This is a genomic window from Pseudomonadota bacterium (genome assembly GCA_027624955.1).
Classification (GTDB): Bacteria; Pseudomonadota; Alphaproteobacteria; order UBA828; family UBA828; genus PTKB01.
Window position 1 is genome coordinate 1 of sequence record JAQBTG010000004.1, and the last position, 115343, is coordinate 115343.

Annotated in this window: 104 protein-coding genes, 1 tRNA gene and 1 pseudogene (1 of these 106 running past the window's edge); 51 read left to right on the forward strand and 55 right to left on the reverse strand. The window is 60.1% G+C overall.

Annotation, left to right across the window (positions count from 1 at the left end; genetic code table 11):
- From O3A94_02480 to O3A94_02490, 3 genes are all read left to right on the forward strand, one after another.
- Positions 1–562 (forward strand): IS6 family transposase (locus O3A94_02480; GenBank protein MDA1355116.1); only part of this gene is annotated, 562 nt, incomplete at its 5' end.
- A 259-nt stretch (positions 563–821) separates the two neighbouring features.
- On the forward strand, positions 822–2225 hold the full coding sequence (gene fumC, locus O3A94_02485) for a class II fumarate hydratase (protein ID MDA1355117.1): 1404 nt from the start codon (positions 822–824) through the stop codon (positions 2223–2225).
- 316 nt (positions 2226–2541) lie between these two features.
- Positions 2542–2757 (forward strand): ribbon-helix-helix domain-containing protein, encoded by a 216-nt coding sequence (locus O3A94_02490; protein MDA1355118.1) that lies wholly within the window; start codon positions 2542–2544, stop codon positions 2755–2757.
- A 377-nt stretch (positions 2758–3134) separates the two neighbouring features.
- Here the strand turns inward: O3A94_02490 and glnA are convergent, their stop codons facing one another.
- The gene (glnA, locus tag O3A94_02495) at positions 3135–4544 is read right to left on the reverse strand and encodes a type I glutamate--ammonia ligase (protein MDA1355119.1); all 1410 of its coding nucleotides are present in this window, start codon (positions 4542–4544) and stop codon (positions 3135–3137) included.
- 315 nt (positions 4545–4859) lie between these two features.
- Entirely contained in the window at positions 4860–8831 is a 3972-nt protein-coding gene (locus O3A94_02500; protein MDA1355120.1) for an AsmA family protein, read from the reverse strand.
- Positions 8832–9023: 192 nt separating this feature from the next.
- Here O3A94_02500 and O3A94_02505 point away from each other — a divergent pair, with 192 nt between their 5' ends.
- Positions 9024–9230, forward strand: a complete 207-nt coding sequence (locus O3A94_02505; protein MDA1355121.1) for a DUF4169 family protein — start codon at positions 9024–9026, stop codon at positions 9228–9230.
- Between the two features lie 24 nt (positions 9231–9254).
- On the opposite strand, the gene O3A94_02510 is transcribed toward O3A94_02505, so the two are convergent.
- From O3A94_02510 to O3A94_02535, 6 genes are all read right to left on the reverse strand, one after another.
- Positions 9255–9860 (reverse strand): hypothetical protein, encoded by a 606-nt coding sequence (locus O3A94_02510; protein MDA1355122.1) that lies wholly within the window; start codon positions 9858–9860, stop codon positions 9255–9257.
- A 52-nt stretch (positions 9861–9912) separates the two neighbouring features.
- Complete coding sequence (locus O3A94_02515) at positions 9913–10917, reverse strand: Hsp33 family molecular chaperone HslO (GenBank protein ID MDA1355123.1); 1005 nt, start codon at positions 10915–10917, stop codon at positions 9913–9915.
- Entirely contained in the window at positions 10914–11828 is a 915-nt protein-coding gene (gene argF, locus O3A94_02520) for an ornithine carbamoyltransferase (GenBank protein MDA1355124.1), read from the reverse strand. The genes O3A94_02515 and argF overlap by 4 nt, the downstream gene beginning before the upstream one ends.
- Entirely contained in the window at positions 11825–12994 is a 1170-nt protein-coding gene (locus O3A94_02525; GenBank protein ID MDA1355125.1) for an aspartate aminotransferase family protein, read from the reverse strand. The genes argF and O3A94_02525 overlap by 4 nt, the downstream gene beginning before the upstream one ends.
- 115 nt (positions 12995–13109) lie before the next feature.
- The gene (locus tag O3A94_02530; protein ID MDA1355126.1) at positions 13110–13916 is read right to left on the reverse strand and encodes an ABC transporter permease; all 807 of its coding nucleotides are present in this window, start codon (positions 13914–13916) and stop codon (positions 13110–13112) included.
- A gap of 14 nt (positions 13917–13930) precedes the next feature.
- Positions 13931–16285 carry a mechanosensitive ion channel gene (locus O3A94_02535; GenBank protein ID MDA1355127.1) on the reverse strand — a complete coding sequence of 785 codons (2355 nt, stop codon included), beginning with the start codon at positions 16283–16285 and terminating at the stop codon, positions 13931–13933.
- 242 nt (positions 16286–16527) lie between these two features.
- Between O3A94_02535 and arsC the strand changes: the two genes are divergently transcribed.
- The 3 genes from arsC to O3A94_02550 are packed head-to-tail and all read left to right on the forward strand — an operon-like array spanning position 16528 to position 18883.
- Positions 16528–16875 carry an arsenate reductase (glutaredoxin) gene (gene arsC / locus O3A94_02540; GenBank protein ID MDA1355128.1) on the forward strand — a complete coding sequence of 116 codons (348 nt, stop codon included), beginning with the start codon at positions 16528–16530 and terminating at the stop codon, positions 16873–16875.
- 35 nt (positions 16876–16910) lie between these two features.
- Positions 16911–17855, forward strand: a complete 945-nt coding sequence (locus tag O3A94_02545; GenBank protein ID MDA1355129.1) for a histone deacetylase — start codon at positions 16911–16913, stop codon at positions 17853–17855.
- Entirely contained in the window at positions 17852–18883 is a 1032-nt protein-coding gene (locus O3A94_02550; GenBank protein MDA1355130.1) for a zinc-binding dehydrogenase, read from the forward strand. Before O3A94_02545 ends, O3A94_02550 begins: the two co-directional genes overlap by 4 nt.
- A gap of 156 nt (positions 18884–19039) precedes the next feature.
- Here the strand turns inward: O3A94_02550 and O3A94_02555 are convergent, their stop codons facing one another.
- Positions 19040–19597: a MarR family winged helix-turn-helix transcriptional regulator gene (locus O3A94_02555; protein MDA1355131.1), complete on the reverse strand. Its 558-nt coding sequence runs from the start codon at positions 19595–19597 to the stop codon at positions 19040–19042.
- A gap of 208 nt (positions 19598–19805) precedes the next feature.
- On the opposite strand from O3A94_02555, the gene O3A94_02560 reads away from it, so the two are divergent.
- The 4 genes from O3A94_02560 to O3A94_02575 all read left to right on the forward strand — a co-directional run bounded on the left by O3A94_02560 (position 19806) and on the right by O3A94_02575 (position 25881).
- Positions 19806–20792, forward strand: a complete 987-nt coding sequence (locus tag O3A94_02560) for a fumarylacetoacetate hydrolase family protein (protein ID MDA1355132.1) — start codon at positions 19806–19808, stop codon at positions 20790–20792.
- Positions 20789–21802, forward strand: a complete 1014-nt coding sequence (locus O3A94_02565) for an LLM class flavin-dependent oxidoreductase (GenBank protein MDA1355133.1) — start codon at positions 20789–20791, stop codon at positions 21800–21802. The genes O3A94_02560 and O3A94_02565 overlap by 4 nt, the downstream gene beginning before the upstream one ends.
- 276 nt (positions 21803–22078) lie before the next feature.
- The gene (locus tag O3A94_02570) at positions 22079–22843 is read left to right on the forward strand and encodes a zinc ribbon domain-containing protein (GenBank protein MDA1355134.1); all 765 of its coding nucleotides are present in this window, start codon (positions 22079–22081) and stop codon (positions 22841–22843) included.
- A 5-nt stretch (positions 22844–22848) separates the two neighbouring features.
- Positions 22849–25881, forward strand: coding sequence for an AAA family ATPase (locus tag O3A94_02575; protein MDA1355135.1), 3033 nt, complete (start codon positions 22849–22851; stop codon positions 25879–25881).
- 159 nt (positions 25882–26040) lie between these two features.
- Here the strand turns inward: O3A94_02575 and O3A94_02580 are convergent, their stop codons facing one another.
- A complete protein-coding gene (locus tag O3A94_02580) occupies positions 26041–27627 on the reverse strand; it encodes an AMP-binding protein (protein ID MDA1355136.1) in 1587 nt (528 codons plus the stop codon).
- Positions 27628–27637: 10 nt separating this feature from the next.
- Positions 27638–28654: a cyclase family protein gene (locus O3A94_02585; GenBank protein MDA1355137.1), complete on the reverse strand. Its 1017-nt coding sequence runs from the start codon at positions 28652–28654 to the stop codon at positions 27638–27640.
- 76 nt (positions 28655–28730) lie between these two features.
- Here O3A94_02585 and O3A94_02590 point away from each other — a divergent pair, with 76 nt between their 5' ends.
- Entirely contained in the window at positions 28731–29615 is an 885-nt protein-coding gene (locus tag O3A94_02590; GenBank protein ID MDA1355138.1) for an SMP-30/gluconolactonase/LRE family protein, read from the forward strand.
- Positions 29616–30146: 531 nt separating this feature from the next.
- Here O3A94_02590 and O3A94_02595 read toward each other — a convergent pair.
- From O3A94_02595 to O3A94_02610, 4 genes are all read right to left on the reverse strand, one after another.
- Positions 30147–30560: a Zn-ribbon domain-containing OB-fold protein gene (locus tag O3A94_02595; protein MDA1355139.1), complete on the reverse strand. Its 414-nt coding sequence runs from the start codon at positions 30558–30560 to the stop codon at positions 30147–30149.
- A gap of 100 nt (positions 30561–30660) precedes the next feature.
- Positions 30661–31842, reverse strand: a complete 1182-nt coding sequence (locus O3A94_02600) for a hypothetical protein (protein MDA1355140.1) — start codon at positions 31840–31842, stop codon at positions 30661–30663.
- Positions 31839–33092, reverse strand: coding sequence for an aminotransferase class I/II-fold pyridoxal phosphate-dependent enzyme (locus O3A94_02605; protein ID MDA1355141.1), 1254 nt, complete (start codon positions 33090–33092; stop codon positions 31839–31841). Before O3A94_02605 ends, O3A94_02600 begins: the two co-directional genes overlap by 4 nt.
- Before the next feature lie 40 nt (positions 33093–33132).
- Entirely contained in the window at positions 33133–34104 is a 972-nt protein-coding gene (locus O3A94_02610) for an NAD-dependent epimerase/dehydratase family protein (GenBank protein MDA1355142.1), read from the reverse strand.
- Positions 34105–34294: 190 nt separating this feature from the next.
- Here O3A94_02610 and O3A94_02615 point away from each other — a divergent pair, with 190 nt between their 5' ends.
- On the forward strand, positions 34295–36118 hold the full coding sequence (locus tag O3A94_02615; protein MDA1355143.1) for a hydantoinase B/oxoprolinase family protein: 1824 nt from the start codon (positions 34295–34297) through the stop codon (positions 36116–36118).
- Here the strand turns inward: O3A94_02615 and O3A94_02620 are convergent.
- On the reverse strand, positions 36115–36549 hold the full coding sequence (locus O3A94_02620) for a response regulator (GenBank protein ID MDA1355144.1): 435 nt from the start codon (positions 36547–36549) through the stop codon (positions 36115–36117). The two genes, O3A94_02615 and O3A94_02620, sit on opposite strands and share 4 nt — an antisense overlap.
- 108 nt (positions 36550–36657) lie before the next feature.
- Here O3A94_02620 and O3A94_02625 point away from each other — a divergent pair, with 108 nt between their 5' ends.
- From O3A94_02625 to O3A94_02640, 4 genes are all read left to right on the forward strand, one after another.
- Positions 36658–37503: an SDR family oxidoreductase gene (locus O3A94_02625; protein ID MDA1355145.1), complete on the forward strand. Its 846-nt coding sequence runs from the start codon at positions 36658–36660 to the stop codon at positions 37501–37503.
- Positions 37504–37896: 393 nt separating this feature from the next.
- On the forward strand, positions 37897–38856 hold the full coding sequence (locus tag O3A94_02630) for an LLM class F420-dependent oxidoreductase (protein ID MDA1355146.1): 960 nt from the start codon (positions 37897–37899) through the stop codon (positions 38854–38856).
- A gap of 15 nt (positions 38857–38871) precedes the next feature.
- A complete protein-coding gene (locus O3A94_02635; protein ID MDA1355147.1) occupies positions 38872–40266 on the forward strand; it encodes a phenylacetate--CoA ligase family protein in 1395 nt (464 codons plus the stop codon).
- Between the two features lie 78 nt (positions 40267–40344).
- The gene (locus O3A94_02640; protein ID MDA1355148.1) at positions 40345–40800 is read left to right on the forward strand and encodes a DUF411 domain-containing protein; all 456 of its coding nucleotides are present in this window, start codon (positions 40345–40347) and stop codon (positions 40798–40800) included.
- A 261-nt stretch (positions 40801–41061) separates the two neighbouring features.
- Here the strand turns inward: O3A94_02640 and O3A94_02645 are convergent.
- Positions 41062–41135 (reverse strand) — tRNA-Gln (locus tag O3A94_02645).
- 142 nt (positions 41136–41277) lie between these two features.
- Between O3A94_02645 and O3A94_02650 the strand changes: the two genes are divergently transcribed.
- The 7 genes from O3A94_02650 (at position 41278) to O3A94_02680 (ending at position 48352) form a co-directional block, all read left to right on the forward strand.
- The gene (locus tag O3A94_02650) at positions 41278–42357 is read left to right on the forward strand and encodes a Ppx/GppA phosphatase family protein (protein ID MDA1355149.1); all 1080 of its coding nucleotides are present in this window, start codon (positions 41278–41280) and stop codon (positions 42355–42357) included.
- Complete coding sequence (locus O3A94_02655) at positions 42354–43037, forward strand: RlmE family RNA methyltransferase (protein ID MDA1355150.1); 684 nt, start codon at positions 42354–42356, stop codon at positions 43035–43037. Before O3A94_02650 ends, O3A94_02655 begins: the two co-directional genes overlap by 4 nt.
- Positions 43038–43111: 74 nt before the next feature.
- A complete protein-coding gene (gene guaB / locus O3A94_02660; protein MDA1355151.1) occupies positions 43112–44575 on the forward strand; it encodes an IMP dehydrogenase in 1464 nt (487 codons plus the stop codon).
- A gap of 169 nt (positions 44576–44744) precedes the next feature.
- Positions 44745–45278 carry a tetratricopeptide repeat protein gene (locus tag O3A94_02665; protein MDA1355152.1) on the forward strand — a complete coding sequence of 178 codons (534 nt, stop codon included), beginning with the start codon at positions 44745–44747 and terminating at the stop codon, positions 45276–45278.
- Positions 45279–45487: 209 nt separating this feature from the next.
- Positions 45488–47035 (forward strand): glutamine-hydrolyzing GMP synthase, encoded by a 1548-nt coding sequence (gene guaA, locus O3A94_02670; protein ID MDA1355153.1) that lies wholly within the window; start codon positions 45488–45490, stop codon positions 47033–47035.
- Between the two features lie 4 nt (positions 47036–47039).
- Entirely contained in the window at positions 47040–47726 is a 687-nt protein-coding gene (locus O3A94_02675) for a tetratricopeptide repeat protein (protein ID MDA1355154.1), read from the forward strand.
- Positions 47727–47893: 167 nt separating this feature from the next.
- Positions 47894–48352: a global cell cycle regulator GcrA-like protein gene (locus O3A94_02680; protein MDA1355155.1), complete on the forward strand. Its 459-nt coding sequence runs from the start codon at positions 47894–47896 to the stop codon at positions 48350–48352.
- 173 nt (positions 48353–48525) lie between these two features.
- Here O3A94_02680 and O3A94_02685 read toward each other — a convergent pair whose 3' ends face one another.
- Entirely contained in the window at positions 48526–48867 is a 342-nt protein-coding gene (locus O3A94_02685) for a DUF962 domain-containing protein (GenBank protein ID MDA1355156.1), read from the reverse strand.
- A gap of 186 nt (positions 48868–49053) precedes the next feature.
- Here O3A94_02685 and O3A94_02690 point away from each other — a divergent pair, with 186 nt between their 5' ends.
- The 4 genes from O3A94_02690 (at position 49054) to der (ending at position 53102) form a co-directional block, all read left to right on the forward strand.
- Entirely contained in the window at positions 49054–49611 is a 558-nt protein-coding gene (locus O3A94_02690; GenBank protein MDA1355157.1) for a thioredoxin family protein, read from the forward strand.
- A gap of 69 nt (positions 49612–49680) precedes the next feature.
- The gene (locus O3A94_02695; GenBank protein ID MDA1355158.1) at positions 49681–50373 is read left to right on the forward strand and encodes a tetratricopeptide repeat protein; all 693 of its coding nucleotides are present in this window, start codon (positions 49681–49683) and stop codon (positions 50371–50373) included.
- Positions 50374–50375: 2 nt separating this feature from the next.
- Positions 50376–51713: a PQQ-binding-like beta-propeller repeat protein gene (locus tag O3A94_02700; protein ID MDA1355159.1), complete on the forward strand. Its 1338-nt coding sequence runs from the start codon at positions 50376–50378 to the stop codon at positions 51711–51713.
- A gap of 15 nt (positions 51714–51728) precedes the next feature.
- Positions 51729–53102, forward strand: coding sequence for a ribosome biogenesis GTPase Der (gene der, locus O3A94_02705; protein ID MDA1355160.1), 1374 nt, complete (start codon positions 51729–51731; stop codon positions 53100–53102).
- 69 nt (positions 53103–53171) lie between these two features.
- Here der and O3A94_02710 read toward each other — a convergent pair whose 3' ends face one another.
- The 12 genes and pseudogenes from O3A94_02710 to rpsF all read right to left on the reverse strand — a co-directional run bounded on the left by O3A94_02710 (position 53172) and on the right by rpsF (position 65997).
- On the reverse strand, positions 53172–53885 hold the full coding sequence (locus tag O3A94_02710) for an SDR family NAD(P)-dependent oxidoreductase (protein ID MDA1355161.1): 714 nt from the start codon (positions 53883–53885) through the stop codon (positions 53172–53174).
- A complete protein-coding gene (gene purF, locus O3A94_02715; protein ID MDA1355162.1) occupies positions 53882–55357 on the reverse strand; it encodes an amidophosphoribosyltransferase in 1476 nt (491 codons plus the stop codon). The genes O3A94_02710 and purF overlap by 4 nt, the downstream gene beginning before the upstream one ends.
- An 11-nt stretch (positions 55358–55368) precedes the next feature.
- Entirely contained in the window at positions 55369–56073 is a 705-nt protein-coding gene (locus tag O3A94_02720) for a CvpA family protein (protein MDA1355163.1), read from the reverse strand.
- A gap of 5 nt (positions 56074–56078) precedes the next feature.
- Complete coding sequence (gene radA, locus O3A94_02725) at positions 56079–57494, reverse strand: DNA repair protein RadA (protein MDA1355164.1); 1416 nt, start codon at positions 57492–57494, stop codon at positions 56079–56081.
- Between the two features lie 58 nt (positions 57495–57552).
- The gene (locus tag O3A94_02730; protein MDA1355165.1) at positions 57553–57825 is read right to left on the reverse strand and encodes a hypothetical protein; all 273 of its coding nucleotides are present in this window, start codon (positions 57823–57825) and stop codon (positions 57553–57555) included.
- Positions 57807–60296 (reverse strand): MMPL family transporter, encoded by a 2490-nt coding sequence (locus O3A94_02735; protein MDA1355166.1) that lies wholly within the window; start codon positions 60294–60296, stop codon positions 57807–57809. The genes O3A94_02730 and O3A94_02735 overlap by 19 nt, the downstream gene beginning before the upstream one ends.
- Positions 60293–61441 (reverse strand): alanine racemase, encoded by a 1149-nt coding sequence (alr, locus tag O3A94_02740; GenBank protein MDA1355167.1) that lies wholly within the window; start codon positions 61439–61441, stop codon positions 60293–60295. The genes O3A94_02735 and alr overlap by 4 nt, the downstream gene beginning before the upstream one ends.
- A gap of 9 nt (positions 61442–61450) precedes the next feature.
- Positions 61451–62959 carry a replicative DNA helicase gene (locus O3A94_02745; protein MDA1355168.1) on the reverse strand — a complete coding sequence of 503 codons (1509 nt, stop codon included), beginning with the start codon at positions 62957–62959 and terminating at the stop codon, positions 61451–61453.
- A gap of 111 nt (positions 62960–63070) precedes the next feature.
- Positions 63071–64255, reverse strand: a complete 1185-nt coding sequence (locus tag O3A94_02750; GenBank protein MDA1355169.1) for a cyclopropane-fatty-acyl-phospholipid synthase — start codon at positions 64253–64255, stop codon at positions 63071–63073.
- 52 nt (positions 64256–64307) lie between these two features.
- Positions 64308–65024: a 50S ribosomal protein L9 gene (rplI, locus tag O3A94_02755; protein ID MDA1355170.1), complete on the reverse strand. Its 717-nt coding sequence runs from the start codon at positions 65022–65024 to the stop codon at positions 64308–64310.
- 63 nt (positions 65025–65087) lie between these two features.
- Positions 65088–65435: a 30S ribosomal protein S18 gene (rpsR, locus tag O3A94_02760; protein ID MDA1355171.1), complete on the reverse strand. Its 348-nt coding sequence runs from the start codon at positions 65433–65435 to the stop codon at positions 65088–65090.
- Between the two features lie 223 nt (positions 65436–65658).
- A pseudogene (gene rpsF, locus O3A94_02765) lies at positions 65659–65997 on the reverse strand (30S ribosomal protein S6).
- A gap of 242 nt (positions 65998–66239) precedes the next feature.
- Between rpsF and fabD the strand changes: the two are divergent.
- The 7 genes from fabD (at position 66240) to gmk (ending at position 72436) form a co-directional block, all read left to right on the forward strand.
- The gene (gene fabD / locus O3A94_02770; GenBank protein MDA1355172.1) at positions 66240–67193 is read left to right on the forward strand and encodes an ACP S-malonyltransferase; all 954 of its coding nucleotides are present in this window, start codon (positions 66240–66242) and stop codon (positions 67191–67193) included.
- A gap of 48 nt (positions 67194–67241) precedes the next feature.
- Complete coding sequence (gene fabG / locus O3A94_02775; protein MDA1355173.1) at positions 67242–67979, forward strand: 3-oxoacyl-[acyl-carrier-protein] reductase; 738 nt, start codon at positions 67242–67244, stop codon at positions 67977–67979.
- A gap of 200 nt (positions 67980–68179) precedes the next feature.
- Positions 68180–68416 (forward strand): acyl carrier protein, encoded by a 237-nt coding sequence (locus O3A94_02780; protein MDA1355174.1) that lies wholly within the window; start codon positions 68180–68182, stop codon positions 68414–68416.
- 88 nt (positions 68417–68504) lie between these two features.
- On the forward strand, positions 68505–69764 hold the full coding sequence (fabF, locus tag O3A94_02785) for a beta-ketoacyl-ACP synthase II (protein ID MDA1355175.1): 1260 nt from the start codon (positions 68505–68507) through the stop codon (positions 69762–69764).
- A gap of 6 nt (positions 69765–69770) precedes the next feature.
- Complete coding sequence (gene mltG, locus O3A94_02790; protein ID MDA1355176.1) at positions 69771–70781, forward strand: endolytic transglycosylase MltG; 1011 nt, start codon at positions 69771–69773, stop codon at positions 70779–70781.
- A 106-nt stretch (positions 70782–70887) separates the two neighbouring features.
- Positions 70888–71760, forward strand: a complete 873-nt coding sequence (locus tag O3A94_02795; protein ID MDA1355177.1) for a YicC family protein — start codon at positions 70888–70890, stop codon at positions 71758–71760.
- A 4-nt stretch (positions 71761–71764) separates the two neighbouring features.
- Positions 71765–72436: a guanylate kinase gene (gene gmk, locus O3A94_02800; protein ID MDA1355178.1), complete on the forward strand. Its 672-nt coding sequence runs from the start codon at positions 71765–71767 to the stop codon at positions 72434–72436.
- A gap of 11 nt (positions 72437–72447) precedes the next feature.
- Here the strand turns inward: gmk and O3A94_02805 are convergent, their stop codons facing one another.
- From O3A94_02805 to O3A94_02835, 7 genes are all read right to left on the reverse strand, one after another.
- Complete coding sequence (locus O3A94_02805; GenBank protein MDA1355179.1) at positions 72448–73164, reverse strand: N-acetyltransferase; 717 nt, start codon at positions 73162–73164, stop codon at positions 72448–72450.
- Complete coding sequence (gene rsmA / locus O3A94_02810; GenBank protein ID MDA1355180.1) at positions 73113–73979, reverse strand: 16S rRNA (adenine(1518)-N(6)/adenine(1519)-N(6))-dimethyltransferase RsmA; 867 nt, start codon at positions 73977–73979, stop codon at positions 73113–73115. Before rsmA ends, O3A94_02805 begins: the two co-directional genes overlap by 52 nt.
- A complete protein-coding gene (locus tag O3A94_02815; protein MDA1355181.1) occupies positions 73966–75255 on the reverse strand; it encodes a peptidylprolyl isomerase in 1290 nt (429 codons plus the stop codon). The genes rsmA and O3A94_02815 overlap by 14 nt, the downstream gene beginning before the upstream one ends.
- Before the next feature lie 74 nt (positions 75256–75329).
- Positions 75330–77510, reverse strand: a complete 2181-nt coding sequence (lptD, locus tag O3A94_02820; protein ID MDA1355182.1) for an LPS assembly protein LptD — start codon at positions 77508–77510, stop codon at positions 75330–75332.
- A gap of 4 nt (positions 77511–77514) precedes the next feature.
- A complete protein-coding gene (gene lptG, locus O3A94_02825) occupies positions 77515–78615 on the reverse strand; it encodes an LPS export ABC transporter permease LptG (protein MDA1355183.1) in 1101 nt (366 codons plus the stop codon).
- Between the two features lie 16 nt (positions 78616–78631).
- The gene (gene lptF / locus O3A94_02830) at positions 78632–79762 is read right to left on the reverse strand and encodes an LPS export ABC transporter permease LptF (protein MDA1355184.1); all 1131 of its coding nucleotides are present in this window, start codon (positions 79760–79762) and stop codon (positions 78632–78634) included.
- A 45-nt stretch (positions 79763–79807) separates the two neighbouring features.
- Positions 79808–80488 carry a class I SAM-dependent methyltransferase gene (locus tag O3A94_02835; GenBank protein ID MDA1355185.1) on the reverse strand — a complete coding sequence of 227 codons (681 nt, stop codon included), beginning with the start codon at positions 80486–80488 and terminating at the stop codon, positions 79808–79810.
- A gap of 191 nt (positions 80489–80679) precedes the next feature.
- Between O3A94_02835 and O3A94_02840 the strand changes: the two genes are divergently transcribed.
- The 7 genes from O3A94_02840 (at position 80680) to O3A94_02870 (ending at position 88109) form a co-directional block, all read left to right on the forward strand.
- On the forward strand, positions 80680–82182 hold the full coding sequence (locus O3A94_02840; GenBank protein MDA1355186.1) for a leucyl aminopeptidase: 1503 nt from the start codon (positions 80680–80682) through the stop codon (positions 82180–82182).
- 23 nt (positions 82183–82205) lie between these two features.
- A complete protein-coding gene (locus O3A94_02845; protein MDA1355187.1) occupies positions 82206–82667 on the forward strand; it encodes a DNA polymerase III subunit chi in 462 nt (153 codons plus the stop codon).
- Positions 82668–82764: 97 nt separating this feature from the next.
- Positions 82765–83187, forward strand: a complete 423-nt coding sequence (gene ndk, locus O3A94_02850; protein MDA1355188.1) for a nucleoside-diphosphate kinase — start codon at positions 82765–82767, stop codon at positions 83185–83187.
- A gap of 171 nt (positions 83188–83358) precedes the next feature.
- Positions 83359–83685: an ATP-dependent Clp protease adapter ClpS gene (gene clpS, locus O3A94_02855; protein ID MDA1355189.1), complete on the forward strand. Its 327-nt coding sequence runs from the start codon at positions 83359–83361 to the stop codon at positions 83683–83685.
- Between the two features lie 28 nt (positions 83686–83713).
- Positions 83714–86044 carry an ATP-dependent Clp protease ATP-binding subunit ClpA gene (clpA, locus tag O3A94_02860; GenBank protein ID MDA1355190.1) on the forward strand — a complete coding sequence of 777 codons (2331 nt, stop codon included), beginning with the start codon at positions 83714–83716 and terminating at the stop codon, positions 86042–86044.
- A 98-nt stretch (positions 86045–86142) separates the two neighbouring features.
- Entirely contained in the window at positions 86143–87270 is a 1128-nt protein-coding gene (locus O3A94_02865; GenBank protein MDA1355191.1) for a CoA transferase, read from the forward strand.
- A complete protein-coding gene (locus tag O3A94_02870) occupies positions 87261–88109 on the forward strand; it encodes a TauD/TfdA family dioxygenase (protein MDA1355192.1) in 849 nt (282 codons plus the stop codon). The genes O3A94_02865 and O3A94_02870 overlap by 10 nt, the downstream gene beginning before the upstream one ends.
- A 53-nt stretch (positions 88110–88162) precedes the next feature.
- On the opposite strand, the gene O3A94_02875 is transcribed toward O3A94_02870, so the two are convergent.
- From O3A94_02875 to O3A94_02895, 5 genes are all read right to left on the reverse strand, one after another.
- Positions 88163–88735: a hypothetical protein gene (locus O3A94_02875; GenBank protein ID MDA1355193.1), complete on the reverse strand. Its 573-nt coding sequence runs from the start codon at positions 88733–88735 to the stop codon at positions 88163–88165.
- Positions 88736–88748: 13 nt separating this feature from the next.
- Positions 88749–89951 carry a GNAT family N-acetyltransferase gene (locus tag O3A94_02880; protein ID MDA1355194.1) on the reverse strand — a complete coding sequence of 401 codons (1203 nt, stop codon included), beginning with the start codon at positions 89949–89951 and terminating at the stop codon, positions 88749–88751.
- 76 nt (positions 89952–90027) lie between these two features.
- Positions 90028–91680, reverse strand: a complete 1653-nt coding sequence (locus O3A94_02885; protein MDA1355195.1) for a thiamine pyrophosphate-binding protein — start codon at positions 91678–91680, stop codon at positions 90028–90030.
- A gap of 17 nt (positions 91681–91697) precedes the next feature.
- Positions 91698–92165, reverse strand: a complete 468-nt coding sequence (locus tag O3A94_02890) for a RidA family protein (protein ID MDA1355196.1) — start codon at positions 92163–92165, stop codon at positions 91698–91700.
- 172 nt (positions 92166–92337) lie between these two features.
- Positions 92338–93090 carry a GGDEF domain-containing protein gene (locus tag O3A94_02895; GenBank protein MDA1355197.1) on the reverse strand — a complete coding sequence of 251 codons (753 nt, stop codon included), beginning with the start codon at positions 93088–93090 and terminating at the stop codon, positions 92338–92340.
- 351 nt (positions 93091–93441) lie between these two features.
- Here O3A94_02895 and O3A94_02900 point away from each other — a divergent pair, with 351 nt between their 5' ends.
- Positions 93442–94188, forward strand: a complete 747-nt coding sequence (locus tag O3A94_02900; protein ID MDA1355198.1) for a DUF1849 family protein — start codon at positions 93442–93444, stop codon at positions 94186–94188.
- 68 nt (positions 94189–94256) lie between these two features.
- On the opposite strand, the gene O3A94_02905 is transcribed toward O3A94_02900, so the two are convergent.
- Entirely contained in the window at positions 94257–94928 is a 672-nt protein-coding gene (locus O3A94_02905; GenBank protein MDA1355199.1) for a hypothetical protein, read from the reverse strand.
- Positions 94929–95046: 118 nt separating this feature from the next.
- Between O3A94_02905 and O3A94_02910 the strand changes: the two genes are divergently transcribed.
- Positions 95047–96414, forward strand: coding sequence for a PleD family two-component system response regulator (locus O3A94_02910; GenBank protein MDA1355200.1), 1368 nt, complete (start codon positions 95047–95049; stop codon positions 96412–96414).
- A gap of 27 nt (positions 96415–96441) precedes the next feature.
- Here O3A94_02910 and O3A94_02915 read toward each other — a convergent pair whose 3' ends face one another.
- The 10 genes from O3A94_02915 to O3A94_02960 all read right to left on the reverse strand — a co-directional run bounded on the left by O3A94_02915 (position 96442) and on the right by O3A94_02960 (position 107736).
- On the reverse strand, positions 96442–96912 hold the full coding sequence (locus tag O3A94_02915) for a tetratricopeptide repeat protein (protein ID MDA1355201.1): 471 nt from the start codon (positions 96910–96912) through the stop codon (positions 96442–96444).
- Between the two features lie 66 nt (positions 96913–96978).
- Positions 96979–97146: a 50S ribosomal protein L33 gene (gene rpmG, locus O3A94_02920; GenBank protein ID MDA1355202.1), complete on the reverse strand. Its 168-nt coding sequence runs from the start codon at positions 97144–97146 to the stop codon at positions 96979–96981.
- A gap of 89 nt (positions 97147–97235) precedes the next feature.
- Positions 97236–98429, reverse strand: a complete 1194-nt coding sequence (locus O3A94_02925) for an MFS transporter (protein ID MDA1355203.1) — start codon at positions 98427–98429, stop codon at positions 97236–97238.
- Positions 98430–98444: 15 nt separating this feature from the next.
- Positions 98445–98705 (reverse strand): hypothetical protein, encoded by a 261-nt coding sequence (locus O3A94_02930; GenBank protein ID MDA1355204.1) that lies wholly within the window; start codon positions 98703–98705, stop codon positions 98445–98447.
- A gap of 49 nt (positions 98706–98754) precedes the next feature.
- The gene (gene rnr, locus O3A94_02935; GenBank protein ID MDA1355205.1) at positions 98755–101001 is read right to left on the reverse strand and encodes a ribonuclease R; all 2247 of its coding nucleotides are present in this window, start codon (positions 100999–101001) and stop codon (positions 98755–98757) included.
- Positions 101002–101005: 4 nt separating this feature from the next.
- Positions 101006–103636 (reverse strand): type I DNA topoisomerase, encoded by a 2631-nt coding sequence (gene topA, locus O3A94_02940; protein ID MDA1355206.1) that lies wholly within the window; start codon positions 103634–103636, stop codon positions 101006–101008.
- Between the two features lie 36 nt (positions 103637–103672).
- The gene (dprA, locus tag O3A94_02945) at positions 103673–104800 is read right to left on the reverse strand and encodes a DNA-processing protein DprA (GenBank protein MDA1355207.1); all 1128 of its coding nucleotides are present in this window, start codon (positions 104798–104800) and stop codon (positions 103673–103675) included.
- 31 nt (positions 104801–104831) lie between these two features.
- Positions 104832–105464, reverse strand: coding sequence for a glycerol-3-phosphate 1-O-acyltransferase PlsY (gene plsY / locus O3A94_02950; protein MDA1355208.1), 633 nt, complete (start codon positions 105462–105464; stop codon positions 104832–104834).
- 12 nt (positions 105465–105476) lie between these two features.
- Positions 105477–106775: a dihydroorotase gene (locus O3A94_02955; GenBank protein ID MDA1355209.1), complete on the reverse strand. Its 1299-nt coding sequence runs from the start codon at positions 106773–106775 to the stop codon at positions 105477–105479.
- Between the two features lie 7 nt (positions 106776–106782).
- Positions 106783–107736: an aspartate carbamoyltransferase catalytic subunit gene (locus O3A94_02960; protein MDA1355210.1), complete on the reverse strand. Its 954-nt coding sequence runs from the start codon at positions 107734–107736 to the stop codon at positions 106783–106785.
- 227 nt (positions 107737–107963) lie between these two features.
- Between O3A94_02960 and O3A94_02965 the strand changes: the two genes are divergently transcribed.
- Both O3A94_02965 and O3A94_02970 read left to right on the forward strand, forming a co-directional pair.
- Positions 107964–108851 carry a DMT family transporter gene (locus O3A94_02965; GenBank protein ID MDA1355211.1) on the forward strand — a complete coding sequence of 296 codons (888 nt, stop codon included), beginning with the start codon at positions 107964–107966 and terminating at the stop codon, positions 108849–108851.
- Complete coding sequence (locus O3A94_02970; protein ID MDA1355212.1) at positions 108848–109759, forward strand: DMT family transporter; 912 nt, start codon at positions 108848–108850, stop codon at positions 109757–109759. Before O3A94_02965 ends, O3A94_02970 begins: the two co-directional genes overlap by 4 nt.
- Here the strand turns inward: O3A94_02970 and ruvX are convergent.
- The gene (gene ruvX, locus O3A94_02975; GenBank protein ID MDA1355213.1) at positions 109756–110223 is read right to left on the reverse strand and encodes a Holliday junction resolvase RuvX; all 468 of its coding nucleotides are present in this window, start codon (positions 110221–110223) and stop codon (positions 109756–109758) included. The genes O3A94_02970 and ruvX overlap by 4 nt on opposite strands.
- Positions 110224–110350: 127 nt before the next feature.
- Here ruvX and gatC point away from each other — a divergent pair, with 127 nt between their 5' ends.
- From gatC to O3A94_02995, 4 genes are read left to right on the forward strand one after another with little or no spacing between them, the layout of a single operon-like run.
- Complete coding sequence (gene gatC / locus O3A94_02980) at positions 110351–110638, forward strand: Asp-tRNA(Asn)/Glu-tRNA(Gln) amidotransferase subunit GatC (GenBank protein MDA1355214.1); 288 nt, start codon at positions 110351–110353, stop codon at positions 110636–110638.
- On the forward strand, positions 110635–112119 hold the full coding sequence (gene gatA, locus O3A94_02985) for an Asp-tRNA(Asn)/Glu-tRNA(Gln) amidotransferase subunit GatA (GenBank protein ID MDA1355215.1): 1485 nt from the start codon (positions 110635–110637) through the stop codon (positions 112117–112119). The genes gatC and gatA overlap by 4 nt, the downstream gene beginning before the upstream one ends.
- Positions 112116–113573: an Asp-tRNA(Asn)/Glu-tRNA(Gln) amidotransferase subunit GatB gene (gatB, locus tag O3A94_02990; protein ID MDA1355216.1), complete on the forward strand. Its 1458-nt coding sequence runs from the start codon at positions 112116–112118 to the stop codon at positions 113571–113573. Before gatA ends, gatB begins: the two co-directional genes overlap by 4 nt.
- Positions 113574–113590: 17 nt before the next feature.
- Complete coding sequence (locus tag O3A94_02995) at positions 113591–114001, forward strand: DUF1348 family protein (protein ID MDA1355217.1); 411 nt, start codon at positions 113591–113593, stop codon at positions 113999–114001.
- On the opposite strand, the gene O3A94_03000 is transcribed toward O3A94_02995, so the two are convergent.
- Positions 113998–114837, reverse strand: a complete 840-nt coding sequence (locus tag O3A94_03000; protein ID MDA1355218.1) for a carbohydrate ABC transporter permease — start codon at positions 114835–114837, stop codon at positions 113998–114000. The two genes, O3A94_02995 and O3A94_03000, sit on opposite strands and share 4 nt — an antisense overlap.
- Before the next feature lie 125 nt (positions 114838–114962).
- Here O3A94_03000 and O3A94_03005 point away from each other — a divergent pair, with 125 nt between their 5' ends.
- Positions 114963–115343: the 5' portion of a cysteine hydrolase gene (locus O3A94_03005; protein ID MDA1355219.1), read on the forward strand. It continues 282 nt past the right edge of the window; 381 of the gene's 663 nt are visible here — the first part of the coding sequence; it begins with the start codon at positions 114963–114965; its stop codon lies beyond the right edge, outside the window.

A 115343-nucleotide genomic window follows, 5' to 3' on the forward strand; every position in this document is an offset into this window, starting at 1 on the left:
TGAGACGGTGCGGTTCTGGTGGAACCGGTTCGGCCCGATGTTTGCCGCGGAAATCAGGAAGCGTCGTGTTCAGCGTCGATCGTTTTCACGATGGCGTTGGCACCTGGATGAGGTGTTCGTGCGCATCAATGGCGAGACGCATTACCTGTGGCGGGCAGTTGATCACGAAGGCGAGGTACTCGAGGTATTTGCGACAAAGCGCCGGGATCGCAGGGCTGCGATGAAGTTCCTGAAGCGGACGATGAAGCGTTACGGCCGGCCGCGATCCATCGTAACCGACCGGCTTCGCTCCTACCGGGCCGCGATGAAGGTAATCGGTAATGCCGCCGATCAGGAGTGCGGTCAGTGGCTCAACAACCGGGCCGAAAACTCACACCAGCCGTTTCGAAGAAGAGAAGGTGCAATGGCGAGATTCAGAGATATCAAGACCCTGCAGAAGTTCGCCTCCGTCCATGCCTCGATACACAACCACTTCAACCTGGAACGTCACCTCAATCGCCGCGACATTTTCAAACAAAACCGATCGATCGCCCTGGCCGAATGGCGCAAACTCGCCGCGTGAGTGGTCTGCAGATTCTGATCAGCCAGATCATGCCTAGTTAGTCTGACAAAGCCCGGCGTGCTGTTCCTGGGTCGCAGCTTTGAGCGCTCCGGCGAGGGCCGGGCGGTTGGGAACCGTGACATATGCCATGGCGGGAATATACATCGTGCAGTGGGGAAATTGAACAGCCGAAAGTGGCCAGCATTGTGACACAGGAACCCCTTCCCGTACTATGAAACAGCGATCAGGCGGAACCTAAGCAGGGGGAGCGGTAAAGGTTATGAGCAAGACAGCAAAAACGCGGACGGAAAGCGATTCGATCGGCAAGATCGACGTGCCGGCGGCGAGTTATTGGGGTGCGCAGACCCAGCGCAGCTTGCAAAATTTCAAGATCGGTGGCGAGCGAATGCCCGATCCGCTGGTGCGCGGCTTGGGTATCGTCAAGCTTGCCGCAGCGCGGGTAAATGCGCGCCAGGGCGATCTTCCCAAGGGCATCTCCAAGGCGTTGCAGCAGGCCGCGCGCGAAGTGGCGGAGGGCGCCCTCAACGATCATTTCCCGCTCGTCGTCTGGCAGACCGGCTCGGGTACCCAGTCCAACATGAATGCCAATGAGGTCATCGCCAACCGCGCCGCCGAAATTCTGAAGAAGCCGATGGGGCAAAAAGCCCCGGTGCATCCCAACGATCATGTCAATTGCGGACAATCCTCAAACGATACCTTTCCCACCGCCATGCATATTGCCGCCGTTGAACAGGTCTGCGGTGAGCTGCTGCCGTCGCTGGCCGCGTTGCAGGCGGGCCTGCAGAGCAAAGCAAAGGCGTTTAATAAAATCGTCAAAATCGGCCGCACGCATTTGCAGGACGCCACGCCGCTTACCCTGGGGCAGGAATTTTCCGGCTACGCGACACAGGTGAAATACGGTCTGGCGCGGGTCAAAACGGCGCTGCCGCGGCTCTTCCAACTCGCCCAAGGTGGCACGGCGGTGGGCACCGGTCTCAATACCAAGGTAGGTTTTGACAAAGTCTTTGCGGCCGAAGTGGCCAAGCTGACCGGCCTGCCGTTCAAAACGGCAGAGAATAAATTCGAGGCCCTCGCCGCGCATGACGCCCTGGTGGAGATGTCGGGCGCGCTCAATACTATCGCCGCCAGCCTGATGAAGATCGCCAACGACATCCGCTTGCTCGGCTCCGGTCCGCGCTGCGGCATCGGCGAATTGTCGCTGCCGGCCAACGAGCCCGGCTCATCGATCATGCCGGGCAAGGTCAACCCGACACAATCCGAGGCGCTGACCATGGTGTGCACGCAGGTAATGGGTAATCACACCACGATTACAATCGCCGGTTCGAATGGCCATTTCGAGCTCAACGTGTTCAAGCCGGTGATGATTTACAATCTGCTGCAATCGATCCGCTTGCTGGCCGACGGCGCGCGTAGCTTCAACGACAATTGCGTGCGCGGCATCGAGGCCAACCATGCCCGCATCGAGCAGTTGCTGCATGAATCGCTGATGCTGGTGACTGCGCTGAACCCCTATATTGGCTACGATAACGCTGCCAAGGCGGCGAAAAAGGCGCACACCGACGGCACCACCTTGAAGGAAGCATCCCTGGCACTTGGGCTCTTAAGCGCGGCCGAGTTCGATAAATGGGTGGACCCGTTAAAGATGGTCGGCCCGAGCAAATAGTAAATGGCGCGGGGCTCGGAGTATGCAGGGAGCCAATCCGGGATGCGACCAGCATTCCGGCAAGCGCGACCGCGCGCCCGAGTTAATACGAGGTAGCCCCCAAGGAGTCATGTGGAGCGGAGGCGACCGCCCGGCGTCTGAGGGGCTTCAAAAAATGAGAGGCCGCGCGCCCGAGCTTGTGCGAGGTAAGCCCCAGGCCAAGGCCACGGACGTGGCCGCCCGGCGAATGAGGGACCGCCAAAGACGGCGCGGATTCGTCCGCCCGGCGCCTGAGGGAACATACAAATGGTCACTCTTATGACCCGTTGGTACTAACGTGGCGCAGATAATCGGCAAATATTCCGTCGCGATCGATGGCCACCGCACGTCGGTGTCGCTAGAGCCGGAATTCTGGCAGGCTTTGAAGACCATCGCCGCCGCCCGCCGCGAATCACTCAGCGCCCTGGTAAGCGAAGTGGACCGCACCCGGCAAGGGAACTTGTCGAGCGCGCTCAGGGTGTTCGTGCTGAAAGAGATGCGCAGCGGAAAATGACTGGGCAGTACCGAAACAAAACCCTCTTCCCATAGGGGAGAGGGTTTTTGTCATGCCCGGTAGCTTTTTATTGGGCCGGTATTGGTCCTCAAATGTTTGCTGATCAAACAACAGCAGCCGTGCCGAACCGGTGTGTTTAGTGTCTCAGTTTGACTGCCACCCAACTCGGACATCTGATGGATTTGCAATTCCTCTATCGCCGCTTGTCGCCCCTATAGCAGGCGAACTCTTGGAGCATGGGGGTCAGCACGCTCTCTTGCCGCATATTCTCCGATGCACCGGGTGCATCTGCGGCGACATCTGCGATGACCTCAGCGAAATAGTCGGTCGGGGTGACTCGAGTTCAATATCAAGGTTTCCGGCCTCAAGCCGCTAAACTAAACGCTGTAGTACAGCTCAAACTCCAGCGGCGATGTCGTCGTCTCGAATGCGTGAAGTTCCTCGCGCTTGAGATGAAGGTAGCCGTCGATCATGTCGTCGGTGAAGACGTCGCCCTTTTTGAGAAAGTCCCGATCCGCGGATAATGCCCGGCACGCTTCCCGCAGGCTCCTGCAAACGGTCGGCAATTCCACGATTTCCTCCTCCGACATATCGTAAAGATTGCGCTCCAACGGATCGCCCGGATGAATCTTGTTTTCGATGCCGTCCAACCCGGCCATCAACATTGCCGCGAAGGCGAGGTAGGGATTGGCCGAGGGGTCGGGAAAGCGCACCTCGACGCGCTTGCCCTTGGCGCTCTCGACATGCGGAATGCGGCACGCCGCAGAGCGGTTGCGCGAGGCGTAGCACAGGAATACCGGCGCCTCGAAACCAGGCACCAGCCGTTTATAGCTGTTGGTTGTGGGGTTGGTGAAGGCGTTGAGCGCGCGGGCGTGCTTGATGATGCCACCGATATAGAATAGCGCCATGTCGGAGAGCCCATCATAGCCGTCACCGGCAAACAACGGTATGCCGTCCTTCCAGATCGACTGATGGGTGTGCATGCCGGAGCCGTTGTCGTGCATTACCGGCTTGGGCATAAAGGTTGCGCTCTTGCCGTGCGAGTCGGCGACATTGTGGACGACATATTTGAATTTCTGGATGGCGTCGGCGCTGTGCACCAGCGTGTCGAAGCGCATGCCGAGTTCGTGCTGGCTCGGCGCCACTTCGTGATGGTGCTTTTCGATTTCGACTCCCATGTCGATCAACACTTCGAGCATTTGCGCCCGCATCGCGCCGCCATGATCGACCGGTGCTACCGGGAAGTAGCCGCCCTTGGCGCGCGGCCGGTGGCCGAGATTGCCTTCGGGATATTCCTTGCCCGAGTTGTAGGGGCCTTCGGTGGAATCGATCTTATAAAATGAGTGGTTCTGGTCGACCGAAAAATGCACGCTGTCGAAGACGAAAAATTCCGGCTCCGGGCCGAAATAGGCGGTATCGCCGATGCCGGTTTCGGTGAGGTACGCTTCCGCCCGCTTGGCCACACCGCGCGGGCCGCGACCGTAATATTCGCCGGTGCGCGGTTCCTTGACGTCGCACACCAGCATCAGCGTCGGCAGCTCGGCGAACGGATCCATCGCCGCCGACTCGGGGCGCGGGCTCAGCAACATGTCGGACTCGTTGATGTCCTTCCAGCCGGCGATCGACGAGCCGTCGAACATGACGCCGTCGGCGAACAGTTCAACATCCACCGCGCTCACATGATAGGTCAGGTGATGCCATTTGCCGCGCGGATCGGTGAAACAAAAATCGACGTTCCTGATACCCTCGTCTTTGATGCGTTTTAACAGCGCTGCGACATCGGACATATTCGGCTTCTCCCCCAAATTACGATTATTCGTGCCACTCCCCCCGGACGGCGGTGGGCGATTACTAAAGCCAGCGCCCTCTTGCCCCGTCAAGACCCGACGATCAACGCCGGTACGATCAAAACCTTCTCCCCTGAGGGGCAGAGGGCTTGGGAGCGGGGGGGGTCAAAGCGCGCATCGCGCGCTCGGTTCGCCCCGCCAATCCAACCCTTTCTCTTCGCCGGGGCGGAAAGGCTTATCACCGGCGAGTACTGCGTTCTCCGAATTAATCGCCGCTAATCGCCGCTAATCGCCGCTAATCGCCGCTAATCGCCGCTAATCGCCAATGATATCGAACACGCCTTTCAAAATATCCGTTGGTGACAGCGGGTCGTCTTTTGCGCGCTCCGGGGCGGGCGCCGGCGCTGGTGCGGGCGCCCGCTCGGTGTGGCTTTCGCCTTGTTGAGGGGCGAGGCCCGGCGGTTCCGCTCCGTTTTTTTGTGGCGCCAGGCTGGTCGCTTCCGAGCCGTCTGTTTGCGGCGCGAGCGCCGGTGCGGACTGTTCGGTTGGCGGCTGCGCGGGGGCTGGTGCGTCATCGTCGGGATCGCCGAATATGCCGCGCAGCAATGTGTCCTCGATCGAACCGGGCTCGGCTTTGGCGCCCTTGCGCAGTTTGGGTACGACCAGTTTGCCGATTGATGTTTTGGCGATGCGCTTGATCAGATAGGCCTGCATCTCGGAGATCAAAAGTTCGCGCGCTGGGTTGTCGATGGCGCCGGTCATCCGAACGCCCACCGGCGGGGCTTTGGGATGGTCGGTGAGGTCAAAGAGGGCGATGAGATCGAGCTGCCAGGACGGCAAATCGGCGGTGCCGCGAATATCTCCGCGACCGCCATCGGCGAGGACAACAAGGTCATTGGTGGTCGCCAGGCCGTCCCTGATCTGGACGGTACCGTCGAGCGAATCGAGCCGGGTGGTGCCGCCTGAGAGTCCGGAATCCGCCAAACCGAGAAAATCGGTGGGATCGTTGAGCTCACCCAACCGGTCACTCAGGACGCGCAGATCCACGCCCTCGACCGTGCCGTTGCCGGCGCGCAATGTGGCGTCGCCTTGTAAGGCGCGGACCAAATCATATTCGCTGTAGCCTGCGCTGGTGAGGCGGCCATTAACACTGGCCCGCCCGGTGACGGCTTCGGTTTGCGCGGCCTCGCGCAGCGCTTGGGCCATGTCTATGCCGTCGAGCTTGAAGGCGAGGCTGGCTTGCGGCGGTTGGGCGTCGGCAACGCGGCCCTCGGCCTCCAACAGGCCGTCGAACAGGCGCCCGCGCAACGAGTCGATCTCGAGCGCGCCGCCGGCAACACGGAGTTTTAACTCAGCCTGATCAAAGCGGTAGCCGCCGGCTAGAATGGCTTCCGCCTGCACGGATATGTCGGCCTCGATTTCAGCTAGCGGCGAAAGGTCGAATGGCTCACGCGACCATTGTCCCGCTTGGCGTTGCGCGGCCGGTGCTGTGCTTTGAGCAGCGGAGTTGGAATCGGATGTTGCCGTAGCGCCGCCGCTGGATTCAGCCGCATTGGCTTGATCGCCGCCGGCCGAACTGCTGCCGACAAAGAGGCCGGCGTCGAGCAGGCCGGCTTGCAGATTGGCGTGCAGGACCGGCACCGGGCCGCCCAGCATAATTTCTGCCGCGCCGGCGATATGGGTCTTGCCGATGGCGAGGCTGAGGTCGGAAATTGCCGCCGAGTTTGCGTCGCCCGCCAGGCGGCCCTTGATGCGCACCTCGCCGGCATCTTCGCCTTCATAGGCGGCGCCGCTCAGCAGTTCGGCCAAGGTGGCGAAGCTCGGATTGTCGAGATCGAACACCAAGTCATAACGTCCGCCTTGTTCGCCTTGTCCGCCCGTGGAAAAATCCGCGAGATTGCCGGCGACTTGCAAATGATTGCCGGCGGCGCGTGCGGAGAGGCTCATATTGAGCGCCTCAAGGCTGCCATCGAGGCCACCATCGAGCGCGAGCGCACCCAGCCGGTGGGCCAGTTTGGGCGGTGTCATATCGGCGGCGCGCAGCAGTTCCGCCGTGTCCGGTGCGCGCAGTTCCAGGCCAAAATTGAGGACCGCATTGTCGAGCGGCGTGGCGATGCTTCCGATCAGCGACAGTTTAGCTGGCCGGGTATCGAGCCGGGCGTTCAAATTGACCGAGTCACGCCCACCGGAGAGGACGCCCGACAGGCTGACCGCGCCCAAATTGTCAGTGCTGAAGTTGGGCGTGATGCCGGCGACGCGAATCAAGCCGAGAATCGAATCGGCTTTGGCGTCAAAATTGAGCGTGACATCCGGCTCGCCGGCCGGGTCGCGTATCTCGCCATTTATCGCCAGCTTGGCGCCGGAAAGATCGGATATTTCAAGACGCTGCACAGTAAGGATTTTGTCTGAGAGAACGCTTTCGAGGGTAACGCCTGACAGAATAGCGCCGCCATAACTGAGGCGGCCGACAGTCATTTTCAATGTGGCGTTCAGCGTGTCGAGAACGGCCAGCGCGCTGCCACCCGACGTGACAGACGGTGCGGCGGCCTCGGCGCCGCCGCTTGCGGATTCCGTCGCTGTCTCGGTGCCCCCGTCCGGGGCGGCATCGCCTTGTCCGGCGTTTGCCGTGGCGGTCAGATAGGCGTCCGCGTTGAGGTTGTCCAAGTGCAGATTGGCGTCCAGGACGTTGGGCGTTCCAAGCGCGAAATTGGCGTAGCCCTGCAGGCGCGAGGCGTCGATACGGAGATCGAGCGCTGACAGCTCGCCGCCAGTTGCGTCCGCGCTCAGGCCGGCGGTTAGGCTGAAACGCCGCAAACGGTCGGCTGGGAGGTCCGACGCATTGAGAAGGTCGAGCCAGGAAATAAACGCCCGGACATCGTCGGATGCCATGTCCACTTGACCGTCGAAGCGCGCGCCGCTCTCGGACGGCGATATTTGGCCGAACAGAGCGACATTGCTGCCGCCCGGCAGCAAGGCGGTGGCCTGTTGAATGGTGATGACACCTTCGTCGAGCGACAGGACGGCATGCGCCTGTTGCACCACGCCGTCGAGATAGCGCAGCGTCTGAACTTCGAGGTCAATCGAGGCAGCGAGATCGGTTGGCAGCATCGCCAGATAAACATCGATCGCAGTTTCCCGGGCGGCGTCTTGTGCGCCGCCGTCCGCGCGGCCTTCGCTGCTCTCGCTGCCGGCCGCCCCAGTTTCACCGGTCGCTATTTGATTTGTCTCCTCGGTACCGCGAGCCGCCGCGCCGTTTTCGGTGATTTTATCGAGATCGAAGCGGTTTATTTTAATCTCCGCGTCGAGCCGATCCGGAGCCCCGGTCAGATAGGCGATGGCGCCGTTGGCTTGTGTCTCGCCGAGGCGAATTTGTAGGTCATCGAGGGTCAGGCCGGTCTCTGAAAGCACGGTCTCGGCTTTTAGCGAGAAATTGTCAGAGGCGAGCGATTGCGCGCCGTCGACGCCCATCGCTGCGGCCAAAGCCGCCAGGTCCGGCCCCGACGCCCGCAGGGTTCCCGATCCATCGCTGCCGGCGTCGCGGACGAATATCTTGCCTTCGAAACCGAGCTGCGCCAAATCTTCGCCTAACTCGATTTTAAGCGAGACCGGCATATGTCCGTCATCGCGCTTGCGTCCGCTGGCGATCTGAAATGACGTTTCGAGGCCGCGCACTTCTAGACTGCCATCGCCACGAAACGGCCCGTCCAGAGATTTGGCGGAGAGCGAGCCGTTGAGGCGCTGGAAATATTCAACCGTATCAGCGGTGCTATCGCGGTAGATGATGGTGCCGTTCTGAATTGACACCGAATCCAAGCTTATCGCGGTTGCGTCTTCTCCTCCGGCGTCGCCCGGCGTGTCGCCGTCCCCGCCAGTAGCGCCGGCCGCGGCCGCGTCGCCCGGGAGCGGCGTGAAAAGCCAGTTTGTACGCCCGTCCGCTAGGCGCTCCATCTCGATCACGGGATCGATCAAGGTAAGGCTGGAAACCTGAATATCGCCGGATATGAGTGGCCCCAAGGCCAGCCGGAGGTCAAGCGCCTGAAGGCGCGCCATATCAGCGCTCTTGGCACCCTCCAAATTGGATAAACGCGCGTCCGAAATGCGCAATTTGGGGCTGGGCAGGAGGGCAATATCGATATCCCCGTCGATCGATAATTGACGTCCGGTTAGGGCTTCGATGCGCTCGGTAATTTCGGGTTTATAGCTGTTCCAGTCGATGAAGCTGGGCACCACAAACGCCGCGACGACCACCAAGACAATGAAGGCGAGTACGCCATAAAGAATTTTCATCGTATCGGTTCAGTGCATCCGGTTTAGTTAGACGCCGCCGGGGCCGTACGGCGCGGTGTGCGAAGCGTTATTAACATCAGAATTCATTTGGGTTAGGCTACCTCATCACGCCGGTTGGAGTGAAGCGCTACGGGCCAAATCTGGGTTAAACTAGGCTCAAAACGGCGCGCTAACCAGAGAAAGTCGGAAGCGATGGCGGAGATTACGAATCTCAACCAATACCGCAAGCAGCGGAAGAAAGAGGAAACGCGGAAGACCGGCGCCTTAAATAAAGAACGCACCGGGCGCACGCGGATAGAGCGCTTAGTCGAGAAAATCAGCGCAGAGCGGCAGGATTTGGAACTAGACGGAAAAAAATTCATCGACCGTGCTCGTCTAAAGGACAAAGACACGGAGTGAAGCGCGTTGCGGCGTAGCTGACGGCTAATTTAGAAAATTGTCGAAGTGCCGCCTGATGCCTTGCTCTTGGCTGGTGTTGAAATCGTTCATCACGGCGATGGTCAGATCGTTATAAATTTGATCCCGCTCGCTGAGCGAAACATTCTCTGGCGTGGTCCGCGTGCGCGTCGCTTCGGTGGACGTAAACGCCAAAACCTCGCCGTTCTCATCGCTGATCTCGATTCTGACCTGTAGGCGGGCATCGACCCGCTCGGCCTGTTCAGTGGTGAACAAACCCTCCAAATCCGTGTTGGTCTCCAATTCCTCAGAGACAGCGCTGGCGTCCTCGATGATGACATGCATGACGTTGGGCCCGCCTTCCGCCTTTAAGCGGTCGTCGCTCCAGCGGAGGAGCGCTGCAGAGATCGGGGTCGGAAAGAGATGTTCGACATTGGGCGGGCGCAGCGGCGAGCGATATTTCTCGACTATTTCAATGCGCCCGACTTTGAGACTCAACGCCGGCAGATGTTTAAAAGAAAGCTCCGGGATGACCGGACGCGTCACTGTGGTCTCGCAAGCACCTAAGGCGCCGACAGCGATCACTGCGATAGCGAAGATCCATGTTTTTGTTCTAAACAGCCGCCTTATCATGGCCGGTCTCTCCTTATGAGCGGTCATGCCGCTTCTCCGTCCCTGTTTGGGGTCACGCTGCATATATGGCGTCGAGCTCGATATCAGCAAAGGATTCGGACTTATTGCAGAACTGACAGGTCACCACCACCCGGCCATCGATATTTAACGCCCTGATCTCAGCTTGAGGGAGCGCCTTTAGAGTATTTTCGACGCGGTCGCGCGAGCAGCGGCAGCCAAAGGCCATTCGGCGCGGCGGATGAACGCGCACCGATTCCTCGTGAAACAGGCGGAACAGCAAGGTATCGGAGCCGAGTGCCGGGTCGAGAAGTTCGACCGGTGTCACACTGCTCATGAGGATTACGGCGCGGCGCCAATCTTCGTTTGCCTCCTGGTCTTCCAGTCCAGCGCCCGGCGTGTCGGGCAGTGCATCGCGCCCGAGCGGCCTGTCATATCCGCCACCGCCCGGCTCGTGCTGGAGCATGAGTGCGCCGCCGCGCCACCCGCCTGAGACGCACTCGGCGGCGAGTTGGATCGCGGTTGCGATCTGTTCGGATTGGCGGAAATAATTATGCGCGCACTCGCTTAGAGTCGCGCCTTCGAGCGCCACGATCCCCTGATAGCGTTCCGTATCCGGCCCCTGGTCGACGGTAAAGGCGAGATGTCCGGCGCCCAGCAAACGGGGCACTGAGCCTTCTTCTCCAGCCGCCAGCGCGGCGGCAAGCGCATCGGAGTCAAAATCAGCGTAGCCGCGCAGCGTGCCGGAGCTGGTGATATCGGCGACCATCATGCTGAGCGGCCCGTCACCGCGCGTCTGCACGGTGAACACGCCGTCATATTTGATCGTGCTTGCCAGAAGCGTGCTCAGGGCAATCAACTCGCCGAGCAGACGCGACACCGGGGCAGGATAATCATGCTGAACCAACACGGTGTTGAGCGCGTTGCCCAAGCGCACCTGGCGGCCGCGGACCCCGGCTTTGTCGAGCCGAAAGCTGCGGACGAAATCATCCGGCGAGGCGTTCGGAGCGATCGTGGGAGCGACGGAGGGGGCAGCAGTGGGGGCGGTGGTTTTAGTCATGAATCCCCGGCCAGGCACCAAAGCAAGATAGCCTCCTGTGCATGAAGGCGGTTTTCCGCCTCGTCAAAGACCAGCGAATGGGCGCCTTCAATAACCGCTTCAGTTACTTCGAGGCCGCGTTTGGCCGGCAGGCAGTGGAGAAAAACGGCGTCCGGTGCCGCGTCGGCCATGACTTCCTCGTTAACCTGATAGGGCCGCAAGGCTTCTATCTTTTGCTTGCCGGCGTCGTCGCTCATGGAAATCCAGGTGTCCGTGACGACACAGTCTGCGCCGCGAACGGCGTCACGGACATTCTCCGTCACGTCCACATCGGCGCCCCGGGCGAGCGCCCAATCGAGGATTTCGCCGTCCGGCGGGTATGCGTTCGTGCATGCGAGGCGCAGCGAGAAGTCGAACTGCGCCGCTGCTTGAATCCACGTCGCCGCCATATTGTTGCCGTCGCCGAGCCAGGCGATGCGGCGCCCGGCAATGGCGCCTCGATGTTCCTCAAAAGTGAGCACATCGGCCATTAGCTGGCAGGGATGGGTGCGGTCAGTCAGGCCATTGATGATCGGCACGCCGGCATGTTGCACAAGTTGCAGCAGCGAATCATGGTTAGTGGTGCGCAGCAATATGGCATCGACATAGCGCGACAGTACGCGCGCCGTATCGCCGATCGATTCACCCCGGCCGAGTTGCAATTCGCCCGGCGACAGTGTGATCGAGCGGCCGCCAAGCTTGTACATGGCAACATCGAAGGAAATCCGCGTCCGTGTGGATGGGGTTTCGAAAATCATCGCCAGCGTCTTGCCGGCAAGCGCGTCTGGGTAGGTCTTGGGCACGCGTTTGAGTTCCGCGGCGCGGGAGATCATGTGTCGGAGAACTGCGGGCTCGAACATTTCGAGCCCGATAAAATGGCGGATTGCGCTCACGATTCTATGCCAGCGCAGGCACGCTCCAGTGCCGCGCACGCTTCATCGATCTCCGCTTCGCCGATGATCAACGGGGGTAGCAGGCGCAGCACATTGCCGTCGGCAACCACGCTGAGCAAACCCTGCTCGCGCAGCGCGGTCATCAAATTGAGATTGGAATCGGTGCATTGCAGACCGAGCATCAGGCCGACGCCGCGCACTTCCGAAAATACCCGTTTGTTGCCGATCAGGCCTTCGAGACGTTTGCGCAACAAAGCGCCCATGCGTTCAGCATGGGCCAGGAATCCATCCGCCAGCATTTCATCGAGGACGGCATTGCCGACCGACGTAGCTAGAGGATTGCCGCCGAAGGTGGTGCCGTGCTTGCCGGGAACGAGAGTCTCGGCGACCGCTTCGGTGGCCAGCACGGCGCCGATCGGGAAGCCGTTTCCGAGCGCCTTGGCCAAGGCCATGATGTCCGGCGTGACGCCTGACCATTCATGCGCCCAGAGTTTACCGGTCCGCCCCATGCCGCATTGGATTTCGTCGTATATGAGCAAGATTCCAGCATTGTCGCAAAGCGCTCTCAAGCCGCTGAGGAATTCATGGTCCGCGACGCGAATGCCGCCTTCGCCCTGAACTGGCTCGACGATGATCGCGGCGGTCTCCGGTCCGATAGCGGCTTTTGCCGCGGCCAGATCATTCAATGCAATCTGGTCAAAGCCGTCGACCTTGGGGCCGAATCCATCGAGATGCTTTGCCTGTCCGCCGGCGGCGATGGTTGCCAGGGTGCGGCCATGAAAGGCGTTGACGGCGGTGATCACGCGGTAGCGCGCCGTGTCACCCTTGGTGCTGTGATAAATGCGCGCCATCTTGAGCGACGCCTCGACGGCCTCGGCGCCTGAATTACAGAAAAACGCCCTATCGGCGAAAGAATTAGCCACGAGGCGCTCGGCCAGACGCGCCTGGGGCTCGATATTATAAAGGTTGGAGACGTGCCACAGCTTGTCTGCCTGATTCTTCAGCGCCTTGGTTACCGCGGGATGTGCATGGCCCAGACTGGTGACGCCGATGCCGCTGGCGAAATCGAGAAATCGCCGACCGTCATCGGCGTATAGATAGGCACCTTCGCCGCGCTCAAAGGCGACATCGATACGGGCGTAATTCTGCACGAGTGCGGACGACACACTTTCCTCCAGACTCCCCGAGGGGTGGTTTGCTACCCGCGAAGATTGCGCGCACGGATCGCAGGGAAGCAAGGAATATCGGGCCGCGGGCTCCGGAAGTCAACGCACCCTCGGTTTACGACTTAAGGCGGTAGCCCGATGCCAATATTTTAAGGCATATCAACCACATAACCGCGATGCAGCCGAGCACGACGGCGGCTCCGACGGCGAGCGAGCCATCCGCATGGCCGATCATGCCGTAGCGGAAGCCGTCGATCAGGTAGAATAGCGGGTTGAATTTGCTTGCCGTTAAAAGCGGCTCCGGCAGCCGTTCGATGGAATAAAATGTTCCGGACAGAAAAGCCAACGGCGTGACGACAAAATTTGTCACCGCCGCCAGCTGATCAAATTTTTCGGCCCAGATCGCCGTTAACAGGCCGAGCAGGGAAAGCATCAGCGACGCGGCGACAGCGTGCAGCAGCAAAAAGCCGAGATCATGCACTTCGAGATGAACGAAGGGCAGCATCACCAGCGACAGCACGAGCGCCACGACAAGGCCGCGCGAGACGCCGCCGAAGGCGAAGCCGATGAGTAATTCAACCGGGCTCAAGGGCGGCATCAACACATCGACAACATTGCCCTGCACCTTGGAGATCATCAGCGAAGAGGAGGTGTTGGCGAAGGCGTTCTGCATCATCGCCATGACGATTAGTCCGGACGCCATGAATTGCAGAAAACTGACGCCGCCAATCTCCGGCACGTAACGTCCAATAGCGAGGGCAAAAACGGCAAGAAACAGCAGACTGGTGATTGTCGGCGCGACGATGGTTTGCAGCCAGACCTTGAAGAAGCGGTGGCATTCCTTGCCGTAGAGCGTGCGCAGGCCGATCCAATTCACCACGCCGATGCGGCGCTCAGGAGGCATGTGCTGGTCTTTATCCATTCAGGACCGTCAATTCACGAGCGATCGTTGCCGCTGGGGCCGCCGCCGTTGCCGCCGTTGCCGCTAGGGCCGTCGCCGCTCGTGCCGCTATTGTCGCCCTGTTCTTTTTCGCTTGAAGCGGACGCTCCTTGTTTGGAAGGCTCGCCCTCGGTGGCGGCCGTAAGGCGGATGAAGGCCGGCGGTGCGCGGCCTTCTTTATCCTCGCCAAAATAGATGGTTTGATGCGGGAACGGCATTTCGATACCGCGCGCGTCGAAGGCAGTTTTGAGGCGGCGGTTATATTCGCGCCCGATGCCCCATTGTTTGCCCGCCGTGGTCTTCAGCCGGGCGCGCACGATGACGGCGGAATCCTCGAAACGGTCGAGGCCCATGATCGTGATGGGCTCCAAAATATCTGCGCCAAATTCGGCATCGGCGCGCAAGTCCTCGCCTACTTCGCGCAGAATTTCAGCAACCTCGTCATAATCTTCGCGGTATGCGACACCCGCCTCGATCAGGTAATGCGAATAGTCCTTGGTCATATTGGTCACGGTCGAGGCTGAGCTGTACGGAATGGTGTGCACGTTGCCCTGCAGGTCGCGAAGACGGATGGACCGGATGGAGATGGTTTCCACTACGCCTGTCGAGCCGCTGACGCTCACCACATCTCCGACAGCAAGGCTGTTCTCGAGGAGAATGAAGATGCCGGTGATGATATCCTTGACCAATGTTTGCGCGCCGAAACCAATGGCCAGGCCAATGACCCCGACGCCGGCCAGGATCGGCGTCACATCGATGCCGATTTCGGTAAGGATCATCAACAATGCAACAACGCCGATGACGATACGTAGGGTATTGCGCGCCAGCGGCAATAAAGTGCGCGCCCTCTGGCCGCGCTCCTTCTGCGTGCCTTCTTTGTCGGTGGCGCTGAGATAGCGGTCGATCACCGAACTGGTGACTTCCCATATTGCCAGCGCGATGAGGGCGATCACGACGATCGAGACCAGGCGACCGATGATGAGGCCGCCAATATCGCTGGCAATCCAGTTGAAGACGTCGATGTACCACGCTTCCGCCACCAGGGTGATGGCCAATGCGATCACGAATAATTGCAGAATGATCCGCGCCACCGGCAGGTAGCGGCTGACCCGCTCCTGCATGCCGGGATAGCGCTCATTGACCGTGCTGCTCAGCCGGAACCCGCGGTCTACCGCTTTTTGGATGCCGATCAGGGCGAAGCCCATGGCCCAGACTATCGCGATAGTGGCGGCCGAGCTTTTGAGAAAGAATAAGAAGCCGTTTAATCCCAGCGCCGCCGCCAACATGCCGCCGGCAAGAATGTACAGGATCGCCAGAACGTGCCAGAAATCGGCGACGCGGTAGGCGACGAGAAAAAACCCGCGCCAGCGTCTTTGTTCACCGCCAGAGCGCACCCAAGTCGCGAACGTCACCCTGTTTTGCAGAATCAGCGAAATCAGCAGGGCCACGACGATCAACCCCAGCACTTTGACCAGCGCCTGATATCCGACCTCGGGCAAGCCCAGCAGCAGCACCGCCTGGCAGAAAAAATAGCCATAGACCGCGATGTTGATGAGGCGGCGCCACCAGATGACGCAATAGACGGCGGTGCGGTCGCTGATGGTTGCCATGCGCAAATTGGGCGTCGCGGGCGCAAGGCCCTGATAAGCTGCGGTCTTGAGGAGCACGGCAACCACATGTGCGTTGATCGCGGACAGCGCCACTAGGCGCACCACCTCATTCGGGTCCAACACCGCAAGCAAGCCATAACCGGCGCCGGCAAATGCGAGCGCCGGCACCACATGCATTAAATTGTACCCGAGCAGCATGAACGGACGCAGCCAGGGCGAGGGGCGCGGCCGGGATTCAAGAAAGCGCCGGGGTCGGCGCAGGCCGAATGAGAGAACCAACGCGGCGACAATGCCACCGCCGATCACCACGGCGAGCTTCCACACCATTTCAATCCAAATGCTGCGCGATTCCTCCGCCGACCATTCATCGCCGAGCCAACGGGCGGCTTCCGGTATGTTGGCGAGACCCTTAAAAAATCCGATCAATTCTTCGCCGACGCGCTCAAGGCCATCGGAAATATTCTTCATGGCCGAGGCGCCTGCGCTGGCGCTATCGTCGTTTGGGTCGAGCGCTTTGCGCGCCGCCAACAGGGTTTTGAGATCACCCAAAAAGCGCTTGCGCTCGGCCGGGTCTTCCAGCGTCTGCACCAATTCAGAAATTTCGTCATCGCTGAACGTCGCCGCACCGTCTTCCGCCGCTAGGGTCGGGAGCGGGGCCAACAGCAGCAAACCGGCGACAAGCATGGCCAGGGCGATCAAATACGCGCCGTTCAGTCGGCCAGTGAAAGTCGATCGCGTCATTCTATTTTTATGCTGTCGGCGCTTGGGCCGCGCCGAGTTTCTGGTAATTCAGGATACATTCCGCGCAACAAACCCCGCCCGGCGATAATTTTCAACAATTTCCTTGATTTAAGCGCTGTGCAAACGGGTTTAGGCCGAGTCTGGACAGGTTTTGGTCAGCGTGACAGATTGCTCCGGGGACGGAGCCGGCCCGCCTGGACGGCGCAGGATAATACGGCGCAGGATAATGAAGAGGCGATAACATGACGGTGACGATCTATCACAATCCGCGCTGTTCGAAATCACGCCAGACCTTGCAATTATTGCGCGACAACGGCGTCGAGCCGGAAATCGTCGAATATTTGAAGGCGCCGCCGAGCGCGTCCGAGATCAAGAATATTCTCGCCATGCTGAAAATGGCGCCGCGCGACTTGATGCGCAAGAAAGAGGCACCCTATGGCGAACGTGGCCTGGCCGATGAAAGCCTCTCGGAGCTGGAGCTGATTGAAGCGATGCGGGCTGAACCAGTATTGATCGAGCGGCCAATCGTCGTCAGCGGCGGCAACGCAGCGCTCGGCCGCCCGCCCGAAAACGTCCTGACGCTGCTTTGACGCGGCGCTCCGCGCCTTCGAATTCAAGCAAACCCATGCTGCCTGCCATCGTCTTTCATCCCGATTACACCGTGCCGCTGCCGCCGGGCCACCGCTTCCCGATTGGTAAATTCGGCCGCATCAAGGAATTGTTGCTGGCCGATGGGGCGATCCACCACGACGCGCTGCGCCGGCCCGAGCCGGTGACGGAAGCGCAGCTTCGCCAGGCCCATACGCCCGAATATGTCGCGACGATACTGGGCCTTACGCTCGACAAGAAGGCCGAGCGTCGCCTGGGGTTACCGCTTTCTGCAGCCTTGGTGCGGCGCGGGCGCGCCGCTGTTGGCGGCACCCTCCTAACAGCCCGCCTCGCCCTGGAAGAAGGTCTTGCCTGCAATGTCGCTGGCGGTAGCCATCATGCCTTTCCCGGTCAAGGCGCAGGGTTTTGCATCTTCAACGACGTGGCGGTGACGATTACTGTGCTCCGCCGCGAAGCAACAATTCAAAAGGCGCTGGTGATTGATTGCGATGTGCATCAGGGCGACGGCACGGCGGCATTTTTCCAGAACGAGCCGGACGTTTACACATTTTCGCTGCACTGCGAGGCCAATTATCCGCACGTCAAGGAAGTCAGCGATTTGGATATCGGTGTGCCGGCGGGTACTGGCGATGCCGTGTATCTTTCGGTGGTCGAAAGCCATGTCGGGCCGCTCCTCGACAGGCACCGGCCCGACATTGTTTTTTACAACGCCGGCGTGGACCCGCATCAACAAGACAAGCTGGGCAAGCTGGCGCTGAGCGATGCCGGGCTGCGCGCCCGCGATGATCACGTCATAGAAAGTTGCCTGCGACGCGGCGTCGCATTGGCCTGTGTCGTCGGCGGCGGCTATGCCGATGATCTCGATGTCCTTGCCCGGCGCCATGGCATCCTGCACCGTGCCGCCACGGCGGCGTTCGCGGCGCGCACCCAGCACGCAACAAACCGGGAGAAAGCGATATGAAAGCGGCAGTAATCCATGACTATGGCCAGGGCTTCGACACCATTAAATATGAAGACGTGCAAACCCCGGTGCCGGGCAGCGGCGAACTGCTGATCAAAGTGCATGCCAACGCGGTTAATCATTGCGATACCGATTTGCGCAAGGGTCTGTTCGGCGTTGCCAGCTCGATGCCGCATGTGATGGGCGTCGATGCGGTCGGCGAAGTCGTGCATGTCGGCGACGGGGTAACCCAGTTTAAACCGGGAGACCGTGTCGCACCGCATTTTATGCTGACCTGCGGCGTTTGCCGTGACTGCATCGACGGCAAGGAAAATCTCTGCGCCAATGCCGACGTGCTCGGGGTCACGGTGTGGGGCGGCTACGCTGAATACCTCAAATGCGGCCAGAATCATGTCGTGCGTATTCCCGACGGGCTTTCCTGGGTTGATGCAGTGGCCGGGCAAGTGCCCTTCGCCACAGCTTGGGAGGCGCTGGTGGAGGTCGCAAAAACCCGCGTTGGCGAAACTGTGCTGGTGACGGCGGCGGGCGGCGGAGTCGGCTCGGCCGGGGTGCAAATCGCTAAATTATCAGGCGCGCGCGTGATCGCTGCGGCGGGCGATGACGGCAAGCTGGAGCGCGCCCGCGAGCTCGGTGCGGACGAAGTTATCAATTACCAAAAAGAGCATATCGGCGAAGCTGCACGGGCGCTCACCGGCGGGCGCGGCGTGGATGTGTGCCTGGAGATGATCGGCGGTGGTATTCTTGTGCAGTCAGTCGATGCATTGGCAGCGGGCGCGCGCTTGGCGACGATCGGCGCGCATGGCGGCGAGCAGGTCAATCTCGATTTTGTCGAGTTCTTCCGCAAGCATATCAGCGTGCATGGCTGCGGCCGTTCGACCAAGGCACAGGTCGAACGGGTGCTTGACCTCATGGCGCGCGGCAAGTTGAAGCCGGTGGTCCACAAAACATTTGGCCTCGATGAAGCGGCGGCGGCGCATGAGGTGATGGAAAGCCGAAATTTCTTTGGCCGTATGGTGTTGACGCGCTGACGCTGAGGGTGAACGCAACACGCGGCATCTTTCGGCGGCGCTTCCTGTGCGGCGCGCGCGGTTATCGCGGCGGCAGCCGAAGCAAATGTGAGATGGAGGAAGAGGCGCGATATGCGCTCCTTGAGTCCTCCAGGCGAAGGCGGCCAGCGGAGTAGGTTAGCGCTGTTTGACGTGCGTCCGAGTGTCCAAGCCGACGGCCATCCCAAATCCCTCGCGCGCAATGCCGTTGGCGGCGCCTTCTAGGGTTGCGAGCAGACTCCGCAGAAGGTGAGATTCTTCGGCGGACAATCCCGCCAACAGCTTCGCTTCATAGGCCCGTGCCACGGGCACGACCTGGGAATAAATTTCTAGACCTTCCTCGGTGGCATACAGTTCGCTGCGCCGGCGGTCGCGCTTATCTGAGCGCCGGTCAATGCGTTCCAATTCCAGCAGGCGGGAGACAGCGCGGCTGACGCGCACTTTGTCCATCGCCGCCAATTCGCAAACGGCGTTGCTTGAAACGCCGGGGTAGCGCGAGATCACCGCCAGCACGCGCCAATCGGATACGGTGAGGCCGAAGCGCACTGAATAGAGCCTCGCCAAGCCGCGGCTGACGAGGTTGGAAAGCGTTGCCAATCGGTCGACCATCAGGACCGGTACGTCGACATCGGCGCTGGAATAGCCATTGTCATGCGCCAAACTGGCAGCGCCGGTCTTTAGAAGTTTCGTGGACATCCGGTTAGGTTCTCTTACATGATGTTTGGGGGCTTCTATTTGAGTATGTATGCATCGTTCGCCTGATAATCGACCCTTGCGCAGCGTTCGCAAGTGACAGAGATCACACTGACGAAAATAGATTAATCGCCATGCTTATCTTCCCATCAGATTCCTGAGCAGTCCGCCGGGTAATTTGTTGCGAAAACTGGGGTAAGGACATGCCAAGATGAAACTCGCTTCGCTTAAGTCAGACAGCCGCGACGGCAGCTTGGTTGTCGTCGACCGTGCCCTGAAACGCGCCGTATCTGCGGCGGCGCTGGCGCCCAGCTTGCGCGCCGCGCTCGACGATTGGGACACGGTGGCGCCCGGCTTGAAGGCCTTGTCTGATGATTTGGAAGGGGGGCGCGTAGCCGAGAGCTTCGCCCTCGATTTTACCGCGTTGACCGCGCCGCTGCCGCGCGCCGCGCAGTTTCTTGATGCCAGCGGCTATCTCAACCATATCGAGTTGGCGCGGCGTGCAGTTGGCGACAGCCTGCCCGATACACTGGAGACCGATCCCTTGATGTATCAGGGTGCGTCCGAGCCGCTTGGCGGCCCGCGCGATCCGATCCTCGCGGCGGATGAATCCTGGGGCATCGATTTTGAAGCCGAATCGGCGGTCATCACCGGCCCGGTCGCGATGGGCGCAAATGCCGAGGAAGCCGGACGTAGCATTCGCTTGATCTTGCTAGTGAATGATGTTTCAGCGCGCCGCTTGGTGCCGGCGGAACTGGCCAAGGGCTTTGGCTTTATCCATGGCAAGCCGCCCACCGCTTGCTCGGCCGTGGCGCTCACGCCGGACGAGTTGGGCGCGGCGTGGGACGGTGCGCGTTTGCACGGCCGGCTGGTGAGCACGCTCAACGGTGACCTGATCGGCGATCCCGATTGCGGCGTCGAGATGCATTTCAGCTTTCCGCAATTGCTGGCCCATGCCGCGCGGACGCGCGCCCTCGGCCCCGGCACGCTGTTGGGCTCGGGCACGGTGTCCAACAGCGATCGTGCGCGCGGCTCGTCCTGCTTGCTGGAGCGGCGAATGATTGAGAAGGTGGACAAGCTCAAGCGCCACACAGAATTGATGCGCTTCGGGGACGTCATCTATATCGACATGACGGACGCGGACGGCCACAGCATTTTCGGTGCTATCGAGCAAAAAATGGAAAAGGTGATGTCATGAAATCCAGTCTCGTCTATTCGATGCACGGCTTTGAATATAACGATCCGGTGCGGACATACCGGGAAACCGTCGAGCAAATTCAACTGGCGGAATCGCTTGGCTTCGATGCGGCGTTGATTTGTGAGCATCATCTTGTCGAGACCGGTTTCTTTCCCGCGCCGTTGATCGTCTGCGCTGGGTTGGCGGCGGAGACCTCGCGCATTCGCATCGGCACCGGCGTGTTGCTGCTGCCGCTTTACGATCCGCTCCATGTGGCCGAGCATGCCGCGATGGTCGACATCGTATCGAACGGCCGGTTCATTCTCGGCGTCGGCTATGGCTACCGCGAAGAGGAATTTGCCGGCTTCGGCATTCCCTTGGCGGAACGCGCCTCACGCTTGACCGAAGGCATCCAGGCGCTGCGAGCCCTGTGGACTGAGGACGTCACGAATTTTTCGGGCAAGCACTATAAGTATCAAAACGCGACGCAGCGCCCATTGCCCGTGCAGAAGCCGCATCCGCCGATTTGGCTAGCTGCGAAGGCAGAAGGCGCGGTGCGCCAGGCGGCGCGCATTGCCGACGCCTGGTTCGCCGATCCGGTAACGCCGTTCTCGGTCCTGAAGCAGCGCTTGGCGGCCTATCAGGAGACCTCGCAAAAGATCGGCAAGCCGACAACCGGAGTCGAATTTCCGGTGTTCCGCGAAGCCTTTGTTGCCGAGACCGATGATGCTGCCTGGGCCGCGGCCAAGGAGGGCGTGCTATATATTTACAAAGAATATCTCGAGTGGGGCCATTTGCTCGACGAGGACGGTCGCCCGGTTCCGCCCGATTCGCCCGATGCGCTCGAAATGTTGCGTAAACGTTTCATCATCGGCAGCCCGGAGACGTGCATTCGCCATGCCGAGAGGGTTAAACAGGAACTCGGCTGCACCAACTTGGTGATACGCACGAAATTCCCCGGCATATCGCAGGATAAAGTTCTGAACTCGATCAAATTATGGGGTGAAGAGGTGCTTCCGGCGATTGCGTGAGAAGGTGACTCAAGGCGACCTAACGAATTTCTTGCCATGACGCGAGCTGAAGCGCCGACGTGACATCGGCGGTAAACGGGTACGTGGCAAATAACCCGAGGGCCGTCGCTTCGTACCGTGCAAGACTGCGCATGGTAGGCAACAGCGCCACGCTTGGGCATATCTGCGATCGTGAATTGGGTGCCGTGTCATAGCAAGCGCTTCTGGTTGCACGGCTTGGCCTCGAAAGGCTAGCATCCCTCGCTTGCGGTTCCTGCAACGAATTGAGAACGCTTTATGAATTGCTTGGCGTGTGGCGCGGAGACGCCCGTCGACAACCGCTTTTGCGGCGCCTGTGGCGCACCCCAGGTAATTGCCTGCTCGAGCTGCGGCACGGAAAATCCGGCGGCCAACAAATATTGTGGCGGATGCGGCGCGCCGTTGCACGGCCAGCCCGAATTGAAAGCTGCGGCGGCGGCGAAATCCACGCCGACGGAGCCCGAGAAAAATGCTCCCGACGCGCAAAAGGCGCCCGAGGCCGAAGCCGAGCGCCGCCAGCTCACGGTGATGTTCTGCGATCTGGTGGGCTCGACCGCACTGTCAGGCCAGCTCGATCCAGAAGATTTGCGCGAAGTGATGCAGGCCTACCGGGAGACCTGCGCCGCGATGATTGAGCGTTTCGACGGCTATGTGGCGAAATACCTTGGTGACGGCGTGTTGGCCTATTTTGGCTATCCGCGCGCTCATGAAGAGGACGCCGAACGCGCGGCGCGGGCCGGCGTGGCGATCCTTGAGGCGATGGCTGATTTGAGTGCGAAGCAGGGCGCGCGTGTTGCCGCGCCGCTTGAAACCCGCATCGGCATCGCCACCGGCCTGGTGGTGGTCGGAGACATGGGTAGCGGCGACACGCGCGAGAGCATGTCGGTGATGGGCGAGACGCCCAATATCGCCGCCCGCTTACAGGCTCTGGCAGACCCTGGACAGATCGTGGTGGGCGCGTTGACGCGCCGCCTGATCGGCTCGGCTTTCGCGTTTGAGGGGATCTCGGCGAGCGTGAGCTAAAAGGCGTGGCGCTGCCGCTACGCGCCTTTGCGGTGCGTTCCGAAGAGGGCGCCACGGTGGAACAGACGGCCGAAGATGCGCCGCTGTTGGGGCGCGAAGTGGAAATGGCGCGCCTCGAAACATGCTGGCGCGAGGTCAAGGACGGACACGGCCAAATAGCGCACATCTCCGGCGAGCCCGGCATTGGCAAATCGCGCCTCATGCGGGCGCTCCGCGATATCGTCGCGGCGGATGGCGGCGCCTGGATCGAATGCTACGGCTCGCCCTATCATGGCAGCACGCCGTTCCATCCGCTGATCGAATTGCTGCGTAGCTCGGCCGGGCTGGCGCGCAGCGACGCGCCGGAGGCGCGTCTGCGCAAGCTGGAAGCGCTGATGGCGCGGCTCGCTCTCGATGCGGCGGAGCACCTGCCGATAGTGGCGGCACTGCTGTCGCTTGAAGATGTCGGCAGCTACGCTGCGCCGGAGCTCAGTCCGCGCGCCTTGAAAGAAAGAACCCTCGCCACCATCTCGGCGTTTCTCACCGCCATCGCCGCGCAGCAGCCGGCTGTGATGGCGCTCGAGGACTTGCACTTGCTCGACGCCTCGTCCTTGGAAATGCTGGATTTGCTGAGCGTCGAGATCAAGGATCTGCCGATCATGCTGGTGACCAGCCAGCGCAGTGAGTTTAACCATCTCTGGCCGAAAAATGCGGTGGCGGCCGCCGACTTGGCGCTCAAACGGCTCGACAGTGATGCCAGCGCCGCGTTGATCGCGCATATCGCCGGTGACAAGAAACTATCCGACGATGTCAGCGCGCAAATCATTGTGCGCACCGACGGTATTCCTTCTTTCATCGAGGAAGTGACAAAGACCATCCTCGAAGCCGGCGTTCTACGCGAGCGCAAAGGGCGTTATGAAGCTAAAGGCTCTGTACCGGAACGTTTGATACCGGAAACTCTCAAGGATTCGCTGATGGCGCGGCTCGACAGCCTCGCCGACGCCAAGGAGTTGGCCCAGATCGGCGCCACCATCGGGCGCAGTTTCACTCATGAGCTGATCGAAGCGGTGGCCAAAACCGAGGCGGCGCTGCTGGTCGCCAATCTCGGCACGCTCAATGCCTCCGGCCTTATCGAGACTTTTGGCGAAGCGCCGAATGCGATTTACAGCTTTAAGCAGGCCCTGGTGCAGGAGGCGGCCTACGAAACCCTGCTGCGCCAGCGCCGGCAAAATTTTCACGAGCGGATTGCCCAGGCGCTCGAGGCGTCGTTCCCCGAAATCGTCGCCGCCCAGCCGGAATTGTTGGCGCATCATTACGGTGTCGCCGGGCGTAACAGAAGCGCCACCCAATATTGGATGCAGGCGGGCGCCCGGGCGCGCAAGCGGTCGGCCGAGATCGAGGCAATCGAGCATTTCAGCATGGCGTTGGAACTTCTCGACAAGGCGCCCGAATCAGCCGAGCGCACGGCGCAGGAGCTGACCTGCTGGACGGCGCTTGGCCAGGCCCATCTCATCACTCAAGGCTATGCCGCCGAGGAAACCCACGCCGCCTTCGAAAAAGCATATGAGCTGAGCGGACATGTCAAAGATCTGCAGCAGCAATTCCTCAGCGCCTGGGGCATTCTCGCTTATCACTTTATACGTGGCGATATGGCGCGTGCGCTTGAGCTCAGTGATGAATCGATTAAGCGCGCCGAGGCCTCGGGCAATCAGAGCTTCCGCGCCGTTGCGCTCGGCAGCCGCGGCATCATCCTGCATTCGCTCGGCGAATTCGAACGTTCGGCGGATCAGGTCAAGCGTGGCTTGGCGCTGTACGGGCCGGAAGCACAGGAGGAGATGGCGCGCTTGTTCGGCCTCGACGTCGCCGTCTTGAGCACCGCCTATGGCGGGCGCAGCCAGTGGATCCGGGGCTATCCCGATCAGGCTCTGGAAATGGTGGAGCGTTCCGTCACGCTGGCGCGCGAGCGCGGGCGACCGTTCGATCTGGCGACGGCGCTTTCAACCGGCACAGGCTATGCGCGCCTATTGCGCGGCGAGGTCAGCGAGACGCGCAAATGCGCCATCGAAACCATCGAGATTTCCGAAGCGCATCATTTTCCGTATCTTCATGCGCGCGGCCTGATCGAGCTCGGCTGGTGTCATTTGCAGGAAGGCGACATACAACTCGGCATCGAGCGGCTCGAGGAAGGCATCGCCAAATTCCGCGCGACCGGCGCGCTCACCACCATGCCGGCGGCGCAGGTGCTGCTGGCCGAAGCGCTCGGCGCATCGGGGCAGGCCGAGGAGGGCTTGCGGGTGATTGACGAAGCGCTTGCCTATATCAATGAAAGCGGAGAGCGCGATAGCGAAGCCGAATTGCACCGCATTCGCGGCGTTCTGCATCTCGCCAGCGGCACCGATAATGCGGCGCAGGCGGAGGTCAGTTTCAACAAGGCGCTGGAGGTCGCGCGTGCACAGAAGGCGCGCTCCTGGGAGCTGCGCGCGGCGACGGCGCTGGCCCGCCTCTATCACGATAGCGGGCGCACGGAAGAAGCGCGTGACCTTTTGGGCCCGCTCTACGCCTGGTTCAAGGAGGGGTCGGAGAGCGCCGATCTGAGAGCCGCGCGGGCGCAGTTGGAACTGCTCGCAGCGACGGTCCGCGACGGTGACAAGGTGCGCATTCACTACACCATCCGCTCAGAAAGCGGCAAGATGCTCGACCGCACGAGATCCTCAAGCCCGGCTGAAGTGACGGTTGGCGGCGGCGAATTGCTGCAGGTGGTAAGCCAAGCCCTGATCGGCATGGTGCCGGGCGGCAAAACGACGCTCACGCTGACCCCGGCGTTGGCGTTCGGCGAGCGCGACGAAGACCGCATGATCCATGTCCCGCGCGCTTCTGTGCCGGAACAGGCGAAGGCGGGCGATATTTTCACGATCCAGCATGACGGCCAGTCCGTGTTGATCACGGTGCTTGAGATCGAGGATGATTTCGCCACCTGCGACCTTAACCATCCGTGGGCCGGCCAGACCTTGAGTTACGAGATTAAGCTGCAGAAGATTTTGCCAGGCGGCAGAGGCTAGAAACTGCAGTAAAAGGCCCTTCTGCCCCGGCGGGGAGGAAGGGTTTGGCTTGGCGGGGCGAACTTTGCGCGCGCCGCGCGCTTTGAATCCCCCTCTCCCCAGCCCTCTCCCCTTGGGAGAGGGTTTTGTAACGTTAGGAATTTGCGACGGTCCAACTTACTAAAACAAATCCTTCAACCGGTTCTTCTGTAATTTCCCGGTACTGGTCAGCGGTAAATCCGCGGCAGTTACGAATTTTACCCGGCGCGGTACTTTATAGACGGCGAGGGTTTCACGGCAGAGGGCGAGCAAGGTTTCAGCCGCGACTTCGTCCCGCGCGACGATCACCGCGGCGACGATTTCGTCACGCCGGGCGTCCTTGAGGCCGATGACATAGGCGAGTTCTACCGCCGGATGGCCGATCAGCACTTCTTCGATTTCGGCGGGCGACACGTTGATGCCGCCGGTCTTGATCATCTCTTTGGTGCGGCCGCGGAAGTAGAGATAGCCGTCAGCATCGAAAAAGCCGAGATCGCCGGTGCGGAAATAACCGTCCGCATCGAACGCTTCGGCGGTTTTCTCCGGGTCTTTGTAATAGCCCGGCGTGACATAGCCCTTGAGGCGAATTTCGCCAGTTTCGCCTTGCGGCAATAGGCGGCCCGTCTCCATGTCTGCGATGATGATATCATTGCCGGGAAGCGGCCTGCCGATGGTCTCTGTGCGCAGCGCCAGGCTGTCATGGGCGTCGTTGGCCGTACAATTTCCATAGGTTTCGGTAAGGCCATAAACCTGGCAGACCTCAGGTACGCCCAGATTGGCGAGGCCACGAATCTGTTCGGGCGAACCGATGGTCGCGCCAGTGCGGAGCGACGAAAGATCGCGCCCGGCACAGTCGGGATGTTCTTCCAGTGCCAGGGTCATGTTGGGCGTGCCGTAAAAAACGCTGCAGCGTTCGGCCTCGATTAAACGCAGCGCTTCGCCGGCGTCGAAATGCTCCTGCAATACGATACAGGCGCCGTGCGTCCAGACGGCAAACAGCGCGTTTTCGCAGCCCAATCCCCAAAAGAGCGAGACCGCCAGCCAGAGGCGATCATCCGGCACCAGGTGCAAGCGCTCGCCAATGCCCCACATATTTTCGATCAAGGCGAAATGCTGCAACAGCACGCCTTTGGGCAGCGCTGTGGAGCCCGAGGTGTAGAGGAGACAGGCGACGTCTTCGCCCTTAACCGCTGCCTGGGCGGCGTCGATCTCGCTGTCTGGCACATCGACGCCGATGCGCCATAATTCCTCGAACGCGTCCATGCCATCCGGCGGTGCGCCGTCGCGGAGGCAGAAAATTCGCTCTAGGCCGCTTAAGTCGTATGTGTCGGCACGCGCCTCTTCGATCAGAGCGATGTAATCGCGCTTCAAAAAGCCGGACGACATCAGCAGCATGCGGCATTCCGAATGGCTCAGTTGATAGGCGAGCTCGCGCGCCGTCGCCCAGGTGTTGGCCGCCACCATCACGCCGCCCAAAGCCATGATGGCAAAATCGGCGAACAGCCATTCAGGGCGATTGCCCATCAGAATGGCAACCTTGTCGCCACGCCTGACGCCGGCGGCGTGGAGGCCCTTGGCCAAAGCCCGGGTGCGGTCGCGAAACTCAGCCCAGCTATAACGCTCGGCGCCGCCGACCAGCGCTTCGCGCTCCGGATAGCGCGCCGCCATCTCATCGATCAGCGCCATCCCGGTCTTCGCTTTTGGCATTTCCATCACAGGGGTGCTCATACCTTGGCGCTCATACCGTGGCGACCGGCGTTGCCGGCGAGCCGACCGCTCCCGGCATGCGCAGGGGCGGCGCTGTGAGGAAGAAGCGCGAACGTCCGTTCTCGCGCAGCCAAGCGGCGAGCTCGCTCAAATGCCAGAGCTCGCCGAGCGGCACGCCAACCTTGAACAGACAATGCTCGTGCAGCGGCAAAACCGGGCCGCGCTCGGTCATTTCGCGGGCCACGGAAGAGGATTGCTCGACCGCCACATTATCGGAAATGAGGGCGGCCAGGCCGCTCCCGCTGATCCAATTGAGGAGTTTCTTATCGCCGCCTTCCAACACCGTACAGATGGCGCCCACAGGTTCGGGATTGGGCGTCGCCGCCGCCGCAACGATACGGTCGGCAAAACCGGTATGGAGACAGACGAGATCACCTTCGTGCACCTCAACATCATCTTTTTTCATGATCGCCATAAGCTCGTCATAGCCGACAGCGCGCCGTTCATCGCCGCAATGGCTGCGCAGGTCGATCATCACGCCGCGCCCTTGAAGGCAGGATTCCGCCATATGCTGAATGCCGAGATTGACCGCGCCGACTTCGCCATACAGCCCCTCTCCAGCCTCGGACACCACTTTGAAACCGTTGTAATAGACATGCTCGGGCGTGCCGTCGCCATCTGCGTCGAACAATGCGCCGATATGGGCGAAGCTGTCCCATTGAGTCGAATATTGGCTGTGGATCAACATTGCGTCGTCGCACAGCAGATCGGTTTGCAGGGGATTGTCGCGCCGCACTGGACCGTCGAAGGCGATCTCGCCCTCGCGGATGACCGGTTTCAACTCGGGCGGCAGGCGGCTTGGATTGATCGAATTACCGCCCGGCAGGTTGAGCGGCATACTGAGGCAGAAATTGCGCCCGGTGCGCACTTCTTTCACCGCTTCAAGCACACGGTCCGCGGTTAACAGATTGATGCGGCCCAATTGATCGTCGGGGCCGAAATCGCCCCAGTTCGAGCCTTCGGGCCGTATCTTCCAACGCTTGTTCATTTTATCTCCCCAGACGACAGGGCGTGATTATGCCGCAATCGAAGCCATGGTACAGTGCGGAAAAGGGGAAATGTGGATGAATGATATTGGCGACGGCGTGACGGTGGCCGCGAATACCGAAGACGTGCTCGGCGAGGTGCCTGTATGGGACGCGGACAAGGCATGCCTCTGGTGGACCGACGTGTTCCGTCCGGCGATCCACCGCCTCGATGTGGCAAGCGGCAAGGTAGATAGCTGGACGCCGCCCGACAAGGTGCATTCGTTTGCGCTGCGGGAAAGTGGTGGGCTGGTGATCGCCGGGCGCAAGGGATTCGCGCTCTATGATCCCGAAAGCGGCGTCTATGAACCGTTGCACGATCCGCGCGCAGATACCGAGGGCACGATGCTCAACGATGGCCGTGCCGATCGCCAGGGCCGTTTCTGGGCCGGCACCATGGACAAAATGCTGAAGCGTCCGTCAGGCCATCTCTATCGTTTGGACACAAACCATAAAAGCCATGCGGCGGCGGACGGCATCACGCTCGCGAACGGCGTTGCCTTCTCGCCTGACGGACGCACGCTTTATTGCGCCGACAGCTTGCTCAAAAAACTATACGCCTATGATCTAGAGCCCGAGACGGGCGCGCTCTCGAAACGGCGCGTGTTTGCGAAAACCGCCGCGGTCCCCGGTATCCCCGACGGCGCCACTGTGGACGCAAAGGGCAATCTTTGGAGTGCCCGTTTCGATGGCGGGCGCGTGGTGCGTCACGGGCCGGACGGCCATGTGGTGGGGGAGATCCTGTTACCGGTTTCGCGCGTGACCTCCTGTGCGCTCGGCGGCCCCGATCTCAAAACCCTCTATGTGACGAGCGCCTTCTTCCGCCTGACAAAAGAACAACGTGCAGCGGAACCGCTTGCGGGCGCGCTATTCGCAGTGGAAGTGGACGTGCCCGGAATTCCGGAGCCGTACTACCGCGGATGAATCAGGTGGAGTGTGGCCGACCGTCGCTCTCGACATTCGGCCAATGGCCGAAGGCGAAGACCCAAAGCCAGACGATATTTACGAGCGGTATTAGGAACAGGAGATACAGCCAGCCACTATGTCCAGCTTTTCGTAAAACCCAGATTGAAGGCACATACGGTAGTATTAAGAACAATAATATTAGTATGAGTTGCCAAACACCAAAGCTCATGTCGCTCCTTCCTCAGTCGACTATTGGGCCAACCTGGGCTCTAGTCTTGGGCCAACGGGAAGCTGCAAGAAAGAGCCAGAATAAAAAGATACCGACCCAAGGTATGAAGATGAGAATTATCCATCCTCTGTTGCAACCGGTTCTGGAGATAATTTTCCAGCACGGAATCCCAACTAAAACTGTGAATATTATCCAAGTCAGTATTGTCGACATTTGAGAGCCCAAAGTTGATTGCTAATAGGCGTCTAGCATCATAATTTTTTAATTCTTTCAGCGATAGCACCCATAAGTCGTGGAGTACGCATATTTTCCTGGTGACATTATCGGGAAGCTGCCCGAAACCTCGGCAGCGTCACATCTTTGGTTACGTCGTCGAACATCACTTCGACCGCCATGCCGACGGTGATTTTATCATTTTCCACGCCGATCAGGTTGGCGGTCAAGCGGGGGCCTTCTTCGAGTTCGATTTGGGCGGCGTTGTAAGGGAGGTCGTCCTTGAAGGCGGCGAACCATTCTTTATGCACAACCGTCCAGGCGCTGACGCTGCCTCGACCTGATGCCTGGCGCCAGCCAAGGTCATCGGAAAAACAGAATGGACAGACCGGGCCCGGCGGCAGATGCACTTTGTTGCAAGCGTTGCACTCAGCGAGCAGCAATTCATGGCGGCGGCAGCCTTCCCAGAAAGGCTCGGTGTCCGGCGTCATCCGGGGCAGGGGTTTCTGATTGATGTTCATCGTGTGAGTTCCCTTCTTTTTTTTACCCTCAATCGCCGGGCGGGCGCCTCCGCGGTCTTGGCTTTGGCGCGCTTGCCGGAATTCAAGGGGCATTCCGGTGCTATCGCCTAAATATTAGGGAATCGCCCCAGGCGGTGCCCCATTGCAGATGCTCCGCGTCCTTGATCTGGCGTTCGCCGCAGACGCCGCGCAATTGGCTGGCGATTTCATAGACTGAATTCCAGCCGCCGATATGGCCCTCGCATAAAAGGCCGCCGGAGGTGTTCATCGGCAGGTCGCCGCCTAGCTCGATGCGCCCGTTCTGGGCCCAGCCGGCGGCCTCACCGGGGGCGCAAAAGCCGAAGCGTTCGAGAACGAACAACGGCAGCGGCGAGAACGCGTCATAGGTATAGAGGCCGTCGATATCATCGCGCTCGATGCCGGCATTCTGGTAGACGGCGAGATCGCGTGAGTCGGGGCCGGTCCGCGCGTTCGATTGCTGATTGAGGCCCATGCCGCGCGGCGCGAAGATAAATTCATCGCGCCCGCTTCTTAGACCCTGCATGGCAGAGATATAGATCGGCTTCTGCTTGAGGTCGCGGGCGCGTTCGGCGCTGGTGACCAGGATCACCACGGCGCCGTCGGATATCAGGCTGCAATCAAACAGGCGCAAAGGATCAACGATCATGCGCTGGCTTTGATGGTCATCAAGCGTGAGCTCGCCCTTGCCATAGGTATAGGCGTGCGGATTGAGCTGCGCGTGTTTGCGAAAGGCGATCGGCACTGCCGCGAGCTGTTCGCTGGTTGCGCCGTAGAGCGCCATGTAGCGCTGGTAGGCCAGCGCCGCGCCGGCAGCGGGCGCGGTGAGGCCGTAGGGCGGGTTTTCGCCATGCGTGCCGCCGCCCTCGCGCGTGCCTTCCATATCACCCGGGCCGCCCAAAATATCACGCTCGCGGGTAAAGCTGATGGCGGTGACACAGGCCACCACATCGGCCATGCCCGAGATCACGGCCAAGGCGGCATGTTGCAGCGTGTAAGCGATAAACCGGCCATGCGTCCACATCTGGGTGACATAGCGTACGTCAAGGCCGTAAGCCTCGGTGATCTGGTCGTAGTCGAGGCCAAGCGGCCAGCCCAAATGAAGCGACAAGCCGTCGATATCGCTGCGCTCGAGGCCGCTATCGGCAAGCGCGCCCTTGAGCGCGGTAGCGCCGAGCTTGAGCTGGCTATCGGGCAGGAAGCGGCCGAATTGGCTGCGGCCAATGCCGACGATGGCAACTTTGTCGCGGACGATGTCATTCATGCGGAACCACTCATTTTCTTTTGCTGTTCGGCGAAAGCGGCAAGTACGCTGAGCGCCGCATCGATATCGGCTGCCGTATGATCGGCAGATATTTGGAAGCGAATTTCCTCATCGCCCTTCGGCACGACGGGGAAGTTCAGCCCGGTGGCGAGAATAGCATTGGCGCGGAGATATGCCACCAGGGCCGATGTCGTTGCGGTATCCCGGACCATCAAGGGCACCACCGGATGGGCGCCGGCGATGGTTTCGAAGCCGAGCGCGACGAGGCCGGCTTCGAAGCGCGCGGTCACGGCGCGGAGATGGGCGAGTTTGGCGCGGCCTTCCTGCGAATCGACGATCTCCACGGCGCGCAGAGCCGCCGCCGCTTCGCCCGGCGTGATCGGGTTGGAATAAATGTAGAAAGGCGAGGTTTCGCGCAGGTAATCGATCAGCGTGGCGCTACCAGTGACATAGCCGCCATTGACGCCGAAAGCCTTGCCCAATGTGCCGATCAGCACATCGACCGGCGGTGCGGCGCAATATTCCTCGGTGCCGCGGCCGGTCTCGCCAAAGGCGCCGACGCCGTGCGAATCATCGGCCGCGACAATGACGTTTTCGGCATAGGCGGAATCATGTTTTTGCGCCAGCGCCATGATTTCGTCGAGCGGCGCATGGTCGCCGCGCATGCTGAAGATGCCGTCGGTAATCACCACGGCGCGACGGCACGTTTCTGCGCATTCGCCCAATATGCGGTCGAGCGCGGCGAGATCGAGATGGGGGTAGACGCGTTTTTCTTTGGGCCGCGATAAGCGGACAGCGTTGATAATGCAACTGTGATTGAGCGCGTCGCTGATCACAACGGTTTCACTGTCGATCAATTGCGGCAGCACGCCCATGACGGTGGCGTAGGCGGAGCTATAAATCATCGCCGCCTCGCGGCTGTGAAAGCGCGCCAGGCGTTGCTCGAGCGCGGTATGGGGCGCCCAGGTGCCGCTGATAAAGCGCAGCGCGCCGGGTCCGGCGCCGATCGCCCGCACCGCTTGTTCCTCGGCGCTGCGCACATCGGCATTGAGGGACATGCCGAGATAGCTGTTGGAATTCATCCGGAGATAAGCCCGTTGGCCCTCGCCGGCCAGTAGATAGCGCGGGCCATTGGCGCCAGACGACGCCAGCACGCCGGAAAATACCGTCTCGGCGCCTTTGGCGCGGCCGGTGGATTGCATTTCGCGCACATCCGCCGCCAATTTCTGTTGCAAGCGCTCGATGGGCATGGTCGCCTCCTTTGGCTTCTGGCCTGCCGGGCTGGTGGCTTCAGGCCTGCCGGGCCGGACTTTTCAACTTTTCGCCGAGCTTTTCCAGCATGTCCTTAACCGTCGCCGCCATATCATATTTCGGGTTCCAGTCCCATTCGGCGCGCGCCGCGCTGTCGTCGATGGCGCGCGGCCAGGAGGCGGAAATCGCCTGACGCACCGGATCGACTTCATAATCGACGGCGAAGGCGGGGATGGATTTGCGGATTTCGGCGGCGAGTTCCTGCGGCGTGAAATTCATCGCAGTCACGTTGAAGGCATTGCGGTGGCGAAGGCGCGCCGGATCGGCTTGCATGAGCTGGATGATGCCGTCGATGGCGTCCGGCATGTACATCATGTCGAGGCGCGTATCGGCGGCAAGGAAACAGGTGTAATGGCTGTAACGCACCGCCTGATAAAATATATCGACCGCGTAATCGGTAGTGCCGCCGCCGGGTGGCGCGATATGGGAAATCAGGCCGGGCAGGCGCAAGCCGCGAACGTCGAGGCCGAAGCGCTCGAAATAATAATCGCACAATAATTCGCCGGCCACTTTGGTGACGCCGTACATGGTGATCGGGCGCTGAATGGTGGTCTGCGGTGTGGCGTCGCTCGGTGTGGACGGACCGAAGGCGCCGATCGAGCTTGGGCAGAACACCGACGGGTTGTTTTGCCGCGCCACTTCAAGCACGTTGTAAAGTCCGCCCAGATTGATCGACCAAGCCATCTGTGGGCGTTCCTCCGCGACCGCCGAGAGCAATGCCGCCATATGGTAAACCGCGCCGATTTCGTGACGGCGCACCACATCCTGGATGGCCAGAGGCTGCGTGCAATCGACCTGCTCGAACAGGCCTTCAAAGGCGCCTGCCGCGGGAATACGAACGTCGGAAGCCACGACCCGATCCGCGCCATAACGGCGCTTCAGCGCGGGAACCAACTCGGAACCAATCTGGCCGAGCGCGCCCGTGACGAGGATATTCTTGGCTTCATTCATGTGCCTTGGGTAACTGGAATTCCACATTTTCTCAATGAATTTGCCTGTTCGGTGGCCTGAGTAGGGATTGGGTTTGCTTGTCGGACAGGCCAGGTTCGACATCCTGACGACCACCGACGCATTATATGATTCTGTTGCGCCAGCCGTGTAGGCCGCGCACTATTTGTGCTCATCAAAAAGGTGGTTTGATATGCTGGCGGCACAACAAAACAATAATGCCGGTGGCAGCCGGGTGGGCGATGGCGCGCGTATGGCGATCCTCTCCAACCGGCTGGAGGCGATCGCGCGGCGGATGCAGAACACACTGTTTCGCACCGGCCGCTCGGGTGTGCTCAACACCGCGCATGATTTTTCCTGCGTTATCCTGACCGCCGATTGCCGGTTGCTGTCGGCGGCGGAGAGCCTCCCCATTCATGTCATGATCGGTCCCGATATCATGGCGCGCGAGGTGAAAGCGCGTCATCCGGAACTCAAGCGCGGCGATGCCTTCCTGCACAACTCGCCCTATCACGGCAATTCCCATCCGGCGGACCATTGCATCATTGTGCCGGTGATCGACGATGCCGGCGTGCATCGCCTCACCGTGCTGGCCAAGGCGCATCAGGCCGATTGCGGCAATTCCGAGCCCACCACCTATATGGGCCATGCACGCGATGTCTATGAGGAGGGGGCGCTGATATTCCCGGCCGTCAAGGTGCAGGAGGATTACCAGAATATCGAAGATATTATACGCATGTGCCGCATGCGCATCCGTGTGCCCGATCAGTGGTGGGGCGATTATTTGGCGGCGCTGGGTGCAGCGCGCATTGGCGAGCGCGAGCTGTTGAAACTGGGCGAAGATATCGGCTGGGAGGCGCTTGAGGAGTATGTCGAGAACTGGTTCGATTATTCCGAGCAACGCATGATTCAGGCGATCTGCCGCCTGCCGAGCGGGACCGTAACCGCCAGTTCGGCGCACGACCCCTATCCTGGGGTGCCGGATGGAATCCCGACAAAAGTAACGCTCAAGGTGGATGCCGAGGCCGGGCAAATTCAGGTTGATCTGCGCGACAATCCGGACTGCCAACCCTGCGGCCTCAACCTCTCCGAAGCGTGCTCGATCACCGCCGCCATGGTCGGCATATTCAACGGCATTAAGGATCATACCGTGCCGCCCAACGCCGGCAGTTTCCGCCGTGTTGAGGTGTTGCTGCGTGAGAATTGCGTCACTGGGATTCCGCGCCACCCGCACAGTTGTTCAGTGGCCACTACAAATTTGGCGGACCGCGTCTCCAACCCAACCCAGCGCGCCCTGGCCGAACTGGCGGAGGGATTCGGCATGGCTGAGGCGGGCCCGATCATCCCGCCCGCATGTGGTGTCATATCTGGGCGCGACCCACGCCGGGGCAACGAGGTTTTTGTCAATCAGTTGGTTCTCGGCGTCACCGGCGGCGCCGGCACGCCGGAGGCCGATGCTTGGATGCCGATCGTCCATGTCGGCAATGCCGGCATGTGCCGCCAGGACAGCATCGAGGTCGACGAGCTTTCGCATCCCTTGCACGTGCCGTGCCGGCGGCTGCTCACCGATACTGAAGGCGCTGGGACCTATCGCGGCGCGCCCAGTATCGAAGTGGAGTTCGGCCCCAGTGAGGACAATAGCCTGCGTGTGCTGTACGTCGCCGATGGCACGATCAATCCGGCGGCGGGTGCGCGCGGCGGTTTGCCGGGCGGCCCGATCCAAATATTCAAGCGCGGCGCCAATGGTGACGTAACGCCGCAGGCTGCATACGGCGATGTCGAGCTGATGCCCGGCGAAACCATCATCTCTATTTCCTCGGGCGGTGGTGGCTATGGCCCGCCGGCTTCGCGCGACGTTGATCGGGTCCAACAGGATCTTGACGAAGGCTTGATCACGCGCGAACGCGCCGAGAGGGTTTACGGCCTTGCATTTGATTCCGCCGGCGACGTGGACATGGCGGCTACCGAACTACAGCGACGGAAAATTCGGGCGGTGGCTTCGGGCGGCTCAGACTAGTGCTTGCCAGTCTGGCGGCCCAGTGCTTCCCAGACAAAGCGAGCAAGCAATCTGAGCGGGACCGGTTTTTCGAGCACAGCGAAGACGGAAAGACCGGCTTTGTTGGCGACACGAACGCTGTCGTCGAAGCCGGACATCATAATTATTTTGGGCCGCCACGGCAGGTCGACCATCAGCTTGGCTGCGGTGAGGCCGTCCATGGCGGGCATCTTGATATCCAGGAGAATGACGGAGGGCTGCACGCGCAAGGTTTCGCTGAGCGCCATTTTACCATCGCCGGCTTCCACCGATCGGATGCCTTCCATGGTCAGGAAATCAACGATCTTCGATCGTAGAGACGCGTTGTCATCGGCGACCAGCACGATATCCGTACCTGCGCTGAGAGACTGGTTCGCCATATCGGTACCTGCGGTGAAAGACTGGTTCGCCATCGATCCTTTCCGCTTTTTTGGGCCGAGCCGCACTACAGCTGCAATCTGCAGGACAATTTCCGAGCACATACCGTATCATATGAAGACAATTTATAGAACAGCGATACAATGACCAATAAGAACTTTCTCGTGAGCGGTGGAACCGACGGTATCGGTCGGATCACGGCAACGGAATTGGCGCGAACCGGCGGCGAGGTTATCTTAGTTGGCCGCGACCGCGCCAAAGCCGAGCGCGTCGTCGCCCAGATCAAGCGCGATAGCGGCAACGAACGGGTCGGTTTCGAACTGGCCGATTTGTCCTCGCAGGACGACATTCGCGCTCTGGCCAACCGCTTAAACGACCGTTTGGAGCATCTAGATGTGCTGGTCAATAATGTCGGCGCCTGGTTTCAGCGTCGGCAGTTGAGCGTGGATGGCATCGAGATGACGTTCGCGCTCAGCCATTTGGGCTATTTTCTGCTAACCGGCTTGTTGCTCGAAAAGCTGAAGCGGGCACCAGCGGCGCGCATCGTTAATGTGTCCTCGATAGCCCATCGTGGGCCGCAGATCGATTTCGACGACCCGCAAGGCGCCGAGCGCTTTTCCGGTTGGCGCGCCTATCACGCGTCGAAGCTCGCTAATATTCATTTCACCCTTCGTCTCGCTGAAATGCTGGATGGTGGCTCGGTTACCGTCAATTGTCTGCATCCTGGCTTCGTCGCCAGCAAATTTGCCCATAATAACGGCGGTTGGCTCAAATGGTTGATGATGGTGGTGCAGCAGCTTGTTGCCATCAGTGAGACGAAAGGCGCGCGCACCAGCGTGCATCTGGCCACCGCGAATTCGGTCGCAGGCGTGAGCGGCAAATATTTCAACAAATGCAAAATCGACAAAAGCTCCGCCGAATCGCATGACAAAGAAGCGCGCGAACGATTGTGGCAGCTCAGCGAAGAACTGACGGGTTTCAGTTATTGATGCGCCTGATTTGCCGCTGAGGGGCGCCCCTCCCCGTGACGAGCGCATAGATAGGTGGCGGCGCGACTCGCCATCCGCCGCTTTCCATACCGTCTTTGCCGGCGCTTCTAAGCGAAACTAGGCGTGTCCGGGCGCCGTTCTTAATCACAATTTCTGGTGAGCCGAGAATGTGTAACCGCCGCGCCGCGTGTTGTCTCGGGCCGCTGCCGGCACTGGCGGCGTCTCTAGGTTCGATCATCCATTCGCCGATAAACGCCAGGCGTTTCATGCGCCGATTCCTGTGCTGATTCCTGTGCTGATTCCTGTGCCGATTCCTGTGCTGATTCCTGTGGTGAAGTAGCCGTTCTCGTTTATAAACAAGGGCGCGCAAAGAACACCAAGGAGAACCAGATCATGGAATTCGGCTTCAATATTCCGACTGCCGGGCCGCTGGCCACGCCCGAAGCAATCAAACAATTTGTCGAACGCGGCGAAGCGTTGGGCTTTACGATTTTCGCCATTGCTGATCATATAATTATCCCGCGCAATTTCCGCCCGGTGTATCCGTACACGCCAACTGGCGAGACGGATTCATTTGCAAGTGGCGCGGCACTGGAGCCGCTCGCTCTCATGGCATCGCTCGCCATGATGACGAAGAAAGCTCGGCTGCTGACGTCAGTCCTGGTGCTGCCCTACCGCGAGCCGGTCCTCACAGCGAAGATATTTGCCACCATCGATGTGATGTCAGGCGGGCGTGTGGTCGCCGGTGTCGGCGCCGGCTGGATGGAAGAGGAATTCAAGGTCGTTTCAGCGCCGCCGTTCGCAGCGCGCGGCAAAGTAACAGACGAGTATATCGAGGCTTTCCGTGCCATGTGGACGAGCGAAGAGCCGAGTTACAGCGGCGAATATGTCAATATTTCAGATATCTATTTCCGTCCCCGGCCCGTGCAGAAACCGCATCCACCGATCTGGATTGGCGGCGATAGCATGGCGGCGCTGCGCCGCACCGCGCGTCTCGGCGACGGCTGGTATCCGGTCGGCATAAACCCCAAACACCCGCTCAATACCGTGCCGCGCTTTGCCGTGCGGGCTAAGAAATTGCGCGACATGACGGAACAGGAAGGGCGCGACCCCGACGCGATCGAGCTGTCCTTTTGGGCTGTGTGGTACCGCGAGGATGACCCGGTTACGGTCGATGACGGCAGCCGCCATATCCTGCTCGGCAGCTCGGAACAAACGGCTGAGGATGTCGCGCGGATGGCGGAAATTGGGGTCAAGAGTATGGTGTTCAATTTTATGCGGCCATCGCTTTCGCAATCGCTCGACGCGATGGAGCGCTTTGCCGCCGAGGTAATGCCGATAGCAAGAGGCTGAGCCGGACCTGATGTCTTGAGCGAGGGCAACACCGCCGGCGAGATTCCGACGCCGGTCTCTGCCATGGCTGGGCTTGCCTGGCCCGCCATACCTGAGAGCAGCGGCAATATCATCTTGTCGCTCCTGTTTCAGCTGGAGCAAAGTCAGTGGTGGACGCCGGAAAAGCTGCGCGCGCAGCAATACCGCCAAGCCGCAGAATTGCTGCGCCATGCCCGCGACAACGTGCCGTACTACCGCGAGAGTCTCAAAGGCATAGACTGGCAAAGCGGTGATCCGTTGGACGGTGAAATATGGCGGCGGGTGCCGCTGTTGCGGCGCGAGGATATTCAGACCGGCGACGGCCGCGCGCTGATCAGCACACGCTATCCCAAGGGGCATGGCGCGGCCCAGAAAGTGAGCACATCCGGCTCTAGCGGCAAGCCGGTGACTGTCTTGTCCAACGCTATGGCATCGATGTTCTGGAATGTTATTACGCTGCGTGACTTTTTGTGGCGGCGCGTCGATTTGAACGCGAAGGTCGCGGTTATCCGATTCGACGAAAATAGGCTGGCGCAATATCCCGACGGCCTGGTTTTTGATTATTGGCTGAAATCGGTCCAGCCGTTTTTTGCCACCGGCGCTTGCGCGATGCTCGACATCTCCACGCCGGTCGACAAGCAGGTGGAATGGCTGACGCGCCAGGAGGCCGCCTATCTCATTACCTACCCGTCCAATCTGGAGGCGCTGCTGCTGTTTTGCCGCGAGCAGAAACTTCAGTTGTCGACGCTCAGCCAGGTTCAGACCGTTTCCGAAGTCCTACACCCCCGCGTGCGGGCGCTTTGCCAAGAGGTGTGGGGCTTCGACGTTGACGATATGTATACCTGTCAGGAAATGGGTTACATCGCCCTGCAATGCCCCGATCACGCGCACTACCATGTGCAATCAGAAAATTTGATCGTCGAAATTCTCGATGCGGACGGCAATCCCTGCGCGCCCGGAGAAGCCGGCCGCGTGGTGCTGAGCGATCTGCACAATTTCGCCATGCCGCTGATTCGCTACGATATCGGCGATTTCGCGCAATTCGGTGAGCCTTGTCCGTGCGGACGCGGATTGCCGGTTCTCAAGAACATTATGGGACGGGTGCGCGGCATGCTGACACTCGCCGACGGCTCGCGCATCCGACCAGATTTTGGCGGCCCGCATTTCCGCGAAGTAGCGGACATCCGTCAATATCAAATTATTCAGAAAAGCCGCGAGATGCTGGAAGTAAAGTTAGTGGCGCCGGGCGGTTTGAGCGCCAGCGAAGCGCGCAATTTACGGCAAATGATCCAATCCCAGCTCGGCCATTCGTTTGACTTGGAATTCAGCTTTCACCATGATATCCCACGTGGTGCGGGCGGTAAGTTCGAGGATTTTCGCAGCGAACTCTAACCTGTGGCTGGGATCGCGCAGGCGCATGCGCCGCGCCGCATCGTCCGCTACCATCGGCGAGCTCAAAGGAGAACCAAGATGCGCCAGACCATCATTGCCACCGTGGCAGCCATCGTTTTCGCCTCAACAGCCTATCTCGGCGCCACGCCAGCCGCGTTCGCGGAAGAGGCCACTCTTTACAAAACACCGGAATGCGGCTGCTGTGCGGACTATGCGGACTATCTCCGCGAGAACGGCTTCACCGTAACCGTCAAGCCAACCTATGAAGTTGGAGAGATGAGCCGTGAGGCTGGGATTCCAGACGATTTCCAAGGCTGCCATCTTACATTTATCGACGACTATGTTATCAGCGGTCACGTGCCGATCGACATGGTTAATAGGATGCTGAGAGAACGTCCCGATATTAAGGGGATCACGCTCCCCGGAATGCCCAATGGCTCGCCGGGGATGAGCGGTAAAAAGCGAGGCCAATTCACCGTCTACGAGATCAACGACGCTGAAGACAGCCGGCTCAAGCTTTACGCCACCGAGTGACAACGGATTGATCCGGATATGTCATGAGCGGCGATAGTCGCTACGATGCCAATTCTTATTGTGTGCGGTTCACGTCGGGTAACATGGTTCTTTCACATCACCGGTCTAATCGATAAGACCGGCAATCGAGCTGTACCGTTAGAGCTCGGCTGACGTTGGCCAGCTTTGCAAAACTTGATCCATGTGGAACGGGCTATTTTTTTCATAGAGCCTGATCGGCTAATGCGGCTTATTGGATTGCCGTTAACCTATTGAAAGTATTGGCTGGGGGACGAGGATTCGAACCTCGACTGACGGAGTCAGAGTCCGTTGTACTACCATTATACGATCCCCCAACAGGCTCAGGCGTGGCGCAAAATTAAGCTCTCGCTTAGCATTGTCAACCGATGACCGCGCGCATTGCCAATATAACCACGCGCGGTGTAATACTTTTATGAACCCTGACCGAAATATTTTCGGTGCGGGTGGCGGGCCGGCATGCCACTTGGCCCAGGTTCAAGGGAGGGCGAATTGACTCTCGACATCGCGCCGCGTGATCCATCGGTCAAGCCTGCGGGCGGGCTCGGCGTGGCGCGTCAAGGGCTGCCAGCCGACAATGCGGTATACGCCGCCCTCGATCTCGGCAGCAACAATTGTCGCTTGCTGGTGGCAAAACCGGAGCCGTCAGGCTTTCGCGTGATAGACGCGTTTTCTCGCATCGTCCGTCTCGGTGAGGGCGTGGCTGAGACAGGCCACCTGTCGGACGCGGCGATGGCGCGCACCTTGGCGGCACTCGATGTCTGTGCCGGAAAGCTGCGCCGGCGCGGCGTTACGCGCTTTCGCGGCGTGGCCACCGCCGCCTGCCGCCTGGCCGGCAATTGCGACGACTTCCTCGCCCGGGCGTCGGCCGAGGCCGGTCTGGATTTAGAAATTATCGACGGCCGTGAAGAAGTGTCCCTGGCGCTCGACAGCTGTACGCCGCTGTTGGAAGCGGCAGCATCGCATGCCCTGATATTCGATATCGGCGGCTGTAGCACCGAATTGATCTGGGTCCGCCTGGCCGAGGGCGCCCTGCCTGACCTGGTCGCCTGGGCATCGCTGCCGTGCGGCGTCGTCAGCTTGGCCGAGCGCCATGGCGGCGACAATATATCGGCAAAAACCTATGAGGCCATGGTGGCTGAAGCGGAAGAGTTGGTCGCGCCGTTTGTCGCCGGTCTCGGCATTGCTGATCCGCTGGCTGAGGGGTCGCTACAAGTACTCGGCACCTCGGGCACGGTCACGACACTTGCCGGACTTCACCTCGGCCTACCGCGATACGATCGCGCCCAAGTGGACGGATTTCGTCTGACCTTCGAAGATATCCGCCACCAAGTTGACCGCCTGTTGGCGATGGATTTTCAGGAGCGCGTGGCCGAACCCTGCGTCGGGGTCGGCCGTGGCGACGTGGTGGTTGCCGGCTGCGCAATTTTGGAGGCGATCTTGCGCGCCTGTCCGGCGGAAATTGTACATGTTGCCGATCGCGGCCTGCGCGAAGGCATATTGCTCGGCATGATGCGCGCCGACGACTTGCCAGTATGAGCCGGCGGGTGTCTTCCGGTTCGGGCCGCAGTGCTTCGATCCGGGTCAAGACGGCGCGCGGGCGCAAGCCCTCGTCGACACGCTGGCTGCAGCGCCAACTTAACGATCCCTATGTGCTGGCAGCGCAAGATGCCGGGTATCGTTCGCGCGCGGCGTTCAAGCTGATCGAACTGGATGCACGGTTTGGGCTGTTCAAGGGTGCCCGCAAGGTGCTGGATCTGGGCGCGGCGCCGGGCGGCTGGTCCCAAATCGCGATGAAGCGTCTTACGCCCGGCGCTGTTGTGGTCGCGGTTGATATTACCGAATTGCAACCCTTGGCCGGGGTGACGGCACTGCAATTGGATGCCCTCGATATAGAATCGCTGCCGGCCATGCGGATGGCGCTGGGTGGGCACGCAGATCTCGTACTGAGCGATATGGCTGCGCCGGCAACCGGGCATCCCGGCACAGATCATATTCGTGTCATGGCGCTGTGCGGCGCGGCGCTCGATATCGCCGAGGTCCTCCTGGCCCCGGACGGCGCGTTCGTCGCCAAAGTGCTCAAAGGCGGTACGGAGCGCGAACTGCTGGACCGCTTGAAACGCGGCTTTGCCAAAGTGCGCCATGCCAAACCGCCGGCCAGTCGTGCCGATTCGGCGGAAGTTTATGTCGTGGCGCAAGGATTCCGCGGCGGCGAGTGAGCGCCGCGGGGATCGAACTTGGCGGCGCGGCAGTTTGGTGTATATTGCGCTCCAATTTCTGACTGGGAGAAAGCATGCAAATCCGGGAAGCGCTGACTTTCGATGACGTTTCAATTGAACCCGCCGCGTCGAACGTCCTGCCTGGACAAGCCGACCTCCGCACCCGCCTGACCGCCACCATCGAGCTTGGTATTCCGATTCTTTCCGCCGCCATGGATACGGTAACGGAAAGCCGTCTTGCCATCGCCATCGCCCAGACCGGCGGTATCGGAGTGGTGCACAAAAATATGGATATTGCAGCCCAAGCCGATGAAGTGCGTCGGGTCAAGAAATTCGAAGCCGGCATGGTGGTCAACCCGTTGACCATCTCGCCAGAGCGGCCGTTGGCGGATGCACTGGCGTTGAAGGAGCGGCACGGTATTTCGGGCATTCCCGTGGTCGAAGAAGGCAATGGCCGCCTGGTCGGCATTCTCACCAACCGCGATGTGCGCTTCGCTAGTGATAGCAGCCAACCGATTCACGAGTTGATGACTAAAGACAATCTGGTCACCGTGCGCGAGGGCGTCGATCCGGATGAGGCTAAACGGCTCTTACATCGCCACCGCATCGAAAAACTCCTGGTGGTGGACGAAAATTATCGCTGCGTCGGCATGATCACGGTGCGCGATATTCAGCGCTCCGACGATTTTCCCAACGCCACCAAGGATGAAAAGGGGCGCTTGCGCGTCGCCGCCGCGACCGGTGTTGGCGAAGACGGCCTGCGCCGCGCCGAGGCGCTGTTGGATGTTGGCGTGGATGTGATCGTCGTCGATACCGCGCATGGTCACAGCGAGGGCGTGCTCCGTGCCGTCGCCGCGATCAAAAAATTAAGCAACCAGGCTCAAGTGCTGGGCGGCAATGTGGCCACGGCGGACGGCGCCAAGGCGCTCATAGATGCCGGCGTGGATGCGATAAAGGTCGGCATCGGGCCGGGTTCGATCTGCACCACGCGCATGGTCGCCGGCGTCGGCGTGCCGCAACTGACCGCTTTGATTGATTGTGTCGAGGCCGCACGCGAGCAGGGTATTCCGATCGTTGCCGACGGCGGCATAAAATTTTCCGGCGATCTCGCTAAGGCGATCGGCGTGGGCGCCAGTTGCGCCATGATCGGCTCGCTGTTTGCGGGCACCGAGGAGAGTCCGGGAGAGGTCTTTCTCTATCAGGGGCGCTCCTATAAATCTTATCGCGGCATGGGCTCGCTCGGTGCGATGGCGCGCGGCTCCGCCGACCGCTATTTCCAGCAAGAAATCTCAGATCAACTAAAACTCGTGCCTGAAGGGGTTGAAGGACGGGTGCCGTTCAAAGGGCCAGTGGGTAGTGTCGTGCATCAGCTGGTCGGCGGCTTGCGTGCGGCGATGGGCTATACGGGTAACCGCTCGATTGCCGACATGCGCAGCAATTGCCGCTTTTTGCGAGTTTCCTCAGCCGGTCTTCGCGAAAGCCATGTACATGACGTGACGATCACCCGCGAGCCGCCGAACTATCCGCAGACAGGGTAATTTCTCGCCCGGGCGCCTCAACTTTTTGTTTTTTTTCGTTATCCCTGTGGTCTCGGCGAAATAACTAACCAATTGTTAGGCTGCTACATCCAATATTCCGCGTTGGTGTATAATCGGCGTGACGTAAACGATTGCAGCGGGCAAACCGGTAGGGACAGGAGATTAAGTCATGAGCAAATTCAGAAAATTTTTGGTGGCAAGCTTGGCGGTCGCGTTCGTGGCCGCGGCGGCAGCCTTATTGCCGAGCACGGACGTCCAGGCCGCGAGCAGCAATAGCGACGATTCGGACGCTTCCGCGAGCACTACCCGTGATTTCGATCGCGGCCAGCAAGCCTTCCGCGATGGCGATTGGCAAGAGGCGATCGCATATTTCAAGAAAGCGGTGGCCGGGGACGCGAAAAATGCCGAGGCTTATAATTTAATGGGGTACTCGTACCGCCGAATGGGCGAAGCTGACCCGGCGTTCGAGGCCTACGCCAAAGCGCTTGACCTCGACCCAAATCATCGTGGCGCGAATGAATATCTCGGCGAAACCTATCTGTTGGTCGGTGATACCGAGATGGCCCAAGCACAGCTGACGAAACTCAAGGATTTGTGCGGCAACCAGTGCAGAGAGACGGTCAAATTGCGCAAGGCCATCGAGCGCTACGACGCCAGTGCCGACAAGCAGGCCCTATTGGATCTCGATTCCGAAAACTGGTAGCGCCGTACTTGCCCTGTCACCGCGACAAGGATAGAAGGCTGGACGGGCTGGGCTTGAACCTGTCGTAGCCGCCACACGGTTGGTATGATGCCATGGCGAGGCTCCGCTCGATCGCGAATGCGGAGCGGAGCCGACATGGCGGACTGTGCGGACTGGGCGGACTGGACTAACTCGTCGAATTTCCGATTTTCAGACGGCATGCCGGGCTGATGACCGACCGCATATTAATTCTCGATTTTGGCTCCCAGGTGACGCAATTGATCGCGCGGCGCCTGCGCGAAGCCAATGTTTATTGTGAGATCATGCCGTTTGATAAAGGTGACGACGCGGTGCGCGCGTTCGCACCGAACGGCATTATCCTTTCCGGTGGCCCGTCTTCGGTCACGGATGCCGGCACGCCGCGCGCACCCCAGGCCGTATTCGACCTCGGCGTGCCGCTCTTAGGTATTTGTTATGGCCAGTTAACGCTGTGCGCCCAACTCGGCGGCGCGGTTGAAAGTTCAGATCACCGGGAATTTGGCCGCGCGATGCTCGATGTGACTGACGGTTGTGCACTGTTTGATGGCGTGTGGAACACCGGGCAGCGTGAGCAGGTGTGGATGAGCCATGGCGATCGGGTAACGGACCTGCCACCGGGCTTTCGTGTTGTCGGCACCTCCGAGGGCGCGCCGTTCGCCGTGATCGCTGACGATGCCAGGCGCTATTACGGTGTCATGTTCCATCCCGAAGTGGTGCATACACCGCACGGCGCGCAGCTTCTCGCCAATTTTGCTCATCATGTCGCGGGGTGCGCCGGCGATTGGACGATGGCGGCGTTCCGCGCCCAGGCGGTCCAAGTGATCCGCGATCAAGTTGGCGACAAACGCGTGGTATGCGGACTCTCGGGCGGCGTCGATTCCTCGGTCGCCGCGGTTCTCATTCACGAGGCGATTGGCGATCAGCTGCATTGCATCTTCGTTGATCATGGTCTGCTGCGCGCTGGCGAGGCCGAGCAGGTGGTGGAGATATTCCGCGAGCATTACAACATCCCGCTCAGCCACCGCGACGCTGGCGATCTGTTTCTCGATAAGCTCGAAGGGGTCGAGGACCCAGAAGAAAAGCGCAAGATCATCGGCGGCCTGTTCATTGAAGTCTTCGAGCAGGAAGCGGAAAAACTCGGCGGCGCTGAGTTCTTGGCGCAGGGCACGCTCTATCCGGATGTGATCGAATCCGTCTCATTTTCCGGCGGGCCGAGCGTGACCATCAAATCGCACCACAATGTCGGCGGCTTGCCCGATCACATGAACATGGCCTTGGTCGAGCCATTGCGCGAATTGTTCAAGGACGAGGTCCGTGCACTTGGCCGCGAGCTCGGCCTGCCCGAAAGCTTGGTCGGGCGCCATCCGTTTCCGGGACCCGGCCTCGCCATCCGTATCCCAGGCCCGGTAAGCCGAGAAAAAGCCGATATCCTGCGCCAAGCTGATCGTATCTATCTTGACGAAATCCGCAGTCACGGCCTGTATGACGAAATTTGGCAGGCCTTTGCTGTCCTCTTACCGGTGCGCACGGTGGGCGTGATGGGCGATCACCGCACCTATGAATTTGTCTGTGCGCTCCGCGCCGTGACGTCGACCGACGGCATGACCGCCGATTTCTATCCCTTCGATATGGCCTTCCTCGGCGCCGTCTCCAACCGTATCGTCAACGAAGTGCGCGGCATCAACCGTGTGGTTTACGATGTGACATCCAAGCCGCCGGGGACGATTGAATGGGAGTAACAGAATGATGTTTGTCAGGCGCGCCATTTTGCTGGTGGCGTTGATACTGGTGATGGCCGTCAGCAGCACTCCGGTGATGGCAGATTTCGCATCTGGACGAGCAGCCTATGAGGCGGGCGATTTCCGCGCCGCACGCGAGCAATGGCAGGCGCCGGCGGAAGCCGGCGACGCGATCGCCCAGGCGGCGCTGGGCAGCCTTTATATCCACGGCGAAGGCGTGCCGATTGATTATCGTGAAGCGCTCAAATGGACACAGCTTGCGGCCGAGCAAGGCGATGTGACCGGCCAGTTTAATATGGGCTCATTGCATGCTGGCGGGCTCGGCGTTGAGAAGGATTTTAGCGCGGCGGCGCGCTGGTTCCATCTCGCGGCCGAACAATATGACGCCGCAAGCCGTTTTAACTTGGCCATTCTCTATTCACGCGGCCTTGGCGTGGAGCGCGACTATGCTGAGGCCGTCTATATGTACAACACCGCCGCGGTTGTCGCAGGCACCCCGGAAATTGGCTTGCATGACATGGCCGAAGAGGCGGAACGCATGGCGCTCAGCATGATGATGACAATGGACCCAGCGGCGATCAAAGAGGCGCACCGGCGTTCAAAGGAATTCGAACAGCGCTATATCAAATATTATATGAAGGGTTATTTTGAGCGCCGGCGGAGCGGCGAAACACCCGCTCAAGAGCCTTGATTCCGGCCTTTTCCAGAGCTAATCACACCACATATTGTGGCTGAGCCGATAAAATTCCTTGCCATTAGCGTATGACCCGCTATTTTGGGGGCATAGCAGACGGCCCTACAACATGTAGGGCGAGATTTGCGCGATCTTGAGAAATTCCGAGGCGGGGAGAAACAATCATGTCAATATGGACACCGGAACGCATCGCAGAAGTTACTCGTTTGTGGAGTGAAGGCCTGACCACCGCGGAAATCGGTAAAATTGTCGGCATTACCAAGAACGCCGTCGTTGGCAAGGCACATCGCCTTGGTCTGCCGGCACGCCCCTCGCCGATCCGGCGCCAAGGCGTCGGCAGCAGCGCTGTGGCGGCGCCCCGACCGGTGGCGAAAGTGTTGGTGAAACTGGTACGCCAGATCGCTCTCAGCACCTCCGGAGCTTGCTGCAAATGGCCGTTCGGCCACCCCGGCGAAGAGAATTATCACTTCTGCGGCAACCCCGCTTTGGCGAACAAGCCCTACTGCCCGGAGCATTATCAAATTGCCTATCTGCCGGCACGGGCGAGGGGCGAGCGCAAGGAACCCGAGATGCGCGAGACGCATCAGCTGGCAAGACCGCAGCGTTCCGCAACTGCGGCGTAGAAATAAGCGCCGTCTGACTTTGATTAATCCTCCCGGATCAGACCCTGTTCTTGGGTCCGATCAACCGCGCGATTGCTTTATATTTGGTTGAAATCGCAATAATTTCAATGGGTTGATTGAGCAGCTTGCGGCGATTTCATGGCTTCCGCCCGCATTCGTTCCAAAGCGCGCGCTCATTCAGATGCTTCGCTATTGTGCTGCGCCGCCTGGGTGCCCATGCGGCCTAGCCACATCAAGCCATACATGTGGAAATCGCCTATCAGGCTAAAAAGCGGGTAGGAAAATGTCGCCGGGCGGTTCCTCTCGACAAAGAAATGCCCAATCCAAGCAAACAAATAGCCACTGAAGGGTGCCGCCAAAAACAGCCAGGGCTCCGGCAGCGCCGCCGCCGCGCCGATCAGGGCGAGCCCGCCTGACGTGCCGATGAAATGGAGCAGGCGCGTCGTCGCCCGGCTATGCTGAGTGACATAGACGGGCCAAAATTCACGATAGGTTGTTATGCGTTGCTTGGCCATGCCGCGCTGCCTAACTTCCCGGCTTACCTAAGGTGGAGGTGGCGAAGTGCCTGACTTCGCCTATAATGCCCAAAATTCTCATCGATGTAGAGCGCTGGGTGCGATCCACCGATTTAGCCCACCCGTTTAGCGGGATGAAATCGATCCGCTTGAACGGGACCTTCACAGGTTTTCACAGGATATTCCATGGCCGCGATGACCACACCTATATGCGATTTTGGCTGGAAGGCGGTCGATTTTGAATTGCCGGGAGTTGACGGCAAAAACCATAGCCTCGCCGATGTCAGCGGCGCGAATGGAACGCTGGTCATGTTTCTGTGCAATCACTGCCCGTTCGTCAAAGCGGTGATTGATCGTATTGTGCGCGATGTATCGGAGCTTGCAGGGCTTGGCATCGGCGCTGTCGCTATCATGCCCAATGACGTCGTTAATCATCCCGCTGATTCATTCGAAAATATGAAGCTTTTCGCGGACGCGCATCGTTTTACGTTTCCTTATTTGATCGACAAAAGTCAGTCGGTCGCGCGCGCCTACGACGCCGTGTGCACGCCCGATTTCTTCGGGTTCGATGCGTCCCTCGGTTTGCAATATCGCGGCCGATTGGATGAATCGCGTCTCGATCCGGTAGAAAATGCCCGGCGCGAGCTGTTCGAAGCAATGCGGAAAGTGGCCGAAAGCGGCGAAGGTCCGAGGCAGCAGTTGCCGAGCATGGGATGTTCCAGTAAATGGCGAGGCGCCGCCTAGGCGCCCTAGTGGCGCGCTTCGGCGCGAGATCGCCAGCGCGCCCTGGCGCGGAATAGAGAGAGGCACGACGTGGCCGATATTTTTCGCGAAGTCGATGAAGACATTCGCCATGAGCGGTACCAAAAATTATGGCGGCGGTATCGCTGGTGGATTCTGGGCTCTGCCGTCGCGCTCGTCGTGGCAGTGGCTGCATTTGTCATCATTAGCGAGCGCAACGAGAGCCTGCGTCGGGCGGAGGGCATTCAATTTGCCGCCGCGCTAGCCGAATTGGAGGCCGGGCGGCCGCAGAGCGCTGCGGTTGAATTCAAGGCACTCGCCGACAATACCGCATCGGGGTATCTGGCTTTGGCGCGCCTGCGGGCCGGCGACGCGCTGGTAGAGGCCGGTGACGTGACAGGCGCGGTGGCGGTTTATGATGAACTTGCGGCGGACAATCGCGCCGGCGTTTTGTATAGCGAGCTTGCTGCGTTGCTCGCCGCCGAGCGCCTGCTCGATCGCGCTTCGCCGGATGAAGTATTGCAGCGCCTGGCGCCTCTGGTGAACGGCACGGGGCCGTGGCGGTCGATGGCAGCCGAACTGTCGGGTATTGCCCAAATCCGCGCCGGGCGCAGTGAAGCGGCGCGCGAAATATTTGCCGGTTTGCTCGACGATTTGGGCGCTCCGAACGGTGTCCGCTCGCGCGCCCAAGAACTTTTGGCGAGTCTTGGTGGGCGGCTAGAGACGGCGGCGCCGGCGGCGCCGCAAAACGGCGCCGCCGATTAAAGATGATGCGCACGCCGCTCCGCTTCTTTGCCATGATTCTCGCAGGTGCCGCGCTTGGTGCCTGCGACTTGCTGCCGGATTATTTCGGCGCCAATGAAGCGCCGCCGCTTCCCGGTCAGCGGCTTTCGGTATTGGCGTTGGAGGGCGCGATCGAGCCCGATCCTCGCATCGCCGATCTCGATGTCCGTCTGCCGCGCCCTTACATCAATGAGTCCTGGCCGCAGAGCGGCGGTTACCCCGACCATGCGATGCATCATTTGGCCGGTGGTGAGCGGTTGGAGCAGTTCTGGCGCGTGAGTATTGGCGCGGGGTCGGGCGACGACGGGCGAATTCTGACCACGCCTGTGGTGTCCGGGGGGCGTGTCTTCGCAATTGATTCGGAAGAAGAAATCAGCGCCTTCAACGAGAATACCGGCGACCGCCTGTGGCGCATCGATCCGCGCGTCGAGGACGGCGAAGAAGATGGTTTCGGTGGCGGTCTTGCCGTGGCCAACGGCCGGCTGTTTGCGAGCACCGGCTTCGGTCATGTTCTGGCGCTTGATCCCGCCAACGGCGCGATATTGTGGCGCCAGGATATCGGCATTCCGATGCGCGCTGCGCCGATCGTTGCAGGCAAGCGCGTTTTTGCGATCACCTATGACAATCAATTATGGGTGCTCTCAGCCGAAGACGGCGCGGTGCAGTGGAGCCATGCCGGTATCTCAGAGACGGCGGGCCTGCTGGGCGCGGCGGCACCGGCGGTGGAGGGCGATATTGTCATCGCGCCCTATTCTTCCGGCGAATTGCTGGCGCTCAGAGTGGAAAACGGCCGCACCGTTTGGTCTGATTCACTCGGCGCACAGCGCCCCGGCACCGGCAGCCTCGCCGCCCTCAACGATATCAACGGCTCGCCGGTTATTGACCGGGGGGTAGCTTATGCGATCAGCCATGGCGGACGTTTGGTGGCCATCGATGTACGCACCGGAAGCCGCGTTTGGGAGCAGGATATCGCCGGATTGAACACCCCTTGGGTGGCCGGTGAATTTATTTTCGTGGTGACCGTCGATGGCGATGTCGTTTGTCTCGCGCGGCGCAATGGCCGGGTGCGTTGGGTGCAATCCCTGCCACGCTACGAAGACGCCGAAAGCCGCGATGAACCGGTATTTTGGAACGGCCCCCTGTTGTTGAGTGACCGCCTGATCGTGCTCGGGTCGAACGGCGATGCGGTGTCCATCTCGCCTTATACCGGTCGTCTTCTGGGGCGCCTGGAAATGCCATATGGTGTGCGCGTTCCGCCGATTGCGGCCAATGGCACGCTCTATGTTCTGACCGATGATGGCGACCTGATCGCGCTGCGCTGAAGCAAGGCTCGGAATATGTCGTTTAAAGTCGCAATCGTGGGCCGGCCCAATGTTGGCAAATCCACCCTGTTCAATCGCCTGGTCGGACGGCGCCTTGCCATCGTCGCCGAAACGCCCGGCGTGACCCGGGACCGGCGCGAGGGCGAGGGACGCATCGGCCCGCTGCGTTTTCGCGTAACTGACACTGCCGGGCTGGAGGAAGCGATCGCCGACAGCCTCGGCGCGCGCATGATGGATCAGACCCAGCGCGCCCTGGCCGAAGCCGATGTCGCCCTCCTTGTGGTCGACGGGCGCGCCGGTATCACGGCGGCAGACGAGCATTTCGCGGCTGTGCTCAGGCGCGCTGAGACACCTGTCATCCTTGTCGTGAACAAATGCGAAGGGCCTGCAGCAAGTAGCGGGATCGCCGAATCTTATGGGCTCGGATTGGGCGAGCCGGTGACCATTTCGGCGGAACATAATGAGGGCATAAACGCACTTTATGAGGCGTTGGCCGATTTCGAAGCGCGGCTCGGTGAAGCGGCTTGGCAAGACGAAGATGTCGGCGAGATGAGTGCGTTCGCAGCCGAGGACGGTGAGAGAAAGATTCGCCTCGCCATCGTCGGGCGGCCTAATGTGGGAAAATCCACGCTGGTCAATCGCTTGGTGGGAGACGAGCGCGTGATAACCGGTCCCGAGGCCGGCATCACGCGTGATTCCGTGGCGGTTGAATGGTCGTTCAAGGGGCGCGCGATCGAATTGGTCGACACGGCGGGGCTGCGCCGACGCTCGCGGGTCCAGGAAAAGCTCGAGAAACTTTCGACCGAGGACACGCTCGCCTCGCTCGGCCGTGCTGCAGTAGTGGTGCTGTTGTTCGATGCGACGGAGCCGCCGGCCAGACAGGATCTTGGCATCGCCAATCGCTTGGCCGAGGAAGGCCGGGCGCCGGTAATCGTGCTCAACAAGTGGGATCTAGTGGATTCGCCGCAGGGCGTGATGCAGGACATGAAGGCCCGCCTTGAGGACAGTTTGCCGCAATTGCGCGGCGTGCCGCTGGTGACTTGTTCGGCGCTGACAGGACGCGGCTGCGATAAACTTATGCCAGCGGTGCTCGGTATCTACGCCAGATGGAACGCTCGGGTCCCGACCGCGGCTCTGAACCGCTGGCTGCAGGAGGCGACGGAAGCCCATCCGCCGCCACTCGCCTCCGGGCGCCGCGTCAAGCTGCGCTACATCACACAAGTCAAAGCGCGTCCGCCGACCTTCGCGGCCTTCGTCAGTCGCCCCACCGCACTGCCCGATTCCTACCATCGCTATTTGGTAAACGCCTTACGCGCGCGCTTCGATCTTGGCGGTGTTCCAATTCGGCTGTATCTGCGAAAAGGGAAGAATCCCTACGTTAAGCAGTAATCTGACCACGTCATACGCAAGGCAGTGATAAATCCTTCCTTCCTCAGCGGGGAGGAAGGGCCTTTGCCGTCATACGAATACTTTGACGCCAGATTCGCTAAATTTGCTTTCCGCTAACTCAACAAATCGTTCGGTGATCTCGTCAGGGGTGGCGAGGGTGTTCGGGTCTTCGCCGGGGAAGGCTTCGGCGCGCATGTTGGTGGCGGAGGCGCCGGGGTCGATGATGTTGGCCTTGAGGTTGGTGCGCTTCAATTCCGCCGCATAGGTGAACACCAGCGCTTCGAGAGCCGCCTTGCTTGCGGTGTAGGCGCCCCAATAGGCCGGCGGCGTGCCTTCGGTGACGCCTGAGGTCACGAACATCGCGCGGCCGGCGTCGGAGAGCCTCAGCAACGGGTCGAGGCTGCGGATCAGGCGCCAGTTGGCGGTGAGGTTGAGCGCGATGACATCTTCCCAAACATCGGGCGGATAATGGCCGACGGGGCGCAACCCGCCCAGCATCGCGGCATTGCCGACAAGGATATCGAGACGCCCGAACCGCTCATGCAGGGCCGCGCCCAATTGGTCGACCAGGCCGCCTTTGCAGATATCGAGTGGTACCAGCATGGCTGGTTCGCCGCCGGCGCTACGGACTTCGTCATCCGCTTCTTCGAGACCGCCGGAGGTGCGGGCGACAAGAATGAGCCGCGCACCTTCGGCGGCGAAACGCCGCGCTACGGCCCGACCGATGCCGCGCGAGGCGCCGGTCACCAGGGCGATACGGCCGTCTAGGCGCTTATCGGTCATGAACTGTTTTCGGTGAGCAGGGAGAGCTGCGCCGGCAGGCCGCCGCCATCACGGTCGGATAGGGCGATGGGATAATCGCCAGTAAAGCAGGCATCGCAATATTGCGGCGCGTCGGGGTTGCGGCGGCTTTCGCCCATGGCGCGGTAGAGGCCGTCGATGGTGACAAAAGCGAGGCTGTCGACGCCGATCAGCTTGGCCATCTGGGCGGGGTCATTGTTGGCGGCGAGAAGTGCGTCGCGCTCCGGCGTATCGACGCCGTAATAGCAGGAATGCATCGTCGGCGGGCTGGCGATGCGCATATGCACTTCGGTGGCGCCAGCGCTCCTGACCATCTCGACGATCTTGGTCGAGGTGGTGCCGCGCACGATGCTGTCATCGACCAGCACGATGCGTTTGTTTTCAAGCAGGCGATGATTGGCGTTGTGCTTGAGTTTGACGCCCAAATGGCGAATTTGGTCGGTCGGCTCGATAAAGGTGCGCCCAACATAATGGTTGCGGATAATGCCGAGCTCGAACGGCAGGCCGGCCTCGGCGGCGTAGCCGATCGCTGCGGGAACGCCCGAATCGGGTACCGGCACCACGATCTCCGCGTTGCACGGCGCTTCGCGCGCCAGCTCGGCGCCGATCGCCTTGCGCGCCTCATAGACGCTGCGGCTCTGTACCAGGCTATCGGGCCGGGCGAAATAAATAAATTCGAACACACAGAAGCGTTCGGGAACGCTTTGAAAAGGCTTGAAGCTGGTCACCACGCCGTCCTGCACCAAGACCATTTCGCCGGGCTCGATATCGCGTACCAAATCGGCGCCGATAATATCGAGGGCGACCGTCTCCGAGGTGAGAACATAGGCGTCTTCCAAGCGGCCAAGGACCAGCGGACGGACGCCATGCGGATCGCGCACGCCGATCATGGCATTCTCGGTCAACGCCACCAATGAATATGCGCCTTCCACCTGGCGCAACGCATCAACCAGGCGGTCGGTAACAGCGTCCTCCTTGCTCAGCGCAATCAGGTGGATGATGACTTCCGTATCGGAGGTCGAGCGGAAGATACTGCCGTGCTGCACGAGTTCGGTATGGAGCGCCACCGCATTGGTCAAATTGCCATTATGGGCAATGCTCAGGCCGCCGAACGCGAGATCAGCGAAGAGCGGCTGGATGTTGCGAAATTCCGGCCGCCCGGTGGTCGAATAGCGGTTATGGCCGATCGCTGCAGGGCCTTTCAATTCGGCAATCACCTCGGCCTTGCCGAAGTTATCGCCAACCCGGCCGAGGCCGTAATGCGAATAGAATTGTTCGCCGGTGGTGCTGACGATGCCCGCCGATTCCTGACCGCGATGCTGTAGCGCGTGGAGGCCGAGTGCGGTATGTGCCGCCGCGTCGGGATGGCCGATGATGCCGAAGACACCGCATTCTTCGTGCAGTTTGTCGTCATCGAAGGGACTCGTATGAAGAGACATGCTCGTTTGCGTCATGATATGCGCCGCTACTCCTCGACCGAATTGGAGAGACCGTCCAACTGCTTGCGCTGGGTTTCGTCATAGCCGTCGCGCGCTTGACCTTCGTCACCATCTTTGGGTGTCGGCTCCGAGAGCGCGCGCAGGCTTCTTTCTGCGTCCTGCAATTTCTTTAGGTTTTGCTTCGTGTCCGCCGCCGATTTTTCCGCCTGGCTGCGCAATTCCTCCGGGGCAATTTCGCGGATGATCTGCGCTCCCATTTGGATATAGGGCATGGACTTCGCTTCTTCCACCCAGGGCGGCCTGTCCTCAGGGGCCTTCACCGCCCATACAAACAGCATATAGGCCAGACAGACAAGAACGGCGCCACGTAGAAGGCCAAATATGAAGCCGATGGAACGGTCGAGCGCGCCCATGCGACTGCGCTGCACATAGCCCGAGATGATCTGATTCACAATGGTAAAAAGGATCAGTGCAATGAGGAACAGCACCAGGGCAGTGCCGGCGTCGGCCAGAGTCTCGCCGAGATCGAGATCCGGCCAATTGTCTGCCACCCATTGACGCGGATAGGGCCGCACATGGGCGAAAGTGAAAACCGCCACCAAGGCGGCGCCGACCCATGCGCTGACGCCCAATATCTCACGCACGGCGCCGCGTGAGAACGCCAGCAGGGCGGAAATCAGCATCACCAGAGCGACCAGAATATCGACCGGGTTAACGGGGAACCCTTCCATCGCGTTCAGGCCCCTCTCTCACCGGCCGCGAGCACCGGCAACAAGAGATCGAGTACCTCGCCTACCCGGTTGATTTCCTGGCGCGAGATATCGGAGACGCCGGCCTCGGCCATATCCTTGCCGCCGCCCGAAGCCTTGGACGCGGGCCGCGGTACGATGGCGTGGGTGAAGCCAAGTTTGGCGGATTCCTTGAGGCGCGCCGCCGCCTGCGCCACCGGGCGGACTTCGCCCGACAGGCCGATTTCGCCGAATACCACGGTGCCCTCGCGGACCGGTCGGTCCGCATATGACGACACAATTGCCGCCGCCACGGCCAGATCTGCAGCCGGCTCGGCGATGCGTAGCCCGCCGGCAACATTAAGAAAAACATCGCTGCTGCCGAGCGAGAGACCGGCCCGCGCTTCCAACACGGCGAGCACCATGGCGAGACGGCCGGAATCCCAGCCAACCACGGTGCGGCGCGGCGAGCCGGGTGGTCCGGGCGCGACCAGCGCTTGAATTTCCACCAGAACCGGGCGCGTGCCTTCGATACCGGCGAACACGGCGGCGCCGGAAACCGGTCCGCGTTCCGGATTGAGAAACAACGACGAAGGGTTCGGCACCTGAGTCAGACCGGCGCCGGTCATTTCGAAAACGCCGATCTCGTCGGTCGGGCCGAAGCGGTTTTTGACGGCGCGGACAATGCGGAATTGATGGCCGCGCTCGCCCTCAAAATAAAGCACTGCATCGACCATATGTTCGAGCACCCGCGGACCGGCGATCTGGCCGTCTTTGGTGACATGGCCGACGACCAGCAGCACCGAGCCTGAGCGCTTGGCGTGGCGAATCAATTCCTGAGCCGCGCCGCGCACCTGCGAGACAGTGCCGGGCGCCGAATCGAGCGTATCGAGATACATGGTTTGGATCGAATCGACCGCGATGACATCGGGCGGCGCCGCGCTCTCAAGGCTGGTCAGGATATCGCGCACACTGGTCGCCGCGGCCAATTGCACCGGCGCATCGCTGAGGCCGAGACGGGCCGCGCGCAGGCGAATCTGCTCGATCCCTTCTTCGCCGGAAATATAGGCGCAGCGCAGGCCGTTTGCTGCCAGCGCACCAGCGGCTTGCAGGAGAAGGGTGGATTTGCCAATTCCTGGATCGCCAGCCAGGAGAACACTCGAGCCGGCCACCAGGCCGCCGCCCACCACCCGGTCAAGTTCCGCTATGCCGCTGGCGTGACGCGCCACCTCGCCATGTTCGCCGGCCAGATTAACGAAAGCGATCTCGCGCCCTCTGCCTTTGCCCAAGCCCTTGGGCGCCGCCTCGCGTGGGATTTCCTCGGCAATGCTATTCCAGGCGCCGCATGCATCGCACTTACCCGCCCAGCGCGGCCGGCTCGCGCCACAGGATTGACAAACAAATCTTGGATCAGTGCGCGCCAACGAATCTCCACCTAAAGCAATTGTTGCGCGTAGGCCGACCGGAGAGGCCTCGCGATTGTCACAAGCGGCGAGCTTGCATCTGTCTGGGGCGTTCGGCGCGGGAGGCGATAAATTGCCCGACATGCGCATCGACGCTTTGGTCAATCTTGTCCACCGCACCGCTCCAGATCATCTTGCAGTCGAATATCACGCCGATTCGATTCCCAATTTTACGCGCACTCGCTATGTCGTGGGTAATGGAAATCATTGTCGCGCCCGTCAGGACTGCCTGCCTGGCCTTGGGGACATTTGCCGCCTCGAACTCTGAGTTCGTCAGCCGAATGGTTTCCACAGTAAAATCAACTTTGGCAGCAGCGTGAGTGCCGCCAAAAGAGCAATAAACATTGCCGCCGCGACTAATACACCAAAATAAATAGTGGGGGTGAAGTTGGAAAATACCAGGATGGAGAAGCCAATGATAATGGTCATGGTCGTGTAAAACATCGCTTTGCCGATGCTGGAATGGCAAAAGCGCATGGTCTCCACATAATCGTTCGTCCGCGCGTATTCTTCCCTGAAGCGGTAGATGTAGTGAATACCATCGTCCACCGCGATACCGATGGTGATGGCGGCGATCGTGATGGTCATCATGTCCATGGGAATTTTTGCCAATCCCATGACACCCAAAACCACTCCGGCACTGAGCAGGTTTGGCAGAATACCTATAATCGCTAAGGGGATCGACCGGAACAACACGAGGAACATGATCGCGATTCCCAGCATTACGACACCTATGGTTTTAATTTGCGATGAGAATAAGCTCTGCAACATATTGTTGTAGAGCACCAGGAGCCCGCTCACGGTCACGTCCTGCTCCTCAAAATTGAGCTTCTCCACCAAATCGCTGCGCACAGTCTCCAGCAGCTCCCTGCGGCGTAAATCCGGTTTCGAATCCAACACCCGCGCGAACAGCCGCGCCTCGTTGTTGTCGATCGACACAAAGGGGTCGATCATGTCTTTTTTTACTTCGGCGGGAATTTTGGTATAGAGGAGTGCCAGCAGCATTGCATCTAGGTCCTGCTCGATGACGTCTTCGGCAACCCGTACTGCCGACGCGAGCGAGAGCACCTTGCCGATTTCGGGCAGTCCATCGAGGTAGTCATGTACTTCTTTGATGCGCGTGATTTTGTCGGGGGTAAACCAATACTCCGGCGAGCTGGCGAGTGCTTCCTCAAACTCGCGCTCTAATTGTATTTCGTGCTCGGTCATCCCTGCAAGCTCTTCGGGACTCAGGGCGTCGTCGGTATCGTCCCCCAGGTTTATCAGAATTTCTAACGGCGTCGTACCACCGAGCTTGTCATCGATGAGCTTGAGACCTTGATAAATTTCCGTGTCGTCGCTGAAGTAGTTGATGAAACTGTTCTCGACTCGCAGTTGGCTGATTCCGGCGACACTCACGGCGGTCACTATTACCGCTGCCAGCATGATCTTGTTGCCTTGAGTCTCGGTCAGACGGGCGAGATATGCAGGTAAGAGAAATCGGTCACTCTCGATGGCGGGCTTAGATTCGGTTTTCCCCATCACCATCAACAATGTCGGAAATAGGAGAAACGAGGTGACAAATGTCACTGCCAAACCGGCACTCATCATCCACCCGAAATCGATCACCGGCTTGATTTCACTCACGACCAGGGAGCCAAATCCGATGATGGTCGTGAGCGCAGTGTACAGGCAGGGTTTCACCATTTTATGGATAGTGGTTCTGACCAACACCAACTGATCGTCATCGGGATAATCTCGATGGAGCTGGCGGTAACGCACGATCAAATGAATGTTCATCGAGATCGTAATGATCAGCATGAGGGCGAGAAAATTGGATGAGATAACGGTGACGTTCCAACTGCTCAATCCGAGAACGCCGACCATGACGAGGCCAGCGTAAAAGCAGCTGAGCAACGGCAGCACGATCCAACGCAATTTACGGAAGATAATGGCGAGAACAATGATGAGAAACGCCAGCACGCCACCACCGAAGACAATTAGGTCGTTGCGCACAAACGTCACCATGTCGTCGGCAATCATCGGTACCCCGCCGAGATACAGTTCGCCTTGCTCCCGGTAGTTCGCGGTGATGTCTCTGATCTGTGTAATATCTAAGTGGCGCTGCGCATTTAATGCTTCGCGAGCCTGAAGATATTCGCTTTCGATGCGTTTTAGGGTCTGTGTCTCCTCGGCAGAGAGACCAGAAGATTGTTTTTTGGCGCGCAGCTCACTTCGTGACTGCCGCAAGCTATTGTACTGCTGGTCTTCAACCAATCCCAACAGCAACGCGGTTGTTCGACCATCCAAACTGATGATGAGCTCGCGGTAAATAGGACTGGTGAGCAGCTCATCTTTGGCCCGACTCCGGTCGATACCGGGTTTTTCCAGGCTTGGTACGTCGTTGATCATTTCTGTGAACGGTTTGTCCGAGCTTTTCAACAGCGGGGCGTCCAGTATCGTGAACACCGTGTCCACACCGGCGACTTTCCTGAGGTCTTCGCGAAGTTGCTTCAAGGACTCTAACGCTTGGTCCGAAAAGAGGTCGTTGTCGGGGGTGTATGTCACGATGAGCAAGTCGTTACTCGGATATCGCTTCTGGATCTCGCGGAATATCTTGAGGTCCACATCGTCTTCCAGCAACAAAGAGTCGGCCGATGCATCCAACGCGAAATCTTTAGTGTAATAGCCGAAGAAAACCAGAATTGAGAGCAGCGCGACCAGAACTAACTTAGGATTTCGGAGCACCAAAACTTCATAGGCGTGCGCGATCCCGGACGTCATGCCGTTCCCTCACGTGCGATGCCGTTTTCGATATAGCGGCGCCGATAGCGTCGCCCCAGAGAGGTCAAAACCTCGTACCCGATGGTGCCGGCTTCGGCGGCAAATGCATCGATGGAATGGGGACCGCCGATCAAATTGACAAGCGCTCCGGGTTGGGCGTGTTCGCGCGGTATGTCGGTGACGTCGAGCGTAATCATATCCATCGACACCCGCCCGACGATCGGCACCCGGGCGCCTCTCACATAGGCACAAGCCCGATTTGTGGCTTGGTTGCTGGCGCTACGCAAATATCCGTCAGCGTAGCCGACGGGCACGGTCGCAATTCGACTTGGCCGCGTCACGACGTGCGCGGCACCATAGCCAACGCTCCGAGGGCTGTCAACGCGACGTACCTGCAGGATTTTCCCTTCTAAACGAACGACTTCCGACATTGGATTGGCTTTTCCAGGCGTTGGATTTAGACCGTACAGCGCCGCCCCGGGGCGCACCAAATCGAACTGAAACCGAGGGCCGAGAAAGATCGCGGAAGAGTTGGCCAAGCTCGATTCGGCGGCTGCCGCGACAGGGTTGAGCGCGGCCAAAGCCGTTTTGAACTCGCTCAATTGCGCCTCGTTCATCGCGGTTTCAGGCTGCTCGGCACAAGCCAAATGGCTCATCACCAAAGCGATATCTAGCCCGGCCAAACGCTCTGGCTCCGCCACCAGGCAGGCCACTTCCTCGGGTGGCAGGCCGAGGCGCGACATGCCGCTATCGATGTGCAGCACCGCTTTCTGCGTGCCGCCCTGATGTATATGAGCGCGCCAGAGTTCGATCTGGCCGAGATCGTTGAGAACCGGGGTGAGCGCGTGGCGCGAATACTCGGCGGCTTCGCCGGGCAGCGGGCCGAAAAAGGCATAAATTCGGCAGTCCGCCTGGACAGCGCGCAAGGCGATGGCTTCATCGAGCGACGCGGTGAAAAAATCTCGGCAACCGGCGCCATGGAGAGCCGGCGCCACGGCCGCCATCCCCAGTCCATAGGCATCCGCCTTGACCACCGCGCCGGCCCGTGCGCCCGCTTCGAGGCGCGCTGCCAGGGCGCGCCAGTTGGCCGCGATGGCGTCGAGGTCGATGCTAAGCTGGGCGCCCGCAAAGGCGTTCGACGGTATCAAGCGCGCTCAGAATGGCGCGTCGTCGGCTATCTGACTATGCGCGCGGTCGTAATCCCCGAAGCGGGTGAGATACTCGTTGAAGTACATATCGACTTTGCCGATCGGGCCGTGACGCTGCTTGGCGACGATCACTTCCGCCAGATTATGCACGCGTTCCATGCGCTCCATCCATTCGGCATGTTCAGCAGTGCCGTCTTCGGGCTGCTTGCGGGCGAGGTAATATTGTTCACGGTAGATAAACATCACGACGTCCGCGTCTTGTTCGATCGATCCCGATTCGCGGAGGTCAGAAAGTTGCGGCCGCTTGTCGTCGCGCTGCTCCACTGCCCGCGATAATTGCGAAAGCGCCATCACCGGTAAATTCAGCTCCTTGGCCAAGGCCTTCAGCCCCTGCGTGATTTCGGAGACCTCCTGCACCCGGTTGTTGAGGCGCATACTGCTGGACGGGCGCAGGAGCTGGAGATAATCGACGATCACTAGGGAAAGACCGTGCTGGCGTTTGAGGCGGCGCGCGCGGGCGCGCAGGCCGGCGACGGAGAGCGCCGGCGTATCGTCGATATACAATGGCAGGCTTTCGATTTCCTGGCTGGCGCGTACGACTCTGCTGAATTCGGCGTCGCTCAATTCGCCGCGACGCAGTTTTTCCGAGGAAATTTCCGAGCGTTCGGCCAAAAGCCGTGTCGCCAACTGCTCAGATGACATTTCCAGCGAGAACAAGCCGACCTTTGCGCCGTGCTCGGCCACGACATTGCCCTGATCATCCTTTTCCTGCTTGTAGGCGAGCGCCGCATTGAAGGCGATATTGGTGGCCAGGGCGGATTTCCCCATGCCCGGACGGCCTGCGAGAATGATCAGATCTGAAGGATGCAGGCCGCCCAGCAGCTTATCCATATCTATAAATCCGGTAGAGGTACCGGACAGCTGGCCGTCGCGCTTGCAGGCCTGGGTGATCATGTCGAGAGCGACGCGGAGCGGCACATCGAGGGAACGGAATCCGCCTTCGGCGCCACCTTCCTCGGCCAATTTGAACAGTTTATGTTCGGAATTCTCGATCTGGGCGACGGCGCTTTCATCGAGCGAGGCGTCATAGGCCTCATTGACCATGTCTTCGCCGATGCTGATCAATTCACGCCGCATCGCCAAGTCATATATGGCGCGGCCATAATGCTCGGCATTGATGATCGTCACCGCAGAGCCGGCCAGCCGGGCGAGATATTGTGCGCCGCCGACGTCGGACAGTGAATCGTCATTGTCAAAATAATGCTTGAGGGTCACCGGGCTGGCGATTTGTCCGCGTTCAATCATTTTGAGAATGGCCTCGAATATGCGGCCATGCACGGGCAGATAGAAATGTGGCGGTTCGAGGAAGGTCGCGACTTGATTGAGCGCTTCGTTATTGATCAGGATTGCGCCTAAGAGCGCTTGCTCTGCTTCAAGATTGTGCGGCAGGGTGCGATAGCTCGGAAGCTGCCCGTCAACTTCCTGAATGCTGTTTATCGCGCTGCTTGGTCCCATGAACCCTTATACATCATAGCAAGACGGCTTCGATACCACGGCGCCCTCTCGCGGGCAAAAATTACCTGTAAAAGTTTGCGGTAATTATGGGGATAACTTGCGGCGCGGCACTCAGACTGGGTGGTCGCGCTTCCATTCGGACAAATAATCTCGCGTGAGCGGCGCGGCGTCCTGTTGGCGGGCGATCTGAATTTGCGCGACCATGTGATCCTGACGGCGGAATGCGGTTTCCGCCCCGGCCAGATAAAACTCCCACATGCGGCTGAAACGCTCGTCATAAATCGCTTTCACCTTGTCTCGGTTGGCGCGGAAGTTTGCCGACCAGTGCCTGAGTGTCTCAGCATAATGGACGCGAAGAATTTCCACATCGAGCACTTGTAGGCCGGTCGGTTCAATCGCCGCGAATATCTCTGATAGAGAAGGCGTATAGCCGCCCGGAAAGATATATTTGCGCAGCCACGGATTGGTGACGCTGGGGCCATCCCATCGGGCAATCGTATGCAGCACCGCTACGCCGTCCTCGGCGAGCAAGGATTTCAATTTTCTGAAGAATTGTGTGTAGTACTTGACGCCGACATGCTCAAACATGCCGACCGAGACGATGCGGTCATAGACCCCAGTCTCCAGGCGATAATCGCGCAAATCGAAGCGCACATGATCGGCGATGCCGAGTTTCTTGACCCGTTCCGTGGCGTAGGCTTGCTGCTCGGTGGAGAGCGTCAGGCCAGTTACTTGGGCGCCCGTCACCTGATGCAGATAGATGCCGAGCCCCCCCCAACCCGAGCCGATATCGAGCAACTTTAGGCCCGGGCGGTCGAGCACCAGCTTCGACGCAAGGTGATGCTTTTTCGCCAATTGTGCCTGTTCCAGGCTGTCGTTCGGGGTTTGAAAATAGGCGCAGGAATATTGCCGGTCGCTATCGAGGAAAAGATCGAACAATTCGTCCGAGAGGTCGTAATGATGCGCCACATTTTTGCGCGCTCTGCTCACCGGATTATACTGCTGAATCGGTCGCACAAAGGGCGTTAGCCAGTTGCGGAACCGGATCACCTTGGTTGCTTCCAACTTGTTGAGATTGGCGCCCATCAGATCGATAAGGTCGATGATCTGGCCGCCATCCTCGACCGTCAGCGTGCCGTCCATATAGCCTTCGCCCACCGCTAGGCGTGGGTTCCAGAACAGCTTGTAGTGGAGTGATGTATCGTGCAACCGGACCGTGACCTGCGGTCCCGGCGTGCCGGCATATTCATGCAGCTTGCCGCGCCCATCGATGACCCGAAGCGTGCCCCAGCTCATCAATGCCTTAAAGAGTACCCCGCAGAGCATGGCGCTGCTTTCGGCCGTGGGGTCAGCCGCCTGTTGTTTCCGCCTTTGCGGCGGTGGCATCGCCCGATTCACTTTCACCGGGCGCATCTGAATTGGGTTGCTGCTCGTCACTACCCGCCGAAGATTCTTCGGATTCGGTCATGACCTCCAAAACTTCTTCCTGCTTCTCGAACACAGCCGCCGCCGCCTCGGCAATTTCCGCTCTGGCGGCCTCAGCCTCTTCTCGCTCGTCGAGCGCGTCCTGCTCATGCGCCGGTAAAATGGAACCGCCCTTAGCCTGAGTCTCAGCCTCGTCCGTCGAGCGCGCCACGTTGGCCTTGACCGTCACGATCACCTCCGGGTGGACCGCGACGCGAACTTCGAAAATACCGAGCGTTTTGATGGGTCTATCAAGGCGCACTTGCTGGCGCTTAATGTCGACTCCGGTGGCGATTATGGCGTCGGCGATGTCGCGCGCGGTGACCGAGCCATAAAGCTGAAATGTGTCACTGGCCTGGCGGATGAGGACGAAATCCTTGCCTTCGATCTTCTCAGCGCCAGTAAGGGCCGCACCGCGCCGCTCATCGTTGATCTTCTCCAGCGCTTCGCGCTCGTGCTCGAAACGCTGCTGGTTTGCGTCGGTCGCGCGCAGGGCTTTTTTCTGCGGCAACAAAAAATTTCGGGCATAGCCATCCTTGACGCGGACGGTTTCACCCAGACCGCCAAGTCTCTCGATGCGCTCGAGCAAGATGATATCCATGGCTAACGACTCCTCGATGGGCACGTTCCGCGGATGCGGACGTTCCGTCTGATCAGACGGTTGTTATTTTACGACGTAAGGGAGGAGCGCCAAATGACGGGCCCGCTTGATCGCGCGGGCCAATTCGCGCTGCTTCTTGATGGATACGGCAGTAATGCGGCTAGGCACAATCTTCCCGCGCTCGGACAGGAACCGGGACAACATCTTGGTGTCTTTGTAATCGATCTTTGGCGCGTTTGCCCCACTGAACGGGCAGGATTTGCGCCGGCGAAAAAACGGCCTGCGAGGAAATGCCCCCGAACCTGCGTCTCCGCCACCTTCGCGCGGTCCGCCGCGTCCGCCAGACCGTTCTGAGTCACCAAAGCGTGGTCCGTCGTTTCCGCCGCGTCCGCCGCCGCGGCCTTCTGACACATCAACCATGTTCAACTCCGCTCTGAACTCATTCCGGGGCCACCTCGGCCACGGTCTCCGTCTTAGTCTCTGTCTTGGTCTCTGCTGCAGCGTCACTCGCGCCAGCGCTGGCCGCAGGCTTGTCCGCGGCTACATTCACGGCCGCAGGACCGGGCTTATTTTCTTGTGCATCAGACCGTCCGCCGCCATGCTCGCCGTCGCGGCTGCGATATTCGCCCCTGCCGCGGGTATCGCGAGATCCCTTTGACTGCATGACTGTTGAGGGTTCGGGGTCAAGAGCATCCACCCTGATCGTTAGATAGCGCATTACATCTTCGTTGATGCGCATATTGCGTTCCATTTCGGCGATCGCTTCCGCTGGAGCATCAATGTGCATGTGCAAATAATGGCCTTTGCGGTTTTTCTTGATCCGGTAGGTCAGGCTGCGCAGGCCCCAATATTCGGTCTTCGGCACAGCGCCACCATTGTCGCGAACAATTGTCTGAAATTGCTCGGACAGGCCCTCGACCTGTTGTCCCGATATGTCGGGGCGCGCAATTAACGTGCTCTCATAGAGCGGCATGTCGAGGCTTCTCCCAAATTTCGTATACAGTATTCACGTTTTGCGGTTCAGACTTGACCCGAGTTGGGCGCGCCGAATACACCAAAACCGCCACAAACAGTTTGTTCGCAGCGCTGCTAAGGCGCCGCACTATACAGGATTGCCTCTACCGTGCAAGGGCGCTTGACAGGGCGTCGAGTGCAGTCAACTTTGGCTCGCTCGATGAATTGATCGGGGGCGCAAACCAGGGAGAATTGCGGGACGTGCAGCGAGCATTCGTGTTTCCCGGACAGGGGTCGCAAAAGGTTGGAATGGGGCAGGATTTGGCGCAGGCATTCGCCGCCGCGCGTGAGGTTTTCGAAGAAGTGGACGAAGCTCTGGGAGAGAAACTCTCAGCCACGATATTTAACGGTCCCGATGAGGAATTGCGCCTAACAAGGAACACCCAGCCGGCGTTGATGGCGATGTCCATGGCTGTGATCCGGGTTATCGAGCAAGAAAGCGGGCAAAAGGTCGCGGCGCTAGCCGCCGCAGTGGCCGGACACTCCCTAGGTGAATATTCTGCCCTGGCTGTGGCAGGCGCGATTTCCCTTCCAGATGCCGCGCGCCTCCTTCGGTTGCGCGGAGATGCCATGCAGCGCGCGGTGCCAGTGGGCGAAGGTGCGATGACGGCGCTGTTGGGCGCCGATTTGGCCGTGGCCGAAGAAATCGCCGCCGAAGCCACGAGCGATCCGGCCTCGGCTGAAGTGTGTACGCTGGCCAATGACAACGCACCCGGACAGGTCGTACTCAGCGGTAGCAAGGCGGCAATTGACCGCGCCATCGTGCTCGCCGGCGAGAAGGGCGTGCGCAAGGCGGTTCTCCTGCCGGTTAGTGCGCCATTTCACTGCCCATTGATGGCACCTGCCGCCGAAGCCATGGCCACGGCCCTGGCGAATGTCGATATTCGCCCACCTTCGGTTCCAGTATTCGCCAATGTCAGTGCCCGTCCGGTGTATGAGCCCGATAAGATTCGCGATCTCCTGGTACGCCAAGTGACAGCCATGGTTCGGTGGCGGGAATGCGTGGCGGCGATGGCCGCCGAGGGGGTCGAAATGCTGGTCGAGACCGGTGCTGGAACTGTCTTGAAGAGTCTAACGCGGCGCATCGACCCGGAATTGAACGCGGTTGCCGTGGGCGGCATCGATGAAATTGAGAGTTTTCTAAAGTCATTGTGAGCGAGAGAATGGTGAGCGAGAAAATGGAATGGCGAGCGAGAAATTGGAATGTTTGATCTGACGGGTAAACGGGCGTTGGTGACGGGTGCGACTGGCGGCATCGGTGCGGCAATTGCGCGCGCTTTGCACGCCCAGGGCGCCGAAGTGGCGTTGTCCGGCAGCCGGCAAACGGTGCTGGATCAACAAGTGGCGGATTTCGGGACGCGCGCCCATGCGGTACCTTGTGATCTGAAAGACACGCAATCGGTCGAGGGCCTGATGGGCCGCGCCACCGAGGCGATGGGCGGCATGGAGGTCTTGGTCCATTGTGCCGGCATTACCCGCGATAATCTGGCTCTCAGAATGAAGGATGAGGAATGGCAGGATGTGATAGACATCAATTTGGGCGTGGGTTTCAGGTTGGCGCGGGCGTCTCTTCGCGGCATGATGAAAGCGCGTTGGGGACGGATTCTATTCGTTACATCCGTTGTCGGCGCCACCGGAAATCCGGGGCAGGCCAATTACGCCGCTTCTAAATCCGGTCTGACTGGATTGGCTAAGGCGCTGGCGGCCGAAGTCGCCAGCCGCGGCGTGACGGTGAATTGCGTCGCCCCGGGGTTTATCGATACCGCAATGACGGAAGCCCTGAATGAGGCCCAGCGCGAGCGAATCGTCGCAGCGATTCCGGCGGCGCATATCGGTGCGGTGACTGACGTGGCGGCCGGTTGTGTTTATCTCGCCAGCGACGAAGCGGCCTACGTGACCGGCCAGACCCTACATATCAACGGCGGTATGGCGATGTTTTGACGGCCAGCAACGAGACTGCGTTGACTTGTGGCCATGCGCCACAAAGTATGTTACCTACCGCGCGCGTCGGCGGGAAATCGCCCCGGAGTCGTACGCGGAATTATCCGCGGTAAGCTAATATCAAGGCTATACCTGACGGTGTCTGAACCTATAATCCAGTCGTTTAACGGATCGCCAAGCAATATCCGAGGGAATGTTTAATGAGTGATGATATCTCGGCACGGGTAAAGAAGATCGTCGTCGAACATTTGGGCGTCGATGAAGATAAAGTGACCGATGGCGCGAGTTTTATTGATGATCTGGGCGCTGATAGCCTCGATACGGTAGAACTTGTCATGGCCTTCGAAGAAGAGTTCGGGTGCGAGATTCCGGATGACGCTGCGGAGAAAATCCTGACCGTCAAAGACGCGGTCAACTACATCGAGCAAATCACCTGATTCTGGCTTCGCTGCGCCGCGGAGACCGGCCGATGACCGCTTCACGGATATCGCATCGCGCCGTCGTTAAGGGCGGGGAATCCGGCGTATGAGACGCGTGGTTGTTACAGGTTTGGGCCTCGTAACGCCGCTTGGTAGCGGCGTCGCCCACTGTTGGGATCGCTTGATCAAATCTGAATCCGGCATCGGCAGCATCGATAAATTCGATGTTTCCGATCTGCCCGCTAAGATCGCTGCGCATGTGCCGACCGGCGACGGGCCCGGCGATTTTGATGCACTCAAATACATCTCGAACAAAGACACCAGGCGGATGGACCAGTTCATCATCTTCGCGCTTGGCGCCGCAATCCAGGCGGTAGAGGATTCGGGCTGGAAGCCCGAGAGCGAGGAAGAGCAGGACCGCACCGGAGTCATGATCGGCTCCGGCATTGGCGGTTTGCAAACCATCGAGAAGGGCGCGATTCTCGTGCATGAGCACGGCCCGCGCAAGCTCAGCCCATTTTTTATCCCCTCCAGCCTGATCAATCTCGCGTCCGGCCATATTTCGATAAAATACGGCTTCAAAGGGCCCAATCATTCCGTCGTGACGGCATGCTCCACCGGCGCCCATGCCATTGGCGACGCATCGCGTTTAATTATGCTGGAAGATGCCGACGTCATGGTGGCGGGCGGTGCCGAAGCCGGTATCTGCCGCCTCGGAATTGCCGGCTTCTCGGCCTCGCGGGCGCTGTCGACCAATTTCAACGATGAGCCCAAGCGCGGCTCACGGCCCTGGGATAGGGCGCGCGACGGATTCGTCATGGGCGAGGGTTCCGGTGTGGTGGTACTCGAAGAGTATGAGCACGCCAAAAAGCGCGGCGCTAAAATCTACGCCGAGATTCTCGGCTATGGCATGAGTGGCGACGCGTATCATATCACCGCACCCGCACCGGACGGGGCTGGTGGTTTCAAATCTATGAGCCGGGCGCTGAAGAGTGCCGGACTCAACACCAGCGACATCGATTATGTGAATGCCCACGGCACGTCCACGCCGCTTGGTGACGAGATCGAATTGAACGCGGTCAAGCGCCTGTTCGGGTCCGATGCAGATCACATCTCGATGTCGTCGACGAAATCCTCGATCGGCCATCTGTTAGGCGCCGCCGGCAGCGTTGAATGCATCTTTTCGATCCTGGCTATCCAGAACGACATCGTTCCGCCCACGCTCAACCTCGAGGACCCGTCCGAGGGCTGCGACCTGGATCTTGTGCCGCTGGTCGCCAAGGAGCGGAAAGTGAGCCGCGCCATGTCGAATTCATTTGGATTTGGCGGGACCAACGCTACTTTGATCGTCGGCGAGGTCACTTAACTTACAATGGCTTTGGCCGCACCGTATCGGCGCGCGCTAATCTGGATTGTCGTATCCACCGCCGTTGTTGCTGCCGTCATCCTTGCCGTCTGGATATATCTCGACCAAAATTTCGAATCGGCCAATGGGCTGGAGTCTCCGCGCACCGTGATACTCGCACCCGGGAGCGGTGTTTGGGATATCGCCGAAGCGCTTTATGCAGCCGGCGTCTTAGAAGATCCCAACGTATTCGCCCTTGGCATTTGGCGCAGTGGACACGGCGGCGCCTTGAAAGCCGGCGAGTATGAATTTCAGCCCGGTATCACGCCGCGCGAGGCGATGGAAATACTGCTCGCGGGAAAAGCCCTGGACTACCGCCTGACAATACCCGAGGGCTTAACCAGCGCCGAAATTATGCGCCTACTCGAAGACGCCGAGGCGCTCGACGGTGACGTGACCGAAATTCCACGCGAGGGTGCGCTTCTCCCAGAGACCTATTTTTACCGCCGTGGAGACAGCCGGGCGGACATGATCCGTCGCATGGAAGCCGGGATGCAAAGCGCGTTGGCTGAGCTTTGGCCCAACCGCGCCGAGGGTTTGCCGTTTGATACGCCGGAGCAGGCGCTGGTGCTGGCCTCCATCGTCGAGAAAGAAACCGCCCGAACCGACGAGCGCCGGCAAGTGGCCGGGGTATTCGTCAATCGGTTGCGCAACAACATGCGTCTCCAATCCGATCCGACGGTGATCTTCGCAGTGACCGGTGGTGACGTAGCCCTAGGGCGCCCCTTGAGCAAAGCCGACCTGGCCTTTGACAGCCCGTTCAACACCTATCGGCATAGCGGCCTGCCGCCCGAGCCGATTGCCCATCCCGGGCGTGGTTCGCTGGCGGCTGTGCTGAATCCCCTGGCCACCGACGCGCTTTATTTTGTCGCCGATGGCAGCGGCGGGCATGCCTTCGCGGCAACCCTGGAGGAGCATAATAAAAATGTGGCGCGCTGGCGTAAATTGCAGAAACAGAATATTGCGCCAAAGCCGTAACCCGCTGTGGCGCCCGGGTGCGGCTGTTGCCGTTGGCGCTCAAAGTATATAGTCGGCCGCGCGATAAGCGGCAGGCGGCGGAGGAGCGAGAGTGGGCGTCCATAGCATGACAGGGTTTGCCCGCGCCGAAGGGCGCGACGCGACGGTCGATTGGATTTGGGAAGCGAAGAGCGTCAACGGTCGCGGTCTCGACCTGCGCTGCCGGCTCGCCAACGGGCTGGAGGGGCTAGAACCTGAACTGCGCAAAGCCGCGATGGCGCGCTTCAAGCGCGGAAACATCTCGATAAATTTGCGCCTCACTCGCCAGACCGGAACGCCCCAAGTGCGGGTGAACCGGGAACTGCTGGACGAAATGATTGCGCTGGCCGGAGAATATCGCGGCGCCGAGGGCATCGAGCGCCCCGGGCTTGACGGTCTGCTGGCCCTGCGCGGCGTCATCGAGCCGGTCGAAGAGATCGGGGATGGCGGTGATTGCGCGGCGCGCGATAAGGCAATAGCGGCAAGCATGACGGAGCTGCTCGATGAGCTTTCGCTCGCGCGCGCGGCGGAAGGCGCCAGTCTAAGTGATATCGTTGGCGCGCAATTGGCGACGATGGAAAGCCTGAGCCGGCGCGCTGGGGAAAGTGCGGCACTTCGCCCGGAAGCGGCCAAGGCGCGGCTGATGGCACAGGTGGCGGCGCTGCTGGAGGCGGGTGCGCCGCTGGCAGAGGAGCGTCTCGCCCAAGAGCTCGCAATTCTTGCCGTAAAAACCGATATTCGTGAGGAATTGGATCGCTTGGGCACGCATATTGCCGCCGCCAAGGCGCTGGTGTCGGAGGGCGGTGCGATCGGGCGCAAGCTTGATTTTCTGGCTCAGGAACTGAACCGCGAAGCCAACACTCTGTGTGCTAAATCCAATGATGCGCAGTTGAGCGACATCGGGCTCGATCTTAAGGCGGTCATCGACCAATTTCGCGAGCAGGTGCAGAACATTGAATGAAGCCGTGAAAGAAGCCGTAGGTGGGGCCGGAAACAACGCTTCCGGGCCGCTCGCCCGGCGCGGGATTTTGTTTGTTCTCTCGTCGCCTTCCGGCGCCGGTAAGACGTCAATCGCGCGCCGGCTGCTTGAGTTGGAACCGGGCACGCGGATGTCCGTCTCGGCGACGACCCGACCAAAGCGCCGCGACGAATTGAATGGGCGGGACTATCACTTTGTCAGCCAGGCGAAATTCGATCAGATGGTGGAACAGGGCGGGTTTCTGGAGCATGCCGAAGTGTTCGGCCATAGTTACGGCACACCGCGCGACCAGGTCGAGGAGATGCTTGCCGCCGGATATGACGTGATCTTCGATATTGATTGGCAGGGCGCGCAGCAACTGGCGCACGCGGCAGCGTTCGATGTGCTGCGCGTGTTCGTGCTGCCGCCATCGCTGCACGAGCTGGAAAGCCGCCTGCAACGCCGCGCTCAGGACAGTGCCGAGGTCGTGGCGGCGCGCATGGCGAAGGCGGTCGATGAAATGAGCCATTACGGCGAATATGATCATGTGATCATCAATCGCGCGCTTGACGACAGCGTCGACGCGGCGCGCGCCATTCTGAATGCCGAACGCACGCGCCGCGAACGCTATATTGGGCTGGATGCATTCGTCCATGCCCTGACCGAAGAGCGGCGCTGAACCCGCCGCGTTTATTCGCCCGCCCTTGTCAGCATGCCGCTGCAACCGCGCAAAGCATCCGGCTGCAGTTCCAAGGCATGAAATCGCTCAGCCGCCACGTCGGTCGGGAATTCGAGAGAAAATTCACGCGCTGGGCGAAACCCGAAACGGCTGAGATAGCGCGCTTCTCCAATAGCCGCCACGGCGTCATGGCCGCGCGTGCGCGCGGCATCAAGGCTTTGTTCAATCAATCGGCTGCCAAGGCCAAGATTACCGTGCGCCGCCGCCACCGCGATGGGGCCGAGAAGGAGCGCCGATTGCGTGCCCGGGATGGCGAGCGGCCAGAATCGAATCGTGCCGAGGATGTCGGCGTCGCGGCGGGCGACAAAGCACAGCTCGGCAACCGGGGGGATCCCGTCGCGCAGGCGATAGGAGGGCCGGGCATGACGCTCAGGTCCGAAGGCGGCATCCAACAATATTTCAATGGCCGGGCCGTCCAACGGCCCTTCGAAGGAAATTTCAAACATGGCACGAACTTTCGACGATGGAATGTGGTGCGGACGCAAGCGCGCACCACGGATATCTCCGTCGTGCGCTATGCCTGGGAAGGCGTCGAAGCGCGTCGTCGTCGCTGTTTGAAGTAACTGGTCATCGCGGCGCAGGACATAGCGGCAAGTGGCGACGCGGGCAAGCGATTTTATTTTTGCTGTGGCGCCGCGAACTCCGGCAATGCGCGGGCCAGGGCGCAAAATTTTTCTATTTCCAGCATTTCGGCGCGCACCCGAGGATCGACGCCATTGGCGATGAGAAATTTCTCGGGATCGGCGACCAGTCCTTTCATCGCGGCGCGCATCATCTTGCGCCGTTGCCCGAAGGCCGCGGCGGTCACGCGGGCCAGCGCCGCAGGCTCGGCCGGGAACAGCGGAACGGGGCGAGGAACTAACTGGATCACCGTGGACGTGACTTTCGGTGGCGGCGTGAACGCCTTCGCGCTGACATCGAAGAGTCGGCGCGTCTCGCAACGCCACTGCGCCAGGATGGATAAGCGGCCATAGTCTTTCGTGCCGGGCGCTGCCGTCAGGCGGGCGGCGACTTCTTTTTGGAACATCAGAGTGAGGCTGATATAACGCTCCGGCGCCGCGAGCCAGCGGATCAACAGCGCCGTACCGACATTGTAGGGCAAATTGGCGACGATTTTGACCGGTCCGGAAAGGCGTTCATCGAGATCTACTTTGAGCGCATCTGCGGCAATTATTTCCAGGCGGTCCGGCCACGCGCGGACAAGGTCAGCCAGCGCCGCGACACAACGCTGATCCCGCTCGACTGCAACGACACGCCGCGCGCCAGCTTCCAGCAGGGCGCGCGTCAGACCGCCGGGCCCGGGCCCAATTTCCAGCACGGTCACCTGGTCAACAGGGGCCGCCGCGCGCGCGATTTTCGCGCACAGGTTGGGATCAAGAAGGAAATGCTGGCCGAGCGATTTGCGGGCGTTCAGGCCATGGCGGGATACCGTATCAGCGAGGCTCTTTAGCGTGCTGCCCGGGGTCGTACTAGACACGAAAATCGACGAAGGCGGAGCGCCTGAGATCGCGCAAATAGCGCCGCGCCTGCAATTCCAGGCGCCGATTGCTAATATCCCGGCGCATTGTGTCCCGTGTTGGCAGTTCGACCTCAGCCTCTACCCGGCTGCAGACCATCAATATTCTGAAACCGCGGCCGAACGGCAGCGGCGGACTTAATTCCATGGCCTGCACATTCAGCACGGCGTCGCGCAAATCCGTCGGCATGTCGCGAAGGCCGAGCTCGCCCAGATCACCAGATTGCGATGACGTGAAATCAGCGGTGAGGCGCAGCATGTCCGCGCAGTCTTCCGATTGTGCATGCGACTGCCTGATCCGATCCAGCACGGTTTCCCTGTCGGTGCCGAAATCTTCGACGATCAACTGCGCCAAATGGAGGCGGGCATCCAGCGGGTTCGCCGTCAACACTGTTCGCCGGTCGATGAGCTTGATGATATGTACGCCGTCGAACGTGCGAACAAGGCTGGAGATATCTCCGGGCGCCATGGCCGACAATATTGCGTCTATCTCAGCCGGTAACTGTCCTTCAATTACCCACCCAATATCGCCGCCAACGGCTGACGTGGCACTTTGCGAAAATTGGCGGGCGATCTCTGGAAAGGCGACTCCCTGGCGCAGCTGCGCCAACAGGTTTTCCGCGGTGTCCGTGATCTCCCGTTCCTGATCGGTCGATTCAATGGAGAGAAATATTTCAGCGACCCGATATTCGGGTTGTCCGCGGCTGCTTTCCAATCGCGACAATGCTCCGTCTATTTCATCCTCGCCGACAGAGATCGCGGAGCTCAGGCGCCGCGAGATCAATTTGGTCCAGGCGATTTCAGCCTTTAATTGTGCTATCAGCGCCTCGCGGTCTAGCCGATTGGCGCGTACAAAATTGTCGAAGCCACCCTCTCCTGTGCCGAGTTTCTGTTCGATCTGGTTGATGGTGAACTCGATATCGCGATCGGTGGCAGAGATGTCTAGACGCGCTGCTTCTTGGGTCTGGAGATATTCGTCGACCAGAGTACGCAAGACTTGGGGCGCGATTTGACGGCGTAATTCCGGCGCATCGCGTAGGTTGGACGACGCGACCACGATGTTAATCCGGGCCGCCAGGTCATAGAGCGAGATCACATCGTCGTTGACCACGGCGGCGATGCGCATGATGTCTTGCGCGCGCGCGAGGTTTTGCGGTGGTAAAAGCAGGCTGATCGTTGCCGCGAGGAGAAGCGCGGCGCCGAGGACTGCGCGGGTGTATGATATTTTGACCCGATTCAACATTCTATGTCAGGTTTATAACTCTCTGACGCCCTTGGGCAACCATGTTTAAAAAACCGGTGTCCCGCGTCTCCAGATTACCCCAAATGCTTAAACTGAATTGTAAACAATAGGCTCGTCTCGGGCTGCACGTCGCGGTCGCGCGTGAAATTCTTAATCAGACTCGTGGTGAATAACAGGCACTCATCTTCATAAGTGACCGCGCCGTTCCAATTGATGGTGCCGCCGGATCCCGTCAGGTCCCGGCGTGTGCCGGCACTGACGCGCCAAAAGCTGGTGATCCGCGCTGCAGCGGAGGCGGCGATTTCTTCGCGATTGGCAAATGCAGTGGTATCGCTCTCAGGGATTTGTTCTTCCAGCAGCGCATAGCCGACATTGACTCGGAACGCCCGTGGCCCGGCAGCAAAATCGATCTCATTGCGCCGCGCGGCAAGATTTTCCTTTGAGAGGCGGAAGCGATAGGCGAGGTCGAATATGTCCGCGGGCGAGATGTGAATGCGTCCGACATAATCGGAAAAAGTATCTTCCAATCCGCTGCCGCGGTTGAACGTGTCGTCTTCCTTGAGGCGCGCACTTTGACCGATCATGCCTTGGGTGCGGCCGCTGCCGGCGCCAAAAAATCCAAAGCGCAGGCCATAATTGACGCGCGGGCCACTTTCAACCCGGTCGAGGCCGGTAAACCGGTTGTTGCTGAACAATTTGCTATCGTCGAATTCAAAATCCTGGCTGTCCTCGTTGGGTATTTCACCTGGATTGCCGCCGTAAGGGCTTAGAATTCCTTGAACGATGGGCTCCACCAATTGCTGAATGCCACCGCTGTCCCGGACCAACGGCAGGCGCCATTCGGCGATCAATTCTGGGCGCAGGCGGCCGGTAAATCCGCGGGCATTGGTCGCGCGCGCGGTGCCGGCGTTATCGACATTGTTGACGTGATAGGCGTCGCCGCGAAGTGTCGCCGACAGGCGGTAAACACTGCCTGATCGTCCGATATGTGGCAGATGCCATCCGCCCTCCAGAGAAAGGCGGCGGCTATCGGCGCCGTCGATCCGATGGAGCGTCATAAAATTTGCGTCGAAGGTGTTGAACGCGCCGTAGGCGCCGGGCGCGCCCCGATGATTGAAATCGAGCAGCGGCAGGACGAACGGAATTTGCTCCTGATCGTCGTCGATTTCGAGACCTTGGAAGAAATACGCGTTGCCGCTCGCATAGTTACGACCGTTGATGCCCTCGATATAGGGCCGGGTCGTCAACGTGTCCTTGGAATCAATGCGGTAAAAACTAAGATAGGTGTCGTCGCTGGCACGCTCGAACTCGTAGCCATAATTCCACACCGGGTCGAGTTCGAACCGGCCGTCGCTGAACAGATGGCCGCGAAATCCGCTGTTTCCTGTTCTGATCCCGTCATCGTCGCGCTCGTCGCCATAGTTGATGCTGGCGTCGACAGAATAATTGCCGGCCAAGGTACGTGCCCTGTATTCGGCACCCCAAACCACGCCCTCATCACTGGTAAATTTTGGTTTGAAGGTCGCGTCGCGGTTTGGCGCGATATTCCAATAGTAGGGCGTGGTAAGTTGAAAACCGAGCGTCGAAGAGGAGCCATAGGTGGGCGCGAGCAAGCCGCTGCGGCGCTGTACGGTCGGGTCGGGATGTTCGAAATAGGGCGTGTAGAGAACTGGAATACCGAACATCTCTAGCCAAGCGTCGTAATAGGCGATATCTCGCGCTTCCTGATCGTGCACAACGCGGACGGCCTTAATTTGCCACAGCGGCGCCTCTTCCGGGTGGAGCGGGCAGAGTTTGCAGGGCGAGAACACGGCTTTGCTCATTTCGGTGCGGTTGCCGTCACTGCGCCGCGCACTGTTGGCGGCGATGCGCGTATCTTCGTCCAGCAACAATCGGATATTGCGTAGCACGCCGTCACGCATTTCGTCGGAGAGCTCCAAATAGTCCGCGAACAGAACTTCGCCGCTGGGTTCCATCAAGGTGACGTTGCCCGACGCCGTCATCATGTCCTGGCCTTCGTTGTATGACACCGTGTCCGCTATCAACAGGCGATGGCCCTGCGAAACCTCGACATTGCCCGATGCGGTGACCGTACCGTGGTTTTCGTCATAGGTGAGGGAGTCGGCGTTCATCACCACATTTTTGCCGGCTTCTTCCGCTTCGAACTCGCGCACCAGCGTTTGCGCCTGCAAGGGGCTTAACACCATGACGGGGGCGACGAAGGCAGCCAACAGAAGGCTGCGAAGGAGTGCCATGCGCCTACCCATCTTCCATATGAAATAGGCTGGCGACGCCGATCAGAGTGAAAACGCCGGCGGGTGTCCAAGCCGCGAGCACCGGCGGAATCTTTCCTGAGAGACCGAGCGCCAGCACCAGATCGGAGACGAAATAGAGCACGAAGCCTGTCAGCAGCCCGGTGGCGATCAGGAGCCAGGTGCGGCCGCTGCGTGAAAACCGCAGTGAGAAGGTGGCCGCGATCAGCACCATGGCGCACAAAAGCAGCGGCCCCGACAAGAGCGAGTGCCAATAAAGCCGATGACGCACAGCGGAAAATCCCGATGCCTCGAGTACCTCGATGAAAGCCGGCAAGGCCCAAAACGACAGGGTTTCCGGCGGTGCGAAGCTATCTTCGATTTGATTGAATGTAAGGTCCGTGCGCAGCTCATAGCTGTCTTTAAACTGAGCAGGCTGGTCCGGTCCGGTCAACAGGGCGTTGCTCAATTGCCACCGGCCTTCCTCCAAGCGGGCCTGACCCGCATCGATGCGCCCGACGAATTGGTCGTTTTCTTGATATTGAAAAATGATGACGTCATGCAGAGTCAGGTCTTCCTGGCTTAGCCGTTGCGCGTGAATCACCGATTGAGTTCCGCCTTCGCTTTGGCGCAACCAAATTCCGGAAGCCGACAGCGCCAGCAGACTCGATTTTCCGTGCAGATATTTGGCATCCATTTGTTCGTAGCGCGACACCATGGCCGCCGATAGGGGATTGAACACCGTCATCACAAATATGCCGAGGGCCAAGGCCACCAACAGATTCGGCAGAAGGAATTGCCAGACTGACACACCTGCAGAGCGCGCGACGACGAGTTCTTGCGTGCGCGTCATTCGGGCAAACGTCCACAGCCCCGCCACCAGGGCAGAGAAGGGGAGAATTTTTTGCGCCATAAAGGGAACGCGCAGCATCGCCATTTGCAGGAGAATTCCGAATGTGGCGAGTTCGCGGTTGGGTCCCGACCCCCGGCGCATCAATTCAACGGCGTCGAAGACGAAGATGGTGGCGACGAATATCAGGAATACCATCGCCACGCCGATCAGAAATTGGCGGCTGATATAGAAGGAGAAGGTTGAAGACAGGCGCATCGCTGGTGCGTTTATCCTAGGCCGTGGGCGCCGGAGTCGCGTCCGCCCGGGCACGCCGGAAACGCGATCGCCCATTTAGGAAATATACGGCAAAGCCCAAGGTGAGCGCCACGTTGAGATATATCAGCGGGGCCAGGCCGGGCGATTTTGAGACCGCGTTGACGAGACCGAGACCGATTGCTTCGAAGACAAAGGCGGCGGCTATTCCGGCCAATATTCGGCGCCACTGACCGCGCCGGTTTAGTTGCCCCCCCAACAAAGTGGCGAGTGCGATGCCGGTGAGCGCAAAGGCGAAAAGCGGCGACGCAATACGCTGGTGCGCCTCGGCATAAAATTTGCCCAGATTGCGTTGATCGTCCTCGCCGTCGCTGGGATTGAACAATTCGTGCAGATAGCGCTCGCGCGGTTCTCGCCAGCGATTGGCCGGGTCTTCGGCAAATTGGCCAAGATCAAGCGCATAGCTGTCAAAATAAAGCAGCGAGAGCTGGCCGCGCGCCTTGTTGATCTCCTGGCGGTTGCCGTTCAGCAAGACGAAGCGTGGGCTCTGCTCTGTTTTCACCAGAGCGCCGCGCTCGGCCATCATGGTCACCGGTTGGCCGGGGACCCGTTTGTCATGCACCAAAATGCCATGCAACCTGCCGCTCGAATCACGCTCGCGCACGAAGACGGTCACATCCTCGATGAGATTAGTAAAGACACCCTCCTGCAACAGCACTGAGGAGAAATCGGCGCGGGCAACGAATTGCCGGCTCTTGAATTCGCGATAGCTCGCCGGAATGAAATACAGATTGATGGCGTAGACGAGGATGCAGACGAATGTGGCCAGTGTGAGCGCCGGCGCCGCAAGCGACCATTGACTGAACCCGGCAGTGCGGAGCGAAACCACCTCACTGTCGATCACCAGTTTGTTGTAGGTAAAGAGAATCGCACTAAACAGGGCGATTGGCAGAATGACGCCGAGGAAGGTCGGCAATAGCAACATGGAAAAATAGAGAAACGCGCTCAGCGATAGACCCTTGTTTACGATCATATCAATGAAGCGCAGGGACTGGGTGAGCCAGATAACCGCGGATAGGCCGACGGTAATCAGCAGAAACGGTCCCAGGAGTTGGCGCAATATGTAGCTCTGATGGCGATGCATAAGCATATTATAGCGGGCCGAGGCGCAACTTGTCGCGGCGCATGGTGTGTCTCAAGAGCGTACCGCAGCCGTGTCGTTACGGCAGATCAAAAATACAGAGCGACAGCCACTGGTGAATTCGCGCTTTGCTATGTGAAAGCCTGAGCCTTCGATCTTGCGCTCGAAGGCTTTCAAACTATGGCCGCGATAGCCAATCTCCCATTTATGCGCCTCCCATTCGGTCTCGCTTTGAACGGCGAAGCGTCGGAGAAAACGGAACTTGCGAAAATGGCTGCGCCGGCGCCAGCGCTGGCGGTTGAAATATAGTTCGAAGGCGAACTGCAAACCCTCATAGGGCACCGAAAGGATCAGCCAAGGAGCGCCGGCTGCCGCAATCCGCTGCAACACTGAATCGAGCTTCTGCCAATGAATATGCTCGAGCGTTTCGCAGCACAGAATGGCGTCGAAGCCCTGAATCATGCCGGGGTCGACATCGCGAATATCGGCTTGGATATGGCGCTCCGCCCCAACGCCATGCGATTGCGCCTCGATATCGAGAGTGGTCACAGCGTAGCCGGCGCTCGCCATCATGGCCGTCACCAAACCGAGATAGGGGCCGATTTCCAGCACGCTGCGAATCGGAAGATCCTGCAACAGCGCGACCTGAAGCCATTGATGGGTAATGCGTTTTTCGCTGTAATAGCCATGCCACGCCGTGCGAATACGGGAGTCGGAAGAGCTCAAATCGGTCATCGCTGCGGCACCGGCATTGGCAAGTGGTTGAAGCGGCGAGCATAGGCGATCAATCCGCCAATTGCGAATGTCAGCATCAATCCGCCGCCGGTTGAGGAATGTCGCTTCACCAATAAGGCCACGCGGTATAGGTTCTGACGCCGGTCGCGAACAGCCGGCGCACCGGATTATCAATCAGCGACGAGGCTGCCATGAAGATCGGCTATTCCGAAATCTCCGTCCCCGAGACCGGCACACTCATTGTGGGCATTTTGGCAGAGGGCGAACTGACGCAAACCGCCAAAGAAATCGATGGGCGAATGTCCGGCGGGCTCACCCGCGCAATTTCCACCAGCGCACGGTTTTCGGGCAAGAAAGATAGCATCATGGCGCTGAATGCGCCGGCCGGGTTGGCACTTAACCGGGTGCTGTTGGTTGGCCTCGGCAAGGCCGGGGAAATCGACGCATTGCAAATGCAGGCGCTCGGCGGCCGTGTGGTTGGCGCCCTCAACAAATTCGGCGAAACCGAAGCGTCGCTCGTTCTCGATGCCCTAAAGGGGTGCCCGTTGAGCAATGAGCAGATAGTTACGGAAACGGCCTTCGGTGCCCGCCTCGGTGCCTACCGATTCGATAAATACCTTACCAAACAAAAGGAAGAAGAAAAGCCGACACTGGAGAGCCTGGTGTGCATGTCAGGTAATTCCGCAGCCGCACAAGCCGCTGCCGAACCGCGCCAACGCGTCGGTGACGGCGTGTATCTGACCCGTGATTTGGTGTCGGAGCCGAGCAACGTGAAATACCCGGCGGCCATCGTGGAAGATATCAAAGCCCTGACCGGCATTGGCATCAGTGTCGAGGTGTTGCATGAGGAGCGCATGCGCGAGCTCGGCATGGGCGCCCTACTGGGCGTTGGGCTGGGCAGCCGGCGCGACTCCTACATCGCCGTCATGCGTTGGAACGGTTCACCAAATGCCGACGAGCCGCCCGTCGCTTTCGTCGGCAAGGGTGTGACATTCGATACCGGCGGCATCTCCATCAAGCCGTCCGGCGGCATGGAAGAAATGAAATATGATATGGCCGGCGCCGGTGCGGTGATCGGCCTGATGAAGGCCCTGGCGGGGCGCAAGGCGCGCACCAATGCGATCGGGGTGGTCGGCTTGGTTGAAAACATGCCGGACGGCAATGCCCAGCGGCCGGGCGATGTGGTCACCACCATGTCGGGCCAGACCATCGAGGTGATCAACACCGACGCCGAAGGCAGGTTGGTGTTGTCCGATGCGCTCTGGTACACGCAGAAAACCTTTAAGCCCAAATTCATGGTCGATCTCGCCACCCTCACCGGGGCCATCGTCGTCAGTCTCGGCACCTATCAGGCCGGACTGTTCAGCAACAATGACGAATTGGCTGAGCGTCTTCTCGCCGCCGGCAAGGCGTCTGGCGAAGAACTCTGGCGCATGCCGCTTGGCAAGCGCTACGACAAGGACATCAATTCGGCCATCGCCGACATGAAAAATGTCGGCAAGGGACGCGAAGCGGGCAGCATCACCGCAGCGGCACTGCTGGAGCGCTTCGTCGGTGACACGCCATGGGCACATCTCGATATCGCTGGCATGGCATGGATGAAAGACGGCGACAATCCGTCAGTGCCGAAGGGCGCCTCCGGCTACGGTGTGTGCCTGTTGGACAGGCTGGTCGCGAAATATTACGAAACCTGAGACGCCTGCTAGAAGCGAAGCGGATGGCCGAGGTCGATTTCTATCAATTGCGCACGAGCCCGCTCGAAAGCGCGCTGCCGCGGCTTTTGCAAAAAGTGCTGAATGCCGGCCACCGGGTGCGCGTGGTCGGCGCCTCAGAAGCGCGTATGGACGCGCTCAATGCGGCGCTCTGGACCTTTGATCCGGCATCCTTTCTGCCGCATGGCGGTCCCGGCGACGGCGATGCCGAAAACCAACCAATTTACCTGACCAGCGAGTCCGCTGATGCCGCGGCGAACGAGAACGGCGCCGACGTTGTGGTGACGATCGATGGCGTTGAGCCGGTGTTTTTGGACGGTGTCTCGCGCTATCTCGATATGTTTGACGGCCATGATGATTCGGCGCTGCAGGCGGCGCGGCAGCGCTGGAAGCGGCGCAAAGACGAGGCGCACAGCCTAAATTATTGGCAACAGGGCGAAGGCGGGCGCTGGGAAAAGCTTGGCTAACGCCCAGGCGCAACGCCCAGGGCGGTTGGAATGGCCGGTTGAAGCGCATGGACGAAGCGTTTATAACGCGCCATCTTAATTTTCGGGAGTTTGCCACATGGCGGTCGAGAGAACGCTTTCCATCCTCAAGCCGGACGCGACCCGGCGTAATCTGACAGGCGCGATTAATCAGCGATTTGAGGACGCGGGCCTCAATATTGTCGCCCAGCGCCGCTTAAGGTTAACCGCGGAACAAGCAAAACAATTCTACGCCGTTCACGCCGAGCGGGCCTTTTACGGCGAACTTTGCGCCTACATGATCTCCGGCCCGATCGTCGCCCAGGTGCTGGAAGGTGAAAACGCCGTGCTTCGGAATCGTGAAGTCATGGGGGCGACGAACCCAGCAAACGCCGACGCGGGAACGATCCGCAAGGATTTCGGCGAATCCGTCGAGGCAAATTCCGCACATGGTTCGGATTCGCCGGAAAACGCAGCGATCGAAATCGCATATTTCTTTGCCGAGACTGATATCGTCGGATAGCTCGGCCGCGAGGAGCCGCTCTATATTGCGGCAGTACGATAATTCGATGATTTCCACGGCCTGCGCGCCCGCTTGTTTGGCGGGCGCGGCGACCCCATATGGCCAATGGCTGGGAGAGCTGTGTTACAATTCGCCACCGAACTCTTTCAGACAGCGGGCGATGAATCGAATATGACGGACAAGCGAAAAAACGATAGGCCGGGACAGGATACCGGAGTCTTGACCCGGACCAAGGCCGAAACCAAGAAACCATCGATGTATAAGGTCCTGTTGCTCAACGACGATTATACGCCGATGGAGTTCGTAATCGTGGTTCTGATGCGAATATTCGGAATGGGCCAGGACAAGGCGGCAGAAGTGATGCTGCATGTGCACCAGCGCGGTGTCGGCGTGTGCGGCGTTTATCCGTTCGAAGTGGCGGAGACCAAAGTGACGCAAGTGGTGGATTTTGCCCGGCGCAACGAGCATCCTCTGCAATGCACCATGGAAAAAGATTAACCTGACTCAGGATTAAGGCGGCACAGAAATGCTATCGACGGAACTCGAAAAGACCCTGCATCGGGCGTTGGCGCTGGCCACGGAGCGCCGCCATGAACTGGCGACGCTCGAGCATCTGTTGTTAGCGTTGTGCGACGATGTGGACGCGGTGGCGGTGCTCAAGGCTTGCGGCGTGGATGTCGAGAAACTGCGCCAGGACCTGATGACCTTTGTTGACAATGAACTCGATAACTTGTCCAGCGAGGCCGGCGAAGACGCGGCGCCGACCACTGGTTTTCAGCGAGTTTTGCAACGCGCGGTGCTGCATGTGCAATCATCGGGCCGCGGCGAAGCGACGGGCGCCAATGTTCTTGCCGCGCTGTTCACAGAGCGCGAATCACATGCCGTTTACTTTCTACAAGAGCAGGATATGACGCGCCTCGATGCGGTGAATTACATTTCCCACCGCATCGCAAAGGTCGCCGGGCAAGGGCGCGAAGGCGGCGAGGTCTCCGGCGTCGACGAAGAGTTTATGGGCGAATCCGAGGTCAAGCGGGGCGGTGAAGCGCTCGATGCCTATTGCGTCAACCTCAATGCCAAGGCGGAGAGCGGCAAGATTGACCCGTTGATTGGACGCGAGGATGAAGTCGAGCGCACGATTCAGATATTGTGCCGGCGCACGAAAAATAACCCGCTATATGTCGGCGATGCCGGTGTCGGCAAAACCGCCATTGCCGAAGGCCTGGCGCGCCGTATCGTCGAGGGTGCGGTGCCCGAAGTTCTCCGCAGCGCGACCATTTTCTCGCTTGATATGGGCGCGCTGTTGGCCGGCACGCGCTACCGCGGCGATTTTGAAGAACGCGTCAAGGCGGTGGTCGACGAGCTCGAAGCACATGAGGGTGCAATTCTGTTTATCGACGAGATTCACACGGTGATCGGCGCAGGAGCCACGTCAGGCGGTGCGATGGACGCGTCGAACCTGCTGAAGCCGGCGCTGCAAGGCGGCTCGCTGAGTTGCATCGGCTCCACCACATACAAGGAATACCGCAATTTCTTCGAGAAGGACCGGGCGCTGGTGCGGCGTTTCCAGAAGATCGATGTGGTCGAGCCGTCGATAGAGGATACCGTCAAGATTCTGCGCGGCCTCAAGCGCTACTACGAGGAATTTCACGACGTGCGCTACACCAACGAGGCGTTGCGCGGGGCGGTGGAATTGTCGAGCCGTTACATGAACGACCGTAAACTGCCCGACAAAGCGATCGACGTGATCGATGAGGTTGGTGCGGCGCAGCGCCTGAAGCCAGAATCAAAGCGCCGCAAGCGCAAAACCATCGGGCTCAGAGATATCGAGACGATCATCGCCAAAATGGCGCGCGTGCCGGCGAAGAATGTCAGCCATGGCGATATGCAATCGCTCAAGACGCTCGAGCGCGATCTGAACACCGTGGTGTTCGGTCAGGAAGATGCGCTGCGCCAGGTGGCGGCGGCGATCAAACTGTCGCGCGCCGGCCTTCGAGATACCGAGAAGCCAATCGGCTGTTATCTGTTCTCCGGCCCGACCGGCGTCGGCAAAACAGAAGTGGCGCGTCAATTGTCGCATACGCTGGCGATCGAGCTGATCCGTTTCGACATGAGCGAATATATGGAGCGCCATTCGATTTCGCGCCTGATCGGTGCACCGCCGGGCTATGTCGGCTTCGATCAGGGCGGTCTTCTGACGGACGGCGTGGACCAGCATCCGCACGCCGTCTTGCTGCTCGACGAGATAGAGAAAGCGCATCCGGACCTGTTCAACGTACTTCTTCAGGTGATGGATTACGGCAAGCTCACCGACCATAACGGCAAGACGGTCGATTTTCGCAACGTCATTCTGATCATGACGACCAACGCGGGTGCGGCGGAGCTCGCCAAGCCAGCCATTGGCTTCGAGAGCGGCGAGCGCATGGGCGACGATGAAGAAGCGATCAAACGCATGTTCTCGCCCGAATTTCGCAACCGGCTCGACGCCGTCATCGGCTTCAAGAGCCTGCCGTCAAAAGTTATGGCGAAGGTGGTCGATAAATTCATCATGCAATTGGAAGATCAGCTTGCCGATCGCGGTGTCGAAATCGACCTTAGCGAGGCGGCGAGAGGATGGCTCGCCAAAAAGGGCCACGATCCAGCCTTCGGCGCCCGGCCGCTGGCGCGAGTTATCCAGGAACAGGTCAAGAAGCCGTTGGCCGACGAACTTCTGTTCGGCAAATTATCGCGCGGCGGGCGCGTGGCCGTCGATGTCAAAGCGGGCGAACTCAGCTTTACCTTCCCCGACCCAGAACCCGGCAATAAGCCGCCCGACAAGAAAAAGGGCGGCGGCAAGAAAGTCGGCGAACTGGTCCGTTAAACTGCGTCTAAACGCAGAATAGCTTCTAAAGATTGACGCCGCCGTTCGGGCGGGGTTTCCTGTAGCGGTAATATTTTACCGCCTCAGGGAGCATATTCGTGTCCTTTTCATTTCTCGACGGCGTGCGGGTTATCGACCTTAGCCAGTATGTCCCCGGCCCCTACGCGACACTTCTGTTGGCCGATATGGGCGCCGACGTGGTCCGCATCGAGCCCGTGGGCGGCGAGCCGATGCGCCGCTTCGGCCCACCGGACGCGGACGGTATCTCGGTCTGGTACAAGGTGGTCAATGGCTCGAAAACCGTGCTCGAAATCGATCTCAAGAGCGCCGCTGGAAAGGCCGATTTAGAACGCCTGATCCAAGGGGCAGATGCGATGCTCGAATCCTACCGACCCGGCGTTATGGATCGCTTGGGCTTCGGCCAGGCGCGCATTCAGGAGCTAAATCCGCGCCTGGTTTATTGTGCCCTCTCTGGCTGGGGGCAGACCGGTCCTTACCGCGAGCGCGCCGGCCATGATCTCAATTATATGGCACTGATGGGCGGGCTGGTGACCTCGGGCCCGGCCGACGCGCCGGCGATGGTTTACCCACAGGTTGCTGATTATTCGAGCGGCATCCAGGCGGCGCTCGCCATCGTCGGTGGCCTGATGGGGCGCGACCGGCCGCGTGGTGGCACCGGCAAGGGCTGCTTTATCGATACCAGTATCGCTGAGGCCGTCATCCCGTGGCAGATGTGGACGTTGACCGGCATGTTGCGCCCCGGCTTCGATATCAGCCGCGGCAATATCTATCTCAATGGCGGCACCGCGTTTTACAATATCTACCGCACCAAGGATGGCCGCTTTATGACCTTGGGCGCGGTCGAGGAGAAGTTCTGGCGGGCTTTTTGCGCTAGGGTCGAGCGGCCGGAATGGTGCGATCGGCAGTGGGAGGCGCCGCCTCAAGGCGGATTGATCGCCGAGGTTACGGCGCTGATCGCGGAAAAGACGATGGTCGAATGGGAAGCGCAATTCGCTGATGTCGATTGTTGCTTCGAGCGGGTACATGAAATGGCTGAGATGGCCGAGCACCCGCATGTTAAGGCGCGCGGCATGGTGAAGCGCCATGACGGTCCCGATCCCTTCTTTGAAGTGCTTTATCCGGCCTGGGTCGATGGCAAGCCGCCTGAAGCGCGCGCGCCGGTGCGCTACCGGGAGGCAGCGGAGGTCATCGCCGAATGGACATGACGTTTGCGATCCAGCCGTCGGGCGCCGCATTGGGTGCGGAAATTCACGGGCTCGATCTCACCCGCCCGCTGACCGAGGCGGACGCGGCGGCACTGCGCCAGGCGCTGTTGCAACATGTCCTCCTGGTGTTTCCGGAGCAGCATCTGACGGCGGGCCAATTGGCCGATTTCTGCCGCTGCTTCGGGCCGATTACGCGCCATATCCTGGATCAGTTTCACCATCCCGAGGAGCATGATCTGTGCATCATTTCCAACGTGGTGGAGAACGGTAAAGGCCGCACCACGGCACGCACGGCGGGGAGCTATTGGCATTCCGACCTGTCCTACCTGGCCGAGCCGGCCGAGACCTCGATGCTCTACGGGATTGAGGTGCCGGAAACGGGCGGTGACACGCTGTTCTGCAACATGTATGCCGCCTATGACGCGTTGCCCGAGGCGATGCGGGCGCGGGTCGCTGGGTTGACGGCGGTGCACAACATCATGAGCGGCACCGGCGCCGATGCCAAAGTCCCGCTCACGGAAGCACAGCGCGCCAAAGTGCCGGACGCAATCCACCCGATTGTGCGCCGCCATCCCGAGACCGGTCGTGACGCGCTATTCGTCAATCCCGGTTTTACCCGGCGGGTTGTGGAACTAGATGCGGCGGCGGGCGGCGCGCTGCTCGAACAGCTCTTCGCCCATGCCACCCAGGCACGTTTTACCTATCGTCATAAATGGCATGCCGGGGACGTCACCCTGTTTGACGGTCGCGCCTCGATGCACTCAGCGACCGGCGGCTACACTAATGCCGATCGCCGTACCCTGTGGCGCGCGTTTATGGGCGGCCGCTACGCGGCCTGAATTGAGACCTTCCCGTTGAGGAGGAAGGGCCTGTCAGTTATGTGAATGAGGCCTTAATCTTGCAAGCCAAGAGCCTCACGTACGGCTGCCGCACGGCGCCCTTTCAGGCCAGCGGTGCGGCCCTCTTCGTAAGCTTGTTCGGGCGCCATGCCGCGATATGCACGGTAGATCGCCCACATGGCGCCGGCGCGGTTGGCGAGCAGGCCGTGGAATAACAGGGGCAGGTTTTTCTCGTCTTCGACGATGCGCGCGAAGGCGGCGGTTTCAGCTTTAGACGGGATGGCATAGCCCATGGGGACGTTGAAATAGCGCATGCCGCGCGCCTCGACTTCGAGGCGCTCGTCCTCCGTGCCTTCCTCCGGCACGCGCAAATCGAGCACCGATTTGAAGCCCAATTGGCTGAGGCGGCCATAGCCGCTCATGTTGATAAGGCCGCTCGACGCGATGTTCACCGTGCGCCGATCGTAGCGGTTTACCAGGCTGCCGACTTCTTCGGCGAACGGCACCTCGCCGGTGGATTTCCCCGGCAGGAGCACGGCAATTGCGACCACGATCAGCGCGCCCGCCAAAAACTTAAATCGCGTCGGACGGGCGCGAATAAAGGTGGTTAGAGATTTTGGCCGCATGGTCCGACGAGTCTCATTGCGTGTCCTTGCGAAATGGGCTGTGTGCGCCGAGCGCGTTGATTTCCCAGTCCACTTGCTGCGTCTCGCGTTGGAGATAATCCTCTATGGCGTCGCGGAACGAAGGGTTGGCGATCCAATGGGCGCTGTAGGTGGGACAGGGTAAATAGCCGCGCAGCAATTTATGCTCACCCTGTGCGCCCGCTTCAACGCGCTTCAACCCGCGCGCAATTGCGTAGTCGATGGCTTGATAATAGCACAGCTCGAAATGCAGGAATTTGTGATATTCCACGGCGCCCCAATTGCGGCCATAGAGTGTATCGCCGCTCATCAAATTGAGGGCGCCAGCGATCGGTCGCCCGGCGTTTTCGGCGATCATCAGTACGACCTGGTCGCCCATGTTTTGGCTGAGCAGGCTGAAAAATTCGCGCGTCAGGTAAGGCATGCCCCATTTGCGGTTGCTGGTTTCCTGATAGAAGCGAAAGAACGCGTCCCAATGCTGTTCCTGGATATCATCTCCGGAAAGCGCGCGAATGCTGAGACCCTCGGCCAACGCCTCGCGCCGTTCGCGCCGGATTTGCTTGCGCTTGCGAGAGGCTAAACCGGCGAGGAAATCTTCGAAGCTGTCATAGCCGTCATTGTCCCAGTGGAACTGCATGCCGGTGCGCTGTAGGAGGCCGGCCTCCTGCATGAGCTCCGCTTCCTGTTTGTTGGGGAAGGTAACGTGGAGCGACGAGGCGCCGATCTTGTCTGAACATTGAATACAAGCGGAGAGCAAAGCGCCCTGCAGCGCCGCGGTCTCTTCGTCGTTTGCCGTGGCGCCGGCGCGGATCAACAGACGGGGGCCGGTCGCCGGAGTGAACGGCACAGACACCTGCATCTTCGGATAATAGCGCCCGCCGGCGCGCTGAAAGGCATCGGCCCAGCCATGGTCGAAAACATACTCGCCCTGCGAATGGTTTTTGAGATACATCGGAACGGCGCCAACCACCGTGCCATGGCTATCCTTCAACACGACATGTTGGCCGAGCCAGCCGGTCTCGGCGGTGGCCGAGCCGCTCTCCTCCAGCGCCGAGAGAAAGGCGTGACGGACGAAAGGATGGCGATCGGGCACGCAGGCGTCCCACGCTTCGGCCGTGACGTCGCTGAGCGACGTCAAAATATGGGCCTCAAGCGCCAATGCTGGATCGGAATCGGCGGGCGGTGGGGAGACGGTCATAATTTTAGCCGCCCGCTTGGGCGTGCATTCACGCGAATACAAATTAGCCCGGCGGTGAGTTCGAACAAGGCCAGCCTCAGGATTCGAGCTTCAATCCCGAAGCGGCCAAATCGCGCAAATCCGTTTTTAAATGGATCAGCGCCGGCCCGCCATGGGCGAGCGCCGCGTCGAGCGCGGGCGCGAATTGTTCGGTTCGGGTGACGCTCCAGGCCTCTACGCCCCAGGCGCGCGCGGCGGCGGCAAAGTCCGGGCTTTTCAGATTCACCCCGAAGCGATTTTCCTCGCCGAAGCGTTGGACCTGATGCATGGCAATGGTGCCGTAAGCGCTGTTGTCGCAGACGATCACTTTGATCGGCAAATTCTGTTCGACGGCGGTAACCAATTCCTGCCCGGTCATCAAAAACCCGCCATCGCCGACCAAGGCGACGACCGTTTTGCCTGGCCGGGCAAGCTGTACGCCAATCGCCCCGGGCACGGCAAATCCCATAGACCCAGCCGCGGGGCCAGCCTGCGCCTGGCGGTGTTTGAACGGCAGAAACCGGTGCAGCCAGGTAGCGAAATTGCCGGCATCGTTGGTCACCGTGCAATCATCGGGCAGTTTCTGGCCGAGCACGGCCATCACCTGGTTCATATCGACAGCGCCGAGTGCTGCGCCTTCGGGCGCAACGGCCCAGGCTTGGTATTTCTCGCGCTGGGCGCGCCGCCAGGCCACGCGCGCCTCCGGAGGCGGCGTAGTGAGGGCCTTGCTCAATGCCGTCAGTGCCGCGCCGCAATCGGATTTCAGCGCCACGTCGGGGGCGTTGACATCGAGCACTGCGCGGTCGGGATAGATGTGGATGAGAAGCTGTTCCCGGCTCACCAATCCGAAATCCATAGTGGTGGCGGCGTCGAGCCGGGTGCCGGCGGCGATGACGAGATCGACGTCATCCCACATCTCTTTTTGATAGGGCGCCAGCGCTAGGGCGAAATGGCCGAGACAAGCGGGGTGGTCGGTCGGAATCACACCCTGACGGCGAAACGCGGCGCAAAGACCGGCGCCGGAAGCTTCGAGAAACGTTTCGAGTGCCTCATTGGCGGCCTCGAAATTCACCATTTCGCCGGCGATCACGACCGGGTGGCGTGACGCCTTGATCATTTCGGCGGCACGGGCGATGGCGTCGTCATCCGCCGCAAAGGCGGGGCGCGGAACGGGCGCCGGAATTTCCTTGGTCTTACTTTCGCTGGTGGTGACGTTCTCTGGCAGAACGACGACGACCGGTCCCGGCCTTCCGTCTACCGCCAGGGTGAGCGCCTTGTGGGTGATATCTGCCACCTCGCTCGCCGTAAAGGCCTGCATCACGCCCTTTGTGAGGGGGCCGAACATCATATGGTAATCGACCTCCTGAAAAGCCTCGCGGCCAAGCTGGTGAGTCGGCACCTGGCCGATGAAGAGCACCATTGGCGTTGAATCTTGGCGCGCCGTATGCACCCCGATGGCGGCGTTTGAGGCGCCAGGCCCGCGTGAGACGAAGGCGATTCCAGGCTTGTTGGTCATGCGCGCATGGGCGCAAGCGGCAAAGCTCGCGCCCGATTCATGCCGATTGACGACAAGATGAATCTCGTTCTGATGCTCGCGCAGGGATTCAATGACGCCGAGATAGCTTTCGCCCGGCAGGCAAAAGGCGGTATCGACGCCATGTGCGATGAGGGTCTCGACGAGCGCCTGTCCGCCGGTAAATATTTTGGTCATGTCGTTCCTTTGACCCTTCAGTCTATTTCCCAAACCGATTCCACTTCCACCGCACAGTTGAGCGGTAGGGCGGTGACGCCGACGGCGGCGCGGGAATGTTTGCCGACATCGCCGAAAATCTCGCCGATCAGCTCCGACGCGCCATTGCCGACGCCGGGCTGGCCGGTGAATTCCGGCGTGCTGGCGACATAGATACGCAAGGAAACGCAGCGCTTAACGCGGTCGAGATTGCCGCCGCAGGCGTTCTTCAAATGCGCCAACATGTTGAGCGCGGAGTTGCGCGCCGCTTGTTGGCCCTGTTCGGGCGTGAGGTCGGCACCCACTTTGCCGGTCGAAGAATCATCGCCGGCCAAAAGCGACACCTGACCGGAAATGAATACCAAGTTTCCCGTTTGAACATAGGGAACATAGGCGGCGACTGGGGCCGGCGGCTCCGGTAGTACAATACCCAATTCAGCCAAGCGAGCGTCTATTCGACCGGACATGATGGTGATCTCCCCGTGATAAATGATCTCTGTGGCGTATGCCGCCGGGAGAATAGCTTCTCGCGTCTGGCGATGCCACTGCAGCCGTCAAACCGGGGAAACACCGCCGGCGCGGCGCTGAGGCGCCACGCCGGGGGTGGAGATCGTCGAAAGCGAGGCCGAGACTGAGCGGCTAGTCGGACTCACCGGCATGAGGGCCAAGGAGCAAGCTATGGCCGCTGCGCGCCCGCTCCCGCATGTTGTGGTGCTTTTTTTGGTACATGGCTCGGTCGGCGCGGGCGAATAAGCTTTCGCCATCGTCATTCATGTCGAACTTGGCGATGCCGACGCTGCCGCGCACCGGTATTGCTGCGCCGCCGAAATTGACAAAATGCTCGTTGAGCATCACTTCGATTTCCTCGGCTCGGGCGATGCCTTTCTCGCCGCTACATTTGGCGAGAAGAATAGCGAATTCATCGCCGCCGATGCGCGCCACACTGTCGTTTTCGCGAATTTGTAACTGCAACAGCTGTCCGATCGTGCGCAGCACCCGGTCGCCGGCGAGATGGCCATAGACATCGTTGATGGTTTTGAAATCGTCGAGATCGATCAGCGCGAGTACGCCGCATTCCCCATAGCGCCGGGCATTGGCTAAGGCGCGCCTCAACTCGCGGTCGAAGCCGCGTCGGTTCATCAGGCCGGTGATCTCGTCGGTCAGCGTAAGCATTTCCAACAGAGCGATGCGCCGGCTCTGTTCGGCTAGACGCTGTTCGGCCTCCGTTGCCACCGCGAGCGCGCGTTCCAACAGGCCGCGTTGATCGGCATCTGCGCGGTCGCCTTTGTCACGAATGGACTTCAGTAGCTTCTCGGCGATCGCACCGACGCTAATCGCGAGATCAGATCCTGGTTTTGGAAAATTCTCTATCGTCTTTGTCGAATGGGCCATGCCACACGCTCCTTCAGCAATATTGCTCTTCAAAGCCGCAATCGCGCGGCGACGCATATATGGTCCGTGCGGTGCAAGCGGCATGCCAAAAATTTACTGTACTAAATCAATAAGTTGCAGAGGCGATATCGGCTGGCGGAAAATATTGCAGCCTGCTCGCCGCGTGGGGCGGAATATTTGACCGCCCGAGCCGTCTTTACCGACCGCCTCCAATCATACATGCTGCGCGGCGCGCCACGACGTCCGGCGCGAGTCACAACAATCGCGACGGCGGAGACGATGAGACGGACAAGAGCGCTAATTCTGACTCTATGCCTTGCGGCCGGGGGATGGTTGTCGGGAGCGACTCTGGTGGCCGCCGCTGAGAAATGGTTCACGCCGCACCGCGGCCTCTATCGGATGTCCCTTGCCACCGCCGAATCATCGAGCGGTATCATCGGCGCTTCCGGGGAAATGTATTTCGAATGGGTGGATGCCTGTGACGGTTGGAATGTGAATCAACATACCAACCTCACCCTGGCCACTTCGCAGGATACAAATAACCAAATCGGTCTGACTTTTTCGGGTTGGGAATCCAAGGACGGCAGCAAACTGCGCTTTCAATCCAGTCAATTCGCCAATGGCGGCGTGACCGAAAGCATTGAAGGCGAGGCGAGCTTGTCGGCCAGCGGCAGCGGTAAGGTGATTTATTCGAAGCCGAATGCGGCCGTGGCGACCCTGCCGAAGGGCACGCTGTTTCCGAGCGAATATTCGCGTCGCATGATAGCGCGCATGCGCGCTGGCGAGAGCGGCTACTCGGCATTGATGTTCGACGGTTCGACCTCCGAGGGAACCTACGAGGTATCGGCCGTTTTCGCCGCGCCGCGGGGACACGCGCTGCCAGGTGCTGAGGCCGGGGATGGAGCGGTGGACGAACAGGTATGGCCGGTCCGCATGGCTTATTTCCCGCTTCAGGGCGGCGATGTGGAGCCGGATTTCGAAGTCGGCGTGTTGATCAACGCACTTGGGGTCGCGCATCATTATGATATCGATTACGGCAACTTCGCCGTTCGCGCGGTGCTGGAACGTTACGAAGAGATCGCCGCGCCGGAGTGTTGATTGGGCCTTTGCCGAGCGGCGCTCTGCACAACGCCCAAATCGTCTAAATTATCGGCGATCCACTCTACTCAATATCCCTTGGCCGCGAGGTCACGCTCGATCACATGGCGGGCGGAGGGCCATGTATCGGTGCGGTAATCACAATGTGCCGCCGGGCCGAGCAGGCCCGAGAGCCGGCGCTCGGCGATGAAATGTATGCGCACGGCTCGCGCAGCGTCGCGCGCGACCGAGCTATGGTGGCGTGGGCTGTCGTCGATGAAATAGAGCGGGGCTTGCAGACGTTCGGCGAACCAGGCCACGGCCGGGCCTTTGGAGCCATTGTTGGATATCACCGGATAGGGCACGCCCTGGCTGGCAAGCTGGCGTTGGCGTGCCGCCAGATGCGCGCTCCAAAGATTGGTCAGGACAATGATATCCGCCCGCGCGGAGAGCCGCTTGAGAGCTTCTGCCGCGCCGGCTACCGGTGCCAGCGTCGCAGCGTGGCCGGCATAGAATTCTTCAATAAGCGCGCGCACCCGGTCTTTAGAGACTTCGCTGCTGTCAGTGCGCAAACGGACATTGCCGTCCAAGGCGTAGGAGCGCCACAGATAGAAATAGCCGCAGCCGTGCAGGAAGCGCTCAAACGCCGCCAGGAAGGCGAGTAGAACTTCATCCGCGTCACACAAAATAAGCGGCTTGGCGGGATCGAGGTCGAGCGCCGCGAGCTGGATGCCGACTTCGCCATAGATCGAATTCATCATAACTATAACTTAACCATCAGACGGTAGACTTTCTGCTGCACAGACATGATCCATGTTGAATTCCGCGAGGTGTCGGCATTTCGACTTCGCTATCAACTTGAGGCAGTAGAGCAACAAGATGTCCGCACGTGTCCTCGTTGTCGATGATATTCCTGTTAATGTCAGGTTGCTGGAAGCCAAGCTTTCGGCGGAATATTATGAAGTCATCACCGCCAGCAGCGGTGCCGAGGCGCTGGAAATAATACTAAAAGGGCCGCCCGATCTCGTCCTCCTCGATGTGATGATGCCGGAGATGGATGGGTTTGAAGTGTGTCGGCGGATCAAGGCTAATCCGGCAACTGCGCTCCTTCCGGTGATCATGGTGACGGCGCTGAGCGACCAATCGGACCGTGTGGCCGGCCTCGAAGCTGGCGCCGATGATTTTCTCACGAAACCGGTGCGCGACCTGGCGCTGTTTGCCCGGCTGCGCTCGCTGTTGCGGGTGAAATTCCTGTTGGATGAGCTCCGCCTGCGTGAAGAAACATCGCGCCAGATGAATATTTTGCGCGATGTTGAAAACCGCAACGAACTGTTGCTGGGCAAGCGCGTTCTGTTCGTTGGTGAAGACTCCTCAGAGGGCGATCTGATTGCCGAGATATTCGATAAGACCAGCCACGTGGACGTGCTGTCAGATGCTATCGAAGCGATGCAGAAAGCGCTGGAAGAGAGCTACCACATGGTGTTCGTAAGCCTCAGCTTGATTGGCAGTGATCCGCTGCGTCTCTGTTCACAGCTGCGCTCAAATTTGTCGACGCGCTATATCCCGATCCTGGTTATCGTTGAAAATTCGGAACTCGAATTGGTGAGCAAGGCATTAGAATTGGGCGTTAGTGACTATATCATTCGGCCGATAGATTTGAGCGAAGCGCGAGCCCGGTCGCTGACGCAAGCTAGGTACCGGCACTATCATGAAGAATTGCGCGGCGCCTTAGAAAACAGCATCGACATGGCGTTCACAGACGGGCTTACGGGGCTCTATAACAGGCGATACGTCACCCGCCATCTCGCCGGACTCGCTAAGGATCGAAGCGCTGAAAATCGTAATATCGCGCTGATCATGGTCGACATAGATCATTTCAAGATGGTCAATGACACTTTCGGGCACGATGTCGGTGACCAAGTGCTGAAAGAGTTATCCGGGCGCCTGCAGTTGAACGTGCGCGGCCAGGATTTGGCCTCGCGCCTGGGTGGAGAGGAATTTCTCATCGTGATGATCAATGCCAACGAAGCAAGTGCGCAGTTGGTCGCCGAGCGAATTCGCAACGATATCGCCAGTGTGCCCTTCAAGGCCGCCACGCCGAGAGGGAGTATCGATGTGACGGTGAGCGTCGGCGTGGCAATGCGCGAAAGCTCATCCGAATCTCCGGATCAGCAATTGAAACGCGCCGATGAAGCGCTTTACGCGGCAAAGCGTGGCGGGCGGGATTGCGTCGTCATCGCCGCTTGAAGGCGGCCGCCAGCAACATTTTTGTCCTTACTCGGGCGCCTTTAACGTGAGGCTCAAGGCTTCGGCCTGCGAGACTTGATCGGGCGTGAGCGCCGCACCGACAGCATCACGCGCCCGGGCAGCATTTGCGTGCCCATCCAACGTAGCACGGTGCAGCCAGGCATAGGCACGCACCGCGTCGCGCGGCACGCCGCGGCCATCGATATACATAGACCCGAGGAGCACTTGGGCGCTGGTTAGCCCCGCACGCGCCGCCTGTTCATACCACGCTGCGGCGTCTTCATGCTGGTTCCGGGATTGAGCAAGAACAGCCATGCCAAAGGCGGCATGATAGTCGCCCTCTTCGGCGAGCGGCCGCCAGATGGCTTCGGCTTGATCATGGTTGCCTGACGTATAAGCCTTCCAGCCCGGTGTCGGCTCAGCTTTGGCCAAACTTGCGGCGGTGAAAGCGAGTACTACGGAGAGCAGGAAGGCGGGGAGGATCGAACGTGAGGACAAACGCCACCTTCCTCTTAGGGCCGAGAAAGAACGGCGCGTCGCTGATGGCATGGCGCCAGGCGCCCGCTACTTTATTTTGGCTTCTTTAAACTCGACATGCTTGCGCACGACGGGGTCGAATTTACGCAGCAACATTTTTTCGGTCTGCGTTTTCGGGTTTTTCCGCGTCGTATAATAAAAGCCTGTGCCAGCAGAGCTGACGAGCTTGATTATGATGCTGCTTGCCTTGGCCATGGTCTAAATTCTGAGTTCTTTCAGGGCAGATATCCGAGCGGACAATACAGCCCGTCTGAACTCTGTCAAGTGTAGCTGCGCCGCCGGAGTTAAGTGCCGTTGCGCCGCCGGATGCCGAGAAAAAGCGCGAGCGCCAATACCAGACAAAAAGCACCAATTATTAAGACGTTGAGGCCAAACGGGTCCCAGATATCGATCGCGCCACCGCCGATCAGCGGTCCGATGGTCGAGCCGATGGCGAGTATCATGGCGAACAGCGTGATCGCGGCGGCTAGCTCGCCGCCCGTGTAGCGGGCTCCGAGAATAGCCAGGGATACGGTGTAGAGACCGACCATCGAGCCGCCCACGACGAACAAGCAAATCCACATCGCCCAGTCGTGGCCGAGTGAAATAGGCAAGAATATCGCCGCCACCGTACCGGCCACGGCGCAAATCAGCAGGACGTGCATGCGATCAATACGGTCAGCCAGCCAGCCGATCGGGAATTGCAACAGGATCGAGCCGGCGACGAGAACAGTTACCAGGACGGTCGAAGTTTGCTCGTTCATCCCAAGGTGCAAACCAAAGACCGGTAGCAGGGAAAGCGCCGAAGAATCGATTATGCCGAAAGCGAATACGGCGGCGACCAACAGCGGCGTCGCCAACAGCACGGTCCGAGGGCGCAGTTTTCCCGCGGCCTCCATCGCCGGTGCCGGGCCGTAGGCGAAGGCCAACGGCAGGACAGCGCTGGCGAAGATGGCGGCGCCGATAAATATAGGCAGCGTGCCGTCGCTTCCAATCAGCCCGACCAGCAACGCCCCGACCGCCATACCGCCGGTAATGGCGGTGCCATAGATGCCGATCATACGCCCGCGGCGTGCGGCGCTGGCGCCCTGAGTGACCCAGATATCGCTGGCGATGAGGACCAGGAAGATGGTGCCGCCGAGCACGAAGCGAAGCGGAAACCAGACATAGAGGGGATCGAAATATGCCAGCGCGCCGAGCGCCACGGCGCCAATCAGAATGCCCACGAACATCGCGTTCCTGAGGCCGAGAGCGCCGATCATGCGCGGCACCAACGGGCCGAACAAAAGAATGGCGGCCGATTCACTGGCGGCGCTCAGGCCGATCAAGGTGGAACCGATGCCGGCCTTTTCCATGATGATGGAGAGCAGCGGCAGGGTATAGCCGAACGTGAGGCCGACCAATCCGGCGCAGGCGATGACCGCGATCATGGCACGAACCGTCGTTTGACGTATTTCGCCATCCGCCGCCAGGAGCGTCGCAACCTTTTCTTGTGTCACGGTTGTGCGGTGCTTCTATTCGGGTGTGTAGCCGATCGCCGCGCGGCCCTGCGGCGTAATTCGACAAATGATCCAATCCGGTTTGATCGGGTTGTGGCGCCACGGCTCTGCCCATCCCGCACCGAGACAGGCCCGCACGGTGCGGCTTGAGATTTGCCGCCCTTCTCCGTCGAACAGCGGCAATTTTCCGCCTGGCTGCGCGATTGCGCGTTCCAGCCAGCGGCGTTGCGACGGCGTTGGTCTGGCCACGCCCGTCTCCCTTGTCTCCCGAACCATCCAAGGGTAGCGCAGCATTGGCGTCGGCGCCAGAGGTGGCTGGTTTCGGCTATTTTCCCCTGTGCCGTTTTCCGCCTTTGCGGGCCTTCCCGGCACGTCCACGCTTCTTCGACGGATCTCCTCCCGAGCGCTGTTTCCAAGGCTTTCCATTCAATTCGAGAAGTTCAAAGATCATGCCGCCGGTCAGCGCATTGGCGTCAGCGAGACGCACAACAACGCGGTCGCCGATCGAGACGTGCGTCGCGCCGAACGACAGGGAATGGCGGGCCGGGTCATGGCGTGGGCGTGCGGCGCCCAGGGAGCGCGCCGGAATCAGCCCATCCGCGCCAGTTTCGTCAAGCTCAACAAACAGCCCGAAGCGCGCCACACCCGAGACCCGACCGGGAAAATCAGCGCCGACATGCGTAGCCAGATAGGCCGTGGTGTAACGGTCGTTGGCGTCGCGCTCCGCCACGACGGCGCGCCGCTCGGTCTGCGAAATATGTGCACAAACTTCGGTAAATTCCGTTTCCACACCCGGCGGCAGGCCGTCTTCGCCAAAGCCCAGAGCGGTAATCAGGGCGCGGTGAACAAGCAAATCCGCATAGCGCCGAATGGGAGAGGTGAAATGGGCATAGCGTTTGAGGGCGAGGCCGAAATGACCAATATTATTAGGCGAATACTCGGCCCGCGCCTGAGCCCGCAGCACCAAAGTGCTGATGAGATGTTGGTTCGGCCCGTCTGTTGCTTTGGCGAGGATTTGATTGAGATTGAGCGGCGTGATGTGGCGGCTCTTCGACAGCTTAAGACCAAACCCGGCCAGCATTTCGCGCAGACCCTCCAGTTTGGCGTCGTCGGGCTGATCGTGTGTTCGGTAGACGCACGGCATCTTGTGCGCCTCCAGGGTTTCCGCCGCGGCCACATTGGCGGCGATCATGAATTCCTCGATCAGTTTGTGGCTGTCATATCGCGGCGCTTCGGAAATACGTGCGACGCTGCCGTCAGGCGCCAATTTTATCTCTCTCTCGGGGAGGTCGAGTTCGAGAGTCCCACGTTTTCGCCGTGCCACCTCGAGCGCCAAATAGGCACCGTAAAGCGGCGCGACTACGCCTGCCATCAAGGGCTCGAGCGTGTCGTCGGGGTGGCCGTCCAGAGCCTTTTGCAGTTGCGCGTAATTGAGGCGGGCGGCGGAGCGCATAAGAGCGCGGACGAATTCATGGCGCCGTATCTCGCCCTCCTGGGAGAGGTAGATATGCACGGCGAGGCAGGCGCGGTCCTCATCGGGCTTTAGCGAACAGAGGCCGTTGGAAAGCGCTTCGGGCAGCATCGGCACCACGCGGTCCGGGAAATAGACCGAGTTGCCGCGCTCGCGCGCGTCGTGGTCGAGCGCGTCGCGATGGCGCGCATAATGGGCGACGTCGGCGATGGCGATAAGAATATGCCAGCCGCCTGGATTGGCGGGATCGCTATCGGCCTCGGCCCAGACCGCATCGTCGAAATCGCGGGCATCGACCCCGTCGATGGTAACCAAGGGGACGGCGCGCAAATCCGTGCGCTTATCGAGCGCCGCCGGCTGCGCGGCTTCGGCCTGAGCCAAAGCGGCATCGGAAAAAAGGGTGGGGATAAAATTGGCGTGAATGGCGAGCAGACTGATGCTGTGCGGATCATTCATATTTCCGAGGCGTTCGGTCACGCGGGCGCGCGGCAGGCCGAGATGACGCCCCGACAGAATTTCTGCCAGCACCAGTTCGCCCGTCTCGGCGCCGGCGCAATGTTCGCTGGTGACGAGGTAATCGTTTCGCGCGCGGCGGTCCGCCGGTTGGATCCGTCCACCGTCGCGGTCGAGGCTAAAGAGCCCGATCACGCGCTTGCCGCCGGCTTCGAGCACGCGGATGGCCGTGGCCTGATAGCTGCCGTCGTCGAGATGCTCGAGGCGTGCCAGCACCCGGTCGCCGACGCCAAGCGCGCCTTGGCTCGGCGTTGCCGGCGTCATGTAGATAATTGGAATTTCCGTCGCGTCCGTCTTGTCGAGTGGGCGGGCGCGAAGTTCGCCGTCGGAATCGATCCGGTCGACCACTAGCACACAGACATTGGGTAGACTGCTTAGGCTTTGAGCGGGTCCACTCTTGCGATGGTCGAACACACCCTCTTCGCGCAGTGCACGCAATATCTCGCGCAGTTGCGTGCGCTGATCGCCGGTGATGGAAAATGCGCGGGCGATCTCACGTTTGCCGACGCGTCCACTGCTTTCGGCGATAAAACGGCGGATTTCGTCCTTGTCGGGAAACGGCGCGGCCTCGCGGCGCCTGGTCGGCACGGGCTTAGCTATTCCCGACGCTATCTTGGTTAGCGCCGACGGCCCCCTTGGCCGGGCTTTTTTTCTTCTTCGCGACGGGTTTCTTCTTGGCGCCAGTCTTTGCGGCGCTCTTCTTCTTTGCGGCGGGCTTCTTTTTTACGCTGCCTTTTTTCTTGCCAGCCTTCGCTGCCAGCAGCACCAAGGCTTCTTCGAGGGTGAGCGCGTTTTGATCCGCCCCCTTAGGCAAGGTAGCGTTTGTGCGTTTGTGCTGCACATACGTGCCGTAACGGCCTTCCTTCATGGTCACCGGCGCGTCGTCGTCGGGGTGCTTGCCGAGCTCACGTAGCACCGAGGCGCCGCGTGAGCTGACTTCGGCTAACAAACTAACCGCTCGATTAAGGCCAATGCTCAATATGTCGTCGTCTTTCTTCAACGATTTGAACTTGCCGTCATGTTTGACGTAGGGGCCGAAGCGCCCGATCCCAGCGGTGATCATCTTGCCGCCTTCGGGATGGGCCCCGACATCGCGCGGCAACGACAACAGGCCAAGTGCTGCTTCCAGATCGACGGTATCCGGCACCACGTCACGCGGCAGCGAAACGCGCTGCGGCTTGCTTTTACCATCTTCGGCGATTTCGCCCAATTGCAGGTAATAGCCGAAGGGCCCTTTACGGAGCGTAATCGCCAGCTTTGAATCCGGGTGGGTGCCGATTTCTCTCGGCCCGGTATCGGCGTCGCCGTCGCCGCTAAGCGGGCGCGTATGGCGGCACTCCGGATAGTTTGTGCAGCCGATGAACGGGCCGTGCTTGCCAAGTTTTAGATTAAGTCGGCCATCATCGCATGTCGGACAGAGGCGCGGGTCCTTGCCATCTTCGGAAACGGGAAACAAGTGCGGTGCCAATGTTTCGTCGAGAACTTCGATGACCTGGGTGATCCGCAGTTCCGAGGTTTCGTCAATGGCGCCTTTGAAATCGGTCCAGAATCCGGCGAGTACCTTGTGCCAATCGATCTGGCCGTCGGAAATACTGTCGAGCTCGGATTCAAGCGCGGCGGTGAAGTCATACTCCACATAGCGGCGGAAATAATTTTCCAGGAATACGGTGACGATGCGGCCGCGATCCTCCGGTATGAAGCGGCGGCGCTCGATGCGGACATAATTGCGGTCCTGGAGCACCGATATGATCGAGGCATAAGTGGAAGGCCGGCCGATGCCGAGCCGTTCCAATTCCCTCACCAGGCTCGCTTCAGAAAAGCGCGGTGGCGGCTCGGTGAAGTGCTGCTCTGGGATAACAGTGGCGAGGGAAAGTGCTTCATCCTTCTTCACTTGAGGCAGCCGGCGATCACCGTCCTCGCCAGCGGCGTCATCGCGGCCTTCCTGATAGAGGCGCAAAAAGCCGTCAAAGGCGATTACCGAGCCGGTGGCGCGCAATGTGTGTTTGCCGTCGCCGGGCTCGATTACGATGGCGGTTTGATCGATCTCGGCGCTCGCCATTTGGCTGGCCATGGTGCGTTTCCAAATCAGCTCATAAAGCCGGGCCTGATCGGTGCTGAGCATGCCACGCACCTTCTGAGGCAGCTGGCTGAGATCGGTCGGGCGAATAGCTTCATGCGCTTCTTGGGCGTTCTTAGCTTGGGCGCGATAGGTACGCACTGTATCCGGCACATAGCGTGCGCCATATTCACGTTCGATGGTGGCGCGCGCCTGCTGTAAGGCTTCCGCGGCAATATGGACGCCATCGGTCCGCATATAGGTGATCAGCCCGACGCGCTCCCCGTCCAGCGCCACGCCTTCGTATAATTGTTGCGCTACGCCCATGGTCTGGCGCGCCGTGAAGGACAGTTTGCGCGAGGCTTCCTGCTGCAAGGTAGAAGTGGTGAACGGCGGCGACGGATTGCGGTGGGTGCGCTTGGCTTCGACTTCCCGTACGGCGTGCTCGCCGGCTGCGACGCGATCGCGCGCGGCCATCGCGCGGGCCTCGTCCGCAAGGTCGAATTTGTCTAATCTTTTGCCGTCGAGATGGGTGAGGCGTGCTTCGATCTCATCGCCGGCGGCGGTCTTCAACTTGGCCGCGACGGTCCAATACTCGCGCGCGATAAACGCCTCAATCGCGGCCTCGCGCTCGCAAATTAGGCGCAGCGCGACCGATTGTACGCGCCCTGCCGAGCGCGATCCCGGCAGCTTTCGCCACAGGATCGGCGACAGCGTGAAGCCGACGAGATAATCCAGTGCGCGTCGCGCGCGATAGGCATCGATCAAGTCGTCATCGAGCTTGCGCGGATTGGCCATGGCGGCCAAGACGGCGGTTTTGGTGATTTCGGTAAACACGACCCGTTCGACGGCAATACCGTCAAGGAGATTGCGTCCCTTCAACTCGTCCATCACATGCCACGAGATGGCCTCGCCTTCACGGTCGGGGTCAGTGGCGAGATAGAGATGCTGGGCGTTCTTGAGCGCTTTTCCGATGGCGCGGATATTTTTTTCGGCGCCGTCCGAAACCATCCAGGTCATTTCAAAATTTTCGTCTGGACGGACGGATCCGTTCTTGGGCGGCAGATCGCGCACATGTCCATAGGAGGCCAGCACCACGTAATCTGGCCCCAAATATTTATTGATTGTCGAGGCCTTTGCGGGCGACTCGACGACGACGACATTCATGTAGCTAATATACTCGAACTGGAATAATGCGAATTATCACACTGATTCTATTAACGAAACCTGACCTCCAACATGGCGTTCCAAGCGGCCCGCCAGCTCAAGTTCCAACAAGATGGTGAGTGGCAGGGCAGGTGTCAACCTGCTCTGACGCAGCAGCTCGTCAATCGGAACAGGGCTCGGGCCGAGCAGTTCAAGCGCTCTAGGGCGGGCCGCAGCCAGTTCCGATTCGCCCATCGCCACCATGTCCGGAGCGCCAAATTCGTCGTTTCGTTGCTCACCCAGGGTGTCGGGAATTACGCCGGCAAAGGCTTCGATAATGTCCTCAGCCCCTTGCACCAGGATTGCGCCGTCGCGGATCAGGCCGTTGCAACCGCGGCTGCGCGAATCCAGCGGTGAGCCCGGCACCGCGAATACTTCGCGGCCCTGTTCGCCCGCCAGGCGGGCGGTTATGAGCGAGCCTGAACGCGGCGCGGCCTCGACGACGACGACGCCGCGCGCCAAGCCTGATATGATTCTATTGCGGCGGGGAAAATGGCGCGCCTGGGGAACGGTGCCGAGCGGCGGCTCGCCGATTACCACACCGCGCGCGACGATTTCCTCGTAGAGCGCGGCGTTTTGCTTGGGATAGACGACATCGACGCCGCCGCCCATCACGGCGAGAGTGCCGCTCTCGAGCGCGCCTTGATGTGCCGCCGTGTCGATGCCGCGCGCCATGCCGGAGACTACGGCGAAACCGGCGGCGCCCAAATCCGCCGCCAAGTGGCAGGCGAATCGGATGCCGTTGGCCGAGGCGTTGCGCGCGCCCACCATGGCGATGATATTACTTTCGAGCAGATGGCCATGCCCGCGGATGGCGATCAGTGGCGGACAATCGGAAAGCGCGGCGAGCGGTGCGGGATAGCCGCACTCATGACAGGCGAGGAAACGGCCGCCGATTTTTTCAAGCGCAGCGATCTCGCGCTCGGCGTCCGATTTGGAGAACAGTTTGATAGAGCGCTTGCGGCCGCCGCTGCGCGCCAACTCCGGCAATGCGTCGAGCGCCCGTGCCGCGCCGCCAAAGCGTTGCAAAAGCGCGAAGAAGGTGATGGGGCCGATATTTTCGCTGCGCGACAGGCGCAGCCAGTCGAGACGTTCGTTGTCGCTAAGAGGGCGCGCATCAACCATAGGTGGCAATTAATAGATAAACATCAAACCGTCAACCGCTGGCTGATTTACCCCTGTCGGCGCCAAATCTGGATTCACGCCCGCTCAACAGACGGCGGATGTTGGCGTGATGTTTGACGACCACGATGACCGCCAGCAATGCTGCCAATTCGGCGAGTTGGCGGCCGGCGAGCAAATAGCCGAAGCCCGGCGCCGAAACCAAGGCGATCAGGGCTGCCAGCGAGGAATAGCGAAAGATTGCGGCGGCGGCGAGCCACACGGCGCAAGCGATTAGACCAAGCCGCCAGTCGACCGCGAGCAGCACGCCGAGGCTGGTCGCCACGCCCTTGCCGCCGCGAAACAACAGCCAGACCGGCGCCACATGCCCGATGACCGCGGCAATGCCTGCCGCGAGGGCTAGGTCGGGGCCATATTGGCCGGCCAACAAGACGGCCGCCGCACCCTTGGCGCCGTCGAGCAGCAAAGTGGCTGCGGCGAGCGGCTTGTTGCCGGTGCGGAGCACATTGGTGGCGCCGATATTGCCCGAGCCGATGGCGCGGATATCGCCGTGCCCAAAAAGGCGCGCGAGCAGCAGCCCGACGGGTACTGAGCCCAACACATAGGCGGCGGCGAAAGCGACCGCGTAGTAAGGCCAAGAATACGCCCAACTAATCGGATCGGGCATGACGTAGAGGCCTTAGGTTTCGGCGGTGAACAAGGTGCGCCCGTCGACGATCGTCCGCAGGGCGCGGCCTTGCACCGGGCGGCCATCGAACGGCGTATTTTTGGACATGCTGCGAAATTTCGTGCTGTCCACTACCCAAGGCGCCTCGAGGTCGAACAGCAGGAGGTCTGCCGGCGCGCCCTTGCGCAAGCGCCCGACCGGCAATTTCAACAGGTCTGCCGGGGCCAGTGTCAGACGACGCAACAGCTCGAGCAGGGGCATGTGGCCGCCATGATAAAGTTCCAGTGACAGCGGCAACAGGGTTTCCAGACCGACAATGCCATTCGCCGCATGGGCCATCGGCAGGCGCTTGCTCTCCTGATCGTGCGGTGCGTGGTCAGTGGCGATGGCATCGATGGTGCCGTCCTTCAGGCCTTCGACGATGGCGGCGCGGTTGGTCTCGCTTCGCAACGGCGGCGCCATTTTGGCGAAGGTGCGGTAATCGCCGACATCGAGATCGGTGAGGGAAAAGTGATGTGGCGCGGCTTCGCAGGTGACCCGCAACCCGCGCGCCTTGGCGCGGCGTACGCAATCCACGGCGTCGGCGGTCGAGATATGGGCGACGTGATAGCGTCCGTCGGTGTGCTCGACCAGGCGGATATCACGCTCCACCATCACGGTCTCGGAGATCTCCGGAATGCCGTCGAGGCCGAGGCGGGTGGCGACCTCGCCCTCAGCCATGCAACCGCATGAGGACAGAGAAAGATCCTCGGCATGCTGCGAAATTAGCAGGTCGAATGTTTTGGCATAGCTCAGTGCGCGGCGCATCACCTGGCTATCGGAAATTGGCAGCCCATCATCAGTGAACGCCACTGCGCCGGCCTCGGCCAGCATGCCGAATTCGGTCAATTGTTTGCCTCCCAGCCCCTTGGTGACGGCGGCAAACGGGAACACCTTGGCGCCCTTGGCTTCGCGCGCGCGGCGGTGGATGAATTCGATCAGCCCAACATTGTCGATCACTGGGTCGGTGTTGGGCATGCAGCACAGACTGGTCACACCGCCGGCCAGTGCCGACTGGCTACCGGTGGCGATGGTTTCCTTATGCTCGTGGCCGGGCTCGCGCAGATGGACATGCATGTCGACCAGCCCGGGAGACAGGCAATGGCCGCCGCAATCTACAGTTTCGATGCCCTCTGGCACGCCATCGGCAAAGAGGCCTGGGCCGAGATCGGTGATGTGCGCGCCCTCTGTCAACAGGCCGCCGAGGGCGTCGAGCCCGCTTTCCGGGTCCAGCAGGCGAGCGTTGATATAGGCGGTGCGTTTATCGGTCATGGCCTGCTCACACGCTCTCGGGGTCGCGCCCCAGCATGTCGAGGCACGCCTGACGCACCGCCAGACCGAGCTCGACCTGTTCCAAAATAGCGCTCCGGGTGATGTCGTCGGCGACGCGGCTGTCGATTTCAACGCCGCGGTTCATCGGCCCAGGGTGCATGATCAGCGCATCCGGTCGGGCCATCGCGAGCTTGGCTTCGTCGAGGCCGAAATAGCGGAAATATTCGCGCGTTGATGGCACGAAAGTGCCCTGCATGCGCTCCGCCTGGAGGCGCAGCATCATGATGATGTCGCATTCCTCGAGGCCGCGCCGCATATCGTGAAAAACTTCGACGCCGAGGCGCTCGATGGCGGGCGGCAGTAGGGTCGGCGGCGCTATCAGCCGCACTTGTGAGCCCATCATGGTGAGCAGAAGAATATTCGAGCGCGCAACCCGGCTGTGCATGACATCGCCACAAATCGCCACCCGCAGACCATCGAGGCGGCCCTTATGGTTGCGGATGGTGAGGGCGTCGAGCAAGGCCTGAGTGGGGTGCTCATGGCTGCCGTCGCCGGCATTAATGACCGAGCAATTGACGTGATTGGCAAGCAGACGAACCGCGCCGGCGTCCGGATGGCGGACAACGATGACATCGGGATGCATGGCGTTCAGCGTCATCGCCGTATCGATCAGGGTTTCGCCCTTTTTGATCGCCGACGAGGCGACGGAAATATTGATGACATCGGCGCCGAGGCGCTTGCCGGCGAGCTCGAACGAAGTGCGGGTACGCGTCGAAGTTTCGAAAAATAAAAGGATCAGCGTGCGGCCACGCAATATGTCCGATTTCTTCTGGGCGTTGCGGTTGAGCGCGACATAGGTTTCGGATAGATCGAGAATCGCCGATACCGTGTCGGGGGAAAGACCTTCAATCCCGAGCAGGTCACGCTGGGCAAGCGCATTGGGACGCGACAGGGGCTGCATTAAGAGCGGTTAATAGCGCTGCCGCGCCAGAGCGGCAACACGCACGATGGGGCCGCTGCCAAGGGTTTCAATTCATAGGAGAATTTGCCGCTGGCCCGTGATGTCTCGGAGCGCTTCACATGCGTTCGGTGCGCGAATCGGTGCTGGACGAAGCGGCCCGGATAACCGATCTTCGTGGGTCCATGAATAATCACCCTCATCCCCCCCCTGCGCCGTCAGGCGGCGTTATGGCCGTACACGCCATCACGCTGATCGCCAATCTGTTGGTTTCTACCTCCTTTCCGGTCGGCAAGGAGATTGCCAACGCCTTCGAGCCGGGCGTCCTGATGCTGCTGCGGTTCGGGCTCGCGGCAATAATTATCGGAATTTACGTACATTTCCGCCACGGCCTGACCTGGCCGCGATGGGGAGCCATCTGGCGCTACGCGGTGATAGCGCTGACCGTGGTGATATTCTTCTGGTGCATGTTCGAGGCGCTGCGCCACACCAGCGCGCTCAATACAAGCGCGCTCTTTACGACCGTTCCCGTGCTCTCCGGTATCTTTGCTTTTTTCATCGCTGGCGAGCGCCTTGGGCGTTATCGCGTTGCCGCTTTGGCGCTCGGATTGCTGGGCGCGTTGTGGATTATTTTCCGCGGCGATCCGGAGCGCGTGGTTACGCTCGCCGTGAACAAGGGGGATTTGATCTTTCTCGCCGGCTGTGTCGCTTTCGGTCTCTATGGCGTCTTTATCAAGCGCTTTCACACGGGCGAGCCGACCGCCGTCACCACCTTTTGGGTGTTGTTGTTCAGCGCCATCCTTTACCTCGCCATTGCCGGCAAGGATTTGGCTTCTTCGCCGTGGGCGGAAACCGAGTTGGCTGTCTATGGCGCAGTGGTTTATCTCGCCGTGGTCAGCACGGTTATTTCATTTTTCATGTTTCAGTTCGCAACACCGCGCATTGGGCCGACGCGCGTTCTGGCCTATTCCTATTTCATTCCAGCGTTTGTGCTGTTGGTCGATTGGGCCATCGGACGCGGCCTGCCGCCGCTGATGACGTTCCCCGGGGTCGCCATCGTGCTGATTGCCAGCCTGGTCATCCAACGCGGTGTGATCGAAATCGGACCGAGCCGGTGAGCATCACGGCGGCGCATGTTATTGCCGTTTTGGGGATGTTCTTCATCGCTACGATTTTCAGCGTCGGAGATGAAATTGCCGATTCCATGCCGGCCGGCGTTTTGATGACGTTGCGCTTCGGCACTGCGGCGCTTCTGTTTACACCCTATATATTATGGCGCCACGGCATACGCTGGCCCGGGCTCTCCGGCCTGTGGCGCTATGGCCTGCTATCCCTGCTCTCGACTATTTTCTTTTGGTCCATGTTTGAAGGCTTGAAATACACCGATTCCCTCAACACCAGCGCCATTTCGACGACGATTCTGGGATTCACCGCCATCTACGGCGCGATTTTGATGCGCGAGCGCCTCGGGCGCTACCGCTTTGCGGCGCTCCTAATCGGCTTGGTGGGCACGCTCTGGGTGATATTTCGAGGCGATCCCGAACGGCTAGTCGCGCTTGAGCTGAACAGGGGCGATGCCCTGTTTTTTGCGGGCTGCATATCGATGGGCCTATACGCTGCGCTAATTCCGAAGCTGTACCGCGGTGAGCCGGTGGCAGTGATGAGTTTTTGGATCATGGTAATGGTCACCGTCCTCTTTGTGGCCGTTGCCAATGTTGAGTTCGCCGAGGTTCCCTGGGGGACGATCGATGGCAGCGTCTGGGGCGCCTTGGCATGGCTCGCCATCGGCCCGACCATGTTGACCTTTTTCATGATTCAGTCGACCTCTCTGGTGATCGGCGCGACCCGCGTGCAGTCCTATTCTTATTTAATTCCGGCCTTCGTCCTGGTGTTTGACTGGGCCTTAGGCCGGGGCCTGCCAACTGCGATGACGATCCCTGGCATCGTCATCGTCGTGCTCGCCACTTTGGTGATTCAGCGCGGTGTCCTCGCCGAATCCGGCGAACCCGCACCCGCTAAGAGTTAGCCTCGACGCGCCAGATAATCCAATGCGCCTTGCAGGATATAGGCGGCGGCGAGTTTATCGACCAATTCGGCGCGGCGGCGGCGCGAGAGATCGGCTTCGATCAAGGTGCGCTCCACCGCCGCCGTCGATAGACGCTCGTCCCACAGTGCCACCGGTATATTCAGCCGTTCCGCCAAATTTTCTGCGAATTGGCGCGCCGATTGGGCGCTTGGTCCGGTCGAGCCATCCATATTGAGGGGCAGGCCGACAACGATGCCGCCGACGTGCTCGGCCTTGATCAATGTCTCAATACGCGCTGCGAGATCGGTAAATTTGCCGCGCTTGAGCTGTTCCGCCGGGCTCGCAATCATGCGTGAGAGATCTGATAAGGCCATGCCCACTGTCTTGCTGCCGGGATCAAGGCCGATCAAGCGGGACATCGCCGGCAGCCTATCGGCCAACTCGTCGAGGGACATGAGCGTCATATTGCGGTTCACCCGGCCTGGTGTTACCTTCGCCGCCTTTCGCGGAGCCAAGGCTTTGAAAAACTTGAAGGTAATGGCGCCCGCAAAAGTTATTTCGCAGTGTTTTACAGCTTGGGTACCCTGACACATGGCAATTGATAAGGCCACCGTGCTGCGCATCGCAAAATTGGCGCGTATCGAAGTCGCGGATGACGCGACCGATGGCTTGGCCGACGAATTAAACGCCATCATGACTTGGGTTGAGCAGCTTTCGGAAGTAGATACCGAGGGGGTCGAACCAATGACCAGCGTCGTCGCGGTGAAGCTGCCTCTGCGCGCCGATGTGGCCGGAGCGGCCGTGCCGCGCGAGGATTTGCTGGCCGATGCACCGAATACTGAAGACGGCTTTTTCGTCGTCCCCAAGGTGATCGAATGAGCGCACTGACCGATTTGACGATCGCCGCCGCGCGCGCCGGCCTCGACGCGCGAGAATTCTCGGCCCGCGAGCTGACTGACGCGCATATCGCCGCGGCCGAAGCCGCACGCGAGTTGAACACGCTCGTGTTCGAAACCTTCGACCTGGCGCGCGCCCGAGCGGACGCCGCGGACAAGCGACTGGCAGCGGGCGAGGGCGGCCTGTTGGAAGGCGTGCCGCTTGCGATTAAGGATCTCTATTGCACCCGCGGCGTTCACTCGACTGCGTGTTCGCATATTTTGGACGGCTTTGAGCCGCCTTATGAATCCACCGTCACCGAGAATCTATGGCGCGAGGGCGCGGTGATGCTGGGCAAGGCGAACATGGACGAATTTGCCATGGGTTCGGCTAACGTCACCAGCTATTACGGCAATGTCATCAACCCATGGCGCCGACAGAGCGACGACAAGCCGCTGGTGCCGGGCGGCTCCTCGGGCGGCTCGGCGGCGGCGGTGGCTGCGCACCTAGCGCTCGGTGCTACCGGCACCGACACCGGTGGTTCGATCCGCCAGCCGGCGGCATTTTGCGGCATCGTCGGCCTCAAGCCCACCTATGGCCGATGCTCGCGCTGGGGTCTCATCGCCTTTGCCTCGTCGCTCGACCAGGCCGGGCCGCTTACCCGTAGCGTCGAAGATGCCGCCCTGATGCTGCGCGCTATGGCCGGATATGATGCTAAGGATTCGACCTCGGTTAATGTGCCGGTGCCGAATTACACGGCGGCGCTGAACGGCGACGTAAAAGGGTTGCGCATCGGTGTGCCGGCCGAATATCGCCTCGACGGCATGCCCGAGGAGATCGAGACGTTGTGGCGCCAAGGCACCGAGTGGTTCAGGGCGGCGGGCGCCGAGATCGTCGATATATCCCTGCCGCACACGAAATATTCGCTGCCGACCTATTACATCGTGGCGCCGGCGGAATGCTCGTCCAACTTGGCGCGCTATGACGGTGTGCGCTTTGGCCTGCGCGAGGCGGACAGCGATTTAACGCATATGTATGAGCGCACGCGGGCAAAAGGCTTTGGCGCCGAAGTGCAGCGCCGCATCATGATCGGCACCTACGTGCTCTCGGCCGGCTATTACGACGCCTATTATTTGAAGGCGCAGAAACTGCGTACTCTGATTGCGCGCGATTTTCAGACTGCGTTCGAAAAGGTCGATGTGGTGCTGACGCCGACCGCGCCATCGCCGGCCTTCGCCATCGGCGAGAAAATGGACGATCCCATTGCGATGTATTTGAACGACGTCTTTACCGTGCCGGCGAGTATGGCGGGCCTGCCCGGCATTTCGGTGCCGGCTGGCCTTAGCAATGACGGCCTGCCGCTCGGCTTACAGCTGCTCGGCCAGCCGTTTGACGAAGCGCGCATGTTGAACGCGGCGCAGTTTTTGGAGACGGCGGCTGCGTTTAGCGCTAAGCCGGCTTGGCTCACGGAACGCGCGGCATGAGCAGTTACCGCATCGCGGGCGAGAGCGGCGAGTGGGAAGTGGTCGTTGGGCTGGAAATCCACGCGCAAGTGGTGAGCCACGCAAAGCTCTTTTCCGACGCGCCGACCGATTTCGGTGCCGAGGCCAATACCCAGGTCTCGCTGGTGGATGCAGCGATGCCGGGCATGCTGCCGGTGATCAACGGCGAATGCGTGAAACAGGCGGTGCGTACCGGCCTGGCGCTGGGCGCTGAGATAAATCTTTATTCGGTTTTTGACCGTAAGAATTACTTCTATCCCGATCTGCCGCAGGGCTATCAGATATCGCAATTCAGCCAGCCCATCGTCGGCCGTGGCGAGATCGAAATCGATCTTGAGAATGGCGAGACGCGGCTGATCGGCATTACGCGTCTTCATTTGGAGATGGATGCCGGCAAGAGTATCCACGATATGCGCGCCGACGCCACCTTTGTCGATCTCAACCGTGCCGGCGTGGCGCTGATGGAAATTGTCTCTGAGCCCGACATCCGCTCGCCTGAAGAAGCCGGCGCATATATCCGCAAGATCCGCTCGATCGTGCGGTGTATCGGAAGTTGTGACGGCAATATGGAGCAGGGCTCGCTGCGCTGCGACGTCAATGTTTCGGTCCGCCGCCCAGGCGCGCCGCTCGGCACGCGCTGCGAGATCAAAAACGTCAATTCCGTGCGCTTCGTCATGAAGGCGCTTGAATATGAGGCGTCGCGCCAGGTCGAAATATTGGAAGAGGGCGGCAAGATCGATCAGCAGACGCGTCTGTTTGATGCCAATCAAGGTGTGACACGCAACATGCGCTCAAAAGAAGAGGCACATGATTATCGCTATTTCCCCGACCCGGACCTGCTGCCGCTCGAACTCGACGCCGATTGGGTCGAGCAATTGCGCCGCGAACTTCCCGAGCTGCCGGATGCCAAGAAGCAGCGCTTTATCGCCGAGTATGGTCTCAGCGCCGATGATTCGGGCGTGCTGGTCGCCGAGAAGGAGACCGCGGAATATTTCGAGCAGGTGGCTGCCGGGCGCGACGGCAAGCTGGCCGCCAATTGGGTGATGGGTGAGCTTTTCGCCGCGCTCAACGCAGCCGGGTTGGAGATCGCCGCGTCACCCGTTTCCGCCGCCCAGCTTGGCGGCCTGGTCGACCGGGTAGCCGACAAAACGCTGTCGCGCCGTATCGCTAAAGAAGTCTTCGAGATCATGTTCGAAAGCGGCGGCGAGGCGGCCGCCATCATCGCGGCGCAGGGTCTCAAACAAGTCAGCGATAGCGGCGCCATCGAGGCCGTGGTCGATCAGATCATCGCCGACAATCCGGACAAGGTGGCCGAATATAAGAGCGGCAGAGACAAGCTGATGGGCTGGTTCGTCGGCCAGGTGATGAAAGCCAGTCAGGGCAAGGTCAATCCGCAAATGGCCAACGACATGTTGAACAAAAAGCTTAACGGCTAAGCCAAGGAGTATCGAAAATGCCGGAACGCATCACACCCCCATTTACCGAAGCGAGCGCACGGCAAATGGTGCAGAACGCTGAAGATATTTGGAACGCGCGGGTGGCCGAGGTCGTGCCCAGCGATTACACCGAAGATACCAAATGGCGGTATAAGGATATTTTCGTGGAAGGGCGATCGGGGATTCTGCCCTTCCTCTTGGAGCGCTGGCCGATCCAGCAGGACTACCGCCTCAAGAAGGAGATGTGGTCATTCTTTGGCAACCGTATTTCGGTGCGCTTCATCAGTGAGTGGCGCCACCGCGATACCGGCCAATGGTACCGCAGCTTCGGCAACGAGCATTGGGAATTTGCCGCTGACGGGCTGATGTCGGTGCAGGATATTTCGTCCAACGATATGGAAATCGCCGAGAGCGAGCGCACGCTCTAATTTTTTACCGCGCCGAAGGTGAAGCCGCGGCTTAGATGCGGCTGGATTAAGAATCCGAGAATAAGCAGTGGCGGCAAGGCGAGGACGGCGAGCGCACCCTGCACATGCGGGCTGTAAACCTTGTTGACGAGTTGCACCGGAATGGTGACCCAGCGCCCGGCGGTGAGTGCCAGCGCCAGCGCGCCTTCACCCCAGCAGATGATAAAAATGAACAGAATTGTCGCCGCCAACCCGCTCCGCATGAGTGGCAGGGTGACAAAGAAATAGCTGTGCCAGCGCGACAAGCCGTCCATCATCGCCGCTTCCTCGATCTCCACCGGCACCTGATCGATGAAGCTTTTCAGCATCAAGGTTGAGATCGGCACGGTGTAGGCGGCGTAGACCAAGATCAGGCCAGAAAAACTATCACGCAGGCCGACGGTGGTGATGACCGCAACCACGGGAATGGCCACCGCCATCGGCGGCGCCATGCGGAAGGAGAGAATATAGAGCAGCATCCTGGGCCCGCCGGCGCCATGCCGCGAGATGGCGAAAGCTGCCATGAGGCCGGCAACAATCGAGAGAAATGTCGCAGAGGCCGCAACCACACCGGATGTGACGAGGGCGGGCCAGGAAGAGGTTTGTGGCCAGCCCGCCGGGTCGATATACGGGTAAAAGACGTTGCGATAATTCTCCAGCGTCGGCTCCTGCGGCAGCCAATGTATGGGCACAACATAAAATTCCCAGAGTGGCCTGAAGCTGACCGATAGCAGCCAGAGCAGGGGCGCCACGGCAAACACCAGCGCCGCAAAGAGTGCCACATAATGGCCCAGGTGCATGTTTCGCGGCTGAATCATGGCCTCTGGCATTTCCGCTTTATCGTCATCGCTGACAGTATGCACTAAGCTCGCGCTGGGTTTTCAAAAACCAGTGCATGACCAGTGCATGACCAGTGCATGACCAGTGCAGGAATAGTAAAAAAATGCTGCCTGAATTACACCCGCAGTGGCGGGGTTTGGATTTCAAAGCGCTGTTTGCTGGCGCCGCCGCCTTCGTCAACACAGACGCACAGAACAGCATCCTCGATCCGAAGGGTGTGCTTAGCTCCGAGAAGATTTGGCAGGGCGCGCGCGAGCAGGGCGGATCGCTGCACAATATCCTCCGCCTCGCCGCCGCCTGCCGCGGCCGCGCCATGCCGTTTCTGTGGCTACGCTATGACCGCTTCATCGGCGAGCGCCGGCCATTGACCGAAATGGACGCAGCGCAATACGGCCATTGGAACAAGGACTATACCGGCGACGCCGCACAGAAAGAGTGGGAAGCGGATTTGGTGCCGGAGGTGAAGGCAATTATGCAGCCGGAT

Coding starts and splice junctions, on each gene's coding strand:
- fumC (MDA1355117.1), top strand. CDS start 822: ATGAGCAAGACAGCAAAAACGCGGACGGAAAGCGATTCGATCGGCAAG.
- glnA (MDA1355119.1), bottom strand. CDS start 4,544: ATGTCCGATGTCGCAGCGCTGTTAAAACGCATCAAAGACGAGGGTATC.
- O3A94_02500 (MDA1355120.1), bottom strand. CDS start 8,831: ATGAAAATTCTTTATGGCGTACTCGCCTTCATTGTCTTGGTGGTCGTC.
- O3A94_02505 (MDA1355121.1), top strand. CDS start 9,024: ATGGCGGAGATTACGAATCTCAACCAATACCGCAAGCAGCGGAAGAAA.
- O3A94_02510 (MDA1355122.1), bottom strand. CDS start 9,860: ATGATAAGGCGGCTGTTTAGAACAAAAACATGGATCTTCGCTATCGCA.
- O3A94_02515 (MDA1355123.1), bottom strand. CDS start 10,917: ATGACTAAAACCACCGCCCCCACTGCTGCCCCCTCCGTCGCTCCCACG.
- O3A94_02530 (MDA1355126.1), bottom strand. CDS start 13,916: ATGGATAAAGACCAGCACATGCCTCCTGAGCGCCGCATCGGCGTGGTG.
- O3A94_02535 (MDA1355127.1), bottom strand. CDS start 16,285: ATGACGCGATCGACTTTCACTGGCCGACTGAACGGCGCGTATTTGATC.
- arsC (MDA1355128.1), top strand. CDS start 16,528: ATGACGGTGACGATCTATCACAATCCGCGCTGTTCGAAATCACGCCAG.
- O3A94_02545 (MDA1355129.1), top strand. CDS start 16,911: ATGCTGCCTGCCATCGTCTTTCATCCCGATTACACCGTGCCGCTGCCG.
- O3A94_02550 (MDA1355130.1), top strand. CDS start 17,852: ATGAAAGCGGCAGTAATCCATGACTATGGCCAGGGCTTCGACACCATT.
- O3A94_02555 (MDA1355131.1), bottom strand. CDS start 19,597: ATGTCCACGAAACTTCTAAAGACCGGCGCTGCCAGTTTGGCGCATGAC.
- O3A94_02560 (MDA1355132.1), top strand. CDS start 19,806: ATGAAACTCGCTTCGCTTAAGTCAGACAGCCGCGACGGCAGCTTGGTT.
- O3A94_02565 (MDA1355133.1), top strand. CDS start 20,789: ATGAAATCCAGTCTCGTCTATTCGATGCACGGCTTTGAATATAACGAT.
- O3A94_02570 (MDA1355134.1), top strand. CDS start 22,079: ATGAATTGCTTGGCGTGTGGCGCGGAGACGCCCGTCGACAACCGCTTT.
- O3A94_02580 (MDA1355136.1), bottom strand. CDS start 27,627: ATGAGCACCCCTGTGATGGAAATGCCAAAAGCGAAGACCGGGATGGCG.
- O3A94_02585 (MDA1355137.1), bottom strand. CDS start 28,654: ATGAACAAGCGTTGGAAGATACGGCCCGAAGGCTCGAACTGGGGCGAT.
- O3A94_02590 (MDA1355138.1), top strand. CDS start 28,731: ATGAATGATATTGGCGACGGCGTGACGGTGGCCGCGAATACCGAAGAC.
- O3A94_02595 (MDA1355139.1), bottom strand. CDS start 30,560: ATGAACATCAATCAGAAACCCCTGCCCCGGATGACGCCGGACACCGAG.
- O3A94_02600 (MDA1355140.1), bottom strand. CDS start 31,842: ATGAATGACATCGTCCGCGACAAAGTTGCCATCGTCGGCATTGGCCGC.
- O3A94_02605 (MDA1355141.1), bottom strand. CDS start 33,092: ATGCCCATCGAGCGCTTGCAACAGAAATTGGCGGCGGATGTGCGCGAA.
- O3A94_02610 (MDA1355142.1), bottom strand. CDS start 34,104: ATGAATGAAGCCAAGAATATCCTCGTCACGGGCGCGCTCGGCCAGATT.
- O3A94_02615 (MDA1355143.1), top strand. CDS start 34,295: ATGCTGGCGGCACAACAAAACAATAATGCCGGTGGCAGCCGGGTGGGC.
- O3A94_02620 (MDA1355144.1), bottom strand. CDS start 36,549: ATGGCGAACCAGTCTTTCACCGCAGGTACCGATATGGCGAACCAGTCT.
- O3A94_02625 (MDA1355145.1), top strand. CDS start 36,658: ATGACCAATAAGAACTTTCTCGTGAGCGGTGGAACCGACGGTATCGGT.
- O3A94_02630 (MDA1355146.1), top strand. CDS start 37,897: ATGGAATTCGGCTTCAATATTCCGACTGCCGGGCCGCTGGCCACGCCC.
- O3A94_02640 (MDA1355148.1), top strand. CDS start 40,345: ATGCGCCAGACCATCATTGCCACCGTGGCAGCCATCGTTTTCGCCTCA.
- O3A94_02650 (MDA1355149.1), top strand. CDS start 41,278: ATGCCACTTGGCCCAGGTTCAAGGGAGGGCGAATTGACTCTCGACATC.
- O3A94_02655 (MDA1355150.1), top strand. CDS start 42,354: ATGAGCCGGCGGGTGTCTTCCGGTTCGGGCCGCAGTGCTTCGATCCGG.
- guaB (MDA1355151.1), top strand. CDS start 43,112: ATGCAAATCCGGGAAGCGCTGACTTTCGATGACGTTTCAATTGAACCC.
- O3A94_02665 (MDA1355152.1), top strand. CDS start 44,745: ATGAGCAAATTCAGAAAATTTTTGGTGGCAAGCTTGGCGGTCGCGTTC.
- guaA (MDA1355153.1), top strand. CDS start 45,488: ATGACCGACCGCATATTAATTCTCGATTTTGGCTCCCAGGTGACGCAA.
- O3A94_02675 (MDA1355154.1), top strand. CDS start 47,040: ATGATGTTTGTCAGGCGCGCCATTTTGCTGGTGGCGTTGATACTGGTG.
- O3A94_02680 (MDA1355155.1), top strand. CDS start 47,894: ATGTCAATATGGACACCGGAACGCATCGCAGAAGTTACTCGTTTGTGG.
- O3A94_02685 (MDA1355156.1), bottom strand. CDS start 48,867: ATGGCCAAGCAACGCATAACAACCTATCGTGAATTTTGGCCCGTCTAT.
- O3A94_02690 (MDA1355157.1), top strand. CDS start 49,054: ATGGCCGCGATGACCACACCTATATGCGATTTTGGCTGGAAGGCGGTC.
- O3A94_02700 (MDA1355159.1), top strand. CDS start 50,376: ATGATGCGCACGCCGCTCCGCTTCTTTGCCATGATTCTCGCAGGTGCC.
- der (MDA1355160.1), top strand. CDS start 51,729: ATGTCGTTTAAAGTCGCAATCGTGGGCCGGCCCAATGTTGGCAAATCC.
- O3A94_02710 (MDA1355161.1), bottom strand. CDS start 53,885: ATGACCGATAAGCGCCTAGACGGCCGTATCGCCCTGGTGACCGGCGCC.
- purF (MDA1355162.1), bottom strand. CDS start 55,357: ATGACGCAAACGAGCATGTCTCTTCATACGAGTCCCTTCGATGACGAC.
- O3A94_02720 (MDA1355163.1), bottom strand. CDS start 56,073: ATGGAAGGGTTCCCCGTTAACCCGGTCGATATTCTGGTCGCTCTGGTG.
- O3A94_02735 (MDA1355166.1), bottom strand. CDS start 60,296: ATGACGTCCGGGATCGCGCACGCCTATGAAGTTTTGGTGCTCCGAAAT.
- O3A94_02745 (MDA1355168.1), bottom strand. CDS start 62,959: ATGGGACCAAGCAGCGCGATAAACAGCATTCAGGAAGTTGACGGGCAG.
- O3A94_02750 (MDA1355169.1), bottom strand. CDS start 64,255: ATGAGCTGGGGCACGCTTCGGGTCATCGATGGGCGCGGCAAGCTGCAT.
- rplI (MDA1355170.1), bottom strand. CDS start 65,024: ATGGATATCATCTTGCTCGAGCGCATCGAGAGACTTGGCGGTCTGGGT.
- fabG (MDA1355173.1), top strand. CDS start 67,242: ATGTTTGATCTGACGGGTAAACGGGCGTTGGTGACGGGTGCGACTGGC.
- O3A94_02780 (MDA1355174.1), top strand. CDS start 68,180: ATGAGTGATGATATCTCGGCACGGGTAAAGAAGATCGTCGTCGAACAT.
- fabF (MDA1355175.1), top strand. CDS start 68,505: ATGAGACGCGTGGTTGTTACAGGTTTGGGCCTCGTAACGCCGCTTGGT.
- mltG (MDA1355176.1), top strand. CDS start 69,771: ATGGCTTTGGCCGCACCGTATCGGCGCGCGCTAATCTGGATTGTCGTA.
- O3A94_02795 (MDA1355177.1), top strand. CDS start 70,888: ATGACAGGGTTTGCCCGCGCCGAAGGGCGCGACGCGACGGTCGATTGG.
- O3A94_02815 (MDA1355181.1), bottom strand. CDS start 75,255: ATGTTGAATCGGGTCAAAATATCATACACCCGCGCAGTCCTCGGCGCC.
- lptD (MDA1355182.1), bottom strand. CDS start 77,510: ATGGCACTCCTTCGCAGCCTTCTGTTGGCTGCCTTCGTCGCCCCCGTC.
- lptG (MDA1355183.1), bottom strand. CDS start 78,615: ATGCGCCTGTCTTCAACCTTCTCCTTCTATATCAGCCGCCAATTTCTG.
- lptF (MDA1355184.1), bottom strand. CDS start 79,762: ATGCTTATGCATCGCCATCAGAGCTACATATTGCGCCAACTCCTGGGA.
- O3A94_02835 (MDA1355185.1), bottom strand. CDS start 80,488: ATGACCGATTTGAGCTCTTCCGACTCCCGTATTCGCACGGCGTGGCAT.
- O3A94_02840 (MDA1355186.1), top strand. CDS start 80,680: ATGAAGATCGGCTATTCCGAAATCTCCGTCCCCGAGACCGGCACACTC.
- O3A94_02845 (MDA1355187.1), top strand. CDS start 82,206: ATGGCCGAGGTCGATTTCTATCAATTGCGCACGAGCCCGCTCGAAAGC.
- ndk (MDA1355188.1), top strand. CDS start 82,765: ATGGCGGTCGAGAGAACGCTTTCCATCCTCAAGCCGGACGCGACCCGG.
- clpS (MDA1355189.1), top strand. CDS start 83,359: ATGACGGACAAGCGAAAAAACGATAGGCCGGGACAGGATACCGGAGTC.
- clpA (MDA1355190.1), top strand. CDS start 83,714: ATGCTATCGACGGAACTCGAAAAGACCCTGCATCGGGCGTTGGCGCTG.
- O3A94_02870 (MDA1355192.1), top strand. CDS start 87,261: ATGGACATGACGTTTGCGATCCAGCCGTCGGGCGCCGCATTGGGTGCG.
- O3A94_02875 (MDA1355193.1), bottom strand. CDS start 88,735: ATGCGGCCAAAATCTCTAACCACCTTTATTCGCGCCCGTCCGACGCGA.
- O3A94_02880 (MDA1355194.1), bottom strand. CDS start 89,951: ATGACCGTCTCCCCACCGCCCGCCGATTCCGATCCAGCATTGGCGCTT.
- O3A94_02885 (MDA1355195.1), bottom strand. CDS start 91,680: ATGACCAAAATATTTACCGGCGGACAGGCGCTCGTCGAGACCCTCATC.
- O3A94_02890 (MDA1355196.1), bottom strand. CDS start 92,165: ATGTCCGGTCGAATAGACGCTCGCTTGGCTGAATTGGGTATTGTACTA.
- O3A94_02895 (MDA1355197.1), bottom strand. CDS start 93,090: ATGGCCCATTCGACAAAGACGATAGAGAATTTTCCAAAACCAGGATCT.
- O3A94_02905 (MDA1355199.1), bottom strand. CDS start 94,928: ATGATGAATTCGATCTATGGCGAAGTCGGCATCCAGCTCGCGGCGCTC.
- O3A94_02910 (MDA1355200.1), top strand. CDS start 95,047: ATGTCCGCACGTGTCCTCGTTGTCGATGATATTCCTGTTAATGTCAGG.
- rpmG (MDA1355202.1), bottom strand. CDS start 97,146: ATGGCCAAGGCAAGCAGCATCATAATCAAGCTCGTCAGCTCTGCTGGC.
- O3A94_02930 (MDA1355204.1), bottom strand. CDS start 98,705: ATGGTTCGGGAGACAAGGGAGACGGGCGTGGCCAGACCAACGCCGTCG.
- topA (MDA1355206.1), bottom strand. CDS start 103,636: ATGAATGTCGTCGTCGTCGAGTCGCCCGCAAAGGCCTCGACAATCAAT.
- dprA (MDA1355207.1), bottom strand. CDS start 104,800: ATGGTTGATGCGCGCCCTCTTAGCGACAACGAACGTCTCGACTGGCTG.
- plsY (MDA1355208.1), bottom strand. CDS start 105,464: ATGCCCGATCCGATTAGTTGGGCGTATTCTTGGCCTTACTACGCGGTC.
- O3A94_02955 (MDA1355209.1), bottom strand. CDS start 106,775: ATGACCGATAAACGCACCGCCTATATCAACGCTCGCCTGCTGGACCCG.
- O3A94_02960 (MDA1355210.1), bottom strand. CDS start 107,736: ATGCAGCCCCTGTCGCGTCCCAATGCGCTTGCCCAGCGTGACCTGCTC.
- O3A94_02965 (MDA1355211.1), top strand. CDS start 107,964: ATGGCCGTACACGCCATCACGCTGATCGCCAATCTGTTGGTTTCTACC.
- ruvX (MDA1355213.1), bottom strand. CDS start 110,223: ATGACGCTCATGTCCCTCGACGAGTTGGCCGATAGGCTGCCGGCGATG.
- gatC (MDA1355214.1), top strand. CDS start 110,351: ATGGCAATTGATAAGGCCACCGTGCTGCGCATCGCAAAATTGGCGCGT.
- gatA (MDA1355215.1), top strand. CDS start 110,635: ATGAGCGCACTGACCGATTTGACGATCGCCGCCGCGCGCGCCGGCCTC.
- gatB (MDA1355216.1), top strand. CDS start 112,116: ATGAGCAGTTACCGCATCGCGGGCGAGAGCGGCGAGTGGGAAGTGGTC.
- O3A94_02995 (MDA1355217.1), top strand. CDS start 113,591: ATGCCGGAACGCATCACACCCCCATTTACCGAAGCGAGCGCACGGCAA.
- O3A94_03000 (MDA1355218.1), bottom strand. CDS start 114,837: ATGATTCAGCCGCGAAACATGCACCTGGGCCATTATGTGGCACTCTTT.